The sequence below is a fragment of the Pedobacter humicola genome, from assembly GCF_056490705.1.
The window spans coordinates 1-115,343 of sequence record NZ_JBWJIG010000012.1 but is presented as its reverse complement, the minus strand read 5'-3'; the positions used below and the strand labels follow the sequence as shown (position 1 = coordinate 115,343).

The following is a 115,343-nucleotide window of genomic DNA, read 5'->3' as shown; positions in this document are numbered from 1 at the left end:
ATGAACAGGCATGATCTATGACGCAAATGATAAATGCCCTTTTGGGTGCTTTCGGTGGGCTTGTTTATATTTGGCATAGGAATAGCATCATCCATAGAAATTTAGACCTATGTTCAAATTAAACCTGAAGATTGCTTTTAGAAACCTGCTGAGGAACAGATCATACGCACTGATCAATATCCTTGGCCTCTCTATCGGAATGACCAGTTGCATTTTGATCTTTATTTTTATCCAGTTCCAGCTGAGTTACGATACACATTTTAAAAATAGCGATCGGATATTCAGGTTTGTAACGGACTGGAAATACAATAGTTTTGATGATTATTCTGCCGGAGTGCCATTACCCTTTGGGCCTGCAGCTAAAGAAGAGCTTGTAGGTATTGAGAAACTGGCCAGGATTTCGCGCAACAGCGGCGTAGTGTTGGTACGCAATGGCGATGGCACCGAGCATTTTAAAGCTGTTAAAGATGTGTATTTTACAGAAGCCGATTTATTCGATATCCTTCAGGTGAAATGGCTCTTCGGAAAACCTACCCAATCGCTTTCAGAACCCAATACCGTGGTGATTTCGGAGAGAACTGCCAAAACTTTCTTTGGTTCGGCACAAGAATCTATAGGTAAAAATTTTACGTTTTGGAATTCAATCCGTTTAAGGGTTGTAGGTGTATTTGCCGATATGCCTGGCAGTAGCAGTATCCCTATGGAAATCATGATCAGTTATCCTACTTTTTATGGCATCAACAATCAAGATTGGGATTCGGTAAGTACGTATAATGAATGTTTTATGCTCTTAAGATCTGGCGCTTCCATGGCAGCATTGGAGCAATCGTTAGAAAGAATGAGCGATAAATATTTAAAGCAAAAAAAGCTTGCGGGCAATCAGCGTAGCCACTTGCAGGCTTTATCTGATATCCATTTTAGCGAGCGTTATAATAATTTTGCTGAAACAGCCATTACGAAAAAGGAGGTTTACGGACTGGCCATTATCGGACTTTTTTTAATGGTTACAGCCTGCATAAACTTTATCAACCTGGCTACAGCACAATCCGTTAACCGCTCAAAGGAGGTAGGAGTGCGTAAGGTAATGGGTGCCATGCGCAGGCAACTGGTATGGCAGTTTTTGGCCGAAACCACCACCATAGTAATAGTTTCTATGTTGTTGGCCTGTATTTTCTCTGAGTTATTATTGCCGCTGTTATCACATCTTTTTAAAGGGGAGGTTTCATTATCGCTATTTACAAACCCTTCGGTTTTTGTTTTTCTTTTTGTTCTTGTCGTATTGGTCAGCTTTTTGGCTGGATTTTATCCTGCCATGATTATTTCAGGTTTTAGTCCGGCTTTAGCCATCAAAAATAAGGTACGTATCCAGTCAGGGAACTTAAGTTTGCGGATGATTTTGATCGTTATGCAGTTTACGATTACCATCGTGCTTATCATTGCCACGGTTGTTGTAATAAGGCAAATGCAGTATGTAAGGGAAAAACCGCTCGGTTTTAAAAAAGAGGCTGTGGCACTTATCGGTTTTCCGGGTGATAGTGTAAGCATGAGCAGCCAGCAGCTGTTCAGGGAAAAACTGCTTCATATACCAGGCGTCGAAAAGCAGAGTTATTTTGTTAGGCCGCCTCTTTCGGGTACCATGAACACTACAAATTTTTATGTTGATGGCAGGGAAAATAAAGATTTCGAGGTAAGGTTAAGCCCAAGCGATGAACATTATTTCGATCTGTTCGGACTGCAGTTTGTGGCAGGGAAGGTTTATCCAAAAAGTGACACAGCTAATGCATATATTGCAAATGAGACTTTTGTAAAGAAAATCGGGATCTCTAATCCACAGCTGGCAATAGGTAAAGTAATCTCGCAAAATGGAAGGACAGGTCCAATAGTGGGTGTGGTAAAAGATTTTAACGATCAATCACTCAAGGAAAAAATATCACCAATGGTATTTTATCAGGAGAAAAGGCAGTATTACAAAATGGGATTGAGATTGGATTCCAAACAAATTATGCCGGCCATGAAAACAATAGAAAATCTTTGGAAAAGTAGTTTTCCCAACGAGGTGTATGATGCGAAATTTATAGACGATGACATCAACATTTATTATGAATCGGAGCGCATTACAGGACTTTTGTTCAAGATATTTGCAGGAGTAATTATGTTTATTTCATTTATCGGTCTTTTTGGCCTAATCTCTTTTGTTGCAGCCCAGCGTACACGCGAAATGGCCATCAGAAAAGTGCTTGGTGCTACAACGGGTGAGCTGGTTAAAATGCTCAATAGTGCATTTATCCGGATGGTTTTTGTGGCCAATCTGGTCGCATGGCCATTGGCTTATATTTTAGCAAGCAAGTGGCTATCAGGTTTTGCTTATCGGGTGCAGCTTGGGGTATGGCCTTTTGTATTGGCCTTGGCCGCGTCAATGGTACTCACGCTGATTACCGTAAGTTTCAGATCTTACCGTGCAGCCAAAGCAAATGCTGTAGACGCACTAAAGTATGAATAGGTATGGAGTAACCTATGGCCCCATTGGGTGTATATGTGTAAGGTGCTTATTTACAAATGATTGGCCATTAACATCAATGATAACGTAGTACAAGGATCTTTACTTACCTATCCACCTCTGTGTAAATCCCCTAAAATCAGCGGGAGACATTACCTTGTGTCTCTAGGGACACCGCTGCCTGTACCTTTTCTAAGGATTTTCTCTTATCTATCCACCTCTGCATAAATCCCTGAAATTACCGAAGCCAATTCGCTACGATTTCCATTAATCCAAAGAGCAGCAATACGCTGCTCATTTTACATCTTTTATAGCTATTAAAAACGCTCTTCGCCTTACGCTAAGCACTTATTTATCCAGATCTTAATTATTGTCTAAATATTTTATTTGATTTATTTAAATTAAAATTTAGATTTGTCTAAAATTATATTTAGATAAATCATTTGTGTTCATGAAATCTCTCTTACTATATTGCTTCTTTTTCTCTATCTCGTTAAATGCAATTGCACAAAAAGTGATGCTTAAAGGTTTGGTTACCTCCCAAAACGAACCTGTTGAAAATATCACCATTAAAATTGTCGGGTCTAATGGGTCCACTAAATCGAACGTTTCCGGTCATTATCAGTTAAAAGATATTCCATCCGGAAATTATGACCTTATTTTTTCGGGCGTTGGTTATCAATCCAAAAGAATTAAAGTAGTTTTAAAAGGCGATAGTGCTTGGGTTAACGCTGATCTGTTAAGTTTAACCTCCGATTTAAGCGATGTGGTAATTACCGGCGTTAACCGGGCCACCCAGCTGCGTAAAAGCCCTGTACCCATTGCAGTGCTATCTAAAAAATCAATGGATCAAAATGTAAATACCAACCTCATCGAAGCCATTGTAAAAGGTGTTCCAGGCATTACCGCAGTAACTACAGGACCAAACGTTTCTAAACCATTTATCCGTGGTTTAGGCTACAACCGCGTCCTAACCTTGTACGATGGCTTAAGACAAGAAGGCCAGCAGTGGGGCGATGAACATGGTATTGAGGTTGACGAATATGGCATTACAAGAGCTGAGGTTGTAAAAGGCCCCGCCAGTTTGACCTACGGATCTGATGCATTGGCTGGAGTGATCAACATGATTCCTTATAGCCCGAATTTTGAAAATGGAAAGTTAAAAGGCGATTTTACTGCCAATTACCAAAGCAATAATGGAATGATCGCTTCGTCGATCGGGCTGGCCTACATTAAAAACGATTGGAAATATACATTTAGGGCAACTGGCAAAACCGCACACAGTTACGAAAATAAAATTGATGGTCTGGTGTACGGAACTGCTTTTAGAGAATACAATTTATCGGCCAGTGCAAGGGTAGATAAAGACTGGGGTTTTTCTAAAACAGCCATTACCTATTATGATAACCTGATGGAAATTCCCGATGGGAGTAGAGATTCTTTGTCCAGGAAATTTACCAGGCAGGTATTGGATGATGGAGATGATATTAAACACAGGCCTATTGTAGCCGATGGCGATCTGAACAGCTATTCTATTAATCCCTTGCATCAGCACATTCAGCATTATCGCTTTTACAATACCAGTCAGTATAAATTTGGCACCAGCGATTTAAACCTCATGATCGGTGGACAGCAAAGTGTGCGGAGAGAATATAACCACCCGACGCTATCAGGTCAGGCCGGACTTTACGTAGTGCTCAATACCTTTAATTACGACCTTAAATACAATCTGCCCGATTTCGCCGGTATAGAAAGTACCATTGGTGTAAACGGCATGTATCAGGGCAACAGGAGCAAGGCAGCTACAGATTTCCCGATCCCGGATTATGATCTTTTTGATGTGGGCGCTTTTTATTTTGCGAAAAAATCGATGGGTAAAGTTGATGTTTCAGGAGGGATCAGGATTGATAGAAGAAATATCAACTGGAGCGATTTTTATGTAGGTACCAATGCCCAAACTGGTTTTGGTAAACAGGTAAACTCGACGGATGCTGGCGGGAAACTACAGTTTCCTGCTTTTAATAAAAACTATTATGGTTTATCGGGAAGTTTGGGTTTAACCTATAACATCTCCGAAAAACTATTGATTAAAGCCAATATTGCCAGGGGATACCGTGCGCCGAACATTACCGAAATTGGCTCGAATGGCTTAGACCCAGGTGCACATATTGTGTATTTGGGAAACAGGGCTTTTAAACCGGAATTTAACCTTCAGGAAGATGTTGGTGTTATTGCTTATTTAAAAGATGCAGATATCAGTTTGGAGCTGTTTAACAATAACATTCAAAACTATATTTACCAATCGCGATTAACCGATGCCAATGGAAATCCGGTTGTTATTGTTCCCGGTAACTTAACGTATCAGTATCAACAATCGAAAGCCAGGTTATATGGAGCAGAAATTTCGGTAAATCTACATCCTTCAATGATGAAATGGTTAAATTTTAACAATAGTCTGGCTTATGTTGTTGGATTAAACCAGAACCAGGAGTTATTAAGTAAACGTGGTCACGAAGCGAAGTATTTGCCCTTTATTCCTCCTTTGCAGGTAAGAACAGAGATTAAGGCAACCGCACAAAAAGCGATTGGCATTTTTGATAAGCCCTATATAAAAATGGATGCTGCTTTTTTTGCCGATCAAAACAAATTTTATGCTTTAGATGATACCGAAACCTTTACTGCAGGTTATACTTTAATCAACGGAGGGGTAGGATCAACATTGAAATCTAAAAAAGGAAAAATCCTGTGTGATATTTTCCTTCAGGCTGATAATATTTTCAATATCGCTTACCAATCCAATTTAAACCGGTTGAAATATTTCGAATATTATAACCGTTCGCCCAGTGGCCGCTCAGGAATTTACAATATGGGGAGGAATTTGAGTTTTAAAGTGATTATTCCTATCTGAGAATTCAAGAACTATAACAAGATGTGGTGATCATGTTTTAGGTTTTAATGTTTCGTTTTAGAAAATGGGAGATAGCTAATATCTTCCATTTTTTATCAGTCGATTAAACCTTTTTCCTGAATCCCCTTCCACTCTATGGACTATGGACTATGGACTATGGACTATGGACTATGGACTGTTTTCTTTATTTTTACCTCATTCATCTGACATCATTACATTTTACATCCCATGGAAGTATCATTAAGCGAGCAACGTCTGAATTTCTTAAGACAATCAATAGGCAAAGTGATTACCGATTCGCCATCAAACTTTATGAATTGGCTGGCACCTGTTTTAATAAAAGCCGAAAATGGCATTTTGGTTTGCAAGTATACCATTCGTAAAGAAATGACCAATCCATACCAGATTTTACACGGTGGCGTAACTGCAGGGATTATTGATGATTTAATTGGGGCTACGGTTTTTACCATGGGATTAAACGAACGTTACACCACGGTAAATAATTATATCGATTATTTTGCGCCCGCAAGCGAAGGAGATGAAGTAATCGCCGAAACATCGATCGTAAAAAGGGGACGTACGATATTAAATCTGCAGTGCGAGATATTTTTACCCTCAAAAAAGCGTTTGATAGCTAAAGGTTATTCCAACATGTTAAACATAGGTTAAGCCTTTTTGGATAGTTTAAGGATTAATTATTAATTCCTTTAAATTAACGAAACATTCTCGCTTAGAATTTGTTGTAATTTAACCAAAAATATAATGAGCCATGTTAGAAAATTATTCCACCCTGCAATTCATTGTTAGAGGCAAAATTTTTAAAGGATTTTGCATGCGTATCCAAGATGATTTTCATGAAACTTATGCCGTTGTTTTAGATGGTTACCATTCTTTTTGTATCTGGTTGGATAATAAAAATGAAAAATGGTGTGCGTCTAAAAATGTGGCTATTGATCCCGATGCCATTGATGAAATTATTTACAGAATTTCTTTTCCGCAGGTTTCGTAGTGTAAATCACATTTAACCTAATGCTCATAAAAAAATCCTTATTTGGCTTATACAGTCGAATAGGGATTTTTTGTTGTCGGTCTATTTTAGTCCCGGCCAGAATAAGTAAGCCATCGTTATTGCCGTAATTACACCTATCAAATCGGCCAGTAACATGGAACCAATGGCATAACGGGTATTTTTTATGCTTACCGATCCGAAATAAACTGCTACTACATAAAATGTAGTGTCCGAAGCCCCCTGAAAAACCCCGGATAATCTACTGGCAAAAGAATCCGGACCATTAGAAATCATGGTACTCACCATCATGCCTCTTGCCGCACCACCACTTAAGGGTCTGATCAAAGCCGTTGGAAGGGCATCAACAAAACGGGTATCGGCACCAAAAAAAACAAAAGCCTGTTTAATGCCGTTCATTACTACATCAAAGGTTCCACTGGTTCTGAGCATACAAACCGCTACCAATATGCCAACCAGGTAAGGGATGATTTTAATAGCCGTCTCAAATCCACCTTTGGCACCTTCAATAAACGAATCGAAAACGTCAATTTTCTTATAGAGTGCACCAAGTACGATCAGTAAAAATATCAATAAGATCAGGCCGCCGCTAAGTAAACCGGAGAAAGATGTTATACCTGCAGTATTTAAACGGCTAACATACCACACTATAGCGCCAATTACAGCAGAAATACCCAATACCCAGGTTAGGATGATGGGTTGAAAAAGGTTGATTTTCTGTTTAAAAGAAACGATGATCATGGCTGCCATGGTACCTGCAAAGGTTACGATCATGCAGGGGATAAATACATCCGTTGGATCTTGTGCGTTTTGGGTAGAGCGTATGGCAATAACACTTACAGGGATTAAACACAAACCTGCCGCATGTAAACACAAAAACATGATTTGCGCGTTACTGGCAGTATCTTTATTTGGGTTTAGCTCTTGTAAGCTTTCCATGGCTTTAATTCCAAATGGAGTTGCTGCATTATCCAATCCCAGTAAGTTAGCAGAAAAATTCATGATCATGTGCCCCATTGACGGGTGACCTTTTGGAACTTCAGGAAAAAGCTTTGAAAAAAACGGACTAATGATTTTCGATAATAAACGGATGCCACCCGCTTTTTCGGCAATACTCATAAAACCCATAAATAAAGCCAAAGTACCAACCAGCTCGATGCAAAGTTTAACAGCAATTGAACAGGTTTCGATAATGCCATCTAATTTTAACGGATTTGCCGGATCAGACGATTTACCAATCACCATCCAGTTGAAAATATCGCTTTGCCCGAAGAAAAAGCACTTAATACAGGCCACAACGATAGCTACAATAATAAATGCCGACCAAATTCTGCTTAATGCCATTAGAAATATTTAGTTTTTGCTTTGAAGCGGTTAAAATACCTTTTTTAAGGGAAAGATCATAGAAAAGAGTTCGGAGTTGGGCGCTTGGGGTTTGGAGTCAATAGCAATGGCCGTATTTAGTCTGGAAGATAATAACGGCTTTATAATATGATCATTAAAAAATCCATAATAGATAGCTACTGCTATTTACTATGGATTTAAATTTTTTAGCTAGCTGCTATAAACTATTTCTTCTGCGCCCATGGCCTTCAATTCAATAATGGACCACCGGAATAACTAAGGTTTATCATCCGTTAATTCGAAACCCCAGGTTTTTCCTTTTTCAGTTGCAGGAATTCCGCTGGTCATCCAGGCAGGAGCTTTTGCACCTTTTAAGTAATAATCGAAAAACTGTTGCTCACGGATCTGAATATCCTTACGGTTTTGGCGTTGAACCAGATTGTGTGCTTCACCATTGTAGTTCAGCATCCAAACGGGTTTACCCAAACGGCGCAGGCCGGTAAACATTTCAATCCCCTGGTACCAGGGCACAGCACCATCTGCATCATTGGCCATCACCACTACTGGTGTATTTACTTTCGGGAACATGAATAAAGGAGAGTTCTCGATATATAATTCTGGTTTTTCCCAAAGGGTAGCACCGATACGGCTTTGTGTTTTTTCGTACTGAAACTGACGGTTCATGCCGGTTTCCCAACGGATACCACCATAAGCCGAAGTCATGTTGGCTACGGGCGCACCAGCCCATGCTGCTGCATACATGTTATTTTGGGTAATTAAGTAAGCTACCTGATAACCGCCCCAGCTTTGACCCTGGATGCCGATTTTATTGCCATCTACCCAGCTGTTTTTCTTTAGACTTTCGACACCAGAATTGATAAATTCTACAGCAGATTTACCCGGATGACCAGTTTCATAACTAATATCCGGTGCAAAAACCAGATAGCCATTACTCACAAAATAGGAGATATTTAAACGGGATGGAGTAGGAGCAGGCGCCTGATAAGCATATAAACCATCCGTGAGTTTCTCATAGAAATAAGCAATCATCGGATATTTCTTATTGGGATCGAAATTTTCTGGTTTATATAAAATGCCTTCTGCCTTATAACCTTTTGGTGTTGTCCATTTAACCAGTTCGGCAGTGCCCCAATTGTAGTTTTGTTGTTGAGGATTGGTATTGCTTAATTTTGTTTCGGTTTTAAAATCGGTCGTTACGTAAACATTTGGTGATTCTACGTAATTGGCTTTGTCGTAAATGTAAACATCAGCGTCTTTGGCCTTTACCAGGTTTGAATACTTAAATTTAGCCATAACCACCAATTCTGGTGCTTTAGCCGAACCTACATTGGTGCGGTAAAAACCGTTTTCCTTGGTTAGGTTATTGAAGCCATCTAACCATACCAGTTCGTTAGCTTTTACAAATTTGCTATCTGCGTTTCTTTCAGATCGGTTTTCTTGTTGTACATTTTCGTAACGGAAAGTAAGGTTGTTTGCCCTTCCAAAACCTGCAGTGATGTTTTTCGGTGCCGATTTTCCATCTGGTGAGAAGGACCAGATATCATATTTATCATAAATTAAAACCGCTTTATCGCCTTCTGTCCAGGTAGCTAAACCGTAAGCTGATGGTAAATCTGGCACATCATTTTCTTCATCAACAAATTTTTCACTCAAACCTGCGGTTAAAACAGTAAGCTTTGCTGTTGCCACATTGTAAGTATTCCAGCTTCCTGCCTTTCTGTCAAAGTATAAAACATAGTTGCCAGCAGGAGAAGCGAGTGCATAACCGTTCAAACCCTCAATAATTTTCTTTTTCTGACCGGTTTTAGTGTCAACCAGATAATAATCCTTGGATGTTGAGCCACTCCATTGCGATTCGATCCGGTGACCATAATCAGTAGAAGCGAGAACCACTGCGGCGTCACCTTCTGCAATCAGGTTAGCATCTGGTAATTTTTGATCTGTTAATGGGATTACTTTTGGATCACTGCTATATACATCAACTACCGATAAATAACTTTTTTTGCTGTCTCTGTCTGCATTTTTAAGCTGCATAGGCTGTAAATAATCGTCTTTGTAATTCCAAACATCAACTTTTGCCACTTCGAAATCTACAATAGTCGTATCTTTTGGTTTTTTGATCGGGGAGATCCCAAAAAACAATTTCTTTCCATCTTTACTGAAGGTTATTTTTCCATCACCATTTACCGACCACTTTGCAGGCAAGCCCGGCATGTCAAAATCAACCAAGATCTGAGCAGTATCGAGCGTTAAAGAATTGTAATAAACATTGTAATCTTTTATCTCTTGCTTTTCCGGACTTTGTTCGCCAACAAAAGCAACGTGCTCACTTTCTTCGTCAAAAGTGAAGTTTTTGAAACTGCCTTTGCCTTTAATTAACGTTTTAAGTGTGCCTTTTTCCGTATTTAATAAAAATACACCTTGTGGAGCTATTTTATCCTTTTTAGATCCACTGCAGGCGAAAACCAATTGTTTGCCATCTTTACTGAAATAATAGTCGGTAACAAATTTATAGGTTTTATCAGTACCGGTTAAAAGACTTTTCACCACTAAATCAGTTCCTTCCTCTGTTTTTGCTTTAGCAGCTGGCTCATCATCGGCAAAATCTATTTCGTCATCTTTTTTATCGGCAGGTTTTACAGTTTTCTTTGCAGTATCCGGCTTTTCAGTTAAATATGCCAGTACACCCGAACCTTCTTCCGGAAATTTAAAAGATTTTACTCTTGCCACCTTGGTAATGGCACTGGTAGTGAGGTTTACAATACCCAATGAATCTTTTGGTAGTTCATCAGGTTTTTTCTTTTTGATTTTAGCCTGACGCAGATCTTTATTTAAAGGACGGATGTTAAAAACTGCAAATTTAGAGTCGTTACTAAACTGTGAATTTATTCCTCTTGCAATATTCAGTTTCGCATTGGTTTTGATGTTAGTGATGTATAATTGTGCATCACCTTCTTGTTGTAAGATGCTATACATGGCCCATTGACCATTATTTGATAATTGCTTTGTACCTACTGACTCCCAGGTATCATAAACGCTATGATTTAATGGTTTTTTTTGTGCGTAGGCAAAGCTGACAACGAAAAACAGAATAATTGTTAGTCTCTTTTGCATTTTTAAAAGTTAATTAATTTGTTGGTTGAGATTTAATCTTCTAAAATTGGAATTTTTTAGCTTATTAAGAAACTTGTATGTCAAATATTACAATTAAAAGCCATATAGTGGAGGAGTGCAAAGGCTGAGGCCGAAGGTCCGAAGTTAATGCTCCATAAGCTTATTGCCACGCTCTGCCAAACACCAAACGCTTGTCGCCACCCGCGCAGCTCCAACCAAAAACCCCCGATCACTTTAAGTAACCGGGGGTTTCCGTATGGTTAAACGGCTAAATTATTTTTTAGCTTGTTGTTGCTGACGCATATAGTCATCTAAACGTTGTTGGAATTTAGATTTTTTCTTTTTTTCATCAGCTGGTCTCGCTTTGTTTTGTTGGATTAAAGCATGTATTTTATCATCATCAACCATTTTACGAATTAAGAACTGCTGTCCGAAAGTCATTAAGTTGGCTAAGAAATAGTAATAGTTTAATCCGGCAGGGTAACTGTTTAACACACCTAAGAAAATAACCGGCATAATGTAACCAATGTATTTCATCTGACCTGTAGCACCCGAAACCTGATTGTTAAAGTAAGTCATAATCAATGTAGAGATGGTCATCAGTACACACATTAAGCTCAAGTGATCGCCAATGAAAGGGATTTTTACACCAAATTTGATAAACTCATCATAGGTTGATAAATCTTTCATCCACAAGAAACTTTCTCCACGCAACTCAAACAAGTTAGGGAAGAAGAAGAAAAAGGCCATCACCAAAGGCAATTGCAGTACCATTGGCAAACATCCGCCCAGCGGGTTTACGCCAGCTTTCTTATATAATTTTAAATACTCCTGTTGAACCAATGTCGCATTGTCTTCACCTACTTTAGCTTTAATTTCGTCCATTTCTGGTTTCAAAACCCGCATCTTAGCCATTGATAAGTATGACTTATAAGTTAGTGGCGATAAAGCAAGTTTTAACAAAATGGTTAATACCAAAATAATTAATCCATAATTCCAGCCAAAGCTGTTTAAGAAATTAAATACCGGCAATACAATAAAACGGTTAATGTATTTTAATGGCCAGTAACCCATATCCACCTGTTGTTCCAAATCATATCCCTGTGCTTTTAAAGCGGAGAATTTGTTTGTTCCGAAATAGAATTCCATTTCGTAAACCTGGTTTGCAGTATGCGCATATGGCAATTGCATATTGGCATCATAAAACTTCACCTCACCAGGAGTAGTTGGGATCTTAACTTCTAAACTTCCCTTATCGAAAGCTTGTTTTGAGATCAATGAAGCCGAGAAAAAGTGTTGTTTAAAAGAAAACCATTGGATTTTACCTTTCGATAACTCTTCTTTCTCATCTTTAGAAACACTTAAATGGTTTACATCACCATCCAGATACTTGTAGTAAGGCGCAGAGTAACGGTGCTCACTTTCGATCGATTTCTCTTGCTGTTTTAAAGTAGTTTGCCAGTTTAAACCGATGTTGTTGCCCGCAATTACCTGTTGTAAACCAACCACATTAATATTGAAACTAACTTTATTGCTCAATGCTTTTAAATCATAAACATATTCTACATAAGCATTTGCACCATAGTTGGCACGCATGGTAACCGTATTTCCTGTTTTTGTTGGTGTAAAGTATAAATCATTGGTATTGATTACTTTACCAGCAGCATTCAGATTTAAGCCAAACTTATTCTGGTGTCCATCAAATAAAATAAGCGGTTTTCCGGTAAAGGTTTTCTGACCTTTAATTTCAACTGATTTAATTTTACCACCTTTATTGCTTAGAGTGATCAATAAATTCTCGTTTTCTAAAACGGTTGCGGCTTCGGTACCCGTAATAGCGGTGCCAAAAGGGCCTTTTAAGGCTAAAGAATCTACAACAGGATTTGCAATTGCAGCTGTTTTAGTTGTATCTTTTTGTGCTGGATTAACACCAGCTTTTTTTAAAGAATCTTGGCGCTCCGTTTCTTGGGCTTTTTTTAGTTCAGCCGCGTTCGGCTTCAAAAAGTAGAATGATCCTGCCAAAATGATCATAATCAGGAACAGTCCTGTAAAGGTATTTCTATCCATTATTTATGTATGTACTGCTTTTAATTCGTTTTCTTTTTCGCAAACTCCATCGCAGCGGCGACAAATTTAACAAAAAGTGGGTGAGGATTAGCAACTGTTGATTTTAATTCTGGGTGAAACTGTCCGCCAACGAAAAACGGATGGTTTTTAAGCTCCACAATTTCAACTAAATTGGTTTGCGGATTCATACCCGATGCAATCATTCCTGCATCTTCATATTGCTTTAAATAGTCGTTGTTAAATTCGTAACGGTGGCGGTGGCGTTCATTGATGTGCGCTTTACCATAAATAGAAAAAGCTTTTGTCCCTTTTTTAATGTCACAAGGATAAGAGCCCAAACGCATGGTTCCGCCTTTATTTGTAATTTTTTTCTGCTCTTCCATCATGTTAATTACCGGATTTGCAGCGTTTTCTTCAATTTCTGTGGTATGGGCATCTTTCAAGCCTAAAACATTACGGCCAAATTCAATCACCGCACATTGCATACCCAAACAGATTCCGAAAAAAGGAATGTTGTTTTCCCGCACGTATTTAATGGCATCAATTTTACCTTCAATACCACGGCTACCAAAACCAGGAGCAACTAAAACACCTTGTAAATGTCCTAATTTCTCTTTTACATTATCCGGGAAAAGACCTTCTGAATGGATATATTCTACCTTAACCTTACATTCATTTTTCGAACCTGCGTGTACAAAAGATTCGATAATTGATTTATAGGCATCTGGTAATTCTACATATTTACCGATCAGGCCGATTTTAACTTCTGCTGTTGGATTTTTTAAACGACCAAGGAAATCCTTCCAGCTTTCCATATCCGGATCGTTTTTGGTAGGCAGTTTTAATTTCGATAAAACGGTTTTGTCTAATTGTTCTTTTAACATCAACAATGGCACATCATAAATAGTAGATGCGTCCATCGATTCGACTACCGCATTGATGTTAACGTTACAAAATAAAGCGATTTTTTTTCTGATCTCCGGGCTGATGTGGTGCTCGGTTCTACAAACCAATATATCTGGCTGGATTCCGTACTCCAATAATGCTTTTACGGAGTGTTGCGTTGGTTTGGTTTTTAACTCACCGGCAGCAGCCAGATAAGGTACTAAAGTTAAATGGATTACGATGGCATTGGTACTGCCTTCTTCCCATTTAAACTGACGAACAGCCTCAATGAAAGGTAAAGATTCGATATCACCAACGGTTCCGCCAAGTTCAGTAATTACAATATCGTATTCTCCGCTATCGCCTAATATGCGCATATTGCGTTTAATCTCATCGGTAATGTGCGGCACAACCTGAACTGTTTTGCCCAAATATTCGCCTTTACGTTCTTTGTTGATTACGTTCTGGTAAATACGGCCTGTGGTAATGTTATTTGCCTGTGAAGTTGGAACGTTAAGGAAACGCTCGTAATGACCAAGATCAAGATCCGTTTCTGCACCATCTTCGGTAACAAAACATTCACCATGTTCGTATGGGTTTAGCGTTCCTGGATCGATATTAATGTACGGATCGAATTTCTGAATGGTTACACGGTAGCCACGTGCCTGTAAAAGTTTAGCTAAAGATGCGGAAATGATGCCCTTACCTAAAGAGGAAGTAACACCGCCCGTAACAAAAATATACTTTGTCATGATTGATAATTTGTGGAATTAACCAGGCTTTTTATACCCTGTTAATTGTTTTTGTACGGGATACAAAGGTACGAAAAATTATCACTCGATTGGATACTTATCAGAATATTTTTTAATGATATGATCGCTCTGATATTGAATGTTTTAAGTCAGGTGTTTAATTAAAATATCCAGGTGTATAGTTCTTTTTTGATATCTTCTATCTTTCTGGGGTTCTTTTTATCTTCATAGCGGGTGTAGAGATCGATCATTTTTTTAAAGTCTTTCTCGGTGTCGGTTCTTTTACCTTTTGTAGGTGCATCAACATTTAAAATAGGTACGTTTTTAGCTTCAATTTTGGTGGCAAACCAAGTGGTATTGTATCGCGGTATAGCCAAACCCAAGATCATTCCAGGCAAACCTGTAAAGCCTTCGGGGCCACCTTTTAATAAAATTTCATCTGTATAAAAAGCAACAACCGAAACAGTATCATTTATAATCGCTATGGCTTTCCTGCATTCGTAACCTGCAATCTTGCGTACATCGTGCATGATTTTCCAGTTGAGGTGGGGGATGGTATCTTTTAAAATAAAATCTTCTCCTCTAATTGGTTTTCTCAGTATACGGGCTTTTTTAGTGAAATCGGTATAAAGCTCATTCGTATTATCACCAGCAATAAAGAAGAAATTGTTGTCGTTTAAACTTTCTTTTGGCTTGCTCTTATAGATTGAAGTACTATCATTAAAATTATATTCCCAGTTTGAAATACGGTATTTGCTCATCTTATCCCTGGCATCATCAGATATCCAGGTATTCTCTGCCATTTGTTGCTTTTGATTTATCTTTTTTTCAAAGGTGATTTTCGCACTTCTGATGAAAACAGTTTGTGCCTTCACTATTGCAACTGCAAAAAATAAAATTATGCTTAGTCCTAAATGTTTCATCTTGTGTTATTTTTTGTCTTGTTTAACGAAGTTTCCGGTTAAATTATAGGTAACGCCGATCATAACATAGCGGGGAATAAAACTATTGGTGTATTCGCTGATATTATTGCCCCCAACATAACGGTTATAGCCAATTTTTTCCGCCAAAATATCAGAAATGGAAACTTTTAGTTCCAGTTCTTGTGCCTTAAGCATCTTTTTTGACAAATATGCATTCCAAATGGCAATATTAACAGGTGTGCTAAACGAAGAGTTGGCAGGCTGATAGGATAATGATATGGAAGTATTAAATTCGGTATTGTAAGGTAGTTCTATATTGCCGGAAATATCATGGTTGTGGTAAAAGTTTTTACCGTTATTTATAGAACCAATTGATGACTTACTGTTCGAAAAGGTAAAAGATGGATTGTATTGGATCTGAACTTTATCACTGTAATAACTGAAACGGGGGTGTAAACTTATGCTGTTGTTCACGTTTTCATTTAGTTTGTTGTTTAAAATAGAAACGGAGTTTGAATGGTTATAACTGGCATTTAAACCTGTATTAAAATGGATTTTGCTAAAACTTTTATTAAAGCTTGCACCTGCGTAAAAATTGTTATTGCCGTTTAGGTTGGTATAACTGCTGGTCGTTTTATTCACATCATCTACCGTTCTCACGCTCACCACAGCATTTTTGGTAAAGCTATAGCCACCATAAACATAGGCGTACATCTGCGATTTTTGTTGATAGGTATTAAAATTAAAACCCACATTGTTATTAAATGATGGTTTTAGATCTGGATTACCCTTAATTTCGTAGAGCGGGTTGTTTACCTGCCTGATAGGCTGCAGCTGATCTAAACTCGGCTGCCGGGTATTGCCATTGTAACTTAGCGATACGTTGGTATTTTTACCCAGTTTATAATTCAGGTTACTTTGTGGCGCCCAGTTTAAATAGTCGCGGTTAAATTTATTGTTCCGGTCTAAATCATTCAGTTCGAAAGTGGTTTGTGTAGCCTCTGCACCACCGGAAAGTGTAAATTTCTTTGCCCGGTACTGCAGCACCACCTTGCCAATATTCGAAAAGTTGTTGAAATCGAAATTATTGCTCAGCGAATCGATCCGTTTATTGTTTAACGATTTGTCAAAGACCAATTTATGGCTGTTAGAGACTACGGTTTTAAAACTATAAGCAGTTTGTAGGGAGAATTGTTTGCCCAGAGGTTCGGTATAAGCGATCCTTGAACCAAGTGAAGTTTCCTTGCCCGAGTTATCGTTTAAGAAATCCTGGTTAACCGTTCTGTTGATTACCCCATTGTCGTCATAATAATTGGTAACACTTAAACTATTGCCTAAACTGGTGCCGTTTTTTGTTTCTGGTTGTAAATCAATAGAGAGTGTTCTTCCTTTTTTGGCGAACTTTCTCGAGTAATTGATGTTGCCGTTAAATAGATTGTTATTTCCATTGCTATTGTTTTGCTGGTTACTGTTGTTTACAAAAAAGCCTGCGTCGTTTTTGGATTCGTTAGTGCTTGTGTAGTCATCATTGTTTTTGTTTTTGCTCGCAGCAAACGATATTTTTAAGGTAGACAGCGAGTCTATTTTAACATCAACACTTCCTTTTAAACTTTGTCCTGAACTTTTAGTTTCGCTGTTAGCGCTGCCGGAACTAAAGAAATTTGTTCCATTGGGCAATAGCGATTGGTTTTTAGAGGTGGTTTTGTCCAGGATGTCCCGATTGTTGCCCTTATAATTTAGTTTCAGAGCCACTTTATTTTCATTCCATTTGTCAGAGAAGTGTGCACCATAACTGGTGATATCAGGCAAGCCGTTTGTTGGTGAGAAACTATCATCATCCTGGCCGCCATACATGATCATTACGGTGCTACCATCATCGCCAACTTCAATTACATCATAATCGTTTCCCTTTAATTTACTCATTGCAGCACTTGCCTTCGAATCTTGATTGGTGTTTGAATTAAATCCAAAGACTGCTGCCTTTAATTTGTTTTTGTAAATGCCCGCCATACCGCCCACATTTTTATAATGATTTAAATCACTGTTGGCATCCAGGGTGCTGAGGTAACCATTTTTGGCATTTTCCTTGAGCTTGATATTCATCACCTTTTCCTTTGCATCACCTTCCTTTATGCCAGAGAGTTCCTCTTGTTTGCTTTTTTTATCATACACCTGGACTTCGCTAACTGCATTGGCTTTCAGGTATTTCTGTGCGAGGAGCGGATCATCACCAAAAAACTCCTCTCCGTCAACCAAAAGGGTATTTACGTCTTTACCACCAGCTTTTATGGCACCATCTTTATCCACCTCTATTCCGGGCAATCGCCTGAGTAAATCTTGCAGGTTGGCATGTGGTTTAACCGCAAAGCTATCTGCCTGGTAGGTGATGGTGTCGCCTTTCATACTGATGGCCTGTTTTTGTGCCTTGATGGTCACTTCATTCAAAAGTGTGGCCTTACTGTCCATCGCAATATGGCCAAGGTTAAATTTCGAGGAATCAGACAATTGAATATCCCTGATAAAATCGGCCATTTTCGGAAAGGTGATAACTAAGGTATAATTGCCTTTTTTCAGGTTCGACAATTCGAATTCGCCATTGGCTTTGGCCCGGGTATCTTTAACCAAGATAGAATCTTTGCTTCTGATCAGTAAAATGGAACTGTTTTGTAATTTGGTTTTCTCAACGGTATCAACCACAATGCCTTTTATACTCGCGTGTTGGGCGAGGGCAGGAAGAACAAATAAGGAAAAAACGAGCGCTAAAAGGAATGGTTTGAGCATGTATTTAATAAATGGTTTGTTTGGTTAAGCCGCCTGAAAATACAACTATTTTTTTAGTTTTACAAAAAGAAAGAGATATTTTTTAAAATAAAAATAACTGCAAAGCAGTGTATATTAATAATGGTGCAGGGAATAGTGGAGGAGGTTATTTTTCTAAGGCTGAAATCAATTTTTTGATCAGTACAATTTGACCAAAATGATAATAGCTATGCTCAATTACACCCTCTATATTACATAAATAAGTGCCATAATTTTCAGATACGAATATTTCATCCAATTTTTCGTCAGGTATTTGCGCTACCGCGTTTACAAAAACTGCAGCATTCGTCAAAAACGAATCAACCAGTTTTCTTCAATCTGATGCTGATTGTATTGGTGGAAGATCTATATTGATCTTTTATTTCGAGAAGACCACCCTTAAATACATTTAAAATCCCCGATAAATAATAGTTGATATGGTAGGTTAGAGCGGCAATGGTATTTAAATCTGCTGTTTTATGTATTGCCTGTTCCCAGGAAACACTTAACAATTGATCTTTATAATTGGTATTGGCTATCCAATAGCCGTTTAATAAACTTCTCTTAATCTGTTTGCAATAAATTCAGATCTTTTCATTTCTAAATTTTTTAAAGCCTATCAAATGATTAACAACAGTTATAATAAATCTTAACCTTCTGTTCTTTCTCACTCCAGGCAATATAAATGTTGTTTTCTTTGCCCAAACGGTATTTAAAGCCATTCAATCCCGATTTTTTTAATTCTTCGTACAGCGCTTTATCGGGTGTATAGTTATCAGCTTTATCATCTGGCATTACAGCAGGTTCGAGAAAATTATCCTCACTGAAAAAATCATCGGCAATGGTTTTTAAGAATATAATCTGGTCTTTTTCTTTTGAGAGATCAACATTTGGATCAGTACTGCCCAATAATTCAGTTCCTTTGATTTTGGTGTTGTAAATTTCTTTTCCATCGGCATTTTTAATCGTAAAATTCAAAACCATTTCTTCAGGTTTTCTACCGGTAAGTTCAATCTTAAAAGTATCCAAACGTTTTAAATCGGAAAATGACTTGGCGAGTCTTTGGTTAACGTTTTTAAATTCAATGGCATTGCTTTCCTTTTTACTGTTCGGATTACAGGCAACGAGTGCAAAAAGGCAGATAGCAAATAAGAGCGATATATTTCTCATATTCAAAATTACAAATTTATAATCTGGTTTAAAATTAAAAGGAGTATTGCATATTACCTTTTAGTTTTTATATTTGTGTAATTGATTACGTAATTAATTTTATTATGAATTTTTTTGAAGAAGTAGGCAAGGTAGCCATCGGTAGCAGGTTAAGGATGTTAACCGATAAAGTAACAGAAGATGGTGCACAGATTTATAAATTGTACAACATTGATATGCAGCCCAAATGGTTTCCGGTATTTTATGCTTTGGCACATGCTAAAGAAAAAACAATAACCGAGCTCGCTAAAGAAATCGGTCATTCGCACCCATCCGTAAGTAAAATCATCAGCGAAATGCTGAAAAAAGGTTACGTTAAAGAAAATAAAGACAAAACCGATGGCCGCAGGAATGTGGTAAGTCTTTCTAAAAAAGGCATAACGGTTTCTGAAAAAATAAAAGATCAGCTGATTGATATCAATGCCGCTGTTGAAGAAATTTCTGCTCAATCGCAAAATAATCTTTGGGAAGCGATAGGTGAATGGGAGTTTTTACTGGAGCAAAAAACCTTATTGAGAAGGGTAGTGGAAAAGAAAAAAGAGCGGGATAGCTTGAAAGTCGAAATTGTAGATTACCAGCCCAAATACCAGGATATATTCAGGTCGCTCAACGTGGAATGGATTTCTACTTATTTTACCATGGAAGATTCTGATTATAAAGCGCTGGACAATCCGCAGGGTTATATTTTAGATAAGGGAGGTTTTATACTCATTGCACTTTATGAAGGCGAGCCCCTGGGCGTTTGTGCATTAATTAAAATGAACGACGGCGAATACGATTTTGAACTGGCCAAAATGGCTGTATCGCCAAAAGCACAAGGGAAAAATGTAGGCTTTTTACTGGCAAATGCCATTATTGAAAAAGCCAGGTCGTTAGGCGCATCCAAAATTTATTTAGAAAGCAATACCATTTTAAAACCGGCAATAAATCTTTATCATAAACTGGGTTTTCAAAAAGTAGCAGGGAAACCAACACCATATACAAGGTGTAATATTCAGATGGAACTTGTGCTTTAGTCTGAAGTCTAGAGTCGATTAACCGCTTTAAACCGTTAACCGGTTAACCCCTGATATACAAATGAACTTTATTCCAGTTTCAGCTTTTCCAGCAGGTTATTCAATTTCAGCAAATCCTCTGGCGTATCAATCGCTACCGTTTCGAGGTTGGTCACTTTGGTTTGGATGTAAAAACCATTTTCAATCCAGCGGAGCTGTTCCAAACTTTCGGCAATTTCTAAAGAGGATGGAGGTAATTTGGTAATGGCTTTTAATGATTCTGTCCGGTAACCATAAATACCGATGTGCTTGTAAAACTGATGTTTTTCTGCCCAAACGCCCGGTTCTCCGTTTCTGATGAAAGGAATCGGGCTACGGCTGAAATACATCGCACGGCCATTTATATCGATCACCACTTTGGGGCTATTGGGATTGTATACACTTTCCTGACTTTGTATCGATTTGATCAGGGTTGCCAGCTGTACTTTTTCTTCAGTAAAGCAACTTGCCAATAAATCAATCTGTGCAGGTTCTATAAAGGGTTCATCGCCTTGAACATTGATTACAATATCAAATCCAGGTAATTGTTCAATCACCTCGGCACAGCGATCGGTTCCACTTTGATGATGAGATGAGGTAAAAATAAATGCTCCACCAAACTTTTTCACTTCATCAGCTATCCTTACATCATCGGTGGCAATGACTACTTTCGATAAGCTTTCAGCTTTCGATGCCTGTTCGTAAACCCTTTGAATCATGCTTTTTCCAGCAATATCAACCAGAGGCTTTCCTGGAAAACGGGTAGAAGCGTATCGTGCGGGGATAATGCCGATAATTTTCGGATTTCCTAAAGAGGAACCTGAATTTCTATCACTCATATATTATTTCGATAGAATTGATAAAAAACAAATAGAAAGATCAATGCGATAACAATATATGAGATGGGATGCGCAAAATTAAAGGTCCAGCCAAGCAATTTTACGCGCTTCGGAACAATTAATCTCGAATCTTTTTTATTGAAATAAAAAGTGCCCCACTTCCAGTTTTGTGGATTATCATGCTCAAAATCTTTTTCCATATTGATCACATTAAGTATTTAAACTATTTATTGCAATACCAACGCTACTTTAGTGGCTTGGGGCTAAAATAAACCGTTAATCTCAGCTTCAATAGATTGGATTACGGTACCTAAATCTTCTGGATTATTGGTGAAATCCAATTTGTCTTTATCTAAAATCAATAATTTACCCAGGTTATAACCTTTAATCCAGGCTTCGTATTTTTCGTTCAGTTTTGAAAGATAATCGATCCTGATACCTGCTTCGTATTCACGGCCACGACGTTGAATGTTATTTACCAATGTTGGTACTGATGCACGCAGGTAAACCAATAAGTCTGGTGGTTTAATAAAAGAGGTAATATTATCAAAAATAGCACGGTAATTATCATGGTCGCGGGTAGTCATTAAGGCCATATCGTGCAGGTTTTCTGCAAAGATGTGTGCATCTTCATAAATGGTCCTGTCCTGAATAACATTGCGTTTGTTTACTTCAATATCTGTAATCTGCTGAAAACGGCTATTCAGGAAATAAATCTGAAGATTAAAGCTCCAACGTTTCATGTCGCTATAAAAATCCTCCAGATAAGGGTTATTGTCCACAGCCTCGTATAAAGCTTCCCATCCGTAATTTTTGGCCAATAAACCTGTTAATGTGGTTTTACCGGCTCCTATATTTCCTACAATTGCTATGTGCATCTTCTTTAGATATGAGATATGAGATATGAGATATGTGATCGAGCAATTGTCTCAAATCTAATGTCTCACCTCTCAAATCTATTAAAATTATTAAAAACTTTTAAACCCGATTAAACTGCGAACCTCTCTGATAGTTCTTTGTGCACTTTCACGGGCTTTTAATGCACCATGTTTAGCAACTTGTCTCAAGTAAGCATCATCTTTGGCAATATCCTGGATACGCTCGCGCATTGGCGCAGTAGCAATAATCATATCTTCTGCCAATTGCTTTTTGAAATCGCCATAACGGATCTGCATTTTGCTGTACAAATCTTCAAAATGAGCGTGGGTATCAGCACTCGAAACCACTTTCATTAAATCAAATAGATTTTGGATCGGCTCAGGTTTTGCCTGGTTTTCTTCCGTCGGACCGCCATCGCTCACCGCCCGCATTACTTTTTTGCGGATGGTTTCAGGATCATCTGATAAATATACCGCATTGGCTTCACCTTCCGATTTGCCCATTTTACCCTTACCATCTAAGCCTGGTACTTTAACCAACTTGTCGGTATAGCTAAACGCATAAGGCTCAGGGAAATATTCGGTATTGTATAATCTGTTAAACCGGTTCCCAAAAGTACGGGCCATTTCTAAATGTTGCTCCTGATCTTTTCCCACAGGTACTTTTGTGGCCTTATGGATCAAGATATCAGCAGCCATTAATACCGGATAGGTTAATAAACCTGCATTCACATTATCAGGATTTGCACGTACTTTATCCTTAAAAGAGGTACTGCGTTCCAGCTCGCCCATGTAGGCATTCATATTTAAATATAAGTAAAGCTCTGCAATTTCAGGAACATCACTTTGTATATAAATGGTACTGTTTTCTGGATCTATACCACTCGCCAGATATTCAACCAAAACATGTTTAATATTTCCGTGTAAGTCGGCTGGGGTAGGGTGTGTAGTTAAAGAGTGTAAATCGGCAATAAAAAAGTAGCAGTTATAGTCGTTCTGCATCTGAACGAAGTTTTTAACCGCACCGTAATAATTACCCAAATGTAATTTTCCTGTTGAGCGAATGCCGCTCACCACTGTTTCTTTCATAATGGCACGAAATTAAAAATAAAATACAAGCAAATCATCAATCAATCAATTTTAATGGGAAGAATTTTCTGAGGCTTCCGTTTTCTAATGCTTGGTGTCGCACTTCACCACAAAGCAAGATATTCATTATTTGAAAATAAATGTCTGTATTTTATCGGCAGCTTCAGTGCTTCTTTTCGCTGTATTACACGCTACGCTGTGGGCTCTTCGAAGCAATAGGTTTATTAACACAGGTCATTGCAACAATCAGAGAATTACTGCCTTTCCACAATGCAATCAGTTGTTTGAAATATCAAACTATTTTATATTTTTGAAATATCTATGATCCACTTTCTGAGGCAGGTACACCGGGTTTGGTTTTTATTCTGGATACTGTTTTTTTTCGCTCTGTTTTATCCATTGTATTACATCACTTCACGTGATGAGAAATACTACGGTATCCTCAATTTTTGTAGAAAAGCCAATAGTTTTTTATGTAGTTTATTTTCAGGAGTATTTTTCCGCTACCAGTATGAGGAAAAACTGGATCCTAAACAAACCTATATTTACTGCGCCAACCATACTTCCAATTTAGATATCATGATTTTCTGCATCATGGGCCATGGGAAATTCCATTTTATGGGCAAAGATGAGTTATTGAACAATCCGGTTTTAGGCGTTTTTTTTAGAACAATTGATATTTCGGTAAACCGAGACAGTAAGATTTCTGCGTTTAAAGCATTTAAAAAGGCAGGCGAAAATTTAGAGAAGGGGATGAGCCTGGTTATTTTTCCTGAAGGTAAAATCGATGACCATTATCCGCCAAAGCTTGGCGAATTTAAAAACGGACCGTTCCGTTTGGCCATAGATAAAAATATCCCTTTAGTTCCTGTTAGCATTACCGATGTTTGGAAAATTAACTGGGATGACGGCGCAAAGTATGGAAGTAAGCCGGGAATTTGCGATATTTACGTCCACAAACCGATAAATACCTCAACTTTGGCTGATGTCGATTCTGATGTGTTAAAGGAAAAGGTTTTTAAATTGATTGACAGTAAGTTAGTATAAATATGAATTTAGACGCAAACACCATCCATAAAATAGCCGACCTGGCCCGAATTCATATTGATGAAAAAGAAGTAGATACATTAATCCCTGAAATGAACAAAATTTTGTCATTCATGGAAAAATTAAATGAATTAGATACTTCGAATGTTAAACCATTGGTTTATATGAACGAATCGGTAAATGTTTGGCGCGAGGATGTAGAAAAACATGAAATTTCTACGGCCGATGGTTTAAAAAACGCTGCAAAACACACTGATCAATTTTTCATGGTACCTAAAATTATCGAAAAATAATTGATCGGCAACATTTGAGTTTAATTTTCAACCCGCTTGTAACATCTTGCCCTTTACGCTTGTCTAAAAGAGAAAAAACATGGAGAAACCACTCATTACTATAAAAGAAATTGGCCGTAAATATGTTATTGGATCTGAAGTGATTCACGCTTTAAAATCAGTTTCGTTAGATATCAATAAAGGCGAATTTGTAGCACTGATGGGGCCATCGGGGTCTGGTAAATCTACCCTAATGAATATTTTAGGCTGTTTGGATACACCTTCCAGCGGAACTTATATCTTAAACGGTACAAATGTAAGTCACATGAGTGATGATGCACTGGCTGAAGTGCGTAACCAGGAAATTGGTTTCGTTTTTCAAACTTTTAACCTCTTGCCCCGTTCAACTTCCTTAGATAATGTAGCTTTGCCATTAATTTATGCCGGAACCAGCAAAAAAGACAGAGATGCCAGAGCAGCACAGGCATTAGAAAACGTGGGTCTGGGCAATCGTATGGATCACAAGCCAAACGAGCTATCGGGTGGTCAGCGCCAGCGCGTTGCAGTGGCCAGGGCATTGATCAATAACCCTTCTATTATCCTTGCAGATGAACCAACAGGTAACTTGGATACCAAAACATCCGTAGAGATTATGGGTTTGCTGGAAGAAATTCACAGTAAAGGAAATACGATCATTTTAGTCACACACGAGGAGGATATTGCACAGCATGCACACCGTATTGTAAGGATGCGTGACGGTTTAATTGAGAACGACTATTTAAATACCGATATCAAAAATGTATCTCCACGCCTGCAGGCATTGAAAGATAACGGTAGCGATTGGGAGAAAATTAATTAACATATTATTCCCCCTTCAGGGGGTTAGGGGGCATGAAAATCTATACCAAAACAGGCGATAAGGGCCAAACCTCACTCATTGGCGGTACCCGTGTGCCTAAATATCATTTGCGCATCGAAACGTATGGAACTGTTGACGAATTAAATTCGTACATCGGTCTGATCATGTGCCAGGATATTGTAGCGCATGATCAGCAATTATTAAAGGAAATTCAAGACAGGCTTTTTACGATAGGGGCATCGCTTGCTGCCGACCCCGAAAAATCCAAAATGAAGATTCCTGATCTGCATGATGCGGATATTACTTTATTGGAAGATGAGATGGATCTGATTAACGAAACATTGCCTCCTTTAAAACATTTTGTTTTGCCTGGCGGAAATACTGTCGTTTCCTACTGCCATATTGCAAGATGCGTTTGTAGAAGGGCGGAACGGCTGACAGTGGAGCTTGCAGAAAATAGCTTTGTAGATGAGCGCGTAACGGTTTATTTGAACCGTTTAAGTGATTATTTATTTGTTTTGGCACGAAAACTGACCATCTATTTTAAAGCAGAAGAAAACATTTGGATCCCTCGTGTTTAATAGTGGAAAAATAAGTTTGTTTTGCTCGAAAATTTTAATATACTTTGCGCAATAATACGAACAAGAATTTAATTGAATTGAAGATATGTATTGGACATTAGAATTAGCATCGCACTTGGAAGACGCACCATGGCCTGCAACTAAAGACGAATTAATTGATTATGGTATCCGCTCTGGTGCCCCAGTAGAAGTAATTGAAAACTTACAGGCACTAGAAGATGACGGCGAACCTTATGAAACGATTGAGGAAATTTGGCCGGATTATCCTACCAAAGAAGATTTCTTCTTTAATGAAGACGAATACTAGGAATCAGAAACGAAAAGAACCTTCCAGAAAAACCGGGAGGTTTTTTTTTGCCCAATATTTTGGCTGGCTTATTTTGATGGGACAGATTGATTAAGAAATAAAATCTTTACATTTTTTAAACAAAATAGAAAAGCCGTGTGTTAATAGAGCAATAATATAACATTACTAAAAAAATTAACACTATGGGAAATTTATTGTATTTAGTCGCAGTAGTATTGGTAATACTATGGGTAATAGGATTTGTGTTTCACGGCTTCGGCGATGTGGGCGGAATCATCCACGTTTTATTGGTAATCGCAGTTATTGCAATTCTGCTTAAGGTAATTGGTAGGGCTGCATAAGATATATCGCGCCGCCATCCATTTTTAACAAGATAGCTTAAAAATGAATGCATTGAAAAAGGAGTTTCATTTTTGAAACTCCTTTTCTGCATCCTTTAATTCTTTAGTAACAATTCTGCAAGTTCTAAATCGATTGGATAGGTAATTTTAATATTACCCCTTTCGCCCTCTATAATATTGATCTCCTGGCCGATTGATTCGACTACACTTGCATCATCGGTAAACCGACTGTCGAAATCCTGCTTATAGGCCTCCTTTAGGATGTTAAGACTAAAGGTTTGTGGGGTTTGTACCAGATAGATCTCATCGCGCTTTAAAGCTGATGTTTTTTTGTCTCTGAGCATACGGACACTGTCGCTTGATTGTACCGCAGCAATAACATTTCCCTGCACTTCAGCTTCCTTAAAACAGTTGTCGATAAGTGTTTTGGACACCAGTGGACGAACAGCATCATGTATCGCTACATAACATTCTTCGTCGATAGTGTGAATGGCATTTTTTACCGAATGGAAACGTTCTGTTCCGCCATCTATAAGTTGATGTGGGACATGGAAATTAAATTCCTCGCATAAGCGTGCCCAGTAACCTTGTTGATCTTTATTTAAAACCAATAAAATTTTGGGCTGGGTATCGCTCTGCGCGAAAGCTTTTATGGTATGCATTAAAACCGGAAGGTTTTTGAGCAGTAGAAATTGTTTTGGGGTTTCTGTTTGCATCCGATTTCCAGAACCGCCTGCTACAATTATAGCGTAGTATTTCATGTTTTGAGATGTGAGATTATAGATTTGAGATATGAGACTTGATTTAACTCAAGTCCCATATCTCAATACTCAAATCTATATGATCAGCATGGCATCGCCGTAGCTATAAAACTTATATTTTTCTTTTACCGCAACCTCATAAGCATTCATTACATTTTCGTAACCTCCAAATGCACTTACCATCATCAATAAAGTAGATTCTGGTGTGTGGAAATTGGTAATCATTGAGTTTGCAATACTGAAATCGTATGGAGGGAAGATGAACTTACTGGTCCAGTCGTTAGCTGCTTTTAATGTTCTGTTTGCTGAAACGGCAGATTCGATTGCACGCATTGAAGTGGTACCTACTGCACAGATTTTTCTTTTATCTTCTAAAGCCTTGTTTACAATACCAGCATCTTTCGGCTCGATAATAAACTGCTCAGAATCCATTTTGTGTTTGGTTAAATCTTCAACCTCAACCGTTCTGAATGTGCCTAAACCCACGTGTAAAGTTACTTCAGCAAACTCTATACCTTTAAGTTCCAAACGTTTCATCAACTCGCGACTGAAATGCAAGCCTGCAGTTGGAGCAGCAACAGCACCTTCGTGTTTAGCAAAGATGGTTTGATAACGTTCTTTATCTTCGGCAGTAGCCTTACGTTTAATGTATTTAGGAAGTGGGGTTTCGCCTAAAATTTCAACGTTTTTTCTAAACTCTTCGTCGGTACCTTCGAATAAGAAACGGATGGTACGGCCACGTGATGTGGTGTTGTCAACAACTTCAGCAACCAATAAGTCGTCATCACCAAAGTATAATTTGTTACCTACACGGATTTTACGGGCCGGGTCTACTAAAACATCCCACAAACGTAATTCCTTGTTTAATTCACGTAATAAGAAAACTTCGATAGTAGCACCTGTTTTTTCTTTGTTGCCATATAAACGGGCAGGAAAAACTTTAGTGTTATTTAATATCATTACGTCTTTGTCGTCAAAATAACCTAAAACGTCTTTGAAGATTTTATGCTCAATTTTACCGCTGTCTTTGTGTAAAACCATTAGGCGAGCTTCGTCGCGTTGTTCGGCCGGATTGTTGGCCACTAATGATTCTGGTAAGTTGAATTTGAATTGTGATAATTTCATTCTTGATGAATTTTTTGAGGTGCAAAAATACGAATTTAATTTTTCTTTTCCGTATTTTATCAAACGCATTTTAGGTATATTATGTTTTACCTCATTTTAAATCAAATAATACAGTGTTTAAATGCATTTGTAGGGATAAAATTAATTAGTTTTGAAGATCGTGTAACCTTTTTAATGGCTTTGCATCTAACCCTTAATTATGATAATCTTTAGGCTAATAGGCGAGAGTTTCCGTTTTGCGTTTGATGCATTGCGTCAGAATAAATTGCGTACCATGTTATCACTTTTAGCGATAACGATCGGTATTTTCACCATTATCGCAGTATTCTCGGCGGTAGATACCTTTCGTGGTAAATTGCAGTCGAGTGTAGATAAATTAGGTTCAAACACCATTTATGTGCAAAAATGGCCCTGGAGTTTTGGTGATAATTATCCCTGGTGGAAATACATGAACCGCCCTCAGCCTTCTTTACGCGATTTTGAGGCACTTAGAGAAAGAATCGAGAATGCGCAGGGCGTTACCTTCGAAATATCAACCAATGACAGAACCATCAAATATAGAAGTAGTTCTGTGGAAGGAATTTCAGTTTGGGCAGCCTCACATGATTTTAATAAAACCTGGAACTTCGAACTTCAGGATGGCAGATATTTTACAGAAAATGAAAGTAAAAACGGCTCGCCGGTTTGTATTTTAGGTTCTGATATAGCCGATGGACTTTTTGATGGAGATAAGGCTGTAGGAAAGCAGGTGCAGATTTTAGGAAGAAGGTTAACCGTAGTCGGTGTTTTCAAAAAAGAGGGTGAAGATATGTTGGGTACCTCGCTCGATAAAAACGTGAACATTCCAATCGCCTTTGCGAAAGGGGTTTTAGATATTCAGAATGAACGTTACGGGCCGCAAATTACCGTTCGTGGTAAAGATAATGTGAGTTTAGAAGAAGTGGAGAGCGAATTAAAAGGTTTGATGCGCTCTATCCACAGGATCAGACCGGGACAGGAGGAAGACTTCGCTTTGAATAAAACCACTATCATTTCCAATCAGTTAGATTCGATGTTTAAAATGGTCAATATTGCCGGTTGGGTAATTGGCGGTTTCTCTATTTTGGTGGGCGGATTTAGTATCGCCAACATTATGTTTGTATCGGTTAAGGAGCGAACCAATATTATCGGTATCCAAAAATCTCTGGGGGCAAAAAACTATTTTATTTTACTTCAGTTTATATTCGAATCCATTTCACTTTGTATTTTAGGCGGATTGCTGGGGCTTTTACTCGTCTTTCTGCTCGCGCTGGCTATTGGTGCTGCCACAGATTTTCACATTATTTTGGGCTTAAATAATATTGCCTTAGGAATTGGAATATCGATTATAATCGGTACCATCTCTGGTTTCTGGCCTGCATATTCGGCATCAAGATTGGATCCGGTTGAGGCAATAAGAAGCTAGTAGCAGTTAACAGTTTTCAGTTAACAGTTTTAAGTTCGTAATTTGCAGTTCGCTGCAGTTAATACGGTTTATAAACCTTATTGTAGCGGAAAGCCCACAGCGCAGCGAGGACTTGCAGCGGAAAGAAGGACTGACGCCCCGATGAATACTGGCTTTCATTTTCAAATAGCAGTTCGTCATTTCGCTTTCGATGTAAAATCGATAAGCTTTAGTCGGGATGACTGATGATAAAAGTAAAAACCCCTCATTAAATTAATGAGGGGTTTTTTTATGTTGCTGTTAATTGAAAACGGATTAGGCTAATTTAGCCAATGCTTCTTTTATTCTTCTTAATGCTTCAACCAAACTTTCGTCTGATGCTGCATAAGATAAACGGATATAGTTATTGTTCCCAAATGAATCGCCACCAACGGTAGCTACGTGACCTACATTCAATAAATATAAAGCCAGGTCTGAGGAATCTTTGATTACATTTCCATCGGCATCTTTTTTACCGAAGAAAGCGCTGATTTCTGGGAAGAAGTAAAAAGCACCATCTGGAAGATTTGTTTTTACACCTGGGATTTCGTTTAATAAATTGTACACCAATTCTCTACGGCGTAAAAATGCTTCTTTCATTTCTAAAACACTGGCTAAACCTTGCTCGTAGGCTACAATTCCGGCCCTTTGCGCAATAGAACAGGTTCCAGAAGTGGTTTGTCCCTGTAATTTATCGTTAGCTGCTGCGATTTCTTTGTTTGCCGCAATATAACCCAATCTCCAACCCGTCATGGCGAAAGCCTTAGAGAAACCATTAACAATGATTACACGGTCTTTAATGCTATCAAATTGTGCGATAGATTCGTGCTGATCAACAAAGTTGATGTGCTCATAAATCTCGTCAGATAAGATATAGATATTAGGGTGTTTTTCGAAAACAGCAACCAATGCAGCCAACTCTTCTTTGCTATATACCGACCCCGTTGGATTACATGGGGAAGAAAACATGAACAGTTTCGATTTTGGCGTAATGGCTGCTTCCAGCTGCGCTGGCGTAATTTTGAAATTGCTTTCAATATCGGTATCGATAAAAACAGATTTTCCTTCAGCAAGCAATACCATTTCTGAGTAAGAAACCCAATAAGGTGTAGGAATGATTACTTCATCGTCAGGATCGATTAAGGTTAAAATAACATTCGATAACGACTGTTTAGCACCTGTTGAAACAACGATCTGAGAGATATCATAATCCAGGTTGTTTTCAGTTTTCAGCTTATTTACGATCGCCTGGCGCAGGTCAGGATAGCCCGGTACCGGCGAGTAGCGCGTATAATTTTCATCTAATGCTTTTTTTGCCGCGTTTTTTACGTGATCGGGTGTATTGAAATCGGGTTCGCCAACACTTAAACTAATGATGTTAATGCCCTTAGACGCCAATTCGCGGCCAAGTTTGGTCATTTTAAGGGTTGCAGATTCTGACAGACTGTTGATTCTTTTGGATAAGGTGCTCATGGTTAATTACTTTGAGCGCAAATATATAAACCAAATATTATTCTGCACTAAAAAAGACATAGTTTTTCTCATTTAATTTATCCGATAAGCGTATTTTTGAAAAAAATACCTTGTGTCGGTTAAAAAGAAGGCTATAATTATTTCTCTGTTGGTGAGTGTTGTATTGATGCTGGCCAAGTTTGTAGCTTACTTTATTACAGGTTCAAATGCGATATTAACAGATGCTGCAGAAAGCATTGTAAACGTAATCGCCGGGAGTTTTGCTTTTTATAGCATTTATTTAAGCACGCAACCGCGGGATGAAAACCATCCTTACGGACATGGAAAAGTGGAGTTTTTTTCTGTATTTGTAGAAGGAATATTGATTTTAATTGCAGGAATCGTCATTATTTTTAAATCTTCGTACAATCTGGTGTATCCGCATGCTGTTGGCGAACTACTAACCGGAACACTCATTATCGGTATTACAGGGCTTGTTAACCTCATCGTTGGACTTTATCTGATCAATGTTGGCAAAGACGAACATTCTGTTACTTTGCAGGCCGATGGTAAACATTTATTAACCGATACCTATACCAGCGGAGCTATAGTTTTGGGCTTAATCCTGATCCAGCTCACAAATATTATTTGGTTAGATAGCTTACTCTCTGGTTTAGTGGGCTTTTACATCGTGTATTCTGGTTATAAACTTACCCGTGGCTCAGTTGGTGGGTTAATGGATGAAAGTGATTTTACACTTGTTGAGGAAGTGGTAGCCGTGTTGCAAAATAATAGACATAAGCCCTGGATTGATGTACACAATTTACGGACACAGCAATATGGCCCCGAATTTCATATCGATTGCCATGTAACTTTGCCCTATTATTTTGATTTAAATAAGGTGCATAAAGAGATTTCTCAAATTGATGAGCTGATCAATAAAAAAGGCTTTCGTAAGGCTGAACTTTTTATTCATGCCGACCCTTGTTTACCCGAATGCTGCCACTATTGCTGCATGAGCGAATGCCCGGTAAGATCTGAAGCTTTTAAGAAAGAAATTGTGTGGACACCAGAAATAGTAATTAAAAACAAAAAACATTTCGAAAATGAGCTACTTTAACATAAGGGTTTATGGTTTGTTGATCAATCAAAATAATGAGGTATTGATCAGCGACGAAGAAGAATACGGATTTCGCTTTAGTAAGTTTCCAGGTGGTGGCCTCGAACTTGGCGAAGGATTAATAGATGGTTTAAAAAGGGAATTTATAGAAGAATGTGATGCCGAAATTGAGGTGTTATCGCATTTTTATACGACCGATTTTTTTGAGAAATCGTCGTTTAATGATAGTCAGGTCATTAGTGTATACTATCTGGTTAAAGAAAAAGCACCATTGCAGCTGGCATTTAAAGATATTATTTACGATTTCGATGGTGAAGGTGAAATCCTCCAGGCTTTTAGGTGGGTAAAAATACAAGAGCTGAACATTGAAGAGATCACATTCAAAACCGATAAAACCGTTGCACAACTTTTAAAAGAACAATATTCAGTTAAAGTATAATTATTTATGTCAGGTACCTCCGAATTCCAAACTCCCAATGCTCAACCCAATCTAACTGAACGCGATCAAAAAGTAATTTGGCATCCTTATACCCAAATGAAAAATGCACTGCCACATATCCCCATTGTCAGGGGCGAAGGAGTATACGTTTTTGATGAAAGTGGCAAGCGGTATATTGATGCCGTATCATCCTGGTGGGTCAATATTCATGGTCACTCGCATCCTTATATCGCGCAAAAAGTGGCAGAACAGCTTAATGTACTGGAGCATGTGATTTTTGCCGGTTTTACCCACGAGCCTGCGGTGTTATTGGCTGAAAGACTCTTACCTATTTTGCCAGGTAAGCAGGATAAGGTTTTTTATACCGATAATGGCTCAACAGCTGTTGAAGTGGCCTTAAAAATGTGTTTGCAATATTGGGACAATAAAGGGAAACCTAAAACAAAAATACTGGCCTTTAAAAATGCCTATCATGGCGATACTTTTGGGGCAATGTCAGTTAGTGGGCGTAGTATTTTTACGGATGCGTTTAACAGTTTATTATTCGATGTAGAGTTTATCGATCTGCCGGATGAAGATAACATTTCCTATCTCGTATCTCATATCTCAAATCTTTCGGATACCGCTTGTTTTATTTTCGAACCGCTTATTTTAGGTTCAGGAGGAATGTTGATGTATGAAGCAAAATACCTGGATCAACTTTTGTCGGCTTGTAAAGCTGCAGGAATTTTAACAATCGCTGATGAGGTAATGACAGGTTTCGGGAGAACGGGAACTTATTTTGCCTGTGAAAAATTAAGTAATAAGCCTGATATCATTTGTTTAAGCAAAGGTTTAACTGGCGGGACGATGCCATTAGGGGTAACCACCTGTACCAATGAAATTTTTGAAGCCTTTTTGAGCGACAATAAGCTAAAAACGCTTTATCATGGTCATTCCTTTACCGCCAACCCGATTGCCTGTGTGGCTTCTTTAGCAAGTTTGGATATTTTATTAAAGAGCGAAACACTCCAGAATATCAAGCGTGTAGAAGCAAAACATGCGGTTTTTCTGGAAGAAATCAAGTCGCACGCCAGGGTGAAAGCCATCAGGCAAACGGGGACCATCATTGCGATTGAGTGGGAAACAGGTAATGAAACCTCCTATTTAAGTAACCTGCGTAATCTACTGTATGCTTATTTCCTAGATAAAGGAATTATATTAAGGCCTCTTGGTAACATCATCTATATTCTTCCGCCGTATGTGATTAGTGATGAAGATTTGGATTACGTTTACGCTGCGATAAAATCGGCTCTGGAAGAAATTTAGATAGCGGTTAATAGAAGATATGTGGGGACACAGAATACGGATTGTATATAAGGTCGTAGCGAGACGCTACGACCAGTATTTGACCTGAAATAAATCCGACAGCTATCGGATCAGAACGGCGGAACGGATGAAATTAAATTCCGGGCTCTAAATAATTTTTCAGTGCATCATTTACAAAATAATTCCAGCCACCATTAAAGCTTGTTTTGGCAAAGTCAGGCCCGGCAGAAGCGAAACTTTCCGTACCTGTGTGTGTCAGTTTTAACAGTGTTTGATCACCCCGCTCGAATAATTCCCAGCTCACCACAGAATTACCCGGATAGCCATCATAGCGCCAGCTATAAGCTAGTTTTCGGCCTTCGATAATTTCTGTGATTTCGCAGAGGTGCAAATATTGCGGCCCATCATCTGCACCACCATAAAACTCAAATTTAAAACCTACTTCTGGTTTAAAATCCTCTAATTGAAAATACCACTGTTTAATTTCTTTGTTATCGGTTAAAGCTTTCCAAACTTTTTCGATAGGGGCGTTGTACACGCGTTCTACTACAATTGGTTCGTTTTCCATCTTTATTTTGATTTAGTTTCTTTGGATAGGTGTACTCCTAAAGCATCTAATTTGCTGGTCCAGAAAATGCGGTATTGTTCAACCCATTTAGCAACTTCGGCAAGTTTCTGAAATTGTATATTACAATATCGATCTCTGCCTTGCTGTGTAATTTCTACCAAACCACATTCGGTTAATACTTTAATGTGCTGTGAAATAGCGGGCCGGCTCATGTCGAAATTTTCGGCGATGGCATTCAGGTTTAAACTATTGTGAGCAATCAGATTGATGATTTCTCTTCTGGTAGGATCGGCAATGGCCTGAAATACATCTCTTCTCATAAAATAATTGCGTAAGTAATTGCTTACAAATATAAATGTAAGTAATTGCTTACGCAAATTTAGTTTTAAATAGTTTGAGATTATCTGTTGAGTACTAACCCAAAGGCATTTTACTCATATCCATATAAAGAATGCTCCATCTCTGTCCATCTAAATCAATAAAACCACAGCCATACATCCAGCCATCTTTGTAGCCAGGTTCGCCATAGAGCGTACCGCCAGCATCAAGCACTTTTTGGGCAAGCTCATCTACTTCTTCCGGGCTTTCGGCATCAAAAGAGAATAGCACCTCGCCGCCGTGGCGTTGGTCGGCAATACAGGTTCCTGCAAATCCTTCATACAGGGATTCTTCAAAAAGCATAATGGCCAAGTTACTTTCTCCCACTAAAAAGCAGGCTGAATCTTCACGTGCACCATATTGCAGGTTAAGTGAGAAGCCTAATTTTGTGAAGAATGCTTTTGATTTACTAATGTCTTTTACCGGAAGATTTATCCAAAGTGATTTTGTCATAAGGTTTTATATTTTTGCTGTAGGTAAAGATAGCTTACTTACTGTAGAGTTACCCTTGTTAAAAACGAAAATTTATAGGGCTGTTTGAGACAATTTAGGTTTCGTAATCAGTTTATATTTTCTTCTATTCCTTATATGGTTAAAGCGTTAGGGCAATGTTTATCCAAACAAAATATCGTGTTATTAGCCTATTTTTTTATCAATTTGCCAAATGAAGCTATTGCGATAATGCTTACCCTGTAAAGCATTTAAGTGGATTTCAACTTATGAAGTTAGGAATTGTACTTAATCTTTGTACTTCTCCGAAAGCTTTTTTGGTGCCACATTGCAATATGAAAGTGTAAGTGCATCTATAATCATTTCATCTTTAAGCCCTGTTAGATTAAAAATTGTCCAGCCTTGTTTGCCCCATGCGCCGGTAGCAGGTAGGATATTGTTCGGATCAAAACCGCAGAAAACAGACTGATCAATTGCTGATAATTTAAAAGTGGCGCTATGTTTTATGTTATCCAGCGTGGCAAAGATCTTTTTATGTACACGAAAAGAGGTTTTTTCGAAATGCGGTTGTTCAATAACTTCATCGAAAGATAGACAATGGGCTATGAAAATTAAACTATCCATTAGTTTTGTATAAATGAAATTGGCGAACTATTGAGTATTTGCTTCGGCAACCGGCTATTCATTTTAATCGTTAACACTTTAACCGGTTTTTCATCCGTATCGTAAAAATAAAGGGTATTTGTACTTAGTTTAAATGGTAATTCAACGGGCATATCGAAATGATACCTGGCTTTGAGTTTTTTATCCGGACTGTAAAATATAAGCCAGCTATTGCCATGGTACACTCTAGCAGCCTTTATCCGCTGAATTCTTTAATTACATAAAATAGATTTTTTCCGTTTTTATCTGTTATTTTCCCCAAATATGTAGATCTAATATCACCATACTTGGTTTTTTGAAATATTTCCTTCCCAATATTCTGCTCAATGAACATCATGTTTGTGCAAAACATAAAGTAGATGAAAGCAAAAATAGCAGAGCCATTACAGGATATCTAAATAACATCGGATTAAATTTCCTACAATTTATACAATTTTTGAGGATGTTGTTCTGCGTGATTTAAAATTAAATTCACAATGTAGCTGTTGGATTGGTAAATAGAAAGATCGCTCTTGATCGGTGCCAAGCCATCAGAAAGGTAGTTTTTGTCTGTAAAATAACCCATACCGTAAAATTTTCCGTTTTCTACCACTAAACAGCTAAACTCTTCATCCTTTCTGCCTTCATCAACCAGTGCAAAACTTGGTTGCTGTTTTTGGATATCGTTCAATGCTGCATTTAATTTTTTATTATAAACAGAAACCGTTTCTATTCCACTACAGGCACCAAAACATTGGCCGTTTTCATGTGCGTAACATTTGGTTGCCGTTTTCTGCAAATAACAAAGCCTGGAACAAAGTTGGTATTGATCAACCAATTGACTTAAAAAGTTATATCCTTCCAGTAAGCTGTTGAAACTCTGTATGGGGTTATTGTTCTTTTTGTGTTTATCTATAGCCAGGCGTAAATAACCATTCTGATCTTCGAAAACGTATAAGTCATATTTTTGTTCGTAACGTTTCATGGCCCGGTTGTTTTCCGGCCAAAGACGTTTAATTTCGTTGGCCTCCAAGATCAAGGCCATCAGCTCGGTACCACAGATCACATGGTCTACATGATGAATGGTGCGCAAAAACTCTTGACGTTGCCTGTTTGGTGTGTTGCCGGTAAAATGACTGGTTACCCGCTTTTTAAGGTTTTTTGCTTTTCCAACATATACAATTTTACCTTTGCTGTCTTTAAAATAATAAACTCCGGGTTGGTTTGGTAATCTTAAAATAGAAGTTTTATCTAAATGAGGTGGTAAAACCTGCTCTTTTGATGTTTTCTTTAACATTTCCGCAATCACACCTTCCTGATCATGATCTAACAACAGATTAAAAAGAATACTGGTCGCATCGGCATCACCAGCTGCACGGTGTCGGTTTTGTATCGGGATCTGAAGCGCAGTACATAATTTACCCAAACTATAGGATGATTTACCTGGGATTAATTTCCTGCTTAACCTTACCGTACAAAGTTTTTTGCATTGTAAATCGTATCCTGCAACGCCTAAATGATGTTTTAAAAAGGAATAATCAAAATTTACATTGTGTGCCACAAAAATCTTATCATTTAATAGCTGATAAATCTGTAGCGCAACATCTTCAAAACCTGGAGCATCTTGCAACATCTCATCATCAATGCCGGTAAGTGCCGTAATATAGGCTGGGATAGGCAGCTTTGGATTGATTAGGGTAGTATACGATTCGACAATTTGCTTGCCATCGTGAATGTTAATGGCAACTTCGGTAATGCCATTTGCTGAGGCGTGACCACCAGTGGTTTCGATATCTACAACTGCGTATAACATTCAATAAATTTGAAATACAAAGCTATGCTAAAATAATTAGTATAAAAATAATTTTGATTATTTCTTTAGCATAAAAAAAGCGATTACATATTTAACGCAATCGCTCCGGTATTTTGTATGTGAATGTTACTAAAGTTTGCTCAGCAGTTTGCTTAAATTAGGTTTAATACCTACAGAGATCGGTACAGTATTAAAAACCCTGTTCTGGATTTTACTAAAGCCGTACATGTAACTGGCTTCTACGAATAAATTGGCACCGCCTATATTGTATTCGATGCCACCACCGCCTTCAGCAATGCCCAAGCCATTCGATTTATTATCCTGGGTAACCTGAAGTGTTGCCGTATTCACTCCGGCCTGGGGAGTGAGGATAATTCCACCTCCTGCACCGGCAAAACCATAAAAAGCCCATTTGTTTACAATTTTACGGTAACCTAGCGCAACATTTAATAAATAGGTAGTCGCCCTTCCCTTTTGCAGGGTATAGGTATAACCTTCGTCTGGCGTAATCTGGTTAAAAGTAAAAGCGTGCAGGCTTACTTTGGGATACAAAAACAGGCCACCTTCACCCAAAGCTAGGTTTAAACCCAAAGCGGTAGAAAATTTTGGTTTAAAATAGTCTGAAGTTTCACCCATTGGAAAAGCAAAACCTATGCTGCTCATCGAATAAAGTTTATCGGGTCTGCCTTGTGCTTTTGCGTTAATGGATATTGCAGCACATAACAATATTACTGGTATTAGTAGTTTTAATTTCATATCTGATTTTTTTAATTTTCGGTTAAAGCGTTTACTTTATGTAGTAAATCAGCCATGTTAAAAGGTTTTTCTAAATAATCATTGGGATGATATTTTTGGGATGCGATGTAATTCTCGTCGTATCTGGCCGAAGCCAGGATTACGGGGATACTTTCTGTATCAGGATTCAATCTCAGTTCTTTAAATACGGCACGCCCATCCATTCCATTCAACATAATGTCTAGAATAATCAGATCAGGATTAAAATCCCTAATGGTTTTAAATATATATCGCGGTGATAATAGAGGGTAAACTTTATAATTTTCGGTTTCTAATACCTCTTGGAAAACCTCTAATACATCAGGATCATCATCTACAACCAATACTCTTTTCAAAACGGATAATCAATTAATAATAAAATAGACTATCCTAATACAAAGTTTGCGCCTTAATGTTTTAACGGAAGCTAAAAAAAGAAAACAGATGGGTTGTGGTATATTTGAACCGATGTTATTGTATTGGCCCAGATTGAGGCCCTTCTGTAGGTTGATTCTCTTTTATAAAGTTGGTGAAGCCCTCTTTGTTTGCTTCCGATACGGTATAATAGGTTTCTCCCGATAGCAATATTTTATCGCCCAATACACTTTTTATATGCTGTTTGGAAATGATAACTGAAGCACTTATCTGTATGAATGCCGGATGGTTCTTCAACATTTTAAGCATTTTAATAAAGTTTGATTTGGAGCTTAGAAATGTGTTCTTGGTTGTTTTGAACTGAATATCTTCACCAAAATCCTCCATGGCAATTAGTTCATTCAAATCTATTCTTGCCAAATCACCGTTTTCTTCCAATAATGGGATATAAAAGAAATGTTCATCAAAAACAGAAAACAGATGAGGTGATTTTTTACCTGTGGGATATAAATTATTTATGGTTTTTGCGAAATGTAATATCGAGTAGGGTTTTAGCAAATAGGCATCTGCATCAACTTTAAAAGCATCAATGGCATACTGTGCATGTGCTGTGGTAAAAACCAGATGTTTTGTTTTTTGTCTTAGTAGTCCGGCAAGCTCAATCCCCGAAATCGAAGGCATTTCTACATCCATGAAAATAATATCAACAGGGCTGGAAACAGATATCTCGGCTAATGCCTGAAGCGGTTCTGTAAAGGTTTGAACAAGTTTTAAATCCGGCAATTTACCCATGTACGCGATTAAGCTTTCCAGGGCATGCGGATCATCATCAATAGCGATGCAACTTATTGACATTTTTGTAGGTTTAGTTAGTGCAAATTACAATTTCACCCTATAAAAAGAAAAAAAAACAAGTTGGAAACGGATTTTTATGTATTCGGCAAGAAAAATTGTCTTTTTATTTGAAATTTAAGTAGAATTTGAAGATTTGGAATAAACATGTTAAAACCGATGGTCTTCCGCGAGCTTAATGTTAATTGTTACTTTAAAATAATGCCTGGTATCACTGAAATATTTGAATTCCGCATGATGTCCATAAGTATAACCTAAACGTTTTTTAATATTTTCCATTCCAGCACTTAAACCTGTGTTGTTTTTAATGGATTTTATTAGGTTAGAGGTTTCTATAATCAGATTGCCCTGGTCTACTTTTAAGGATATTTCTGCAGGGTCGGATGCTTTTAACAGTTCGCCATGTTTAAACATATTCTCAACTAATGTGACGAGTACCATCGGAATGATTTTTACTCCACGGATCTCGTTCTCGTACCAAAAACGGAGTTGCACACCATGATTTTTACGGAGCTGATGCAAGTTGATCAGGTTTTCTACCTGGTTAATCTCTTCATCTAATAAGATAAACTCTCTATCCTTGTTGCTATCAACTGAATAACGCATCATTTCTGAAAGTGAGAGAATGGTTTCAGCAGCAATTGGAGATGATTCTCTTGCATTCTGATAGATAAAGTCTAATGTATTGAATAATAGATGAGGCTGTATTTGTGCTTTTAAAAATGCATTTTCCGACCTTGCTATCTGTATCTGGTTGTTTAAGCGCTGTTTCTCTAATTCTTCGGTCTTTTTTCTTTCATTTATGTACCGCATTAAAAAATAATAACCTGTAGAGAAGCACATGAAATAAATACACCGGTACAATGATGGTGAGAAATATTTTACGTCTAAAGTAATCCTCCTCAATCCATTATACTCCGTATGATAAATAATGATATAATCAAGGATTACGGTAAAAATGAAGTAGGCGATAATTTCTAAAACGAGTAATAATGGAAGTTTCCAGGCAGTTTGTTTAGGGTTTTTTAAACCGATTGCAAGTATAAGGTGAGCATGTACATAGAATGCAGTGATGTTAAGCGAATAGTATAAGATATAAGGGGCCAGCTGACCAAATTTTCCACTAATTAAGCCAACAATAATAGATTCATAAAATATAAAAATGATCCAAACGATGATGTGAAGTTTTTTGCTGACAATCCATTCAAGTATTGCCCGCTTTTTGTGGTTATCTTTTTCGTTTATTGAGGTCATTTGGCTAGTAAATTGGGGAACGGCACTATATGAAAAAAAAACAATAGTTTTAATACACTGATAACGAAAATACTAAAAATTTAGTTTTAAGAGCGGTTAGTTTTTATTGTTTTTTCCTTAATGTAATCTTGTATGCTTTCGCGATAAGTATTGCCTATGTTGATGGTGAGGTCGTTGATCATTTTTAATGTATGGCCTTCTACCTTTTCAATATAGTTTTTGGCGATGATAAAGGAACGGTGCGCCTGTGCAAAATTGGGATAATCCTTTAAAATGATCTTAATTTCTGATAAGGCAATGTATGAAACAATGGTTTCGCTCAACGTGAAAATCCGTACATAATTTTGCAGGCTCTCTACCGCGACAATATCGGTGTATCTTACCTTGATCAGGGTATTGTTTTCGTTTTTGTTCCGCACAAAAAAATAATCATCTTCTTGCTTAACCGTAACGTTTGGTACGCTAGGGCTGTGGGGAAAGATCCGGTTTATGGTTTCCGCAAAGCGGGCAAAAGTGTAAGGTTTTAGTAAATAGGCGCTCGCGTACATTTCGAAAGCTTCGTATGCATATTTAGAATGAGAAGTGGTAAATATCAATTTGTCAGTTTTATGCCGTATTGCTTTTGATAGTTCTATGCCCGAAATCATGGGCATATCAACATCTATAAAAACAATATCGACAGAATCTCCAGCCATTATCTCATTTAGGGCCTTTATCGGATCGGTATAGGATTTAATTAACTGGATATTGGTGAGCTTATTAATATAAGATTTTATACCGTCAACGGCACTGATGTCGTCGTCAATTACGATACATTTTAATTTCATTAAGTGTGATGTTAAGGTTTACGAAATTATGCCATGCATTTTAAATAATGAAATTATTTTCCGGCTTGTAATGTCTTTTAGCTGTATTGTAGATAATATGATACAAATATGATTCTGCTTAAAATCCCTGACGAAATGAAAACTACAGATATCCAAGTCAGGTTCATTGAAATTGTGATTTTAATTGCTTGTATAACAATATATTATATTTTGAATCGTAATAATTAATAGATATATTTAATTAACATAATGATTTCCCAAAACAATGTCCCATGAAAAATAGAATTCGCACTACCAATAGATTAAATGTATCCATTACAAAAAAAGTAATCGAACTGCAGGAACAGGGTTACGACTGTGACTTTCTTTTATTGGCAAATGGCAGCTTACTGTGTATGCAAACCAATTTTAATTATCCATTAAGTACGGTTTCCATCAGACAAATGGAACATGGTTACGATTTTTTCAGCCATTCTTATAAACACGTACATACTATCGAAACGGGTAATGGCGAAAGGGGAGTACTCCTTACCGAAAAGGCCTTTTAGTCCCATTTCGTTTTCTTACAATTTTATTCGTGCCCAAGGGTTGAAATTTGCGATGTAATTAAATATTAATCACATGACAGATTTAAATCACCCAACCATACTGATTACAGGAGTAACCGGAAGTATAGGTTTAGTATTAGCAAAACAATTGGCGGATAAACAAATTCCTTTTAGAGCATTGGTAAGGTCTTTGGATAAAGCGAAAGATTTAAAACAGTTCGAGGGAGCCGAAATTGTTATAGGCGATTTTAAAAATAAGCCAAGCATATTGGAAGCTTTAAAAGGAATAGAACAGGTTTTTCTGTTAACCAATTCATCACCGGATGCAGAAAGTTTACAGTGCGATTTTGTAGACATGGCGGTTAAAAGCGGTGTAAAACATATTGTGAAGCTATCGCAATTTGCGGCAGATGTAAATTCTACGGTACGCTTTCTCCGTTACCATGCCGTTGTTGAAGAAAAAATTAAGAATACAGGCTTACGGTACACCTTTTTACGGCCCAACTTATTCATGCAGGGTTTGCTTGGTTTTGCTGATGCCATTAAATATCAGCAGCAATTTTTCGCTACTGCAGGCGGTGCAAAAATCAGTTTGGTGGATATCAGGGATATTGCAGCTGTTGCTATAGAAAGGCTTATTACAAGCGATCAGGATAGTAAAGTTTATGACATTACTGGTGCAGAAGCAATTAGTCACTACGAAATAGCTGAAATTCTTTCTGAAGTATTACATCAAGAAATTAAATACATTAATGTTTCTGATGATGAGATGTTAGCTGCTTTACTTCAGTTTGGCTTCCCTCAATGGCAGGCTGCAGGCTTAATAGAAGATTATGCCCATTACGCACGTGGCGAAGCTGCAATAATCAGCCATGCTGTACGGGATGTTACCGGTAAATCGCCAAGAAAATTTATCGATTTTGTTGAAGATTATAGATTGCTTTTTGAGTAGGGCAATGTTGCACCCAGCGTTCGACAACCAAAACAGCATTTCATTTTCAGGTTGCAGGATGCACATTTCTTTTTGCGGTGTCAGATGTTACCATCTGGCACTACCAGTCGTCGGCTGGTAACATCTGATCGTATAATCAGATGGAAACATTTAACGACATTTCGTGAAAAACTTTTTATAATTCTTTTTGTTTAGATTTTATTGAATATATTTAAACAAAATAATGACTTACTCCATTTCAGATCTTGAACAGCTTTCGGGCATTCAATCTCATACCATCAGGATCTGGGAACAGCGGTATAATGCCTTGAGTCCGATGCGATCGCAGGGGAATACACGTTTATATGATGATAAGCAGCTCAGGAAACTGTTAAATATTGTAAGTTTAAATAAGAGCGGCCTAAAAATTTCCAAAATCTGTAGTCTTTCCGATGAGGCCGTTGATGAACTTTTAGATCAGCAGCTTTCTTATGCATCGGATGACGAACAGGCGGAATATTATATCTCGCAATTGATTAAATATGGTTTGGCTTTTGACGAACTATCTTTTAATCATTTAATTGACGAAGGGATTAATAAATTTGGGCTTTCCGGATGTTACCGGAAAATTATGTACCCATTGTTGGTCCGTTTGGGATTAATGTGGCGAAAAGACGATATTTGTCCTGCCCACGAGCATTTTTTATCAAACATTATCCGTCAAAAAATATTTACACACATTAATAACTTTTCATTAACGAAATCATACAGGGGAAGCTGGCTTCTTTTTTTACCTGAAGACGAAGATCACGATATTGGACTGCTTTTTGCCAATTATATGCTTAGGATGCACCATCATCAGGTAGTTTTTCTAGGGAGCAAGGTGCCATTAGATTCGATTGAAAGGGTATTTTCCACATTAAATGTAGATCATGTTTTGCTTTTTATGGTCAAATCCAGATCAGGCACAGCATCGCAAAAATATATAGATCAATTATCAGAAATATGCTCATCCGCTAAAATTCATCTTGCCGGGAACGGCCAGGTAATCGGTAAATTAAAAAACATCGATCACATCAATTGGTTTAAAACACTCGATGAATTTGAAAAATTAATTCAATATCCCCTGTTACATGAAAGAAATCTTTGATCAACTATCTGCCGACTGTAGTAGGTTAACTACCCAGAAATATAGTACCAGCTTTTCGCTGGGTATCCGTTTTTTAGGTAGAGAACTACGTTTGCCCGTTCATTCCATATATGGTTTTGTGCGTTTGGCAGATGAAATTGTGGATAGTTTTCATCTTTACGACAAGAAATTTTTACTCGATAAGTTTAAACATGATACTTTTGAGGCCATTCATCTGGGGATAAGTTTAAACCCTATTCTTAATTCATTTCAGCAGGCAATAAATCAATATCAAATTGATCTTGAATTGATCAGGTGTTTCTTTAAAAGCATGGAAATGGATCTATCAGAAAGGGAATATACTCCAGAGCTTTATAACGAGTATATTTTAGGCTCAGCAGAGGTAGTTGGACTCATGTGTTTAAAGATTTTTACCAATGGCAACAATTCGCATTATGAAGAGTTAAAACCTTTTGCCATGAAACTGGGTTCGGCTTTTCAGAAAGTAAATTTTCTGCGTGATGTTAAAGCCGACCATCAGGCCTTAAGCCGTAACTATTTTCCAAATGTAAACCTGGCGGTTTTCTGTGATCAACAAAAAAAAGAAATTGAAAACGAAATTGAACAAGAATTTGCTTTTGCGCTAATGGGCATTAAAATGTTGCCTGCAACCTCTAAAAATGGCGTATATTTATCTTACATCTATTATAAAAAACTATTTGCTAAAATAAAGCAGCTCAGCGCTGAGAAAATTATGACGGAAAGAATAAGAATCTCGAATACACGTAAAATTGGTTTAATGTTTGATTCGCTTATCCGTAATAAGCTAAATGCAATTTAAATGGAAGAACAAGTTATTTTGGTAGACCAGGAGGATGTACCAAAGGGGAGGATGAATAAGTTGGAGGCGCACGAAAAAGGTCTATTACATCGCGCCTTTTCAGTTTTTATTTTTAATAGTAAGCGTGAATTGCTATTGCAACAAAGAGCTTTAGACAAATATCATTCCGGGGGCTTATGGACCAATACCTGCTGTAGTCATCCACGGATTGGTGAAAGTAATATTCAGGCTGCCCAAAGAAGATTAAAGGAAGAGATGGGGATGGATTGCGATTTGAGTTATCTTTTTAAATTTACCTATAAAGCCGAATTTAAAGATGGATTAACCGAACATGAGGTAGACCATGTTTTTTTTGGACTAAGTGATGAATTACCTGTTATCAATCCGGATGAGGTGGAGACCTATAAATATATGGATTTAGAAACGTTGGCTGACGATATTTATATTAATCCAAGCGCATATACACCTTGGTTAAGGATCTGTTTGGCAAAGGTAGTTGAGCATGCTTCTACAGCTAAAATAAAAAACGGGCATACAACCTAAGTCGTATACCCGTATCTAAATTAACGCTCTCGAGGACAAATATAGGACTTGTTTGCAAAATTCCTAAAAGTTTAACACTTCTTTTACTTTAAGATTATAGTTCGTTGTTTTGGTTTTTGTTGAGGAATAAATTAAAATATTAATATATAGGTATTTATGTTTTTTTGACGCAAATCAGGAATAAAATATTTTTTTCCCTCCTTAAACGATCATGAGTCTGCCTGGGCGATAATTTATTTCTTAACGCTCAATATAAATGACCTGTCAACTTAAAATATTAAAGCAGCTTTAGTTTTTTAACCATATAGTTTTTGGCATTTTTTACAATAATAGGTTTGCCGGTGAGTTTTACCAATTTCATTTTTCTCGATGACATGATGAAGCGGACATTCTTTTTGACTATATACCTCCCAATGTTTGCTTAAGGTGTTCTCTTTTTTCCATTTTAAAAAATCAAAACTATAATTCCTGGCTTCCTTAACCATGGCTTTTAGTTTGGCAAGAGGTAAATTTTTAATTTCAGTTAATGGATGCACGCGGATACGGTACAGGACTTCATTTTTTATAATGTTGCCTACACCACTAAAAATCTGTTGATCCAGCAGAACATCGCAAACCATGGCCTCAGGTTTTTCTTTTAATTTTTTAAGGGCTGCGCTGCTGCTCCATTCATCAGCCATTACATCATTTTCCCAATTGTAATGTTTTTTAACGTTTCCCTCTAAAAGATCTACTTTGCAGGTATAAAAGTTTAATTCATCCTTTTTGAAAATAAGGCCCATTTTTAGTGGTGTTTTTTTTCGCTCGTTAATTAAATAACTGCCGAATAGCATAAAATGGATCCGTATGGTGAAATCGTCAAAACAGATGAGGAAATGTTTGCCCCAGCTTTTGAAAGCGATAATTTTTTCGTGCAATAACTTATCTTTATCAATGTTTTTGGCATTGCCCGTTACTTCCAGTACCTCTGGGCGACCCAAGTGGAGATCATTGATTAAATCCTTTAGTATTACGATCGACGGGCCTTCTGGCATATTATTCTTCCCCCAGTTGCTGGAATTTAAATTTGTCTTTAATGTTGCTGTTAAAATACCGTCCTTTAGATCCGAAAGCCTTTAACATCTTGTAAATTTTTTCAGGTACATTTTTGTACAGATATACCATATCTGTAACGAAGATAATTTTTAGTGTTTTCGAAGCAGTGTCATAGTTAAAGTATTTGATTACTGATGATGGCATAAGCTCAATTTACACTTTAAAAACAGTGGCCATTCAAAATGGTTTTAGTCGTTTTTGAGTTCAGATTCTTCCTTGGCAACTTTTATCTTTTCCTTTTTCAGATCTATCCTGATAATGTTGTACAAACTCATGTACACATTGGCAATCCATACGATAGAAAAGAAAGAAATGATATATCCCCGCCAATCGGGATAAATTAAGGTGAATTTGGTAATGAAAAGCAGGAGCGCGGTTACATAATGACTGAAACAATATTCACAGGTAAAAACATAGAAAAACTTCCGTTTAACCAATTTATTGCAATTCTTTGAACGGTCTACACAGAATTCGCGTGCCTCTTTAAATATTTCTTCCTTCGTAACGGTCCATGCGATACAAGCTACGGGCAGTGCCATTATGAAGAGATAATAGAGGTGTGCTTCCATGTTGATCAAATTGCGGTATATGTACAACCTTAAAGCCTTGAAAATGTTTAGATAAGCGATAAACATTTTGACTATATTTATGTTAATTAAAAATATCTAATCACTTATTGTTATGGAAAGATCAGAAATTATATCTCTTTTAGAGGTTATCAATCAACAGGTAAGTTCTTCGGTTTTAGGTGGGATGGAAGAAGAATATGAGGAATTGGAAAGCATGGGGCTGATTAAAATCAACCGCGATTCGGTTCAATGGTCGTCGGCAATGACGCCTGCCGGGAATGCTTATTTAGGGCACGACTAATCTGGTTAGCGGGGTGCAGAAAATAGCTAAATAAATTACGCTACTTATGGTTTTTGGAAAGCAGTTGTAGTAGTTTTTCGCTTAAAGCAATCCCGCCCCCGTTTCTCCCGATTAAGGTCGGGATCTTACTATGATCGGGGTAATACTACTGTTTTACAAATGGGTTCCTTTTCCTTGCTACAGCCGACCTGCTCTCAACCTTCGCCAAACAGAACCGGAGGCCGGAATAAAGTCTGTTTTTCCGTGGAAAAAAAATGAATATTGATTATACCACCTCTTACGACCAAACTTTGACCAATTTATTGTTGGAATTCTGCTAAATTTGCTGCAAGTTTAGAATTGTGCCCAGATGAAATAAACGGCCATTCTTCTTGCAGATATGATTGATTTACAACTCAGAACAGTAAATGTAACCCGGTACGTTACGCCCTTGCGCGAGGGCGGCTCCATGCCTGCCATTGCAGAGGCTGACGACAATTTTTTGTATGTACTTAAATTTAGAGGCGCAGGACAGGGTACAAGGGCTTTGATTGCCGAATTAATCGGTGGTGAAATCGCACGTATTTTAGGTTTACGCGTCCCAGAATTGGTTTTCGCCAATTTAGATGAAGCTTTTGGCAGGACCGAGCCTGATGAAGAAATCCAGGATTTACTAAAAGCTAGTGTTGGCCTGAATTTAGCCTTGCATTATTTGTCTGGTGCAATTACTTTCGATCCAACGGTAACTACCATTGATGCCAAGCTGGCCTCACAGATTGTGTGGTTAGATTGTTTTTTAACCAATATGGACCGCACCTGTAGAAACACCAATATGTTGGTTTGGCATAAAGAACTTTGGCTAATTGACCACGGTGCTGCATTATATTTTCATCATTCGTGGCAAAACTGGGAGGAACAGGCCATTAAACCATTCTATTTGGTTAAAGATCATGTATTGTTGCCCTGGGCTACAGAACTGGAAAGTGTGCATGAAGAATTTATCAAAAACCTTAACCCTGAAAAAATTAAAGCGGTTATTAAATTGATCCCCGATGATTGGTTGGAAGGTGAAACAAATTTCAAAACTAAAGAAGAGCACCGGAAAGCTTACATTCATTTTCTTACTGAACGATTATCACATTCAGCCATATTTTTAAAAGAAGCACAGCATGCAAGGGAAATTCTTATTTGAGTATGCTGTTATCCGCGTAATGCCGAGGGTAGAACGTGAGGAATTTATCAATGTAGGCATCATCTTATTCTGTGCGAAGCAAAAGTTTTTAAAAAGTGTTTTTGTATTGGATGAAGCGAAAATCAAAGCATTTTCTGCTGCTGTAGATGTAGAAGAATTAAAAGAAAACCTGTCTGCATTCGAAAGGATCAGTGTAGCGGCAAAAGGTTCGGGGCCTATAGGTCAATACGATCAGGCTTCCCGGTTCAGGTGGCTTACCGCCACCAGAAGCACCGTGGTACAGTGTTCGAAAGTGCACCCCGGTTTTTGTGATGATGCCGAAGAAACGTTATTAAGATTGCACCAGGAGCTGGTTTTGTAAATACCAATGATCAAATCGCATAGTTCAGATCCTAAGCGCTCAGCGCAATACCCTAAGCCCAAGTTTAAGCAATTAACCAGTTAACCAAGCCTTACGTTGCCAAAAGAATATTTTAAAAAACTGCAGGATTTGCTCGATACGGAGCGTGAAGAAGATTTGCAATCCTATTTAAAACTTACCGAAAATACTTCAGCCGCAGATAGGAGGGCTCTGGGCTTAACCTGGTATCCGATAGCAATCAGGAATACCGAAATTGGCCGAGGCGATTATTTAACGGTAGAATTAGAACGCACAACCCATCAGGATTTTTCTCATCAGTTCCGTTTTGGATCATCTGTAGTATTGTTTTCCAATCATGATGCCAAAGAAGACCGGGTTGAAGGGATTATTACGCATCAAAGCGCCAGCCGGATGAAAATCAGTTTCCGTGTAGATGAACTGCCTGATTGGACGAGAGATGGAAAACTTGGTGTTGACTTACTTTTTGATAATAACAGCTACGACGAGATGCAGAACGCCCTTAAACAGGCTACACATTTATCAGGGAATGAATCGGAAAATAAACTGATCCGCATTCTTACCAAGGGAGAAAAACCATCATTTCAGGGCGAGGAAAAGTTTATTATTCCAAATACGCTAAACGATTCTCAGCAGCTGGCTGTAAATAAAATTATCTCGGCAGATCATTTAGCTGTGGTTCATGGTCCGCCCGGAACCGGTAAAACAACAACACTTGTACATGCCATCAAATCGCTGATAAAACACAGCGATCAAAAAATCCTCGTTGTTGCACCTAGTAATACTGCCGTAGATTTATTGACCGAAAAATTAGCCTCAGCGGGTTTGAAAGTAATCCGTGTGGGTAATCCGGCCAGGGTTTCGGAACGATTGCTTGCTGCTACTCTCGATCACCAAATGGCCGGTCATCCGGAAATTAAAACCATTAAAGCATTAAAGAAACAGGCCAATGAATATAAAAACATGGCCCATAAGTATAAGCGAAGTTTTGGCAGGGCAGAGCGGGAGCAACGGAAGGCCCTTTTTGAAGAGGCACATAAAATTGGCAAGGAAGTAGAAAAAACAGAACAGTATATTATGGATAATCTGTTTGCTAAAGCGCAGATTGTTACCGCCACTTTAGTTGGGGCGAACCATTATACCGTTCGGAATCTCAAATACAATACTATCGTAATTGATGAAGCTGGTCAGGCCTTAGAGCCGGCTTGCTGGATCCCCATTTTAAAGGCACAAAAAGTGGTTTTGGCAGGCGATCATTTCCAGCTTTCGCCAACCATAAAATCAAATGAGGCCGCAAGAAATGGCTTAAGCAATACTTTGCTTGAAAAAATGGTAAACCTTCATCCAGAGTCGGTTGTGTTGCTTAACGAACAGTACCGGATGAATAAGGATATTATGGGCTATTCATCCAAAGTATTTTATAAAGATGAGTTGAAAGCACATCCTTCTGTGGCCGATCGTACATTGTTTGCAGGTGATAAATCCATTCAATTTATCGATACGGCTGGTTGCAGTTATGATGAAAAATTAGAAGGTACCAGTACAACCAATCCAGATGAAGCCGCATTTTTGGTTACACATTTAACGCATTTGGCAGAAAGCTTAATTGCTAATTCTCTAACTGCTGATTTCCCTTCCATTGCCATAGTTTCTCCTTACAAACAGCAGGTACAAATTTTGAATACATTGGTTCAGGAGAATGAAATCCTGAATCCATATCGCGAAAAAATTGCCGTAAATACCATTGATAGTTTTCAGGGCCAGGAACGCGACGTGGTTTATATTAGTTTAACCAGAAGTAATGCGGATGGAAGCATTGGTTTTTTATCAGATACGAGAAGAATGAATGTGGCAATGACAAGGGCCAGAAAAAAGCTTGTGGTGATCGGAGATAGTTCAACACTTTCTAAATTCAAGTTCTATGCTGACTTTATTCAATATGCCGAACAATTAGATGCTTACCACAGCGCATGGGAATTTAGGGATCTATAAACCATAAAACTGTTACTTTACAGATAGAAAGGAACTAAAAAAAATTATTATTTTTACCTAATCATCTCAGATTAGTGGTAAAATTTTTGGTATTTAAAGAAAAGAAAATTTTAATTTTCACACTGATAACATATTAGATGGCCGGACCAATTATCCCATTTAAATGATAGAAAATATCAAAATTCTTATTGCTGATGATAGTGATTTGATGAGGCTCCTGATGAAGCGCTTTTTTACCAAATATATTAGCGCTCCGGATGTTTCGGAAACCAAAGATTTACCGGAAACAATTACCTATCTGAAAGAAAAAACAATTGACTTTTTGCTTTTAGATATCAATATGCCACAGGGTGATAGCAATCCGGATACAGTACGCGAAATTTTAACTATCCAGCCAGATATTAAAGTGTGTATGTTCAGTGGAAATGATAAAACTACGCTAGAGCAAGGCTTTTTAGATGCTGGAGCTGTAGGCTTTATTCAAAAAGATGAAAATATGGGCGATACGCTTCAACAGGTAATTAGCCGGGCTTTTAATTAAACCTTTTCCAGTTTCTTTTCTTCTTCAAGTTTGCCTGATATGCTTGCTCCTGCGATTAAAAGTTCGTGGGTAATCGTTTTGGTATATTCCGTAATTTCGGATTTGAAGTCTTTAACCGATGAGCCCGACCGGATTTCTTCCAATCTTTTTTCCCATTGCCCGGTTAGTTCTGCCTGTGCAATCTGTTTATCTTTAACTACTTCATAAACCGCCAAACCTTTATTGGTAGGAACTAAATTCCGTTTTTCACGGGTAATATATTCTCTGGTAATCAACGTTTCGATGATGGATGCACGTGTTGCAGGAGTACCTAAACCACTATCTTTCATGGCATAGCGCAATTCTTCATCTTCGATCTCTTTACCACAGGTTTCGAGTGCTTTTAACAACGACGCTTCATTGTACATCGGTTTGGGCTTGGTTTGTTTCTCTAAAAGCGATTTTTCTGTAATCGGTAATAATTCGCCTACAGCTACCTTTGGTAAAGCCGCATTGTCTTCATCCTTTTTGTCATCTTCAGGATCATTAAAAACAGCCCGCCAGCCCGCAGACCGGATAACCGTTCCATTGGCCACAAAGCTAACGCCCGACTGAATGGTGATCTTCGTTAATTCCTTAAGACATTCCTGATGGAAAGCCTCAATCATCCGTCCAACAACCATGTCGTATACCGCTTGCTTATCCGGACTTAAACCATAGGCCTGTTCGCCTGTTGGTAAAACCGCGTGGTGATCGGTTACTTTTTTAGCATTAACACTGCGTTTATTTAAGGCAACTGTTTGTAGAAACTGTGCCTGTTTTCCAAAATCAGGGTGATCGGTAAATTTTGAAATCAGGTCCGGAACGCCTGCATACACATCATCACCAATATAACGCGATCCGGTACGTGGATAAGAAACTAACTTACTCTCGTATAAATTCTGCAAAATATTCAATGTTTGATCGGCTGTATAACCTTTTTTCTTATTGGCTTCCTGTTGTAAGCTACTTAAATCGTGTAATAGCGGAGGCGGTTCTTTTCTTGGTTTGGCTTCTACAGCCGTAATATTTCCACCTGTGGCGAAACCTGAGGCCACATCTTCAACAAGGGCAAATAATTTTTCTACCTCTTCCTTATCCTTATAATTTGAAGTGGATATGGCCTTAAAAACCTGTTCATCTTTAATCAGCAGAATACTAATCTGATAATAGGTTTGGGGCACAAAATTTTTAATCTCTAAAAAACGTGCGCAGATCATGGCCAGGGTAGGTGTTTGCACCCTTCCTAGGGATAATACGGTCCTGTTGCCTGCTGAAATACTCAAAGCCTGTGTGGCGTTCATACCCACCAGCCAATCAGATTCCGACCTGCAATGCGCCGAATTGAATAAAGTATCGTAATCTGTGCCAGGTTTTAAATTTCTGAAACCATCTTTTATGGCTTCATCCGTTTGAGAAGAGATCCAAAGGCGCTTGAAAGGTTTTTTACACTTTAAATAATAATAGATGTATCTAAAGATTAATTCCCCTTCACGCCCCGCATCCGTTGCTACAATAATCTCGCTAGCCTCGTCGAACAGCTTTTTAATGGTATCCAATTGCTTCCGAACTGCAGGATCTTCTACAAAACCATCTTTTGTTTTGATTTTTCTGATGGCAAGCTTGAATTTTTGTGGAAGCATGGGTAAATGCTGCTTTCTCCAGCCGATAAAGCCATAATCCTGTGGTGGGGCCAATTGTAATAAATGCCCGAATGCCCAGGTAAAAGAATATCCTTTACCTTCAATGTATCCATCTTTTCTGGTGGTTGCTCCGAAAACTTTAGCAAGTTCACGACCAACAGAGGGCTTTTCTGCAATTACAATCTTCATGAATGGGCTTATCTTTTCAACCCCAAAGATGATTAAAATATTGTCAACAGCTTAAAAAAATTACTCACAATGCCATTTAATACTCTTTTTTGCAAACAATTATCGGATAACTTTGTCCAGGAGCTGTGCTAAGAATTTTTATATCAAATTGATTAACAATTTGGTAATACTTCGATCTAACAACTGCATTGGATTTTTAATGAATGGATAAAGTTTACGAATTAGAAGAACATAAAATTAAAGTAGGCCTCGAACCGCAACTCATTCGGGTGTATAGCAATGCCGAACTTTGGAAATATCTTGATGGAAAAGCAAATGAACGCTTTGATCTTTTGGTCAATACCGTTAAAGCGGATTATGCGCAAAAATTTGGGAAAGCTCTGGTTATTTCTAATGATTCGCTCATTGTGGAAATTCTGGTGCATGTATACTGTGATTACCTGGGATTATCTTTCAATCGCATTGTAAAAATTAAATGGATCCAAACCTTAGTCAAAAAGCTTTTAAAACGAGCTGAAGTTGTAGATTGTGGTGAGAAAAGTGTCGATAGCAACCGCTGGGTCTGGGATCTGTTGGCAAGCAGTAAATCATTGTTTATCGCAATTTTACCGAAAAATCTAAATGCCAGGAATATTAAACAGCATTAATCCGTTTGTGCGGCTAACAGCTGCTCCTGATTTAAAATAACACTTGCAGCCAATGTTTCATTCAAAAAGGAAGAATAATATTGCTGATCGGAATTATTGATGAACAGCACCGATCGGCCTGAAATGGTATTGATGACCTGATCAGCCAGTTTAGCGGGAACCGCAGGGCAGCCCTGGCTTCTGCCTAATCTCCCCAATTCATCTATGCTTTTCTGGCTAACATAATTTGCACCATGAACCACAATTGCTCTTTCGCGGGCATTGCTGTTAAAACCCTGGTCCATGCCATCTAGTTTTAGCGAACGGCCATGTTTGCCAAAATAGATTTCGCCAGTTAAATAAAAACCTATGCTGCTTTGGTTCGAATTGATATCATTCGAAAAGGAAGAAGGTTTATCTCCACCGCTGTTTTGTCCGTGGGCTACCCAGGTATTTAACAGTAGTTTTTTGCTGGCCAGATCGATAATATATAGTCGTTTTTTACAGCTTTCCTGATCAAAATCGGCAATGGTTAGAATCGATTTGGCGTTTAATAATCCCGAATATTTCATATTGTAGAATCCGGTAATGGCCTTTTCAAAAACCTGTTCACTTAATCCAGTAGAATCTAAATTAACCTGATGGTAAATATTTAAGATGTATTGATTGTACAAGCTATCTGCAGCGATATTTTTTACTGCTTCTTGTTGCGTGTGTGGAACCTCCACCGCTTTCCAACTTGTTCCGACAATGCTCATACCCACTAAAAAAATCGTAGCAATGTCCAGGATGTATTTCTTCATTCAGTTTGGTTTAGTTTGATATTGAGCTATTTATACGGTTGTTTGGATAGAATGTTGCCCAAACCAAATTTGTAGCGCTAAAAATACAAGTTGTTTTACATTCACATGACATACAAAATCTGTATATAGCTTTTGGGAATGTGAATTTTGCTTTATCCAGATAATAACACCAACAAAGCATTTTATTCTGTGTTTTCTCTTTAAATCCCTGCATAATGAAAATTCTATTAACCGGCGCAAATGGCTATATCGGTACACGGTTGCTTCCGCTTTTGCTTGAAGAAAAACACGAAATCGTTTGCATGGTGCGCGATAAGCGTAGATTTATAGCTGAATCTGAATTAAGTGAACAGGTAAAGATCATTACCGGTGATTTACTAAATGCGGAAAGCTTAAATGAAATTCCCGGAGATATTGATGCTGCGTATTACCTGGTACATTCGATGTCGTCCAGTGAGAGTGGATTTTCGGATATGGAGAAGTCTTCTTCCGAAAATTTCTCAGCGGCCATTCAAAAAACGGATTGTAAGCAAATCATTTATTTAACCGGAATTGCCAATGATGAGCACTTATCGAAACATTTGGGTTCCAGGTTGGCAGTTGAAGAAGAACTTAAATCATCGGGGAAAGCCTGTACCATTTTAAGGGCAGCCATTATTATTGGTTCGGGAAGTGCATCTTTCGAAATCATCAGGGATTTAACGGAGAAAATTCCTTTCATGATTACGCCTAAATGGGTAGAAACCCGTTGCCAACCTATTGGAATCCGTGATGTTTTGGCTTATTTAATCGGTGTGCTGCATAATGAGAAAGCTTATAATGAAACATTTGATATTGGAGGGCCTGATGTGCTCACTTATCGGGAAATGCTTTTAGGTTATGCCAAAGAACGCGGATTAAAAAGATGGATCATCACTGTTCCGGTTCTAACACCAAGGCTATCGTCGCTATGGTTAAATATGATCACACCGGTACCTTATTCGTTGGCTAGGAGTTTGGTTGATAGTATGAAGAATGAAGTGGTATGCAAAGATAACCGTATTCAGAGGGCCGTACCCAGGCACTGCTTAACTTATGCAGAGGCGCTACATCTGGCTTTCGAAAAAATCGATCAGAATTCCATTGTTTCGAGCTGGAAAGACGCTTTAAACAGGGGTTACCTGAATTCGAATTTTATGGACCAAATTAAGGTACCACAGAATGGAACTTTACAGTATAAGGTTAAAATGCCGTTTGAGCGCAAAGCTGAAGAAGTTTTTGAGAATATCTGGAGTATTGGTGGCAACAGAGGCTGGTATTTTATGGATTGGCTATGGCACTTGCGCGGCTTTTTGGATAAAATGTTTGGCGGGGTAGGTACGAGGAGAGGAAGAACAAGCAATACCGATCTTCAGGCCGGTGATGTGCTGGATTTCTGGCGTGTGCTGTTGGCCGATAAACAGAGTAAAAGATTATTGTTATATGCCGAAATGAAAGTGCCAGGGGAGGCCTGGCTTGAATTGAAACTTGTTGAATTTCACGGAAAAGCATTTTTATCGCAAATAGCCACTTTTAGGCCAAAGGGATTGTGGGGCAGGGTGTATTGGTACGCCATGTGGCCCTTTCATATTGTGCTCTTTAAAGGCATGGCCAAAGAGATTACCACTTACGAGCCTGGTAATTCAATCTAATTGCCTATTTTTGCGCGATACAATACAAAATGCCAAACGAAGAAAACGATTACTCTTTCTGGACCAAATACAAAAGATTTGCTTCCACAGAAATCTTGATGTACCTCATTATGATTATCGGTATTGGATTGGGGATTATTTTTTTAAGCTAGATCTTTTTTCGCAGAATTCACAGAAAAAAGCGAAGATCAACCCGTATCCTGTATTGATAAAAGAAAATAGTTTTATTTCTTTAAGCTAAGCGCTAATTTTAAATAATCTGCAGCATTTACATCATTAATAAATTTCGAAAATTCAGCATATTGATCAGCGGGAAATGTTCCATCGTTTAAAATGAGTTTTCGGTAGTAAGTCAATTTATTTCCCGCTAAATCCGCTTTACACACATATTCGCCAAAAGCACTTTTAAAAGTTTTATTTTGTCCAACAATTAATTCTGGGTTTACATTATCGGGTAAGGTATACACAATGGTGTCTTCATCAGTATAGCCACGATTAATGTAAACTGGCAGTGTTCTGTTCCTCATTTCGGGGATTGATCTTTTAACGTTAAAGGCATTGAGCTGCAAAAACATTTTATTTCCATTTACAGGAGCATAATTCCTGATATTGATGCTGATGTCTTCTATTAATTTAGGATCTATATCTTTTTTCTGGGCGAAAGCAACCGTTTCAAAATCAATATTGTCGATGTTATAGGTTTCTTTTAGTAGCTTATGCTGCTCGGTTATTGATTTTCCGATCAGGGATTCCTGGTTTTCATATTGTGACCCAGCGTAAACCGTATTCATTTTTCCCGCTACGCTTCCGTCAGGTTGAATAATTAAACTTGCTTTACGCGTTTGTAAATTTTCAGCGGTTGTGAGTTTAGGGGTATGCAACAGTTTCCCACCTTCGGCAGTACAGGCTAAAACCAATCTGTCATCGGTAAAGTCGCTTAAAAAGCCAAATGGTATTTTCTGACTGGTGCATTCCAGCCAGGTGGTATCGCCTTTTAAGGGCATGCACAAAATAATGTGATTGCCCTGCACCATACTCGCATATTTGGGATCCATACTTTTCTTTTCTGAACCGGCTTCTACCACACAATAGTAAGAATCAATGTCAGCTGCACTGAGCAAACTTTGCATGTAGTTTACCAGTGCTTTACAGTCGCCATATCCCAATCGGTCTACTTCGCTTGCTCCAATGGGCTGAAAACCACCGATACCGATCTGTACGCTGATGTATCTGGTTTTATCCTGTAAATATTGATAGATTTTTCTGGCTTTCTCTTTATCTGTTTTTTCATTTTTAACCAAATCTTTTATCATTTGGATGGTCGCAGCCGGCAATGTTTTGCGTTCTTTTAACAGATCGTCGTAAATCCATTTGCCCAGTTCCTGCCAGTTGGTATAATTTCCTTTGTGGTTGTAGTAATAAAAATCTTGCGGGGCAATTTGAATATTGGTGGCATAGGTTTCGCGTGATGGACTATATGGTTCTGTTCTAACCGCCAAAATATTGCTTAATTTCCAGACAGTTTTTTTTTGTTTTTCATCAGTCGTAACTTCAGGAGTTCCGTTATAATTCAGGCTTTTTATCCTAATCTGATCTGTAGGTTTACAGATAAAGGTATAAGTGCTTTTTTCTACTGAAACATCATCAGCTGGTTTTGGCGTCCAATCGGGGATAATGAGGTTTTGTTTATTTCTGATTTCGTAGTTATAAACAATGGTATAAGGGTATTGATTTACCGATGGCAGGTAATGTTTAACGCGGCTATCCACAAAAAGCGAAAACCCATCTGCGGCACTCATATCGGCAAAATCATTTTGGGAAAACTTATTGACCGGTTTGCCTACACTATTGTAAACTTCTCCCTTTATCGCTTTAATTGAAATATTTTTATCGTAATAGATTACCAAACGGGCTTCATCCTCTCCATTTTGGTTAAAAACGGTAATGGCTTTCTTCACATTGAGCATCACATTATCAGGAGAACGCATATCAATGGTGGTTTCCTCATTCCGGATACAGGCATTGGCTCGGTTACGGAGATTAGCCGGGATTAAATCAACATCATAATTGTCCTGGGCAAAACCAGTAACCGATATCAAAAGCAGAAAAACCGCAGTGCATAAAAATCTCATCTAATTTCCCTTTTTTAATAAAAACTCTGTTTTCTGGTTTTGAATAATTTTACTGTAGAACTCTTTCAGGAAAAGATATTCTTCCGGCTGATAAATCGCATTATTGAACTGTAAAATCTGACTCATCGAAATGGTATCGTCCTGTAAACCGGTCTGTAACAAATATTTTCCGCCAGCATTGGGTAGTGCGATGGCCATATCCTTAGGTTTTTCCATTAATTGATACTTCTCTGGTAAAGTTACGTTGATGATGATTCGTTCATCTGATGCTGCACCTAAATCAACAGGGTAGGTGCGCTCATTTAAATTGAATGGGTTCTTAGAAATGGTATTGATAAAAAATGGACTAAAGTAAAACTGGTTGTTGCTGGCACCGTCGTTTACAGTAAATTCTATTTCATATTTTTCTACCAAAGTATTTTCTACGCTATCCAGGTTTGAAATGTTATGCTCCAGAATTTTGATCCTGGTTAAGCGCTCATCCAGTTTTTCTACATATTCATCAGGAGAACTGTACTTCAGGATATCCCTTCTTTTATTGTAAGCCGCATAACCCGAAGTATGGGTACTTAATGTGCCCACAATTTTTCCATCAGTCGTCATTTTGCCCATGAGGATATAACTGGTAACTGTTTTCTGACTGGCTTTTAAATCGATCCAATAGGAAGGTTTTTTTAGATTAATCACCCTGCCCTGGTCGTTAATACACCTTAAAGGCAATAAGCCAAATGGTAAAAGTGGCTCGGTAGCATCTAATAAATAACTTTTATCACCGATATTTACTTTAGCCACAAGATAATTAAAATCGCTCATTACAGGATAAAGCTTATTTACAGTTCCGTTTTCCCGGGTAGAAAGAATCACAGCCTCTGCATCCAGATTAGCGGCAGAAAGTGCAGCAATTAAATTTAGGTTTATATCCGCAACATTTCCCGATCTGTTCTCCAACGCTCTCTTGATATTGTCTTCTGAGTATTTTCCGTAATAATTATCCCATTTGATCTGCTTTTTGATATAATTATAAATGGATCTGGCTTTTTCCAGATCATCGGTACTGCCTTTAGTAATCGTGGGAACAAGGTCTTTATAAATATCCTTTCTTTTCATCTGAGCCCCCAAGGATTTATCAGATGATAGTTCATAATCCACATCTTTCCATGTTTTGGTGTAGGAAGTTTTGCCTCCATTTAGATTTTGTACATCGGAAAGCTCAAAATAAATGGCTGATTTGAAATTACTTGGCGCAGTCATGTTATCCTCCTCAATAAATGCAGGGATATCTTTCATGAGGTATGTAATTTTCGAACAATCTATTGCTGCACCAGATAAACGCAAACATTCTTTGCTCAGTTCAACTTTTTGATCGGTTAATTTTTGAAATCCGCGTAAGGAGACATTATAATTATAAATTCCAGGGATGTAAACCAGGTATTCGCTGATTACTTTTGGAATGTCGCTCTGAAATTCCCAGGTTTTAAAGTTAAATAGATTTGGAGACCTTAATTTATAACTATACTCGATAATGGATCCCTCCTTTAAGTTCGGAAGTGTAAATTTTGTAAGTCTGGTATATTTAGATCGGTTTTCAGTAAAAATAGCCTTTTTATCCATGGCCGTTTCAACGAAATTATTTTGAATATAGTTAAATGTTGAGGCTTTTAATTCACTAATTGTTTCTTCACGTGTATCATCTTTATAAGTGGGAATAATAATGTTGGCTTCTTTAAAACCCTCTTTATTATAGATCTTGATTTTGACATGGTGTTCGAAAATCAGTTCTAAACTCCCGGTGTTATCATCCCTTTGGATTGAGGCCGTTCCAAACTCTTTTAAAACGATGGCATTGGCGTTGCTATCTAGTTTTTTCTTGTCGAATTCGTAATCATCGTAAGTAATGGCTCCGAAATTAAAATTCTGGGCATGAATAGTTAGCGATAAAGATAAAAAAAATAGTATGGTGAGCGTTTTCTTCATTTATAATTTGGTGTATCAATAATGTTTGTGAAATGCTTTTTATATAACATAAAATTAGCCTATTTTCCCGTTTTTTTTACCAGAAAATCTATCTTTTGATTTTGTATGATTTTGCTGTAAAATGTTTTTAAAGCAAGGTATTCTTCGGGTTGGTAAGTAGCGTTATTAAGTTGTATTGTTTGGTTTACTGTGATGGCATTGTTGGCTGTTTCAGTTTCCAATAGATATTTTCCGCCATTTTTGCCGAGCGCTATGGCAAGGTTCTTTGGCTGATCTACCATTTCAAAACCCGTTGGCAGTTCGATGGTAATGGTAGCCCTATTGTCAGATTTGGAACCCAAATCAACAGGATATTTTCTTTCGTTTAAATTAAAGGGGTTTTTAGAAATTGAATTGATGATGAAAGGATTAAAATAAAACTCATTCTGCCTGAGTTCATTGTTGGTTTTGATTTCTATAGTGTATTCTTCTGTTAATGCATTTTCTACACTATCTAAATTAAATATGTTGTGCGAAAGGATTTTTGTTATTGGCATGCTCTCTTCAAGTTTTTCTACAAACTCGTTCACCGACCCAAAGTTTTTGATCTCCTTGCGCTTATCCAAAGCGGCATAGCCCTGACTGTGAACGGTCAGTTTGCCTGTCATTTTTCCATCTAAATCTAACTTGGCATTAAAGAGATAATTTTTTGTGGTTTTTTGAGATGCTTTTAAGTCTATCCAATAAGAGGGTTTCTTTAGGTTAACAACCCTGCCTTGATCGTTTATACACCTGAAAGGTAATAATCCAAATGGTAAAAGCGGCTCGGTGGCATCTAAAAGATAAGAAATCCCGTCTATGTCCACCTTTGCCACAACATAATCAAAATCGGTAACAATAGGATAAAGTTTATTCACCACTCCATTATCTCTTGTTGATAAGATTACGGCTTCAGCATCAAAAGAAGCAGCTTGCAGGGCTGCAATCAGACTAAGGTTAATATCTGCAACGTTGCCTGATTTTGTTTCAAGTGCTTTTTTAATGTTTTCAGTTGCGTATTTCCCATAAACATTGTTCCACTTAATCTGCTTTTTGATATACGCATAAATTGCTTTTGCCTTTTCCAGATTGGAAAGCGAATCGGCAGCGATTTTAGTGGTTAAATTTTTAAAAAGGTCTTTCCTTTTCATCTGGCCCCCAAACCCCTGCTCGGATATTAGATCTTCATCTATATCTTTCCATGTTTTGGTGTAATCAACCTTCTTCATATTTACATGCTGAAACTGGGAAAGCTCGAAATGGATGGCCGACATATAATTGCTGGGCGCACTCATATAATCTTCCTTTACAAAAGCGGGAATGTTCTTCATTAAATAGGTTGATTTAGAACAGTTAATGGGAAGACCCGCAAACGTATAGCACTTTTTTACTATTTCACTTTTCGAATCACTTAGTTTTAATTCTCCCCTGAGTGAAGTATGGTAATTGTAAATAACAGGAATAACCGTGATAAACTCACTGTAAACTTTAGGTATTTCAGACTGAAATAGCCATGTCTTAAAGTTAAATACATTTGGTGACAACAATTTATAGCTATATTCTATAATTGAGCCTTCTTTAATGTTCGGGAGGGTGAATTTTGCCAAATTGAGGCTTTTTGACCTGTTTTCGATGATCAGGTTTTCTTTATTAAATTTGGTTTCAACAAGTTTTCCATCAACGAAGTTGAAAGTAGAGGCGCTCAGATCATTTATGCTTTCATCCCTGAATTCGCCCTTGTACAATGGAACGGTTATATTTGCCTGATCGAAAGCCGCTCTGTTATAGATTTTTATTTTTACATGATAAATAAAGGCTACGTCTGTGTGGCCTTCAAAGTTCATTTCGAAAAAACCTTTGCCAAATTCTCTTAATACCACGGCATTTGAAGTACTGTCCAGCTTTTTCTTGTCGAATTCGTAATCTTCAGGGGTAACTGCACCAAAACCAAAATCTTGGGCATTGGCCATTAAGGATGAGAAAATGATTAGTAAAATTGTAACTAACGGTTTCATGAGAGCGTAAATAAATTGGTGCAATTTAATTCTACAAACTAACATTCAGAAATAATTTGACAATTAAATTTATAAATTAATGAAGTTGTTTTAGGGAACTAATGAAACCTTTTTAGCACTTTTGAAAAAAAAGAATTTGACATTCCGATTCAAATCTAATGTCGCCAATCTCACATCATAAGAAATGAAATTAAATTTAAAGCGCCCTTTAGCATTTTTTGATTTAGAAGCTACTGGAATAAATGTTGGAGCCGATAGAATTGTAGAAATTGCAATTTTAAAAGCCATGCCAGATGGTTCTGAAATTGTTAAAACCTGGCGTGTAAATCCTGAAATGCCGATTCCTTTGCAAACTTCGTTGATTCACGGTATTTATGATCAAGACATTGCAAACGAACCAACCTTTAAAACTTTGGCTGTAGAAATTGCCGAATTTATAGGGGAAAGTGATCTGGCTGGATATAACTCAAATAAATTTGATATCCCGATGCTTTTGGAAGAATTTTTAAGGGCTGAAGTGGATTTTGATATGAGCAACCGCAAGTTTGTTGATGTACAGAATATCTTCCACCAAATGGAACAGCGTACATTAAAGGCAGCCTATAAATTTTACTGCCAGGAAGATCTGATCAATGCACATGCAGCAGAGGCGGATGTGATTGCTACATATAAGGTTTTACTTGGCCAGCTGGAAATGTACAAGGAAACAGAGTTTGAAAGCAAGCAGGGCGTAAAAAGTATTCCGGTTGTAAATGATGTTGATGCCTTGCATATTTTTACCAATATCAACAAACCGGTTGATTTTGCAGGTCGTTTGGTTTATGATGATAACGATCAGGTCTGTTTTAATTTTGGTAAGCATAAAGGAAAAACTACTGCACAGGTATTTGCCGTAGAACCTAGTTACTATGCCTGGATGAAAAATGGTGACTTCCCATTGTACACCAAAAAGAAATTAGATGAGGAGTGGGCAAAATTTAATGCCAGGAAAAATGAAAACAGGGCAGCACGACCTCAGAATAGTGCTCCCGCAAATAAACCTCAATACCAGCAAAAACCTCAGCCTAAACCGGAAAAACCCGCTGAGCCGATCAATACGGATATGTTGGAACAGTTGAAAATGAAGTTTGGTAAGTAGATTGGTTAACTGGTTAATTGTTGAAATCAGTTAATCGTTAAAATGTTTTACTATAAATAAATCAACCGCCCGGCGCCATGCGCTAAGTGTTATGCTCATAAAATGAAATCTTTATCAATAGTTAGTTTGCTCATCTTTAGTGCTTTTTATGCGAGTGCACAAACCGCTTTGCCGATCGCACCTGAATTTCAGAAAACCTATCAAAAGGAAACTCGAAGTGCAAACGGGAAGCCTGGTAAAAACTACTGGCAAAATACTTCAAAGTATGACCTGAATGTAGATTTTAATCCTACAAGCAGGTTGCTTAAGGGTAAAGTACAGGTAACCTATACCAATAACAGCCCTGATACGCTGAAGGAAATCTGGTTTAAACTTTATCCAAACCTGTACAAAAAGGGAACACCGCGGAAATCAAAATTTGCAGAGTCTGACCTTGGTGAGGGTGTTGCAGTAGAAAAAATGGTTGCAAACGGTAAAGCGATAAGTGACTTTAAAATCGATGGAACCAATATGACCGTTAACGTTCCTGCGGTTTTACCTGGTAAAACCATCAGCTTTTCTATAGATTATAGTTATACTTTAAATAAAGGCTCACACATGCGTACAGGTCAGGTAGATGAGGGCTCTCATTTTGTAGCTTATTTCTTCCCGCGCATTGCCGTTTACGATGATGTAGATGGCTGGAACAAATTCCCTTATACAGGTGCAGAAGAGTTCTATAATGATTTTGATCAATTTAATGCATCGGTTACAGTACCAGGCGGTTATGGGGTTTGGGCTACCGGTGATTTGAAAAACCCTTCAGAAGTTTTCCAGAAAGATATTGTTTCCAGAATGCTTTCTGCCGAAAAAAATGATGCGGTAATTGATGTGATCACCGCTCAAGACCTGGCCGATAAAAAAGTAACACAACCGAATGCCTTTAATACCTTTAAATTTGAAGCTAAAAATGTTACCGATTTTGTATTTGCCCTGAGTGATCATTATTTATGGAAATCAAGCAGTTTGGTGGTAGATCCTAAAACGAAAAGAAGGACCAGGGTAGATGCTGTTTTCAATCCGAAACATAAGGATTATTACGAAGTGATCGATTTTGCCCGTAAAACGGTAGAATCAATGAGTTATACTTTTCCGAAATGGCCTTTTCCTTATAACCACGAAACGATATTTGATGGTTTAGACCAAATGGAATACCCAATGATGGTAAACGATAATCCGGTTGACAATAGGACTGACGCCATTACACTAACCGATCATGAAATTTTTCATACCATGTTCCCTTTTTACATGGGGATAAATGAAACCAAATACGGTTGGATGGATGAAGGCTGGGCTACCATAGGTGAGTGGCTGATTTCGCCCATGATTGATTCTACTATTGTAGATGAGTATGGTGTGCAGCCTACGGCATCATCTTCTGGCGGAAAGGACGATACGCCAATCATGACCTTAACGCCTGACTTAAAAGGATCTGGATCTTTTACAAACTCTTACCCTAAACCGGGTTTAGCTTATTTATTTGTTAAGGATTATTTGGGCGACGAACTGTTTACCAGAGCTTTACATACTTATATTAGAAATTGGAATGGTAAACACCCCATGCCTTACGATTTCTTTAATAGCATAAACGAAGGCAGTGGTAAAAACTTAAACTGGTTCTGGAAAGCCTGGTTTTTTGAAGGTGGTGTTACGGATATGGCCATAAAAGCTGTCGATAAAACTGCTAATGGATACACCATTACTATTGAGAATAAAAGCATTAAACCCCTGCCAATCGATTTAATCCTGACTTATCAAGACGGTTTTATCGAAAAGAACCATAGTACTATTGGTGTTTGGGAAAAAGGAAATCAGCAGGTAAAGATTGATCTAAAAACGACTAAGAAATTATCGAAAGTGGTGATGGGAAATCCACATACACCTGATAAAGTAAAAAGTGACAATAGCTTTTCGGTAAATTAAGGTAGTCATTTCAATAAGTCAAGTTTGCTGAGCGGTTTGCCTGGTCAAACTTGACTTACTTAATAAAGATATTTTTATGAATCGCCATCCTGAACTTAATTCTACAAATAATGCTGAAATAAATTCAGCACGAAGTATGTGTTAATTGGTCAGCCTGTAAAACACTTATTCAGCTTTCAAAAAATCGATATTCCTTTTCAATCCTGCAAATTTGGTACGCTTCACCGCTGATCCTTTAAAAACCTTTTTAAAAACATCATCCGTAATTTCTGTTAAATCTTTGGCGTTTAGGTCCAGCAATCCATTTTCAGGTTTAAAGGCTGTCTCATTATGTGCTTTTGAAAAACGGTTCCATGGACAAACATCCTGGCAGATGTCGCAACCAAACATCCAGTTGCTCATTTTATCTTTAAATTCGGTAGGGATCTCGTTTTTGAGCTCAATGGTGAGGTAGGAGATGCATTTTGTTCCATCAACAACTTGTGGTGCAATAATCGCATCAGTAGGGCATGCATCAAGGCAGCGTGTGCAGCTTCCGCAATAATCGGCCTGGTAAGGATGGTCGTAATCCAGTTCCAGATCAATTATAAGTTCTGCAAGAAAGAAAAAAGAACCATCAGTTTTACTGATGAGATTGGAATTTTTACCTATCCATCCAATGCCCGATTTTTTTGCCCAGGCACGGTCTAAAACCGGAGCAGAATCTACAAAAGCCCGTCCGGAAACTTCACCAATATTTTCCTCAATAAAATGAGTAAGTTCTTTGAGTTTATCTTTAATTACGGTATGGTAATCCTGTCCGTATGCATACTTAGAAATTTTTGGTGCATTAGGATCTGATTGCTTCTCTTCGGTATAATAATTTAACGATAAGGAAATGACAGATTTTGCGCCTTCGACCAATAATCGGGGATCAAGACGTTTATCGAAATAATTTTCCATGTATTTCATTTCGCCGTGACGGTTCTGGTTCAGCCAGTTTTCAAGTCTGGGTGCTTCTTCTTCAAGAAACTCAGCTTTAGAAATGCCACAGGCCATGAAACCCAAACGCAGGGCTTCATCTTTGATCAATTGGCTATATTTTGCAGAATTGTTATACACTGGCCTGCAAAGATAAGGCTTAGGATTTAAAACATTTTCATTAATCACTTGTTCTAAATACAGAAACTAAATTAATTGATTATCGTTCTTCCTGATTTGGAAATCATCCTGAAAGGAAGGGCTTTTAGAGTATAAGATATGGAAAACATAGATCCACAACATACGGAATCAGGAGAAGCTCCGAAACCGATTGAAAAAGATTACGAAAGTCATAAACAAGATCCGGGGCCTGCAAAACCAGCGGTTACCGAAAAGGATGAAAACGGTGGAGGACAGGCTTTGAAATGGGTGCTTCCCATCCTGATCATCATCGGACTGATTGTGTGGTTCGCAATGAGAAAATAATTAGCTTTAGATTAATAATAAAATGCCGGTTCTGATGTGACCGGCATTTTTTATGGCTATTATTTTAAGAGTTTAACCTGGTAAAGATCTCTTCTCCTGTCTTTTAATACCTTTACTGTTCCGTAATGGTGCAGCTCGTCCAATAAGTGTAGATCAACATCCACTACCAATACCATTTCGGTATTTGGGGTAGCTTCAGCTTTTATGGCATTGGTTGGAAAAGCAAAATCGGATGGGGTAAATACAGCCGATTGCGCAAATTGAATATCCATGTTGTTGACCTTTGGTAAATTACCCACGCAGCCAGCGATGGCTACATAACATTCGTTTTCTATGGCCCGTGCCTGAGCACAATGGCGAACGCGTGTGTAACCGTTCTGAGTATCTGTTAAGAAAGGCACAAACAGAATCTGCATACCCTGATCAGCATAAATACGGCTTAATTCGGGGAATTCTACATCGTAACAGATCAAAATCCCTACTTTACCACAATCAGTATCAAACACCTGGACTTTATCGCCGCCGATCATACCATAATATTTCTGTTCATTCGGGGTGATGTGGATTTTTCGATATTCATCTATTTTGCCCGTTCGGTGACAAAGGTAAGTAGCATTATAAAGCTTACCATCCTCAATAAGTGGCATACTGCCCGTAATGATGTTGGTGTTGTAGCTCAAAGAATACTCATGCATTTTTTGTACAATCTCTTCTGTTTTTTCGGCGAGTTTGCGCATGGCCTCAATTTCAGGTAAGTGATTATAAGGTTGCAACAAAGGCGTATTAAACAGCTCAGGAAACATCACGAAATCTGATTTGTAACCACTTAAAGCGTCCACGAAAAATTCTACCTGCTCGTAAAATGCATCCATATTGGGAAATAAACGCATTTCCCATTGTACCAGTCCCAAGCGAATGGTCATTGCCGAGCGGGCAGAAGCATCTATACCCTGGTAATAAATGTTGTTCCACTCAATTAAAGTGGCATATTCCTTTGATTCTTTATCGCCAGGTAAATAGTTCTTTAATACTTTTCTGACGTGAAAATCATTGGAGATCTGAAAAGTCAGGGTTGGGTCGTAAATTTCCTTAGATTTAACCTTATCGATGTACTGCCTTGGACTAAGCTTCTCTGCATATTGATGATAACCCGGGATCCTGCCACCGGCAATAATGCTTTTCAGGTTTAGGCTTTCGCAGAGTTCCTTCCTTGCTTCATATAATCTTCTCCCCAAACGCAAACCGCGGAAGTCAGGGTGGACGAAGATTTCAATGCCATAAAGTGTATCTCCGTTTGGATCGTGCGTGGTAAAAGAATAATCGCCAGTAATTAATTTATAGGTGTGCCGATCGCCATATTCATCGTATTCTACGATAATGGCAAGCGAACAAGCTACCACTTTGTCATCAACAGCAATGCAAAGTTGTCCCTCTGGAAAAATAGTTAAAAGTTTTGCGATACTTGATTTTGGCCAGATAGAGCCACCCATGCTGTCGTATGCCTGAAGCATAGATTCTTTAAGATCTGCGTAATCTTCGAGCGTTAGTTTACGTAATTCAATATTCATAATGTTTGATTTCTATATGATGAACACAGAAAGGGCTTAAATGTTCAGATGGATTTTGTTTTTTTAACAGATCGTCATTGCGAACTGAAGGGCGGGATTAAGTGGGTTGCGTGAAGCAATCTTTTGTGCAGATTAGTAGAATTCTCTCCCGAATTGGTAGCATGGACAACTTTCAATAAAAAAGGCTCGTCATTGCGAGGAGGTACGACGAAGCAATCTTACAACGATCGCTAGGTACGAAGTTTAATTTTTTTTCACCCACCCATAGTAGTAGGATTGCTTCGTGCCTCGCAATGATGACTTTTCGTAGCTTAATCGCCGCACAAGAGTCGAAATGACGAGAGTATGGGCAGTGGCCTCATCTCGACTGAAATGGAGAGATCTATCTCGAGATAGATCTCTCGGCTGCGTTGCACTCCGCTCGAAATGACGACCTATAATGAAGTAACATTATCCTAAAACAGCTTCCCTGTCTGCCCCGGATAATTTTTCTTCAAATGTTTGTACGCCGCTTCGGTAACTTCTCTGCCCCGTGAGGTACGCATAATGTAACCTTCCTGAATTAGAAAGGGCTCATAAACCTCTTCAATGGTACCTTCGTCTTCTCCAACAGCAGTGGCTATGGTTTTTAAACCAACCGGACCGCCTTTAAATTTATCGATGATGGTGACCAGAATCCTGTTGTCCATTTCATCCAGGCCATGTTCATCTACATTGAGCGCATTGAGCGCGTAACGCGCAATTTCGGTATCGATATTTCCGTTCCCTTTAATCTGGGCAAAATCTCTTGTTCTCCGTAAAAGTGCATTGGCAATACGGGGTGTACCACGACTACGGCGGGCAATTTCGTAAGCACCTTCATCACTGATTGGTGTTTTTAATATTTCCGATGAGCGTAGAACGATTGTTGTTAAGAGCTTAGCGTCGTAATAAGCCAAACGTGCATTAATACCAAAGCGGGCCCTTAGGGGAGCAGTTAACAAACCTGAACGCGTAGTAGCGCCTACCAATGTAAAAGGATTAAGCGATATTTGTACGGAACGGGCATTTGGGCCAGTTTCCAGCATAATATCAATCTTGAAATCTTCCATGGCAGAATAAAGATATTCTTCAACCAGGGGGGATAAGCGATGGATTTCATCAATAAATAGAATATCACCTTCATCAAGCCCGGTTAACAAACCGGCCAGATCGCCCGGTTTATCCAAAACAGGCCCAGAAGTTACCTTGATACCTGTAGCCATTTCGTTGGCTATGATATGAGAGAGGGTAGTTTTCCCCAATCCCGGAGGGCCATGCAATAGAACATGATCTAAAGCCTCACCACGGAGTTTTGCAGCCTGAACAAAAATCTTCAGGTTCTCCATCACTTTTTCCTGACCGGTAAAATCCTCGAAAGCCTGTGGCCTTAAAACCCTTTCAATATCACGATCGGTGGGGCTGAGGTTGCTTGCTTCGGGATCCAGATTCTCATTCATACAGCAAATATAAAATTAAATGCTAAAAAAATTAGGATTTTTTAAATTTATCAGCAACTACCAAACCTTTCGAGCCGGCAGTATATTTATAAAAGCCCTCACCAGTTTTAACGCCTTTTTTACCTGCAGCAACCATATTTACCAGTAAAGGACATGGAGCGTATTTTGGATTGCCAAAACCATCATTCAATACTTTTAAGATCGCCAGACAAACATCTAAACCAATAAAATCTGCCAACTGTAACGGTCCCATAGGGTGGGCCATGCCTAATTTCATTACGGTATCGATTTCATACACACCGGCAACGCCTTCGTATAAAGTGTAAATGGCTTCATTGATCATTGGCATTAAAATGCGGTTGGCCACAAAACCAGGGTAGTCGTTTACTTCTACAGGTACTTTTTCCAACGTCTGCGACAGCGACATGATGGTACTGGTGGTTTCATCACTTGTGGCATAACCACGGATTACTTCGACCAGTTTCATTACCGGAACCGGATTCATGAAATGCATCCCAATTACTTTATCGCCTCTACCTGTTACGGCTGCAATCTGTGTAATGGAAATAGACGAGGTATTGGAAGCCAGAATGGCGTGTGCAGGAGCATGTTCATCTAAATCTTTAAAAATTTTTAATTTCAGATCTACATTTTCAGTAGCAGCTTCTAAAATTAAATCGGCATTTTGAACACCATTTTTCGTGGAGGTATACGTGGTAATGTTGTGCAGTGTTGCCAATTTCTGATCTTCAGTCAATGTGCCTTTGGCAACCTGCCGATCTAAATTCTTGGTAATGGTTTGTATAGCTTTATCTAAAGCAGGTTGATTGATATCAATCAGGTTCACTTGATAATTGAATTGTGCAAAGGTATGGGCAATGCCATTTCCCATTGTTCCAGATCCTATAACTGCGATTTGCTTCATCTTTTGAGGGATTTAAAAAAGCGAATTTACTTATTTGTAGCTGAGTTATGCTAATCTTAATCGATTATAGAATATCCTTGTATTTATTCTTTACAAGTTGATTTTTTTTGTTGTTTTTTGCTTTTGAGCCGGATATTTTTTTATGTTTTATTGATGTTTGTCGGGATTTGATGGTATTGTTTAAAATTCCTTTCTGTTTTGGGTTTTTTACCGCTTTTATTGTTGTTTTTTGTCTTGTTATTTCGAGCTATTAATAAAATATGGTAAATTTTATGTTAAAAAATGTCATTTAACATTGTTAAAATGGTTTATCGATACAAAATCTTCGTTTATCGTTTCTTAAAATTTTAGTTGTTCTCATTATTCTTTATTAGTGGCTGAATTATTAATCACCGCATTTGTTCGTAACGGACCGGATCTCCTCTCAAATTTCCACGTACGGTGAAAAATTAAACTAATCATTTTACAGGTTTCAATTGAAATAGAGCTTTGGTTCTGTTGCGGTACTTGTTGTGATTAATTTTTCAAACCATTATTAACTTATTAAACTAAAAATGTAAATGAAAAGAAAACTACTAAAGTGTTTGTTGTTCTTTATTGTTTTGCTGGTAACCAGGGTTTCGGCGCAAGAAAGAACTGTTACAGGAGTGGTATTTGCCAAAGAAGACGGTTTACCAATTCCTGGGGTAAGTGTAAAAGTGAAAGGAACAAACAATGGCGTAACCACTGGCGCCAATGGAGCTTATTCGATCAAAGTATCATCGGGTGTTCAAACCCTCATCTTTACTTTTATCGGCTACAAAACAAAAGAACAGAATGTTAATGCCAAAAACATCGATATTACATTGGAATCTGATGTAAACAGCCTTGATGAAGTAGTGATTGCAGCAGGTGGTATTAAACGGACAGCTCGCGAACAGGGTTATGCTTCTACGCGGATTGATGGCGAATCGTTAACGGCCGGAAAATCGCCGACGATTGCAGGTGGTTTGGTAGGTAAAGTGCCAGGCTTGCAGATTAATGCAGTAGGCAGTGGTGTAAATCCAAGTTACCGGTTGGTTTTAAGAGGAAACCGTTCCATTACCGGTAATAACCAGGCGCTGATCGTATTGGATGGGGCGGTGGTACCAAACGCTATTCTGGGAAATTTAAATCCCGATGATATTGACGATATCACGGTGTTAAATGGTGCGAGTGGAGCAGCATTATATGGTTCTGATGCCTCTAACGGTGCGTTAATTATTACCACTAAAAAGGGCAAAGTTGGAACGCCAGTGATAAAAATAGCCAATACTACCGTGTTGGAACAGGTGAGTTATTACCCTTTATTACAAAACAGTTTTGGATCTGGTTCAACTTCGGGCGCTCAGGTTTACGATCCGATTGAAAACCAACAATATGGTCCTGCCTTTGATGGAACATTAAGGCCAATTGGCCGGGTGACCGAAAGTGGCGCACAACAATACGCTACCTATTCTGCAACCGATGATAAATATGATTTCTGGAAAACTGGTGTATCCAACCAAACTGATTTTTCAATCTCTTCAGCTGATGAGAAATCATCCACTTATTTATCCGCACAATATTTAGATGGATCTGGAACCACACCAAAAGATAAATACACCAGGGCAGCATTGCGGTTTAACGGTACGCGGAATTTTAGCAAAAGGTTTACTGCAAATTATAATGCCAGTTTCACGCAGAACAAGTACGATATTACAAGTGCAACTTCAACAATTTATGATAACCTGTTAAATACGCCTGCTCAGATTCCGCTGTTGTCATATTCAAACTGGCAGGATCCAACGGGTTGGGGCGATCCAAATAGCTATTATAACGATTATTATAAAAACCCGTATTGGGCCATTGATAATTACAGGCAAAACACCACAAATGATTATTTAACGGGATTATTGGAACTGAAATATAAAGCAGCCGATTGGTTGGATTTTACCTATAGGGCTGCCATTACCAACCGTTATTACAAAAATAAGAACAGTACCACAGGATATGACTACACACAGTACAGTTTGGACCATTCGGCTAAAACAAACCAAAGCAGTGGCGTAAGTGATGAAATGCTGAATACCAGTAATTTCAGTACAGACTTTTTTGCCAATATTAAAAAAGATGTGAAGGAGTTTTCGTTCAATGCTTTGCTTGGCACATCTTTAAAAAGTTATACCTACAAAGATCTTAACGCCTCAGGTAGTGGTTTACAGGTTGATGAGCTTTATAATTTAGGTAACATTACCGGAACGCCATCTGCTGGTGAAACCAATTACAACACCCGTCAATATGGCTTATGGGCTGATATAACCCTTGGTTATAAAAAATACCTGTACTTGCACTTAACCGGAAGGAACGATTGGGTTTCGGTGCTTGCTCCGGCGAACAGATCATTTTTTTATCCTGCAGCTGATGTATCGTTTATTCCAACTGATGCTTTTAGCTTCCTGAAAAACAGTAAGGTGCTGGATTACCTGAAAATCAGGGCAGGTGTTTCTAAAGTAGGTAATGTAAACGTAGGTAATACCACTAACGGCGGTGCTTATTCATTGCAGTCTACTTTCGATTCGCAAACGGGTTATGGTTATGGTACAGGGTATACCCCGAATAACACTTTGGTTTCGAATAATCTAAAACCAGAAATTACTACAGGTTACGAAGGTGGTGTAGATTTTAGGTTGTTTAAAGGTTTAGTTGATGGAACGGTAACTTATTACAACACCAGTTCTACCGGACAGGCCATTACGGCAGGTGTTCCGGTTACCACCGGATATAACTATTACCTTTTAAATACGGGTGAGTTAACCAACGAAGGATGGGAAACTGCTTTACACTTTACACCAATTAGAAAGGGAGATTGGAAATTGACTGTTGGTGGTAATTATACTTACAACAACAATAAATTGCTATCCTTATCTAACGATTTAACCCGTATCGGTGTAAGCAACAGTTCAACCATTTTTGGTCAGGTAGGTGCGGTATATCCAGTTATTATAGGATCTGATTATATACGTGATTCAGAGGGCAGGGTAGTAGTAGATCAAAATACGGGTTATCCGGTAGGAAAAACGGAAGGAAACATCTTGGGAAATACCATTCCTAAAAATAGGTTAGGGCTTGATTTTCAATTAAGCTACAAAGGATTAACATTTTCGGGTTTATTTGAATACCGGTCAAATTATGTTCAGTATAGTACAGCTGGCTCAACTTACGATTTCTCAGGCTCATCAGCCAGAAGTGCGTATTACAATAGAGAGAAATTCGTTTTTCCTAATTCTTCCTACTATGATGCCACAAGTGGAACTTATGTGGCCAATAATAGTGTTACGGTATCAGATGGCGGTGCAGGTTTCTGGACCAGCAGCAGTTTGTATTCTAGCGTAACCAGTAATTATGTTTATTCCGGTAATTATTGGAAACTGAGAGAACTTGCTTTAGCCTACAAACTTCCATCATCCGTTTTACGCAATGTGAAATTTATTAAATCGGCCACTATTAGTGCACAAGGCAGGAACCTGTTTATCTGGTTGCCTAAATCTAACGAATATGCCGACCCTGATTACAGTAATAATGGATCGGATAGTAATGCGGTGGGAATTACCTCGCTATCGCAAACCCCTCCAACAAGATACTATGGTGGAACTATATCATTAACTTTCTAATGACAAGTATTATGAAAAGATTTTTAAAATTATCAGTCCTGTTAATCATTGTTTTTGCCGCACCGAGCTGTAAAAAAGGTTATCTGGATATAAACGAAAATACAAACTCGGCAACTTCTTCTGCTCCTGAACTGGTTTTGCCGGCCGCGTTAAACAATACAGCATCCAATTTTATTACCTATTTTAACTATGGTGCATGGATGGCAGGTTATCAGGCCAATGCAGGAGGTTATTCCTTCTCTGGATCAACCTTCTTTACCTACAACTGGAACTCGGGAACAAATAACGGTTTATTCAATAGTGCATTTTCTGATTTAAGAAGTTATCAATATATCATTACCTCTACTTCAGGTGTAAATAAGTATGTGCTATTCAATTCGGTAGCAAGGATCATGAAATCCTATTATTATCAGATCCTGGTAGATGAATATGGTAATGTGCCCTATACTGAAGGATTGGCCGGCATTGACAACCTTACCCCACATTATGATGATGCGGCCACCATTTATAAAATGTTGATAACCGAAATAGATGCCGCCATAGTACAGCTTAAAGCAAACGGTTCGAGTACTGTGGTAACGGCTTTAGGTTCGGCCGATGTCATGTTTGGTGGTAATGTTACCAAATGGATTCAGTTTGCAAATAATATTAAACTGCGCATTTTAACCAGGGCTCAAGACGGTCCTTTGGCTTCGTTTGCTACTTCTGCTTTTGGTACTTTTTCTTCAGAGGGCTTTTTAACTGATGATGTGTTAATTGATCCCGGTTTTGTAAGTACAAGCGCCCGTCAAAACCCATTGTGGAATACTTACCATTCTTCGTATACAGGTAGTAATGGTGCTTATGCGGCCCAGCAGATTCCTACGAAATGGATCTTTTCATTTTACAATGGAACAAAGCTAAGCGACGGCACACGTGGTGCCCTGATTTATAAAAACTATTCGGCTAATACTACACCCACAAATCAATTAGGGAATGAAACAGGTGTTCCCTCCTGGATTTCGGGTTACCCGGCATGGTATATTGGCGTTGGGACGGCTTTAAGTGCCCCATCCGCACAGGGAATAATAAAAAGCAGGGTAATGGGCCAATTGATCATGCCTGCAGCCGAAACCTATTTCTTACTTGCTGAGGCGGCATTAAAAGGTCACGCTTTATCGGGCGATGCCGCAACCAACTTCGATAATGGAATCAGGGCATCATACAATTACCTTCAAAAATCAGGGGCAGCAACTACTTCGGCAAGTGCGGCTGTTTTAGATGCATACCTTACTGCCTACAAGGCAGCGAATGCGACGAGTTATCTGGTGAATTACAGTCTTGCCACTACGGCCGCACAGCGCCTGGAAGCGATTATTACACAGAAATATATAGCCCTTAATTTTGTAAACGGTTTTGAGGCCTGGCAGGAATACAAAAGAACAGGTTATCCGGCAATTTCCGGAACTGCAGCAACCACAACGTTTGTATCCCTACAATCGTCGGCTACTTCAACAGACCACTTGCCTGTACGAAACCTGTACCCAACTACAGAATATAATTTAAACCCAAATGTTCCAACAGGTTTGAATGTGTATACTTCAAAGGTTTTCTGGGACGTAAATACTAACTAGGTTTTTTAGATAAAGAAAATAGATATGAAAAATTATAAAAAGATATACCTTGCCCTTCTAGTATTAATGGTTTGGGTTTCATCGTGTACAAAAGAAGATGGAATTTATGAAGAAAACGGCTCTAGCGGTATTGTAGAACTGGCCGATCTGCCATCAAGAACGAGTTCTACAGCCTATGCCTCTGTTACCAAATCATTTGATGCTGTAACAGAAGTGGATTGTCCGATCCTGATCAACTATACCGGTGTAGACGGTGCTTCAGAGGATGTAACTGTTACTTTGGGCCTTGACGCTGCGATTGTTGATGCCATGTCGACGTCTACGGCTGTTTTAACAAGTTTGGATGCCAGTTTATATACGGTACCATCTTATACTGTTACCATACCAAAAGGACAGAAACAAGGGATATTCCACGTCAAACTTAAAACCAGTGCTTTCGATTTTAGTAAAAATTATGCTTTGGGTGTTGTGGTTAAATCAACATCGAGTGGTACTGTTAGTGGCAACTATGGCAAAGGTTTGTTTAAAATTAATGCCAAAAATGCTTATGATGGCATATATACCGTTGGTGCAGGAAGTAGTGTAACCCGCTATACCGCCCCCGGCGTGCCCGCTAATGATGCTTTAAGTGGTAGTTTAGCCGGAAACCCTAACTTAACATTGAGTACAGTAAGTGCAACAACTGTAGAAATTACAAATTTAAGATGGGCAGGTGGAACATCAAGTGTTTCAGGTATCGATAATCTCAGGGCAACGGTAGATCCGGCAACCAATTTGGTAACAATGACTTCTTTAGGAAATACTACGCTCGCCAATTTAGCAGGTGCGGATAATAAATACGATCCGGCGACGAAGACATTTACATTAAATTTTAGGTGGAATCCAGCCAGCACCACGAGGGATATGACACTCGTGATCAAATACGCAAATGCAAGATAGAACTATATTTATTCCATAAGAAACATAATAAATTGAAGGGGTTTCATCGATAAGATGAAACCCTTTTTATTTTTTGTATAGGCAAAATATGAGGCGCAAAAATCAGATAGGTAGCCGGCAGATGGATAAAGTGAAAAATCACTTGAAAATACCTCATGAATTAATCTTTTTGTTATGATTTAAAATGCTGATTAACAAAAATATATAGTTAATTTTTGTTAAATGAAATGTTAAATTTTTAATGCATTTTTTTGATCGACACAAAGCATATATTCATCGATACCTGCTTCATTTCAATGTCTTTTTTGATGACTTTTGATCTGTCAGGAAAACAAAACAGCAAATTAAATTGCTTATAAAATATAGAAATTACCGCCTGTATTTGAGGAAATGACGGCGGTTTAATAAAGGTACTTCCTAGTAAATTTAGGTTAGTTAATGATTAGTTAAAATAGAGATCTTGCTGGATAGCCGATCTCTATTTATTTTATACCTGGCTTACGGAGCCAATCTTGTTTTCGTCCAAAGGCCTTTAACTTTTTCGAAATTTATCCTGTCATGCAGCCTGCTGCTTCTTCCCTGCCAAAATTCTATCCGGGTTGGCTTTACGATATACCCCCCCCAGTGTGCAGGCTTGGCCACAGCTTTATCGGCGCTTTTAGCTTTTAACTCTTCAAATTTTTCTTCCAAAAATGCCCTGTTTGGAATAATCTGACTTTGTGGAGAAGCTACTGCGCCTATCTGACTGCCAATAGGTCTGGTATTGAAATATTCTTCTGAAGTTTCCTTGTCTAATTTCTCCACTATTCCTTCTATTCTCACTTGTCTTTCCAGTTCTGGCCAGTAGAACACCAAAGCCGCATATGGATTACGTTTAAGCTCTTTTCCTTTTGCACTTAAGTAATTGGTAAAAAATCTAAAACCATCGGTATCAGCACCTTTTAACAGTACAATACGTGCATCTGGCCGACCAGACTTATCTGCCGTAGCCAAAGTCATCACATTGGGTTCGTATATCTGGGCATCAACTGCGTGTTGAAACCACTTTTTAAATTGAATAATAGGATCTTGATCAACGTCAGATTCATCCAGCGAGGCGCTTTTATAATCTTGGCGCAGGTTTTGTAGAAATTCATTTGTAACTTGCATTTAACAAAAATAGACATCTTTTATGGTGTAACAAATGATTATCATCATGCTGAACAATATAAAACCAAAAACAGGCCGTTTACTTATCTCAGAACCTTTTATGGCCGATCCAAATTTTAAAAGATCTGTAGTATTGTTAACGGAGCATGGCGAAGATGGCACGGTGGGCTATATCCTGAACCAGGTGGGCAATCTGATTCTGAATGATGTAATCCAGGATTTGTGGGATGCAAAAAACTACATCTATTTTGGCGGGCCTGTTGCTGCGGATACCTTACATTTCATCCATCGCAGTTATGATAAATTACAAAGCGGTGAGCCTATTGGCAATGGTTTATACTGGGGCGGAAATTTTGAAACACTTAAAATTCTCTTGAATACCAATGCTATAAGTGCCGATGAGGTAAAATTTTTTATGGGTTATTCAGGGTGGGACCAAGGACAATTGGATCGTGAACTGGAGCAGAACGCATGGATGGTAAGCGACACCTTTGATCCTGATCTCATTTTCAGTAGCGATGACGAAAAACTTTGGCGGGATGTGATTGTAAATTTAGGCCCTAAATATGCACATATCAGTAATTTTCCGGCTGATCCGAGTTTGAATTAATTAGTAGGCAACCGACAATTTAGAGGTAAATTAAAATATTATCACAATAAAGATGGCGATTCAAGTAATTGAATCGCCATCTTTATATTTAGAGTTGAACAAGTTCCGATTTAATCACAATGATCATTTTTATCAATTTGTGTTGATAAACCGTCATGCTGAATTTATTTCAGCATCTTTTGGCAATATAGACCCTGAAATGAATTTGGGGTGGCGGCTCAAGGCAATAATTGAATCCTATTAAATAGCCTAAATACACCTTACTACAGACTATCAGCGCTTTCTTCAACCTTCCTTCTCAACTCATCTTTATAAGCCTGCATTTTAACCGTTAACGATTCGTCAGCGGTAGCTAAAATCTGCGCGGCCAGTAAACCCGCATTTTTAGCGGCGTTTAAAGCTACTGTTGCAACCGGGATACCATTTGGCATCTGTAAGATTGATAAAATACTATCCCAGCCATCAATGGAGTTTGATGATTTAACCGGAACACCAATCACGGGTAATGTAGTGATAGAAGCCACCATGCCCGGCAGGTGGGCAGCACCACCGGCACCAGCAATAATTACCTTTAAGCCACGGCCTTGTGCTTCTTTGGCATAATTGAACATACGTTCTGGTGTTCTGTGGGCAGAAACCACCGTAATTTCATAGTTTATTCCAAATTCTTTTAATACATCAGCAGCATCCTGCATCACAGGTAAATCTGATTTGCTACCCATAATTATTCCTACCAAAAACCCCTCAGCCCCTAAAGGGGAACTTGAATTTCCATCGTTCATATCAATCGTTTATTTTTTTTGCTCGTATTATTTATTTATGCTATTTCCACCCTGCTATTAGTTCCCTCTTTAGGAGGACAGTGGACATTAAGCAATTACCTTTAATGTTTTTTGTACAAATCTGGCTTTTTCGATGGCTTTTTCCCGGTCAATATCGACTATCGTTATATGCCCCATCTTGCGGAAAGGTTTAGTGTACTTTTTACCATATAGGTGAACGTACACACCATCTATGGCCAATATTTTTTCCAGATTTTCATATTTAGCCACGCCTTCAAAACCTTTTTCGCCGAGGAGATTGATCATAATGGCATTGGTAATGCTGCTGGTATCGCCAAGAGGCAGATTATAAATGGAACGTAAATGTTGTTCGAACTGAGATACATAATTGCCCTCAATTGTTTGGTGACCGCTGTTATGTGGACGGGGAGCCACCTCATTAACCAACAATTCGCCATCTTTGCAGACGAACATTTCTACGGCTAAAATTCCGGTAATGTTCATTGCCGAAGCAATATTTTTGGCAATATTCTCTGCTTTTTGTTGTAAGCTTTCAGCAAAAGTTGATGGGGAAATCAAGAATTCAACCAGATTGGCTTCAGGATTGAATTCCATTTCTACCATTGGGAAAGTTTTCATATCGCCATTGGCGTTACGGGCAACAATTACCGCAACTTCTTTGTCAAAATCCACCAATTTCTCAATAATGCAAGGTGCATCAAATGCTTTATCCAAATCGGCAGCACTATTGATTTTCATTACCCCTTTACCATCGTAACCGTCTTTTCTCAGTTTTAAAATGTACGGAAAATGGAAAGGACTGTTCTCCATGTCTTCCCTGGTATTTACAATCTGAAAAGGCGAGGTGGGAATATCGTTTTCTTTAAAAAACTGTTTTTGTACACCTTTATCCTGGATTAAACGGATTACCCTCGATTGCGGGAATACCTTTTTACCTTCTTTTTCGAGTTGCTCGAGTGCATCGATATTTACTTTTTCAATTTCGATGGTAACGATATCGGCTTTCTTTCCGAAGTTATAAACGGTATCAAAATCAGTGATCGAGCCATTTTCAAAGTAATTAGAGATGTGTTTGCAGGGTGCATCAGGATCAGGATCTAAAACTAACGTGCTTACATTGTAATTGATCGCTTGTTGAATGAGCATTCTGCCCAATTGTCCGCCACCTAAAATACCTAATTTTAATTCGCTAATCTGTTTTGCCATGCGCTTGAAAATAATGCTACTTTTGTGCAAAAGTAACCATAATAAATTTTATTGATGAATGCTGATGCAATAATTATTGGTGCAGGTGCTTGCGGATTGATGTGTGCAGTGCAGGCAGGCTATCTGGGTAAAAAAGTAATTGTGCTCGAAAAAAATGAAAAACCAGGCGCAAAGATTTTGATTTCAGGGGGAGGGCGCTGTAATTATACCAATCAATTCGCATCAGCTGAGCAGTTTATCTCCGCAAACCCACATTTCATTAAATCTGCCTTTACCCAATGGACGGTTGAAGATACCATTGGTTTTTTCGAAACTTATGGCATTAATGGGAAAGAAAAAACTTTGGGCCAATTATTTCCTGATGAGAAAAACGCAAAGGACGTGGTACAGGTTTTTACTTCGGTTTGTGAAGATTTAGGTCAGGAAATCAGATGTAATGCCGATGTAAAGGATATTGAAATGCTGGAGGATGGCTTTAAAGTAAGTTATGAGAAAAATGGAAAAACAGTTGTTTTAACCGCAGAAAAGCTGGTGATTACAACCGGGGGATTACCTATCCCTAAAATGGGCGCTACCGATTTCGCTTTACGTTTTGCCAGAAAACATGATCTGAAAATCATAGAAACGGCCCCAGCTTTAGTGCCATTAACCATTACCGGTAAGGATGAAGAGTGGTTTGCGCAGCTTTCGGGAAATTCAGTATTTTGTGAAGTAAGTAATGATGAAATTTCGTTCGAAGAAAATATTCTTTTTACCCATTGGGGATTAAGCGGTCCGGCTATATTACAGATTTCTTCGTTTTGGAGAAGGGGAGAAATGATTAACCTGAATCTGTTGCCAAACCAAGATATCGTTTCGCTATTGGATGAGGAAAGAAAAAATAATGGTAAAACTTTATTATCGACATTGCTGAACCGAATTTATACTAAGAAATTTACTGATGCTCTGGGCAAGTTTTTGCCTTTAAGTAAACCTGTTGCTGCATTAACCAAGGCAGAAATCGATTCAATTGCGCAGACAATACATCATTTTAAAGTTAAACCTGCTGGAGATAAAGGTTATGATAAAGCAGAAGTAATGCGCGGGGGGATTGATACCAATGAGATATCTTCTAAAACTTTGGAGTGTAAAAAGATTCCAAACCTGTTTTTTGGTGGCGAATGTTTAGATGTTACGGGTTGGTTAGGCGGCTATAATTTTCAATGGGCCTGGGCAAGCGGTTTTGTGATCGCGCAGAATATTTAGTTAATAAACCTCCCAGGTTGTCAAAATGTACAACATCTTTAAAATTTATAGTTAAAATTGTTTAAATTTGATTACTATGGAATCATTAAAAGATATTATCTCAACAAATGCAGACATTTTAGGTGGTTTACCTGTTTTTGCAGGTACCAGAGTTCCTGTTGAAACCTTATTTTTTCATGTTGAAAAGGGAATTACCATTGATGAATTTTTAGAAGACTTCCCAAGTGTATCTAAGGAACAAGTAATTAGTGTGTTAGAAGTCGCGAACAAATTAGTAACCTCAGATCATATAGATAAAATATATGAAATTGCTTCTTGATGAAAATCTTCCTAAAAGATTAAAAGAGCATTTTGCCGAACATGAGATTTATACCGTTAGAGACATGGGCTGGAATGGCGTTAAGAATGGTGAGTTACTGAAATTAATGATTGCTGATGGTTTTCATGTACTGATCACATTTGATAAGAATCTTCAGTTTCAGCAAAATTTTGCAAAATATACTTTACCCATTGTCGTGTTAAATGCATTTGATAATACATATTTAACGCTAAAAGAACTGGTACCTCAAACTATATTATTGTTAAAGTCTAATCTCAAAGCAGGAGCCAATATCATAACTTACAAATAAACATTAGGCATTACCTCCCATGCCCAGGGTTTTTTAAAGGTTTTGAAGGTTCTCAGCTGAGAAAAGTATAAAACTTCACTCGTTCTCCGGTTCGAAATATCTCTTCTGTGCAGATTACCAACCGTCGTAAATAATTCACGGGTTTTAAAATCATAAACCCTTTCGGTCATGTCGCCACTGTTTTGGTTAAAGTAAAGGTTTATGGCACTGGTTAAAAACCAATCTCTGTTTTCGAATTTAAAAGTATAACCCAATTCCCAGCGCCATTCGGCACCACCCTGGAAACGCAGATAAAGCTGTTGGTCTTTAATGGCAATCTGTTGTAAAGGATCGCCCAATTTACCACCTTCTTCTGAGCGGAGAATGAAATCATTGTTCTGGGTAGATAAACGATAACTACCAGTTGATTTATCCTTAAAAAATATGCCCAAAATCCTCGGTTTTTGTGTTTCCTTTATAATGTCTGTGTTATTGTCGCCATAAACCCGGGTTTCATCAATCGATTTGTTGTACTCGAAAACTACTGCTAAATCATCTGCCGCGTCGTTATTTAAGTCACCGTAAACCTGATCAATAACTATCCAGTTAGATGGAGTAAATTGCTCAGCAGAAGTGCCTTGTGTTATAATTCTAGGAAAAACAAATGTTTTTTGCGCAAAGGTAATTTGCGCACAGAGCATCAGGATGTAAAAACAAAAAACTTTCATTCAGGTAGAAAACGTGTTGATATAAGACTAAAACGCTTGGATTGGAGATTTAGTTTAATATAATCTTAATCGGCTCGTCATGCTGTCCAGAAGCTTCGGGATCAGCATCTTTTCCGTAGAATAGACCCTGAAATAAATTCAGGGTGACGACTCTATTAAAAATTCCCGTACTTTTGCAGAAAAAACATTTCCTTTTGAAAACCGAAATATTCGCCATTACACCGCCATTTACCCAACTGAATACTCCATATCCGGCAACGGCGTATATAAAAGGTTTTCTGAATACTAAAAATATCAGTTCAGCACAGGCCGATTTGGGTATCGAGGTTATTTTAGAATTGTTTTCTAAAAAAGGATTACAGGATCTGTTTAAGGTTGACAATCAAAAACCTAAAAGCGATAACGCCAGACGTATTTTTGCTTTACAGGATGAATATTTAAAAACCATCGACGCGGTAATTGCATTTCTGCAAGGGAAAAACCCAACCTTGGCTTTGCAGATCTGCAGTGATGATTTTTTACCACAGGCTTCTCGTTTTGTGCAATTAGAAGAGTTAGACTGGGCTTTTGGGGCCATGGGTACACAAGATAAAGCAAAACATCTGGCTACATTGTATCTGGAAGACATATCCGATTATATTGTTGAGTGTATTGATGAGAATTTTGGTTTTAGCCGTTATGCTGAGCGTTTAGGCAGAAGTGCTAATTCTTTTGATGAGTTGTATGATGCTTTGCTTAAACCGCCAACTTACATCGATCATATCTTGATTTCGGTTTTAAAAGAAAAGATTGAAACCATCCAGCCAAAGTTATTTCTGATTTCGGTTCCTTTTCCCGGCAATTTATATAGCGCTTTCCGCTGTGCACAATGGATCAAAGCCAATCACCTGGAAATTAAAATTTCTATGGGTGGTGGTTTCCCCAATACAGAGTTAAGATCATTATCGGACGTTAGGGTTTTCGAGTTTTTTGATTACATCACTTTAGATGATGGTGAATTGCCAATCGAATTGTTATATCACAACATTACGCATCCCGTTCCGGTAGAAGCTCATTTTTATAAAAGAACGTTTTTGCTCGAAAATGGTAAGGTTGTTTACCGCAATGACGCCTTCAGAAACGATTATAAGCAGGCTTATGTGGGTACGCCAGATTATACAGGTTTGTTATTGGATAAATATATTTCGGTAATTGAAATCGTAAACCCCATGCACCGCATGTGGAGCGATGGACGTTGGAATAAACTTACCATGGCACATGGCTGTTATTGGGGGAAATGTACTTTCTGCGATATTTCGCTCGATTATATTAAAGTTTATGAACCTGTTGCAGCCAAATTGATTGTAGATCGGATTGAAGATCTCTATGAAAAAACCGGACAAAACGGTTTTCACTTTGTAGATGAAGCTGCACCACCGGCTTTAATGCGTGAAGTAGCTTTAGAAATTATCAGAAGGAAATTGGCTGTTACCTGGTGGACAAACATCCGTTTTGAAAAGAGTTTCACCCAGGATTTATGTCTTTTATTAAAAGCATCGGGCTGTATTGCTGTTTCTGGTGGATTGGAAGTGGCATCAGACCGTTTGTTAAAGCTGATTGATAAAGGTGTAACCGTAGAGCAGGTGGCTAAGGTTACCCGCAATTTTACCGAGGCAGGGATTATGGTGCATGCCTATTTAATGTATGGGTACCCCACGCAAACGGTACAGGAAACAATAGACAGTTTGGAGATGGTGCGTCAATTATTTGAAGTAGGTGTATTACAGTCGGGCTTTTGGCATCAGTTTGCCATGACGGCACATAGTCCGGTAGGAATGTACCCTGAAAAATTTGGTGTCGTAAAAGATACTGAAGCCATTGGTACTTTCGCCAACAACGATATTAACTACACCGATAAAACGGGGATCGATCACAATAAATTCAGTTTTGGATTAAAGAAATCGCTCTTTAATTTTATGCACGGCATCTGTTTTGATTATGAACTGCAGGATTGGTTCGATTTTAAAATCCCGAGAACAAAAATTCCGGCAGATTTTATTGAAAGGGCTTTAAATGATGAGGATCACTTTAACACCAAAGCTACGGCAAAAGTTGTATGGACAGGTGGGAAGCCCTCAGCCGATTATTATATAAAATCGAAAAAAGGCCATACCTGGGAAATGGCCTCACTTACTTTTCACCACAAGAAGGAAACTTTTACCATACAAACCAATAAAAACGAAGGGGAATGGCTGAGTGCTATTTTAGAGAAAATTTCAATTTCTAATGAAAAGGTACTTACTTTCCAGGAGGTTAAAGCCGATTTTGAGCTTGAAATGGAAAACTTTGAACTTTTCTGGTATTCTAAACCGATCAATACACTCAGGGAATACGGTTTGTTGGTGCTTTAATTTGTTTTTTTGCTTAGCTCTTTTCCAGCAAGCGTAAAATACCTTAGCAATCAATCGTCTTTTTATAGCTACTCCGTTAGAACGGACGCAAACATCATCACAACTACATCTTCATTTTAAAATGCGTCAGGAAATAGATAATGCAGATTAATAAGATCGAATTTAAGACCAGCAGCAACCACGATATGACCGACTTCTGGTCTTTCATTACGGCTATAAAAGATGTAATGAAGGCCATTGCAATCAGTGCCAGGAATAAGTTTACGGTCTGGATACCCAAAATATAATATCCGCTGTACGAAAAAACGAGTAAGCTAAGTATTAAAAACACGGCGGAGGCAGCTGGGTAGAGTTTGTTCGGTTTCATATCGATGTAATTTGGGGCTGCATCATAAATATATAATTGTCAATCCTGAGCTTGTCGAAAGGCCTACTTAAATGTATTATAAGGCATTTGGACAAGCCCGGAGTGACAAATTCTAACTGAATTAAAATTTATGACACAGACTCATTAATTTTATAATTTAATCGCAATGCGGAACCGTAAAAGTCCAGGTTTCTGATTCTCCGTTTGGAATCATGTAACCATTTCCCTTACTATTTTCGAACCATAATTTACCTCTCAGTTTTTCACGCGTTCCAACTTCATTTAGCGTGGCGCTATCATAAAGTCGGCCATTGATCATCACATATTTGATTTTCTCCGAATTGCGGATATCATCTAAAGGGTTTGCATCCATAATCACCATATCAGCCAGTTTGCCTACTTCTAACGAACCGATTTCTTTGTTCATACCCAAGTAATCTGCGCCATTTAATGTTGCCGCCCGAATGGCTTGTAGTGGACTGAAACCGCCCTGTACCAACATCCAAAGTTCCCAATGGGCTCCTAAGCCCTGTATTTGCCCGTGTGCACCTAAATTAACTTTGGTGCCGCCATCTGCAATTTGTTTGGTGGCTTTGGCAATATCGATGTGGTTATAGTCGCTATATTCAGAAGTGGTTCTGCGTCTGGCTCTCGCATCAATAATAGAGCGGGGAGTATAAGTCATTAATTTTTCATTTTCCCAAACATTGGTCCTGTCGTACCAGTAATTTTCGCCCCATTGACCGCCATAGGCTACAATTAAGGTAGGGGTGTAGCCAACTTCGGTATTGTTCCAAAGGGTAGTTACATCTTTATAAACAGGTAAAACGGGAATGCTGTGTTCGATTCCGGTGTGGCCATCGGCAACCATATTCATATTGGTGAAAAATGTAGAACCACCTTCAGGTACCACTTCCATTTTTAATTGACGGGCAGCTTCTAAAATCTGTTGACGCTGCTCTCTGCGTGGCTGGTTGTACGATTTAACTGAAAATGCACCAACGGCTTTCAATCTGCGTAAATTGGCTAGAGCATCGTCCAGACTGTTAATTACCACTTTGAAATCGCCATCCGCACCGTATAAGATTGATCCTGTTGAATAAACCCTCGGACCAACCATTCTACCAGCTTTGAGCATTTCGCTCTGGCTAAAAACCATTTCAGTATTGCTTGATGGATCGTGCGAAGTGGTTACACCAAAAGCCAGATTGGCCATATAACTCCAATCACTCTGGGGCGTAATTCCATCCGGACTGGTGCGTAAGTGCGCGTGAACGTCAACAATGCCTGGCATAATGGTTTTGCCATTTACATCTATCACCTTGGCGTTTGCAGGAATGGTTACGGCATCTGATTTTCCAATCGCAGTAATTTTATTTCCATCAGTAACAATGGTGCCGTTTTCAATCACTTCATCACCTTTCATCGAAATAATCCTGGCGCCTTTTAGGGCCACTATCCCGGTAGGAAGATCAGATTTTAAAACCAGATTGATGTCGATAGCTGAAGCCTCGGTTTTAGGTGTAGTACCGTCAAAATTGAAGGCACTGTTTACATCAACGGTAAAATATTTTGGGCCCAATGTCCAATGTAAGTTTTTGCTATCCGCACTCCATTGTATGTATGTTCCGCCATCGGTAGTTACTTTTGTTACTGGAATGGCTTTATTACCCGCTGACGCATCCTGATCCGTGCCAATATTGATCATAGGAGTAATGTAAACATTGAACAACTCATTAAATGCCAGCCATTTATTGTCGGGGCTGATCACAAACTGATTGGCATATTGCGAGGTAAAGTGGGTTCTTTCATTTGCACCGTTTAAATCAATACTTTTTAACGCTTTTTTACCATCTGCATAACTCTGGAAATAAATGCGTGTATCGCTATTGTTGAATTGTGGGCGGATTCCATTGTCTAAAACCAGGGTTTTAGCTCCTCCATTGGCAGGCATGATGAAAATACCCGTCCCACGGCCATAGTTGTAGCCTAAAACATCATTTCCACTACCTTTTCTGAAAACGATCTTATCACCTTTGGTTGAATATTGTGGCGAATAATAAAAACCTTTTTCATCGCTAAGGGTAATGGTTTTTCCCGATTTTAGGTCGGTTCTTTTTATTGCGCCACGCAATTCATCACTCCAGGTGGTGTAAACCACATATTTTCCATCAGGACTAAAAGCAGGTTCAAATTCAAAATCCAGTCCATTGGTTAACCTTTCTGGCTTTCCTGCTGGTAATTCCTGTTTGTATAAATATCCTGCAGCATTAAAAACAACCACTTTACCGTCTGGAGAGGTCGTTAATTGTCTTAACATTTTTGCCGAAAACTCATTACTGAAAACCTGCTGTTCAAAATGCAAGGCCTTTTGCACCGTTTGAATGGTGTTGGCCTGAAAGGGAATGGTACTGTTGATCAATGTACCGATTTCAGTTTTCCTGATTTTTCCTTTTGCATAGAAAACAATGCTTTTACTATCCGGTGTCCAGGCGAAGTTTGGATATACACCAAAAATTGCCCAGGTTTCCTGCTGATCATGTGATAAATCCTCATTTACAGGCCATTCTTCGCCCGTTTTAAGGTTTTGAACGTATAAAGTCGATTTTAGTCTTACCCGTTTTACAAAAGCAATTAAATTTCCATCAGGAGAAACCTGCGGACGGCAAGCACCTCCCTGCTCATCAATCAGGGTAATTAGTTTACCAGTCGTTAAATCCAGTTGGCGGATGGCATAAATGGTGCCGTTAGGATCTTTACTGTACTCGAAATTTGGGCCAGGACTAACATCTTCGCTAAAATAGACATATCTTCCATCAGGCGAAACATTGGGCTCACCGGCATCTTGCTGGTCGTTTTTACGCTTGGTTAACTGTACACCGTCGCCACCGTTTATGTTGTACATCCACATTTCGCCGGCACCTAATGAACGGCCTGCTGTAAAATGTTTTCTGGCAATTAAATATTCGCTATTTGGCATCCAGGTAGCATTGTTCAGCAACCTGAAAGTTTCTTTGGTTACCTGTTTTTTGCCTGAACCATCACGGTTCATGATCCAGATGTTGTCGCCACCGCTTTTATCACTCGTATAAGAAATATATTTTCCGTTGGGACTAAACCGGGGCTGAACATCCCAGGCAGCACCACCGCTAATCAGTTTTGCTCCCCCGCCGGTAATTGGCATCACGTAGATATCGCCTAATAAATCGAAAACAATTTCCTGTCCGTCGGCACTCACATCAAGGTTCATCCAGGTGCCTTCATCTGTATTTAAAGTGAAATTTTTTGTGGTACCCTGGTATTTTTCGATATCCCATTTCTTTTCCTGGGCGTAGGAACTGAAAAATAATAAGGAAAGAGCGGATAGGAAATAGAGGTGTTTCATTATATCTGGGATGGTTATTTAAATAATTCGTGTATTTTTCTTTGGAGTAATTTTTTATGGGGTAGCTTTAAAGCTGTTTTCGAAATTGCCATGTAATTCTCTCAACACTGCTGAGAGTTTTGTTATGCTTTTAAAAAAGTATTAAAAAGGTTCTATTTTCAATTTCCCTCAGTACTGCTGAGCGTCTTGATAATTCAATTAATATTTCAATCTTATAAATGAAGTTTAGTCAGATCGTCATGCTGAATTTATTTCAGCATCTCTCTTGCTTTTCAGACCCTGAAATGAATTCAGGGTGACGGCGCTAAGAAGAAAATTTTATCTGCAAACTGCGTTTCTATCATGTAACCTGTCTTACTTGGCAAAGTTAATAATCTTTTCTGAAGATGATTTTTCAATTTCTAACAATAATAAGTGGCGATTTTGGATTAAATGTATAGTTTTGATACTGCCTATTTATGACAGCAATAGAGATTTTACAAAAATATTGGGGACACCATTCTTTCAGGCCTTTACAGGAAGACATTATTTCTTCGGTTTTAGAAGGAAAAGATAGTTTGGCATTGTTGCCTACCGGTGGTGGTAAATCGATCTGTTTTCAAGTTCCGGCCCTGGTTAAAGAAGGGATTTGTATCGTAGTTTCGCCCTTAATCGCCTTGATGAAAGATCAGGTAGAAAACCTGAAATCCAAAGGCATTGAAGCAATTGCCATTTACGCAGGAATGGGAAAACGGGAAATCGATATTTTACTCGACAACTGCATTTACGGCAAAATTAAATTCCTTTATTTATCCCCGGAGCGTTTATTGGCTGACCTGGTGCGTGTCCGCATTTCGTACATGAATGTAAACCTGATTGCAGTAGATGAAGCGCATTGTATTTCGCAATGGGGCTACGATTTTCGTCCGCCATACCAGCAAATTGCCAAACTCCGCGAAATTTTGCCAAATGTGCCGGTTTTAGCCCTTACGGCAACCGCAACGGATTTTGTGAGAAAGGATATTGTGGAGAAACTGGAAATGAAAGACCCACAGGTTTTTGTTAAAAGTTTCGCCAGGGAAAATTTGAGCTATGTGGTTTTCGGTAATGAAGATAAGTATAAAAAGCTGATTGATATTTGCCAGAATGTAAAAGGTACGGGTCTGGTTTATGTACGTAACCGCAGGGAAACTGCCGAAGTGGCCAATTTCATCAACCGCAATCAGATTAAGGCAGATTTTTACCATGCCGGACTGGAACGCGATGTGCGTTTCCTGAAACAGGAGGAGTGGAAAAATAATAAAACCCGGATTATGGTGGCTACAAATGCCTTCGGTATGGGAATTGATAAGGCTGATGTCCGTTTTGTGGTGCATTTGGATCTGCCGGAAAGTTTAGAAGCCTACTATCAGGAAGCAGGTAGGGCCGGACGGGATGAAAAGCGAAGTTATGCAGTGTTGTTGGCCAATAAATCTGATGTTTTAGGCTTGGAGTCCAGGTATCTGGATAGTTTTCCGTTGCCAGATGACATTAGAAAAACCTATCACTACCTTGGTAATTATTTTCAATTGGCATTTGGCGCTGGTGAGGGTTTAACCTTTACCTTTGATATCGCTGATTTTTGCAAACGCTTTAACATAAGCGTTTTAAAAACCATTTCTGCTTTGAAGTTTTTAGAGCATGATGGTTACCTCACCTTATCTGAAAGTGTTTTTCTACCATCCAGGATGATGTTTATTGCCAGTCACGAAGATATTTACCGTTTCCAGATCGAGAATAAGGTTTATGATGGCATTATCAAAACGATTCTGCGTTCGCATGGCGGCGCTTTTGATGGTTTTGTAAAAATTAATGAAGCCGACCTGGCCAAGAAAACCGGATTATCCTATAAAGAGATTATCGCTTTACTGAATAAATTACAAGCCATCGAATTGCTTACCTACATCCAGCAAACAGATCAACCACAGTTGCAGTATGTTAGGCCAAGGGTAGATATGGACCATTTTGATCTGGATGTGAAATACCTCGAACTGCGGAAAGAGATCCTGCATAAGCAGATCAATGCCGTGGTAGGTTACGCCTCATCCAATTTATGCAGGAGCGTTCAGTTACTCAATTATTTCGACGAGCATCATGTTACAAAATGTGGTGTTTGTGATGTTTGTCTTGCCGAAAAAAGAGCCGAAAACCAAAGTCAAATGGGCGAGGAGATTGAATTTGAGATTATTTCTTTACTGCAACAACAGTCCTTAAGTCTTGATGATCTGGTGACCAATATTAAAAACGGTGCTGAAACGGAAAGAATTGATGCCATTAGAGAATTACTGGATGCAGGTAAGATTAAAACGGATGGGAAGAAATATTATCTTTAGATGTGAGATGTGAGATGTGAGATGTGAGATGTGAGATGTGAGATGTGAGATGTGAGATGTGAGATGTGAGATGTGAGATGTGAGATGTGAGATGTGAGAAAAATACCAGTCAAGTTACCAATAAAATATTAGTTTTGTAATGAACTATTTAATCTGCACAATCAAACAATCAGTATAATCTTCCGCGAAGCGAAAAAACAAATGATAACAAAAAACAATAAGAAAACCATCCGTTCGTGGGCATTCTTCGACTGGGCAAACTCTGCCTACAACTTGGTCATCACCTCTACCATTTTTCCGGCTTATTATACCATTATCACCACCACTAAGGAACATGGCGATAAAGTAGTATTTTTCGGTAGGACCTTTGTAAACACCTCACTTTCAAACTATGCCTTATCCTTCGCATACCTGATTATGGCTTTTGCTTTGCCGATGCTTTCATCCATTGCCGATAGAAGGGGGAATAAGAAATCGTTTATGAAATTCTTTACCTATATAGGTGGAGCAGCCTGTATCGGTTTATATTTCTTTAAGTTGGATACCCTCGAAATGAGTGTGATTTTGTTTGCCTTAGCAGCGATGGGTTATATCGGTGGTGTACTGTTCAGCAACTCTTACCTGCCAGAAATCGCAACCGAAGAACACCAGGATCGAGTGAGTGCACAAGGTTTTTCTTATGGTTACATTGGTTCGGTTATACTGCAGCTAATCTGTTTTCTTTTTGTACTCAAACCAGAATGGTTTGGTATTACTGATGCTTCATTTCCCCCACGACTGTCCTTTTTACTGGTTGGTGTATGGTGGATCGGCTTTTCTCAGATTCCTTTTTCGGTCTTACCAAACGGAACGCCTCAGCTTGATAAGGTCAAAACAAATATCATTAAAGATGGCTTCAGCGAGTTATCTAAAGTATGGGGACAGTTAAAACAGATGAAGAAGTTGAAAGGATTTTTGATTTCGTTCTTTTTCTACTCCATGGGGGTACAAACCATTATGCTTGCCGCTGCTGGTTTTGCCGAAAAAACATTAAAATTAGGTACTGCTAAACTGATCGCAGTCATATTGATTATTCAGTTAGTGGCCATTCCCGGGGCGATGCTGATGTCTTATTTAGCCAAAAAAATAGGTAATATCAACGTATTGATTATGGTGGTGCTGGTATGGATAGGCTGTTGTGTTTACGGTTATTATATTACCAGCGAGTATCAGTTTTATTCACTGGCCGCCATTGTGGGCTTAATTATGGGCGGAATCCAGTCCTTATCGCGCTCCACTTACTCAAAATATCTCCCAGCTGATACAAAAGATAGCACCTCCTTTTTTAGCTTTTACGACGTAACGGAGAAATTAGCTATTGTAATCGGGCTTTTTAGCTTTGCATATATCGAAGATTTAACCGGAAATATTCGCTACTCGATTATCGCTTTGGCATCATTTTTTATTGTTGGATTAATTCTTTTAGTGCTTTTAAGAAAAATCGAACATAAAGAATCGCTAAAATTGTAAGTTTGCAGTCGTTTAGAATATGATGAAAGTAGAATTATTTGTGCCTTGTTTTGTAGATCAGTTATATCCCGAAACCGCTTTTAATACCTTAAGGCTGTTGGAAAAATCGGGATGTGACGTTACCTACAATTCAAAACAAACCTGTTGTGGGCAACCAGCATATAATGCGGGTTATTGGGATGAGGCAAAGGAAGTGGGTACAAAATTTTTGAACGATTTTACCGAAAATACCTATGTAGTAGCCCCATCGGCTTCCTGCGTAGGGATGATTAAAGGTGGATACAATGATTTATTCACCAACACCATTGTACACAATAAATGCCGTAGTTTACAATCGAACATTTGGGAACTTTCTGATTTCCTTGTGAATGTGGCCAAAAAAGATTATTTCGGTGCAGAGTTGGAAGGCAAAGCCGTTTATCACGATTCGTGCAGCGCGCTACGCGAGTGCAAAATTAAAGATGAACCACGTCAGTTGCTTTCTAAAGTACACGGTTTGGAAATGATCGAAATGGAAGATACCGATATGTGCTGCGGTTTCGGTGGAACCTTTACAGTTAAATTCGACGCCATTTCATCTGCTATGGCCGAACAGAAAGTGAACCATGCACTAGCCCAGCAGGCCGATTATATCATTTCGACCGATTTATCCTGCCTTTTACATCTTCAGGGGTATATCGATAAAAATAATCTGCCAATTAAGACCATGCATATTGCAGACGTGTTATGCAATGGCTGGTTGGAGAGTACAGAATATTAAATCCCCAGTCCCTAAGGGAGTAATCATCCGCGCTGGAAGTTTGGTGAGCCACCAAACTTGTGATCGCTTATCAAGGTTGTTAGATGGCTTTTATTCCCGCACAAGGGATCTTAAAACTTATACATCATGATTATTTGAAAGCAGTTGCAGAAGCTTGTATGTTAAAGCAGCCCCGCTCTCGCTTCTGCTCCGATGAAAAAACCGGGGGCATTCCGCTTTGATCGCCTGCCTGCTGCAGCCAGGGGTTTAGGTGCCTGAAATAGTTGTACTAACAAGGGTACAATAAACCCGACCGACAGCGTTATCCCGATTTGGAAATCAATTTTAATTTAAAATACATTTATCGGGATTAAGCAAAGGGCGGGACTGTAGCAACCGAACAAGCACAGGCATTGCTTTCCAAAAAAAATGAACATCAAGATTTAAAATTGCTACCAGGACACTGAAAAAGCACGATCCGATTGTAAAATTTAAATTACTTTTATGCCTAAACCAACGTTTAAAGAATTCTAGCATAATCTTTAACACATTTTAACAGGTTTTGCGTTACAATCTGGAATATCTTTGTTAAACCTTTTTAAGGCTTTCGTATCTAAACAACAAAACAAAATCATAATGAAAAAAATATTCATCGCTTTATTGGGGGTAATGTCAATTGCATCTGTTGCAAATGCACAAAAAAAGACTTCTGGAGCAATACAATTCGAAAACACAATCGATCCTGCGGCTATGGCTTCGGCGAGCGGTATACAATTAACCGATCAGATGAAAGCCAGAATGCCTTCATCGAGTAAAACCAACTTTGAGTTATTATTTACAGCAACCAACGCCAGTTATATGCCGGTTGAAGAAACTGAAGACAGTAACGGAGCAGGTGGCGGTGGTGGCGGCATGGGTCGTATGATGATGCGCTTTGGCGGTGGTGGCGGTAACAGAGAATACTACTACACTTTTGCAGATAAGGGACTTACAGAGGTTTTCGACCTGAATGATACCACTTATTATATGCCCAGTAAATTAACTTTGGCTACATCGGGTCCGATCGGCTCATTTAGAATGGGTGGTGGAAATCCAAACGATACTACGAAGGCAAAACCAGCTCCGGCTCCAACCATTGAAGTGGTTAAAACAGATTCGACAAAACAGATTATCGGTTATACCTGTCACCAGGCGATTGTAAGATCGACAAGAGCGATTAAAATTTTGGATATGGATAAAAACGTAGTGGAAGAAACCAAAATCTGGTATACCAAAGATTTGGGCTTCGATTTTTCTCCAAACCCAAATATGTGGACCGAAGGTGCCGTTCTGGCTATCGAAGGTAGGGGTAACAGCTCGATTGCCAAAAGCATTGAGTATAGAAACGTGAGTTCAAAAGATGTAACTGCACCTAAAAAAGCTAAACTGATCACCGCGGAAGAATACAAAACTAAAATGGATAACATGATGAAACGTTTTAGACAAAACAGACCTGGAGGTGGCGGTGGCCAGATCAGATCATTTGGAATGAATTAATCAGTTGTTTTTACATACTGTCAGCCCTGAACGCTTACGCTTTCAGGGTTTTTTTTGTATCATTTTTGAAAAGGTCGGCTTTAGTTTTTGCATCTAAATCAAGAATAACTATTATTGAGGCTTATTATAATCTGACCAAAGTGATAAGAACGGAAAACAAGACGAACCTATTAACGACAAAACAACATTTCGAAATTTTAGATGGACTGAGGGGCGTAGCTGCCATTGTAGTGGTGATATACCATTTCATGGAAATCGCGATTACTGATTACAACAAGAATTTTCTTTCTCATGGCTTTTTGGCGGTTGATTTCTTTTTCTGTTTGTCTGGCTTTGTAATTGCCTATGCGTACGATAACCGTGCGGCAAATATCGGATTGACCCAATTCTTTAAACTGAGATTGATCCGTTTGCACCCACTGGTTGTAATTGGTTCAATTTTAGGCTTAGTCACATTTCTATTTGATCCGTTTAGTGATTTTTATCCGGTTTACGGCTTCGGGAAAACTGCTTTATTATTTCTAACATCTGCTTTTTTAATCCCGTATCCAATAATGCCGGAGCGTTATACCAACCTATTTTGCTTAAACGCACCAGCCTGGTCGCTGTTTTGGGAATATGTTGCCAACATTTTTTATATTCTGGTGCTTTACAGATTGAATAAAAAAATACTGATTGCCTTGGTTTTGATTGGGGCAGCAGGTATCTGTTACGTAGCCTTGAGGGGTGCCAATGCCAATTTAGGTGGTGGCTGGGGTGGACAAAATTTCTGGGATGGCGGAATAAGGGTGCTTTACTCGTTCTCTGCCGGAATGCTGGTTTACCGTTTCAACTGGATCATCAAAAACAAACTGGGCTTCCTGGGCATGATCGTGCTCTTGCTTATAGCTTTTCTGTTTCCCTATGCCGATGCATACAACTGGATAACCGAACCGATCATTGTGCTGTTTTATTTCCCGCTGTTGGTAGCTTTAGGTGCAGGTACAACATTAAACCCGGGATCAAAAAATATCTGCAAACTATCAGGAGATATTTCGTATCCCTTGTATATGACACATTATCCATTTGTATGGGTGTTCCTCACTTATGTTGCCGTGGTTAAACCAACCATGTCGACCCTATGCCTGGTTATACCGGTGTCGGTAATTCTTTTAATTGTTTTGGCTTATCTGATCATGAAGTTTGTAGATATTCCTTTGCGTAAATACCTGAAACAAAAATTTTTAAACGATAATAGCATATGAAATTCTTAAAGATCATTTTATTTTGCGCTTCACTAGGCTTGCTGTTGAGTTGTACAAACACTGATGATTATGCTTATAACGAAAAGGTAACTTCCATTTTTTTAAGCCAGATGAAGCAGATTGACGAAACCGACAGTGTTTTTAAAGATACATCAAAGGTATATGCAAAAGGCTTTCCTGACTCTATTTTACTTTCACACAAGGCTGATAATCTGATCAACAATTCAAAAAATGACCTTATCGATATCGCTCGTTTAAAACCGACTAAAGCAGCCGCAAAATTTAATGAAGGTGTAGTACAATACCTCACTGCGATAAATGACTATGGTAAAACAGCAAAGGAAATGCTAAATGTAAAAACCGTGGATGAAAAGCGGAAATACCATGATCAGCTCAACACCAAGTACGAAAAACTGAACAGCTATCCTGATCAGTTACTGGCTATACAAAAAGCTTATTTAGAGGAAGTAGGACTGCAACCGAAGTAGAATCTTAAGCGCTAATGTTAAATAGCGGGATAAAATTCGTATCTTTGCACAAAATAAAATCACATTGTAAGTGATCTTTAAAACTTTTTTATTTAAAATTTAAATCATAGTTGTAGATGATTAACATTACTTTACCTGACGGTTCTGTCCGTCAGTATGAAAAGGGCACTTCTGCCCATCAAATTGCATTGTCAATTTCTGAGGGCTTAGCCCGTAACGTATTAGCCGCAGAGGTTAATGGCGAGGTTTGGGATTCAACAAGACCGATCGAATCTGATTCATCAGTAAAATTATTGACCTGGAATGACACTGCCGGAAAATCAACTTTTTGGCATTCATCCGCTCACTTAATGGCTGAAGCTTTGGAAGCACTGTATCCAGGTACCAAATTTGGTATCGGCCCGGCTATCGAAACTGGTTTTTATTACGATGTAGACTTTGGCGACCGCGAATTTTCGTCCGATGATTTCAAAGCCATCGAAACCAAAATGATCGAGCTGGCTAAACAAAAGGAAACTTTTGTACGCGAAAGCGTAAGCAAAGCGGATGCCGTAAAATACTTCACTGAAAAAGGCGATGAGTACAAACTGGATCTGATTGATGGCCTGGAAGATGGTAAAATTACCTTCTATACCCAAGGTTCATTTACCGATTTATGCCGTGGTCCACACATTCCGAATACTGGTTTTGTTAAAGCCGTAAAACTGATGAATGTGGCAGGTGCCTACTGGCGTGGGGATGAAACCAAAAAACAGTTGACCCGTATTTATGGTGTAACTTTTCCTAAGGCGAGCGAGCTTACAGAATATCTGTTGATGATCGAAGAAGCTAAAAAACGCGATCACCGTAAACTGGGAAAAGAGCTGGAGTTATTTGCCTTCTCAGAAAAAGTAGGAATGGGTTTACCTTTATGGTTGCCTAAAGGAACTGCTTTGCGCGAACGTTTGGTTAATTTTTTAACTAAGGCACAGGCAAAAGCTGGCTATGAACAGGTGGTTACTCCGCACATTGGCCATAAAAACTTATATGTAACTTCTGGTCACTGGGAGAAATACGGAAAGGATTCATTCCAGCCGATTAAAACACCACAAGAAGGAGAGGAGTTCTTCTTAAAACCGATGAATTGTCCGCACCACTGTGAAATTTACAAAACAAAACCACGTTCATACAAAGATCTTCCGGTTCGTTTTGCAGAGTTCGGTACCGTATACCGTTACGAACAAAGCGGCGAGTTGCATGGTTTAACCCGTGTACGTGGCTTTACTCAAGATGATGCCCACTTATTCTGTATGCCGGAACAAGTGAAAGAGGAGTTTAAAAAAGTGATCGATTTGGTGCTTTATGTATTTAAATCTTTAGGTTTTGATAGTTATACTGCTCAAATTTCGTTAAGAGATCCGGATAATAAATCGAAATATATTGGGTCGGATGAGAACTGGCGGTTGTCTGAAAATGCGATTATTGAGGCAGCTGCAGAAAAGGGCTTAAATACCGTAATTGAGTATGGCGAAGCCGCTTTCTATGGTCCTAAGCTCGATTTTATGGTGAAAGATGCTTTGGGTAGGAAATGGCAGTTGGGTACTATTCAGGTGGATTATAACTTACCTGAACGTTTCGAACTTGAATATACCGGTAGCGATAACCAGAAACACCGACCAGTAATGATCCACCGTGCACCCTTTGGTTCACTGGAAAGATTTATTGCCGTTTTGATCGAACATTGCGCCGGAAACTTCCCTTTATGGTTAAGTCCGGAGCAGTTTATTATTCTTCCGATTTCAGAAAAATATGAAGAATATGCAAAAAAAGTTTTAGATGAACTAAATAATTCCGATATTCGCGGGCTGATTGACTTTCGTGACGAGAAAATCGGGCGCAAAATACGCGATTCGGAAGTTAAAAAGATCCCATACATGCTCATTATCGGTGATAAGGAAATGGCAGAAGAGAAAGTTTCTGTCCGTAAGCACGGTGAGGGAGATTTGGGCGAAATGACCTTGGAAGAGTTCAACAATTTATTAAGAAAAGAAATAACAGTTTAAATTAAATAGTACAAATTTGGCATTAGGAAGACCAGGATTTAACAGGGGACCACGTCCACCTTTTAAGAAAAAAGAAGCAGAGCATAACATTAATCAGTATATCAAATCGCCCGAAGTGCGTTTAGCTGGCGATAATGTTGAACCGGGGATTTATCCTTTGGCAAAAGCTTTGGCGCTTGCTGATGAACTGGAACTGGATTTGGTAGAGATTTCTCCAAATGCCGTACCACCGGTTTGTAGAATTATCGATTACAGTAAATTTGTTTACGAACAAAAGAAAAAGCAAAAGGAAATTAAATCCAATGCTAAACAAACTGTAATTAAGGAGATCCGTTTCGGTCCGAATACCAACGATCACGATTTCCAGTTTAAATTGAAGCATGCAGTAAGCTTTTTAGAGAACGGTGAGAAGGTTAGGGCTTACGTGCATTTTAAAGGTAGAGCAATTGTTTACAAGGAACAGGGAGAGATTTTATTGTTAAAATTTGCCCAGGCTTTGGAAGATGTAGGAAAAGTAGAGTTATTACCTAAGTTAGAGGGTAAACGGATGTTCCTGACAGTTGCGCCTAAAGTAGCAAAAAAATAAAAATAGGTTTATAAATTAAAAAACAGGTTATGCCAAAAATGAAAACCAATTCCAGTGCTAAAAAGCGTTTTTCGCTTACTGGGACAGGTAAAATCAAAAGAAACAACGCATACAAAAGTCACATCTTAACCAAGATGAGTACTAAACGTAAACGTGCCCTAGGTCAAACAAGTATCGTATCTGATGCTGATATGGGTAACGTAAAACGTATGCTTTGCATCGGAAAGTAATTTATTAATTTCACCAGGTATCAGGCTTTAAGTTTCCGATAAACGGAACGCCGCTTGCCAAAAAACAACAACAACATGCCACGTTCGGTAAACGCAGTAGCTTCGAGAAGAAGAAGAAAGAAAATCCTTAACCTAGCCAAAGGCTATTGGGGAGCAAGAAGTAAGGTTTATACTGTTGCTAAAAACACAGTAGAAAAAGGTTTGCAATATGCATACCGTGACCGTAAAGTTAAGAAAAGAGAATTCCGCGGATTGTGGATCCAACGTATCAACGCTGGTGCACGTCAACACGGTATTTCTTACTCTCAATTGATCGGTAAACTAGCTTCAAAAGAAATCGGTTTAAACCGTAAAGTATTGGCTGATTTAGCAATGAATCATCCTGAAGCTTTCAAAGCTGTAATTGATGCAGTAAAATAGAAATTCTCGCTTAGGCGATAATCATATTTAAAAAAGGTCCCGATGCAAATCGGGACCTTTTTTTTGTTGTTGGATTTTTGAATTTCTAATACAATCCCAATTCCGCCAAGCTGGCAAATTGTAAACCATCCTGAGCCGAGTTTAAAATCACTTTAAAATACTGGAAGGTTTTGGTACTGCCAAAATCAAAGTACTGTGCACCATTTACATTTTGAGCCACATAATTGTTAACCGAAGTAAAGTTTACGCCATCAGTACTGGTGAGCAGCTGGAAGTTTTTTACGGCCCTGCTCAAACCACTACGTTGTGTTAAACTTAAACCTGTAGCGGTTTTTGAAGCACCCAAATTGATCACCATTGTATGCGGGTAACTGGTTGCCGAACTGCTCCAGCGCGAGTGCCAATAGGTGCTTGCATTACCATCGATTAACCTGGCGGCCCTGCCGTTGGTAGCGCCTTCGCCACTGGTTTCTTCTGAGCTAAACGAAGCCACGCTCCAGCCCGTTTTGCTGAGCTCGTTTTTGGTAGAGAAAGTCAATACAGGTAAACCTCCCGAAAAAGTATAGGAATAAATCTGCTCGGTTACCGTTCCATTATCATGCACCAGTTTAACCTTTAGCTCGTAAGGGATACCATCGGCTTTTTCCTGCAGATCTGCAATGGGCATCACCACCCTGAAACTATCGGTGCCAATCTTTTTCGATTCCCATGTAATGGCATTGTAATCGTGATTTACACCTGTCCCTTCATTATTTACATTCGGATCGTTATAGTATAGAATACTGGTTACATTACCGGTTGAGGTGAATTTTCCAGACACCACTATCGATGCCAATGTGCTCGAATAGCTGGCATATATCTTATTGATATTGCTGGTTACGGCACCATAGTAGGTATTCGAATTGTTATTAAAAACCTGATTGGTATTTAAAATAGCGGCATCGGCTGCTGTTAAAAAGGTAGGACTTTTACCTAAAGTTCCATTACCCGCCCACATTAAGGCCATACCAAGCGTTGAGTTTTCAGAAACTTTTTGTCTGTTATGGGGTAAATTTAATCCATGGCCAAGCTCATGTACCATGCCCCCAAACCAAACACTAAACCGGTTGCCCACATCGGTGCTTAAACCCAGGTTGGCGATATCCATTTCTTCGTAATCCAGGGCATAACACCAGCGGCCGGTACCATAAAACGGACCACCACTCGGTGTGCCATTTGAGCCGATGGAGTACCGTGGGATAATAATCAAGGTATGATCGCTGGTTTTATCTGCCGGGTGGGCAGCAAAATAAGCGTTTACTTCGCTGGCAACTGCACCGTTACCTCCCGAGTAGGGATAGCTGGCTTTTGGCAAAGTTCCCCTAATGGTGAGGATTTTTACGCCACCCGCACCGTCGTCTGCCAGGCCAAAGGTTTTATTGCCATAACCATTACGGTTCATTTCCTGTTTGTACCAATCCTGGGTCCACAACAAAAGATCGCTCAATCTTTTTCTGTAACCCGCAAGGGTATCGAGATCGTTAGGCACAAAGTACACAATGTTTACATTCCTGCTTTGGGTGATGATGTTGGTGGTGGCCAGTTTTTGGTTAATTGTAGGCGTTTTCTCTTCTGTTTTTAGCGTTTCGACCTTTTTACAGGATAGAACAAACAAACAGGCAGAGACCAGGCCTGTTAAAAGTAGACTGTTTTTTTTCATAAGACAATTTTAGGGTTAGGGTTGATCATATTGCAATTGGTTAATACTGCCGTGTTATATTTGCTGATCTCAGCCACTTGTCTTTAATCCTGATGAGATATTGAAGTCACCATCATCATTTAGCCGTCCTGTCCGCTCTTCAAAACCTGAATAGAAAAAGATTTTTTCGTGATTCTAATCCTTAAGTTACAAACATGCAATTCATTAAAACCAACTAAAAACCGCGCAAACGTTTGTTTTAAATTGCCTTATAGAAATTCAAAATGTCAGTTTACAAAGCGTTTATGATTGTGTTTTAAACCTTTAAAGCTTTATGTGGATGGAAATTAATAATACTACACGCAAACGTTTGCCTGCTTTGTGTTAGCCTTTTTATTTGGGAGTAGATGGATGTTTACAAACTGGATATTATGCTCTGGGAGAGAAATTGCCTGATAAGGCTATAAATATTATGAATGGTGTATAAACTCATCAGTATAATAGCGGAGAAGAGCAGATTGTTGTAGAAATGATTGACTATTAAAAGACAATATCTACAGATTTGCTACGGATTTTGTTGGGGCGCTATGGTCACAGCTCCGTCTCAACCCTAAATGTTAAACAAAATTTTTGGCCGTGCTTTTTTAATAATTGATCATGCATGGATTAAAAATAGGTTCATTTCGAAACTGAACCGCTAGGGGTGAACTTTTACCAGGAAGTTGTTTTTTTATTGAAGCGTGTCGCGGTTCCGGTATCCAGGGTTTAAGATTATTCCCTGAAAAAAATTGAGCGGTGAAGTGACCATCAATGGCAGGCTTTTTATTGAAACCCGTCATTGATGGTTGGATGAAAGAAAACGTTTTTTAATTCCATTGGGCGGATATCACTAACTTTGATCGTCAGTGTCGGCGATTGCTGCATTCTTTTTAACCGATTCGATGCCATTGTCTCTGGCAGCAGTACTTTCATACATTTCACTTGAACCGATAATTTGACCATTACTCGCCTTTAAGCTGAAATGATGCTTTCCATTGGCTGAGGTTTTCTTTTCGAACCTTGAATCATCAGCTGCATTTTTCTTGACAGATTCGATGCCATTTTCGCAACCAGATTTGGATGAATAACCTTCACTCGTTAAAATAGTCTGGCCATTACCGGCTTTTAGATTAAACTGAAATTCTCCGTTTGATCTTTTCGTAATTACAAATTTTCCCATGGGTCTGATTTTTAATTTAAATATATTGGTTAGCTATATTAATTAATCTGGTCAATAAGAATTACTTAAAGGTATTAAAGTTTGCCACCAATAACAATGTCAAAAGAGAAGAATTAATGATAATTTAACCTAAGCTGTTGGTAAACTTCATGCGGATGCCGCTTTGAAAGTTCTGGATAATTTTAAAGATTTCGATCAGGGTTACCTTTTCAATTTTGGTTAAAGCATCAATTTCGATGAAGTTGTTTGGTGCGGCCTGATCATTGATAATCAGATTGGCCTGGTGTTTTAAACGCAAGCCCATCAGGTAATAATACGATTGTGAGAGTTCGTTAAATTGCTCCTCGCTAAAAACCCCCAGTTCTTTCAGCGCTTTTAAACGTTCGCCTGTATTTTCCTTTTGAAAAATCCGGTTTTGTAATGCGTATACCCTGGCCAGGTCTACAATTGGCGTCATAGCCGTTTTAATGTCGAAGACCTCCTTTTTATGGATTTTTTGGGTTCTGATGTTTCTGAAGTAGGTGAGTGGTGGCTCATAGAGCAAGGCATTTTTGGCCAGGTATACATAGAATTTTTCTATAGGCTTTTGCAGTTCCTCATCAACAAACGACCTTAAACTTTCCATGATGGCCAAATCGCCAAAGATGGCCCTGCAATCGAAAAATGCAGCAAACTTTACAGCTGCTTCGGGTAAAGCTTCTTCTATCCAGTTTTTATAATTGTATTTCCAGTGTGATAGTGAATGGGTCCAGTTTGGATTGGTGGCCATATAATCGCCATCACAGTATACAAAACCCACAAAGTTTAATTTATCAGAAACCTGTGTGGCCAGATCAAGAAAGTAGGCACGTACGCCAGCTCTATTATCTTCGGAAGTATCTTCGTAGATAATGGCATTGTCCTGATCGGTTTTAAGGCTCAGTTCCTTCCGGCCTTCGCTACCCAAAACCATAAAAACAAATTTCGCAGGTGGGGGACCCAGCTTTGCAATTACATCTTCGATGATTTTAAAAGAAATGGTGTCTGCAATAGTCGTTACTACTTCGTTTACAATTTTTGAATGTACGCCTCTGGCCAGTAACTGTGCTACGATATTTGGCACCTTTTGCCATTTCAGTTTCAAATCGCCTGTATTTACCGCCGATTTAACCGATTGGATAAAAACCAAAGGAGATTCTGCCTGCTCGCTTAAAAGCCGGTTCCTGCTCAGAAAGCCAACATAATTGCCATGGTCGTTGACGAGTAAATAACGCGATTTTTTGCTGAACATCATCAATATCGCCTCATATACGTAAGCTTCAGGAGTGATGGTGACGATATGGGTATCCATTATCCCATCAATAGGCAGGCTGGCATCCAATTGTTTGGCGATCACCTGATCTCTTAAGGTAATATCAGTTACAAAACCCAGATAGATGTCGTCTTCATTTTTAATAAAAAGGCAACTGGTTTTTTGTTCTGCCATTTTAATGGCGGCTTCAAAAATGGGTGTGCCTGGTGAACAACTTACTATTTTCTTGAAAGTAATGTCGCCGATGCGGGCAGTATAAATCTGATCTGCTAATTTATCTTCCATTAAAAAATCCCTGTAAAATTCTTTTAAACGAAAATCCTTTTTTCTTCTTCTTTTCTATGTTGAAAGCATGTTCCTGATGGTAAACTGAAGTTAAGCTTATTTTATCTGTTTCTAAAAGGTGAAAGAAAATCTTTGCGGTATTTAAAGCGTCAGACAATGCACTATGTATATTTTCGGGTATTTCATTAAATAAGATGGTGTAAAACTTATCCAGTTTTAAATGACTGATTACCGTATTGGTGATATAGGGTGAGCTTGCTTTCATGGTACAGAAAAAAACAAGATTTTTAAAAATGTTTTCTTTGCTGATCCGGTATAATTCTACATTCACCATGTGATAATCGAGTTCGATAAAATGTCCGATGATTAATGGCTCGTACTTTTCAATATCGTTGGCAAACTTTAACATGACTTCTTTTTTATCCTCCCCATGGGTTTGAAGATATTCGGGTGTAATTTTATGGATTTTTAACGCGGCTTTGTCGATAGTAAAATCTGTATTCTTGATATAGTGGTTTTCTCTTTTGATTTCCTGATGGGATTTATCGTAAATGATCCAGGCAATCTGGACGATATATGGCCAGTTCTTTTCCTCAGAATAGGGAGCAGACCAGCTTTTGGGTAAACCAGATGTTTCGGTATCAACAACCAGGAAATATTCTTGCAATTTTAGAAGATTAGGTAAATGTATCTGTTATAAGAATGACCGTATTCCAAAGATAATTAATTAGGGATGATAAACTGTAATTTATGTTCCTGAAACGAGAACCCATTCTAAAAATGATTTTACAATAAAAGAAAATATTATTTGTTAAAGTGAAAGATTTGAGCGTATTTGCTGTCTAAATTTAATTCATCTATGCGCTCTCGATTATTTTGCTTCATGGCCTGTTTAATGTACTATGGTGCTGCTTTTGCTCAGGAAAAGCTTAGTGACAATATGCATTTCAAAAAACTGGATAACGGTTTGGAAGTATTGGTTGTAGTAGACCGTACGGTACCCTTGGTTACCATCGAAATGGCCTGTAGAAATGGGTCTTTTACCGAAACAGACGAATATAACGGTTTAAGCCATTTATATGAACACCTATTTTTTAAGGCAAATAAGGATTATCCCGATTACGAGCGTTTAAATACAAGAATGAATGATCTGGATATCAACTCAAATGCCACAACAAGGGAAGAAGTGGTGAATTACTTTTTTACGCTTCCTGCGGCCAATTTAAAACCTGGATTGAGTTTGATGAATTCTTCTATCCGCTATCCGAAATTTATCAAAGAGGATATGGCTTTAGAAAATGAAGTGGTTAATGCCGAATTTACAAGACATGAATCAAGTCCGGTTTTTGCCTTGATAGAAGCCAATTCGAGGCATATGTGGGGGGCTAATTACTCCCGGAAAAATGTAATCGGTAGTCATGAGGTTATTCTGTCGGCAACACCATCAAAAATGGATTCTATTAAAAATAAATATTACTGGCCGAACAATGCCGTGTTGGTAATTGCCGGTGATGTAAAAGTAGACGAGGCCTTTGCAAATGTAAATTCTATTTTTGGCAGCTGGAAAAGATCACCGGTTGATCCTTTCACCAAATGGCCTATTCCGGAATTTAAACCGCTTGTAAAAAACGATTATTATTTTGTTGAATCTAATAAAAGCCCGGTGCCTTATATGCTTTTTAGCTGGCATGGTCCCGATACCCGAAACGACGTTCCGGCTACTTATGCTGCAGATGTTTTTTCGTTTATTGTAAACCAGAACGGATCTAAAATGAAACAGGCGCTGATTAATTCCGGCCTGGCTCAACAGGCGGATGTAAACTATTACACGCAAAAATATACCGGCCCCATTAGTTTAATGGTGAGCCCAAATCCTGCTAAAATAAATGAGTGTTATCAGGAAGTACTGAAACAGATTTCGCTTTGGGCCAATGAAGATTATTTGTCTGATCTGCAGATCGAAAGAGCCAAACGTTTACTCTCTATCGAACAGGTGGGAAGGAGAGAGGTGACTTCTGATTATGCGCATTTACTTTCATTCTGGTGGGCTTCGGCATCGATTGATTATTATACCCATTACGAAGAAAACGTAAATAAAGTAACCCGTAAAGATTTACTCGATTATGTACGCAAGTATATTAAAGACAAACCCTATTGTGCCGGCTTGATGATGGATAAAACAAGTATGAAAGAGGTGAAGCCAGAAACATTTTTTAAATCAAACTTATAACCTAGCGCTCCATGAAAAAGTTCATATTTTTAATCAACTTCATTTTATTTTTCCATTATGCCAATGCCCAAACCAAAGCCATTTCTTTTGACGTTAATGGTTTAAAGGTGATTTTGAAATCTACCCAGAAAGAAACCGTAAGTATGAGCATGTTTTTTAGGGGTGGGGTAATGAATTATGATGCCGAAAGGGCCGGAATAGAAAATTTAGCCCTGGCTGCAGCAGCTACCTGTGGCACTAAAAACTATAGTGTTGTTGATTATCAGGAACTGGCAGATGAATATGGTATAGAAATTTCGGGTTCATCTACAACCGATTATGGCACGATCAGTATGGATTGCATTTCAAAATATCTCGATCAGGGCTGGAAACTCTTTTCTGATGCGGTTGTAAATCCTGCATTTGATAAAACAGAATTTCAGACGACTAAAGACCGTATGATCACTGCAATTTACCATAGCCAATCTGATCCTGAAACAAGGGTAGAGCAGATGAGTATGGAAAGTATGTTTAAAGATTCTCCTTATAGCATCAACCCCTTAGGTACAAGTAAAACTGTTGGCGGTTTTACAGCAGAAATAATAAGCAATTATTATCATAACGAGCTATTGAATAAAAATAAAATGTTTCTGGTAGTAGCAGGTAACATTTCCAAAGAAGCGCTGGAAAAGAAAATACAAGCGTCTTTTGCAGCACTTAAAGAAAAACCGTATACACCACCGGTTTACGACCGTAAAATGCTTACCGGCGAACATCTGGTAGTGGAGCAAAGAGATATCGCCACCAATTATATGAGTTGCATTATGAATGCGCCTACCATGAGCAGTGCCGACTACTACGCTTTTGTATTAACCATTAATGCTTTAAGCGGAAGTATGAATTATGAATTGAGAACCAAACAAGGTTTATCTTACGCACCTGGTGCAACCATTAAAACACAGCAAATTCCATATACATCGATGTTTGTAAGTACTACCCAACCTAAAAAAGCATTTAAGGCCATGATTACGGTTTACAATAACATTAGGGAAGGGAAATACAGTGAGCGCTACCTCGAAGCCTTAAAGAAGGATCATCGCGATCGGTATTACAGGCATCAGGAAAGTGCCAGTTCAATTGTAAGTGATTTGGGTGAGGCAGAAGTGTTAAGTAGTTATACCATAATTGACGATATGGTAGCCAATTTCAACAAGGTAACTTTGCAGGATATGAAAGATTCCTTCACTAAATACATGAAAGGTGCCATTTGGGTGTATTTAGGTGATGAACAGGTAGGTAGAGCTGCGTTTCAGTAATCGTGTAGTGGTGTCAGATGTCACCATCTGACACTGAATAAGTACCTTTCAACTCTCATTTTGATAAATTCAGATTTATTTATAGTCAAATGGTAACACCTGACTACACAACTATAATCACGATAAAAGAGTTATCAGCTTTTCAGCTAAACGCCTATAAAGTTGAGAATTCAGATGCTACTTACTGATCAATAAAAAAACAATGGCCGCCAATGTAGATCCGATAATCGGTCCAACAATCGGGATCCATGCATAGCCCCAATCGCTGTTTCCTTTGCCTTTCATCGGGATTAAAAAATGAACAATCCGTGGACCCAGATCCCGTGCCGGGTTAATGGCGTATCCTGTTGTTCCGCCTAAGGCCAAACCAATTACCCATACTAAAAATGCCACCGGGATAGCGCCCATTGAGCCTAAACCAATTGGGGTAACCGTTTCTTTTGTGCCCATGCTGGCATCTGTAAAGTAAAAGATTACAAATATTAAAACAAAGGTGCCTATAATTTCTGAAGCTAAATTCGATACCTTATTCCTGATGGCTGGGGCAGTTGCAAAAGGAGCAGCCTTTAAGCCAGGATCTTCGGTGGCATCGAAGTGATCTTTATACACCACCCAAACCAAAAAAGAACCCGTCATGGCGCCAGCCAGCTGTGCAATGATATAAAAGGGCACCAAACCCCAGCTAAATCCCTTGCCAATGGCTAAACCCAGGGTTACAATCGGGTTTAAGTGTGCGCCGCTATAGGGGCCAGCCACAACAACACCTACAAATACGGCCAGTGCCCAGGCGGTGGTAATCACTATCCAACCACTGCTATTGCCTTTTGTGCCCTTAAGCACTACATTCGCCACCACACCATTCCCTAAAAGAATCATCAGTGCTGTTCCAATAAATTCTGCGAGATATACATTCATCGTAATAAAATTCAGATCTGTTTAAAATTTAGCTAATTAATCTTCTGCATTTACCCTGGCAGCTCTAATGGCCCTGTTCCAGCCTTTTATCCTGTCGGTGTTGTCAATCCCTTCTTCCGCAATAAAAGTTCTGCTCATCTTCCACTGTGAGCGGATCTGATCGATGCTTTCCCAGAAACCAGTGGCCAATCCGGCCAGATATGCAGCCCCAATGGCCGTAACTTCTGTAACTTCCGGTCTGATTACTTTACAGTTTAAAAGGTCGGCCTGAAACTGCATCAACAGGTCGTTAGCCGTGGCACCGCCATCTACACGGAGTTCGGCAATGCTTACACCTGCATCAGCCTCCATGGCTTTTAATACATCCATGGTTTGGTAGGCAATACTTTCTAAGGCAGCCCTCGCAATGTGCGATTTGTTTGTTCCTCTGGTCAGGCCAGTAATGGTACCGCGGGCATGCTGATCCCAATGGGGAGCACCTAAACCGGCAAAAGCAGGCACCACATACACACCATCGGTATCTTTTACCTTTTTAGCCAAAGTTTCAACATCTGCAGATTTGGAAATCAATCCCATCTCATCTCTTAACCATTGTACAACCGCACCGCCTATAAAAATACTGCCTTCCAAGGCATAATTTACTTCACCCTTGATCTGCCAGGCGATGGTGGTTAATAGATTATTGGCTGAAATTTTTGGTTTTGATCCGATATTCATCAGCATAAAACAACCTGTTCCGTAAGTGTTTTTAACCATGCCGATTTCGGTGCACATCTGTCCGAACAGGGCCGATTGCTGATCTCCGGCAATACCTGCAATTGGAATTTTTGCGGCCAATATCCTGCCGGCGGTTTCTCCGTAAACTTCGCTTGATGACTTTACCTCTGGAAGCATACTTTTAGGAATGGAGAACAATTCGAGCAATTCTTCATCCCAACGTAAAGTGTGGATGTTGTATAACATGGTTCTGGAGGCATTGGTTACATCGGTGACATGTTTTTCTCCGGCCGTTAATTTCCAGATCAGCCAAGTATCAATGGTGCCAAAGGCCAGTTTACCAGCTTCAGCTTTTTCTCTTGCACCTGCTACATTTTCTAAAATCCACCTGGCTTTGGTTGCCGAGAAATAAGAATCGATGATCAATCCTGTTTTTTTCTGTATTTTCGGCGCCAATCCCTGTGCTTTGATTTCATCACAATAGGCAGATGTACGTCTGTCTTGCCAAACAATGGCATTGTAGATCGGTTGACCCGTTTCTTTGTCCCACACTACCGTGGTTTCGCGCTGATTGGTAATGCCAATCGCCGTAATATCGCTTACCGTTAGACCTGCCTTAACAATTACTTCGGTTACCACGGCCAACTGTGTTGACCAGATTTCCATTGGATCGTGCTCTACCCAACCGGCTTTGGGATAAATCTGTGTGAATTCGCGCTGTGCGATGGCTACGATTTCGCCATTGTGATTAAAAATAATGGCTCTCGAACTTGTGGTTCCCTGATCGATAGACAAGATGTATTTACTCATAATTAAGAATTTGGTTAGTAGGCTAAAGCTGCTTCGGTTATTTTATTGGTGAATGATAAATATAACCATCGGCTAATTTATTAAAAGTTTCAATTTGATTACTTTCCCAGTTTTTATCTGCCGATAATTCTTTGGCCAGGAGGGAGGCTACTTTTGGCGCCATGTCTTTTGCAGCTTTGGCATCAATAAACAATATCCGCAATCTTCTGCTTAAAATGTCTTCTACGGTTTCGGCCATTTCATTGCGTGCAGACCAAAGCACTTCGGCTTCCGTATAAGGAAAAGAGGGAATTAATTTTTGGCCCAGACCTGGATCTTGTGCAATTAAAGCTTCAATTTTACTGCGGTCTGATCCGTAAATATCCAAATGGTGTTCTCCGCCAGTGGCCAGGCTGCCATGGATGCTTAAATTTTGGGTTACGCATGCTTTCGGTTCCAAACCGGCATGTGTAATGGCTAAATTCACAGTTTCTTCGGCCATGCGGCGATAGGTTGTCCATTTGCCACCAGTTATGGTAATTAAGCCTTGGGCCGAAACCATCAGTTTATGGTCTCTGCTAATTTCTTTTGTACTATTCCCGTCGCCGTTTGTTGGGGCGGCCAGGGGGCGGAGGCCAGAGAAAACACTTAGTATATCTTTTTCCAGCGGTTTGCGCTTAAAATAACTGGCCGCGGTGCCCATAATAAAATCTACTTCTTCCTTTAAAGCCCTGGGTTCGAGACTGTGTTCATCCAAGGGGGTATCGGTTGTGCCTACAAGTAAATGCTCATGCCATGGAACGGCAAATAAGACACGGCCATCAGATGTTTTCGGGATCATTAAGGCCGATTCACTATTCAAAAAGCTTTTATCCAGAACCACATGCACACCCTGGCTTGGGCGTACCATCTTTTTGGAATTTGGGTTATTCATCTGTAAAATATCATCAACAAAAACCCCTGTGGCATTGATGATCACTTTGCCTGTGTATTTAGCGGTTAAACCGGTGATCACATCTTCTGTTTCAATTCCTGTAACGGTTTCTCCGCTTTTTAATAAGCCGGTAACCTTTGTATAGTTTAACAATGATGCGCCTTTTTCGATTGCCGTTTGCGCAATATTGATTGCTAAACGGGCATCATCAAATTTTCCATCATAGTACCTGATACTTCCTTTTAAACCTTTTTCTTTAATGCCGGGCATCATGGCCAATGTCTCCTTTTTTGAGAAATATTTAGATTTGCCAAAACTGTATTTTCCTGCCAGCCAATCATATAGGGTAAGTCCGGTTAAATATTTTACAATAGAGAACCAATTGTAACAGGGAATCAGAAATTCTTCTTTGTTCACCAAATGACTGGCATTTTGCTGTAGCAATCCACGCTCCCTGAGTGCATGCCTAACCAGGCCAATATCGCCTTGGGCCAGATAACGCACGCCGCCATGTACCAGTTTCGTACTGCGGCTCGATGTTCCTTTTGCATAATCAGATTGTTCGACCAATAAAGTTTTAAAGCCTCTGCTTGCTGCATCCAATGCAGTGCCCAAGCCTGTCGCGCCTCCGCCAATGATAATCAAGTCCCAATTGATGTTTTCTGCTATATATGATTGATGTAATCTTTTCATTTGACTATAAAGGTAATAAAACGAAACAATACGCAATTATAAGAAATCATAATCGAAATAATATAATATGCATGTTAAAAATTTATTAATTATTTGTTTAAAATATTTTAAAGAATGTTTTTATTGCTAATTTGCAGCACGCTAATTAAATATACTATGATGAATTTGGCTGAGAGGCACCAGTTTATTTTAAGTCGCCTGCAACGTGATCAGTACATAAATGTGGTTGATTTATGTAAGGAATTGAAAGTGTCGTCTGTAACCATAAGAAAGGACTTAAAACTACTGGAAGAGAAAAGCCTGCTGTTTAGAACACATGGTGGTGCTACAGTAAACAATCCTTATACAGTAGACCGGCCCGTTAATGAAAAAGAAAAGATACAATCTACCGAAAAGAATAAAATAGGTATCGCAGCGGCGGCATTATTAAACGATAACGATTCTATTGTGATCGCATCGGGCACCACAGTACTTTATTTCGCAAAGAATATCGCACCAGCATCTAATTTAACAGTAGTAACTTCTGCATTGAATGTAGCTTTGGAGTTAATGCGTGAGCCTAGCATAGAAGTGATACAATTGGGTGGCTTATTGAGAAAAAGTTCTTCGTCGGTAATGGGCGCTTATGCCGAACAGGTACTGCAGGATTTTTACTTTAACAAGCTGTTTTTGGGAGTTGATGGAATTGATCTTGATTTTGGATTAACTACTACAAACGCAATGGAAGCACATTTAAACCGTAAAATGATCGGTGCATCGCAAAAAACAATTGTACTGGCCGATTCTACAAAATTCGGTAAAAGAGGTTTTGGAAAGATATGCGGATTGGAAGAAATTGATCATATTATTACTGATAAAGGAATTTCTGAACAAATTGTTAAACATTTAGAGAGTTTAGGTGTTACTGTTACTATCGTGTAGCGAATTCCACGCTAACGGTACATCCCAAACATTATAATTTGAACATGGAAAAAAAGCGAATACACATTTTAGAAGATGATCAGGAGATCAGAAACGTTATTGAAATTCTGTTAAAGGAAGAGGGTTTTGAACTTCAGCTTTCTTCATCATTTGCAGAATTAAAGAAGAATATACAGGATGCCATGCCTGATCTTTTCTTACTTGACGTGATGTTGCCAGATGGAAACGGAGCAGAAATCTGCGAAGATTTGAAGACCGATATTTTTACCAAACACATCCCGATTATTGTAATGTCTGCGCAGAACAACAGCGAACAAAAAGCTATTGATGCATTTGCTGATGATTATATCAGTAAACCTTTTGATATTTACGATGTATTGGAACGCATTAATGCACAGTTGAAGCGAAGTTCAGAGAATAGAACTAAGGTTTAATAAAGTAAAGCATAAAAAAGAGAGAAGTCAAAATGGCTTCTCTCT

Annotated in this window: 102 protein-coding genes; 53 read left to right on the top strand and 49 right to left on the bottom strand. The window is 38.6% G+C overall.

Features of this window, described 5'->3' with window-relative positions:
* Positions 1-109 precede the first annotated feature (109 nt).
* The 4 genes from AC04Q1_RS18460 (at position 110) to AC04Q1_RS18445 (ending at position 6,414) form a co-directional block, all read left to right on the top strand.
* Positions 110-2,500: an ABC transporter permease gene (locus AC04Q1_RS18460; protein ID WP_478366042.1), complete on the top strand. Its 2,391-nt coding sequence runs from the start codon at positions 110-112 to the stop codon at positions 2,498-2,500.
* 448 nt (positions 2,501-2,948) lie between these two features.
* On the top strand, positions 2,949-5,405 hold the full coding sequence (locus AC04Q1_RS18455) for a TonB-dependent receptor (protein WP_478366041.1): 2,457 nt from the start codon (positions 2,949-2,951) through the stop codon (positions 5,403-5,405).
* A 228-nt stretch (positions 5,406-5,633) separates the two neighbouring features.
* Positions 5,634-6,074: a PaaI family thioesterase gene (locus tag AC04Q1_RS18450; RefSeq protein ID WP_478366040.1), complete on the top strand. Its 441-nt coding sequence runs from the start codon at positions 5,634-5,636 to the stop codon at positions 6,072-6,074.
* Between the two features lie 163 nt (positions 6,075-6,237).
* Complete coding sequence (locus tag AC04Q1_RS18445; protein ID WP_478366039.1) at positions 6,238-6,414, top strand: hypothetical protein; 177 nt, start codon at positions 6,238-6,240, stop codon at positions 6,412-6,414.
* A gap of 81 nt (positions 6,415-6,495) precedes the next feature.
* On the opposite strand, the gene AC04Q1_RS18440 is transcribed toward AC04Q1_RS18445, so the two are convergent.
* The 7 genes from AC04Q1_RS18440 to AC04Q1_RS18410 form a co-directional block, all read right to left on the bottom strand.
* Positions 6,496-7,776 (bottom strand): nucleoside recognition domain-containing protein, encoded by a 1,281-nt coding sequence (locus AC04Q1_RS18440; RefSeq protein WP_478366038.1) that lies wholly within the window; start codon positions 7,774-7,776, stop codon positions 6,496-6,498.
* A 276-nt stretch (positions 7,777-8,052) separates the two neighbouring features.
* The gene (locus tag AC04Q1_RS18435) at positions 8,053-10,911 is read right to left on the bottom strand and encodes an alpha/beta hydrolase family protein (RefSeq protein ID WP_478366037.1); all 2,859 of its coding nucleotides are present in this window, start codon (positions 10,909-10,911) and stop codon (positions 8,053-8,055) included.
* Positions 10,912-11,184: 273 nt separating this feature from the next.
* On the bottom strand, positions 11,185-12,978 hold the full coding sequence (gene yidC / locus AC04Q1_RS18430; RefSeq protein WP_478366036.1) for a membrane protein insertase YidC: 1,794 nt from the start codon (positions 12,976-12,978) through the stop codon (positions 11,185-11,187).
* A gap of 20 nt (positions 12,979-12,998) precedes the next feature.
* Entirely contained in the window at positions 12,999-14,615 is a 1,617-nt protein-coding gene (locus AC04Q1_RS18425) for a CTP synthase (protein WP_478366035.1), read from the bottom strand.
* Positions 14,616-14,776: 161 nt separating this feature from the next.
* On the bottom strand, positions 14,777-15,538 hold the full coding sequence (locus AC04Q1_RS18420; RefSeq protein WP_478366034.1) for a GLPGLI family protein: 762 nt from the start codon (positions 15,536-15,538) through the stop codon (positions 14,777-14,779).
* Between the two features lie 6 nt (positions 15,539-15,544).
* Positions 15,545-18,319: an outer membrane beta-barrel protein gene (locus tag AC04Q1_RS18415; RefSeq protein WP_478366033.1), complete on the bottom strand. Its 2,775-nt coding sequence runs from the start codon at positions 18,317-18,319 to the stop codon at positions 15,545-15,547.
* 645 nt (positions 18,320-18,964) lie between these two features.
* A complete protein-coding gene (locus AC04Q1_RS18410; RefSeq protein ID WP_478366032.1) occupies positions 18,965-19,507 on the bottom strand; it encodes a hypothetical protein in 543 nt (180 codons plus the stop codon).
* A 104-nt stretch (positions 19,508-19,611) separates the two neighbouring features.
* On the opposite strand from AC04Q1_RS18410, the gene AC04Q1_RS18405 reads away from it, so the two are divergent.
* Positions 19,612-20,562 carry a bifunctional helix-turn-helix transcriptional regulator/GNAT family N-acetyltransferase gene (locus tag AC04Q1_RS18405; RefSeq protein WP_478366031.1) on the top strand — a complete coding sequence of 317 codons (951 nt, stop codon included), beginning with the start codon at positions 19,612-19,614 and terminating at the stop codon, positions 20,560-20,562.
* A 68-nt stretch (positions 20,563-20,630) separates the two neighbouring features.
* Here the strand turns inward: AC04Q1_RS18405 and kdsB are convergent, their stop codons facing one another.
* From kdsB to trpS, 4 genes are all read right to left on the bottom strand, one after another.
* Positions 20,631-21,419, bottom strand: coding sequence for a 3-deoxy-manno-octulosonate cytidylyltransferase (gene kdsB, locus AC04Q1_RS18400; RefSeq protein ID WP_478366030.1), 789 nt, complete (start codon positions 21,417-21,419; stop codon positions 20,631-20,633).
* Complete coding sequence (locus AC04Q1_RS18395; protein WP_478366029.1) at positions 21,416-21,619, bottom strand: DUF5808 domain-containing protein; 204 nt, start codon at positions 21,617-21,619, stop codon at positions 21,416-21,418. Before AC04Q1_RS18395 ends, kdsB begins: the two co-directional genes overlap by 4 nt.
* A gap of 63 nt (positions 21,620-21,682) precedes the next feature.
* Entirely contained in the window at positions 21,683-22,297 is a 615-nt protein-coding gene (locus AC04Q1_RS18390) for a deoxynucleoside kinase (protein WP_025144984.1), read from the bottom strand.
* Between the two features lie 90 nt (positions 22,298-22,387).
* Complete coding sequence (trpS, locus tag AC04Q1_RS18385; RefSeq protein WP_478366028.1) at positions 22,388-23,386, bottom strand: tryptophan--tRNA ligase; 999 nt, start codon at positions 23,384-23,386, stop codon at positions 22,388-22,390.
* A 321-nt stretch (positions 23,387-23,707) separates the two neighbouring features.
* Between trpS and AC04Q1_RS18380 the strand changes: the two genes are divergently transcribed.
* From AC04Q1_RS18380 to AC04Q1_RS18355, 6 genes are all read left to right on the top strand, one after another.
* Positions 23,708-24,433 (top strand): lysophospholipid acyltransferase family protein, encoded by a 726-nt coding sequence (locus AC04Q1_RS18380; protein WP_478366027.1) that lies wholly within the window; start codon positions 23,708-23,710, stop codon positions 24,431-24,433.
* Positions 24,434-24,435: 2 nt separating this feature from the next.
* Positions 24,436-24,726: an Asp-tRNA(Asn)/Glu-tRNA(Gln) amidotransferase subunit GatC gene (gatC, locus tag AC04Q1_RS18375; RefSeq protein ID WP_478366026.1), complete on the top strand. Its 291-nt coding sequence runs from the start codon at positions 24,436-24,438 to the stop codon at positions 24,724-24,726.
* Positions 24,727-24,805: 79 nt separating this feature from the next.
* The gene (locus tag AC04Q1_RS18370) at positions 24,806-25,564 is read left to right on the top strand and encodes an ABC transporter ATP-binding protein (protein WP_478366025.1); all 759 of its coding nucleotides are present in this window, start codon (positions 24,806-24,808) and stop codon (positions 25,562-25,564) included.
* Between the two features lie 32 nt (positions 25,565-25,596).
* Complete coding sequence (locus AC04Q1_RS18365; RefSeq protein ID WP_478366024.1) at positions 25,597-26,145, top strand: cob(I)yrinic acid a,c-diamide adenosyltransferase; 549 nt, start codon at positions 25,597-25,599, stop codon at positions 26,143-26,145.
* A gap of 85 nt (positions 26,146-26,230) precedes the next feature.
* The gene (locus AC04Q1_RS18360) at positions 26,231-26,452 is read left to right on the top strand and encodes a DUF2795 domain-containing protein (RefSeq protein ID WP_010603503.1); all 222 of its coding nucleotides are present in this window, start codon (positions 26,231-26,233) and stop codon (positions 26,450-26,452) included.
* A 182-nt stretch (positions 26,453-26,634) separates the two neighbouring features.
* Positions 26,635-26,793, top strand: a complete 159-nt coding sequence (locus AC04Q1_RS18355; protein ID WP_109924584.1) for a lmo0937 family membrane protein — start codon at positions 26,635-26,637, stop codon at positions 26,791-26,793.
* A gap of 95 nt (positions 26,794-26,888) precedes the next feature.
* Here the strand turns inward: AC04Q1_RS18355 and AC04Q1_RS18350 are convergent, their stop codons facing one another.
* Together AC04Q1_RS18350 and queA are read right to left on the bottom strand one after the other, a co-directional pair.
* The gene (locus AC04Q1_RS18350) at positions 26,889-27,554 is read right to left on the bottom strand and encodes a 2-C-methyl-D-erythritol 4-phosphate cytidylyltransferase (protein WP_478366023.1); all 666 of its coding nucleotides are present in this window, start codon (positions 27,552-27,554) and stop codon (positions 26,889-26,891) included.
* Between the two features lie 75 nt (positions 27,555-27,629).
* On the bottom strand, positions 27,630-28,679 hold the full coding sequence (gene queA, locus AC04Q1_RS18345) for a tRNA preQ1(34) S-adenosylmethionine ribosyltransferase-isomerase QueA (RefSeq protein ID WP_478366022.1): 1,050 nt from the start codon (positions 28,677-28,679) through the stop codon (positions 27,630-27,632).
* Positions 28,680-28,878: 199 nt separating this feature from the next.
* Here queA and AC04Q1_RS18340 point away from each other — a divergent pair, with 199 nt between their 5' ends.
* Positions 28,879-30,123 carry an ABC transporter permease gene (locus AC04Q1_RS18340; RefSeq protein ID WP_478366021.1) on the top strand — a complete coding sequence of 415 codons (1,245 nt, stop codon included), beginning with the start codon at positions 28,879-28,881 and terminating at the stop codon, positions 30,121-30,123.
* Positions 30,124-30,417: 294 nt separating this feature from the next.
* On the opposite strand, the gene AC04Q1_RS18335 is transcribed toward AC04Q1_RS18340, so the two are convergent.
* Positions 30,418-31,614 (bottom strand): pyridoxal phosphate-dependent aminotransferase, encoded by a 1,197-nt coding sequence (locus AC04Q1_RS18335; RefSeq protein WP_478366020.1) that lies wholly within the window; start codon positions 31,612-31,614, stop codon positions 30,418-30,420.
* A 112-nt stretch (positions 31,615-31,726) separates the two neighbouring features.
* On the opposite strand from AC04Q1_RS18335, the gene AC04Q1_RS18330 reads away from it, so the two are divergent.
* The 3 genes from AC04Q1_RS18330 to bioA are packed head-to-tail and all read left to right on the top strand — an operon-like array spanning position 31,727 to position 34,460.
* Positions 31,727-32,713 carry a cation diffusion facilitator family transporter gene (locus tag AC04Q1_RS18330; protein WP_478366019.1) on the top strand — a complete coding sequence of 329 codons (987 nt, stop codon included), beginning with the start codon at positions 31,727-31,729 and terminating at the stop codon, positions 32,711-32,713.
* The gene (locus AC04Q1_RS18325) at positions 32,700-33,152 is read left to right on the top strand and encodes an NUDIX domain-containing protein (protein ID WP_478366018.1); all 453 of its coding nucleotides are present in this window, start codon (positions 32,700-32,702) and stop codon (positions 33,150-33,152) included. The genes AC04Q1_RS18330 and AC04Q1_RS18325 overlap by 14 nt, the downstream gene beginning before the upstream one ends.
* 6 nt (positions 33,153-33,158) lie before the next feature.
* Positions 33,159-34,460, top strand: a complete 1,302-nt coding sequence (gene bioA / locus AC04Q1_RS18320) for an adenosylmethionine--8-amino-7-oxononanoate transaminase (RefSeq protein ID WP_478366017.1) — start codon at positions 33,159-33,161, stop codon at positions 34,458-34,460.
* 133 nt (positions 34,461-34,593) lie between these two features.
* Here bioA and AC04Q1_RS18315 read toward each other — a convergent pair whose 3' ends face one another.
* The 10 genes from AC04Q1_RS18315 to AC04Q1_RS18270 form a co-directional block, all read right to left on the bottom strand.
* Positions 34,594-35,028 carry an SRPBCC family protein gene (locus AC04Q1_RS18315; RefSeq protein ID WP_478366016.1) on the bottom strand — a complete coding sequence of 145 codons (435 nt, stop codon included), beginning with the start codon at positions 35,026-35,028 and terminating at the stop codon, positions 34,594-34,596.
* Positions 35,029-35,030: 2 nt separating this feature from the next.
* Complete coding sequence (locus AC04Q1_RS18310; protein WP_478366015.1) at positions 35,031-35,348, bottom strand: ArsR/SmtB family transcription factor; 318 nt, start codon at positions 35,346-35,348, stop codon at positions 35,031-35,033.
* A gap of 94 nt (positions 35,349-35,442) precedes the next feature.
* Positions 35,443-35,859 carry a VOC family protein gene (locus tag AC04Q1_RS18305; protein ID WP_478366014.1) on the bottom strand — a complete coding sequence of 139 codons (417 nt, stop codon included), beginning with the start codon at positions 35,857-35,859 and terminating at the stop codon, positions 35,443-35,445.
* A gap of 285 nt (positions 35,860-36,144) precedes the next feature.
* Positions 36,145-36,480 carry an MmcQ/YjbR family DNA-binding protein gene (locus AC04Q1_RS18300; RefSeq protein WP_478366013.1) on the bottom strand — a complete coding sequence of 112 codons (336 nt, stop codon included), beginning with the start codon at positions 36,478-36,480 and terminating at the stop codon, positions 36,145-36,147.
* Between the two features lie 457 nt (positions 36,481-36,937).
* The gene (locus AC04Q1_RS18295) at positions 36,938-38,311 is read right to left on the bottom strand and encodes an exonuclease domain-containing protein (protein WP_478366012.1); all 1,374 of its coding nucleotides are present in this window, start codon (positions 38,309-38,311) and stop codon (positions 36,938-36,940) included.
* A gap of 129 nt (positions 38,312-38,440) precedes the next feature.
* Entirely contained in the window at positions 38,441-39,067 is a 627-nt protein-coding gene (locus AC04Q1_RS18290) for a hypothetical protein (RefSeq protein ID WP_478366011.1), read from the bottom strand.
* Positions 39,068-39,078: 11 nt separating this feature from the next.
* Positions 39,079-39,441, bottom strand: coding sequence for a response regulator (locus AC04Q1_RS18285; RefSeq protein WP_478366010.1), 363 nt, complete (start codon positions 39,439-39,441; stop codon positions 39,079-39,081).
* Positions 39,442-39,556: 115 nt separating this feature from the next.
* Complete coding sequence (locus AC04Q1_RS18280; RefSeq protein WP_478366009.1) at positions 39,557-40,315, bottom strand: LytR/AlgR family response regulator transcription factor; 759 nt, start codon at positions 40,313-40,315, stop codon at positions 39,557-39,559.
* 147 nt (positions 40,316-40,462) lie between these two features.
* Positions 40,463-41,566 (bottom strand): sensor histidine kinase, encoded by a 1,104-nt coding sequence (locus AC04Q1_RS18275; protein ID WP_478366008.1) that lies wholly within the window; start codon positions 41,564-41,566, stop codon positions 40,463-40,465.
* A gap of 86 nt (positions 41,567-41,652) precedes the next feature.
* The gene (locus AC04Q1_RS18270; RefSeq protein WP_478366007.1) at positions 41,653-42,393 is read right to left on the bottom strand and encodes a LytR/AlgR family response regulator transcription factor; all 741 of its coding nucleotides are present in this window, start codon (positions 42,391-42,393) and stop codon (positions 41,653-41,655) included.
* Positions 42,394-42,665: 272 nt separating this feature from the next.
* On the opposite strand from AC04Q1_RS18270, the gene AC04Q1_RS18265 reads away from it, so the two are divergent.
* From AC04Q1_RS18265 to idi, 5 genes are all read left to right on the top strand, one after another.
* Positions 42,666-42,941, top strand: coding sequence for a hypothetical protein (locus AC04Q1_RS18265; RefSeq protein ID WP_478366006.1), 276 nt, complete (start codon positions 42,666-42,668; stop codon positions 42,939-42,941).
* 73 nt (positions 42,942-43,014) lie between these two features.
* On the top strand, positions 43,015-43,893 hold the full coding sequence (locus AC04Q1_RS18260; protein WP_478366005.1) for an SDR family oxidoreductase: 879 nt from the start codon (positions 43,015-43,017) through the stop codon (positions 43,891-43,893).
* Between the two features lie 223 nt (positions 43,894-44,116).
* A complete protein-coding gene (locus AC04Q1_RS18255; RefSeq protein WP_478366004.1) occupies positions 44,117-45,022 on the top strand; it encodes a MerR family transcriptional regulator in 906 nt (301 codons plus the stop codon).
* The gene (locus AC04Q1_RS18250) at positions 45,006-45,842 is read left to right on the top strand and encodes a phytoene/squalene synthase family protein (RefSeq protein WP_478366003.1); all 837 of its coding nucleotides are present in this window, start codon (positions 45,006-45,008) and stop codon (positions 45,840-45,842) included. The genes AC04Q1_RS18255 and AC04Q1_RS18250 overlap by 17 nt, the downstream gene beginning before the upstream one ends.
* Entirely contained in the window at positions 45,843-46,385 is a 543-nt protein-coding gene (gene idi / locus AC04Q1_RS18245) for an isopentenyl-diphosphate Delta-isomerase (RefSeq protein WP_478366002.1), read from the top strand.
* A 296-nt stretch (positions 46,386-46,681) separates the two neighbouring features.
* On the opposite strand, the gene AC04Q1_RS18240 is transcribed toward idi, so the two are convergent.
* From AC04Q1_RS18240 to AC04Q1_RS18230, 3 genes are read right to left on the bottom strand one after another with little or no spacing between them, the layout of a single operon-like run.
* The gene (locus tag AC04Q1_RS18240) at positions 46,682-47,419 is read right to left on the bottom strand and encodes an endonuclease (protein WP_478366001.1); all 738 of its coding nucleotides are present in this window, start codon (positions 47,417-47,419) and stop codon (positions 46,682-46,684) included.
* Position 47,420: 1 nt separating this feature from the next.
* Positions 47,421-47,624: a KTSC domain-containing protein gene (locus AC04Q1_RS18235; RefSeq protein ID WP_478366000.1), complete on the bottom strand. Its 204-nt coding sequence runs from the start codon at positions 47,622-47,624 to the stop codon at positions 47,421-47,423.
* Positions 47,625-47,668: 44 nt separating this feature from the next.
* Positions 47,669-48,049 (bottom strand): hypothetical protein, encoded by a 381-nt coding sequence (locus AC04Q1_RS18230; protein WP_478365999.1) that lies wholly within the window; start codon positions 48,047-48,049, stop codon positions 47,669-47,671.
* Positions 48,050-48,161: 112 nt separating this feature from the next.
* Here AC04Q1_RS18230 and AC04Q1_RS18225 point away from each other — a divergent pair, with 112 nt between their 5' ends.
* The 5 genes from AC04Q1_RS18225 to AC04Q1_RS18205 all read left to right on the top strand — a co-directional run bounded on the left by AC04Q1_RS18225 (position 48,162) and on the right by AC04Q1_RS18205 (position 52,433).
* Entirely contained in the window at positions 48,162-48,350 is a 189-nt protein-coding gene (locus AC04Q1_RS18225) for a hypothetical protein (protein ID WP_029277933.1), read from the top strand.
* 379 nt (positions 48,351-48,729) lie between these two features.
* Positions 48,730-49,521 carry a HipA family kinase gene (locus AC04Q1_RS18220; RefSeq protein WP_478365998.1) on the top strand — a complete coding sequence of 264 codons (792 nt, stop codon included), beginning with the start codon at positions 48,730-48,732 and terminating at the stop codon, positions 49,519-49,521.
* On the top strand, positions 49,499-49,882 hold the full coding sequence (locus AC04Q1_RS18215) for a DUF3037 domain-containing protein (protein WP_478365997.1): 384 nt from the start codon (positions 49,499-49,501) through the stop codon (positions 49,880-49,882). Before AC04Q1_RS18220 ends, AC04Q1_RS18215 begins: the two co-directional genes overlap by 23 nt.
* 96 nt (positions 49,883-49,978) lie before the next feature.
* Positions 49,979-51,892, top strand: a complete 1,914-nt coding sequence (locus tag AC04Q1_RS18210) for an AAA domain-containing protein (protein ID WP_478365996.1) — start codon at positions 49,979-49,981, stop codon at positions 51,890-51,892.
* A 163-nt stretch (positions 51,893-52,055) separates the two neighbouring features.
* Entirely contained in the window at positions 52,056-52,433 is a 378-nt protein-coding gene (locus AC04Q1_RS18205; protein ID WP_478365995.1) for a response regulator, read from the top strand.
* Here AC04Q1_RS18205 and topB read toward each other — a convergent pair.
* Positions 52,430-54,283 carry a DNA topoisomerase III gene (gene topB / locus AC04Q1_RS18200; RefSeq protein WP_478365994.1) on the bottom strand — a complete coding sequence of 618 codons (1,854 nt, stop codon included), beginning with the start codon at positions 54,281-54,283 and terminating at the stop codon, positions 52,430-52,432. The genes AC04Q1_RS18205 and topB overlap by 4 nt on opposite strands.
* A 203-nt stretch (positions 54,284-54,486) precedes the next feature.
* Between topB and AC04Q1_RS18195 the strand changes: the two genes are divergently transcribed.
* Complete coding sequence (locus tag AC04Q1_RS18195; protein ID WP_478365993.1) at positions 54,487-54,930, top strand: hypothetical protein; 444 nt, start codon at positions 54,487-54,489, stop codon at positions 54,928-54,930.
* Here the strand turns inward: AC04Q1_RS18195 and AC04Q1_RS18190 are convergent.
* Positions 54,927-55,712 carry a murein L,D-transpeptidase catalytic domain family protein gene (locus tag AC04Q1_RS18190; RefSeq protein ID WP_478365992.1) on the bottom strand — a complete coding sequence of 262 codons (786 nt, stop codon included), beginning with the start codon at positions 55,710-55,712 and terminating at the stop codon, positions 54,927-54,929. The two genes, AC04Q1_RS18195 and AC04Q1_RS18190, sit on opposite strands and share 4 nt — an antisense overlap.
* 215 nt (positions 55,713-55,927) lie before the next feature.
* On the opposite strand from AC04Q1_RS18190, the gene AC04Q1_RS18185 reads away from it, so the two are divergent.
* Both AC04Q1_RS18185 and AC04Q1_RS18180 read left to right on the top strand, forming a co-directional pair.
* A complete protein-coding gene (locus tag AC04Q1_RS18185; RefSeq protein ID WP_478365991.1) occupies positions 55,928-57,382 on the top strand; it encodes an SDR family oxidoreductase in 1,455 nt (484 codons plus the stop codon).
* Between the two features lie 29 nt (positions 57,383-57,411).
* Entirely contained in the window at positions 57,412-57,534 is a 123-nt protein-coding gene (locus AC04Q1_RS18180; protein WP_255512125.1) for a hypothetical protein, read from the top strand.
* 72 nt (positions 57,535-57,606) lie between these two features.
* Here the strand turns inward: AC04Q1_RS18180 and AC04Q1_RS18175 are convergent, their stop codons facing one another.
* Genes AC04Q1_RS18175 through AC04Q1_RS18165 form a run of 3 tightly spaced genes read right to left on the bottom strand, consistent with a single transcriptional unit; the run spans position 57,607 to position 63,521 of the window.
* Positions 57,607-59,514 (bottom strand): DUF3857 domain-containing protein, encoded by a 1,908-nt coding sequence (locus AC04Q1_RS18175; protein ID WP_478365990.1) that lies wholly within the window; start codon positions 59,512-59,514, stop codon positions 57,607-57,609.
* Complete coding sequence (locus tag AC04Q1_RS18170) at positions 59,515-61,488, bottom strand: transglutaminase family protein (RefSeq protein ID WP_478365989.1); 1,974 nt, start codon at positions 61,486-61,488, stop codon at positions 59,515-59,517. It lies immediately after the preceding gene.
* Positions 61,489-61,547: 59 nt separating this feature from the next.
* Positions 61,548-63,521, bottom strand: a complete 1,974-nt coding sequence (locus AC04Q1_RS18165; protein WP_478365988.1) for a transglutaminase family protein — start codon at positions 63,519-63,521, stop codon at positions 61,548-61,550.
* A gap of 184 nt (positions 63,522-63,705) precedes the next feature.
* Here AC04Q1_RS18165 and AC04Q1_RS18160 point away from each other — a divergent pair, with 184 nt between their 5' ends.
* Together AC04Q1_RS18160 and AC04Q1_RS18155 are read left to right on the top strand one after the other, a co-directional pair.
* Positions 63,706-64,659 (top strand): exonuclease domain-containing protein, encoded by a 954-nt coding sequence (locus AC04Q1_RS18160; RefSeq protein WP_478365987.1) that lies wholly within the window; start codon positions 63,706-63,708, stop codon positions 64,657-64,659.
* Positions 64,660-64,761: 102 nt separating this feature from the next.
* Entirely contained in the window at positions 64,762-66,621 is a 1,860-nt protein-coding gene (locus AC04Q1_RS18155; RefSeq protein WP_478365986.1) for a M1 family metallopeptidase, read from the top strand.
* Positions 66,622-66,786: 165 nt separating this feature from the next.
* Here AC04Q1_RS18155 and queG read toward each other — a convergent pair whose 3' ends face one another.
* On the bottom strand, positions 66,787-67,722 hold the full coding sequence (queG, locus tag AC04Q1_RS18150) for a tRNA epoxyqueuosine(34) reductase QueG (RefSeq protein ID WP_478365985.1): 936 nt from the start codon (positions 67,720-67,722) through the stop codon (positions 66,787-66,789).
* 138 nt (positions 67,723-67,860) lie between these two features.
* Here queG and AC04Q1_RS18145 point away from each other — a divergent pair, with 138 nt between their 5' ends.
* Positions 67,861-68,067 (top strand): hypothetical protein, encoded by a 207-nt coding sequence (locus tag AC04Q1_RS18145; protein WP_478365984.1) that lies wholly within the window; start codon positions 67,861-67,863, stop codon positions 68,065-68,067.
* A 59-nt stretch (positions 68,068-68,126) separates the two neighbouring features.
* On the opposite strand, the gene AC04Q1_RS18140 is transcribed toward AC04Q1_RS18145, so the two are convergent.
* From AC04Q1_RS18140 to AC04Q1_RS18130, 3 genes are all read right to left on the bottom strand, one after another.
* Positions 68,127-69,635, bottom strand: coding sequence for a GNAT family N-acetyltransferase (locus AC04Q1_RS18140; protein WP_478365983.1), 1,509 nt, complete (start codon positions 69,633-69,635; stop codon positions 68,127-68,129).
* Between the two features lie 455 nt (positions 69,636-70,090).
* Complete coding sequence (ruvB, locus tag AC04Q1_RS18135; RefSeq protein WP_131528128.1) at positions 70,091-71,113, bottom strand: Holliday junction branch migration DNA helicase RuvB; 1,023 nt, start codon at positions 71,111-71,113, stop codon at positions 70,091-70,093.
* 31 nt (positions 71,114-71,144) lie between these two features.
* Complete coding sequence (locus tag AC04Q1_RS18130) at positions 71,145-72,038, bottom strand: 3-hydroxyacyl-CoA dehydrogenase family protein (RefSeq protein WP_478365982.1); 894 nt, start codon at positions 72,036-72,038, stop codon at positions 71,145-71,147.
* A 560-nt stretch (positions 72,039-72,598) separates the two neighbouring features.
* On the opposite strand from AC04Q1_RS18130, the gene AC04Q1_RS18125 reads away from it, so the two are divergent.
* Genes AC04Q1_RS18125 through AC04Q1_RS18115 form a run of 3 tightly spaced genes read left to right on the top strand, consistent with a single transcriptional unit; the run spans position 72,599 to position 78,261 of the window.
* Positions 72,599-75,709 carry a SusC/RagA family TonB-linked outer membrane protein gene (locus AC04Q1_RS18125; RefSeq protein WP_478365981.1) on the top strand — a complete coding sequence of 1,037 codons (3,111 nt, stop codon included), beginning with the start codon at positions 72,599-72,601 and terminating at the stop codon, positions 75,707-75,709.
* A gap of 11 nt (positions 75,710-75,720) precedes the next feature.
* Positions 75,721-77,322 carry a SusD/RagB family nutrient-binding outer membrane lipoprotein gene (locus AC04Q1_RS18120; protein ID WP_478365980.1) on the top strand — a complete coding sequence of 534 codons (1,602 nt, stop codon included), beginning with the start codon at positions 75,721-75,723 and terminating at the stop codon, positions 77,320-77,322.
* 24 nt (positions 77,323-77,346) lie between these two features.
* A complete protein-coding gene (locus AC04Q1_RS18115; RefSeq protein ID WP_478365979.1) occupies positions 77,347-78,261 on the top strand; it encodes a DUF1735 domain-containing protein in 915 nt (304 codons plus the stop codon).
* A gap of 498 nt (positions 78,262-78,759) precedes the next feature.
* Here the strand turns inward: AC04Q1_RS18115 and pdxH are convergent, their stop codons facing one another.
* Positions 78,760-79,410 carry a pyridoxamine 5'-phosphate oxidase gene (gene pdxH, locus AC04Q1_RS18110; protein WP_478365978.1) on the bottom strand — a complete coding sequence of 217 codons (651 nt, stop codon included), beginning with the start codon at positions 79,408-79,410 and terminating at the stop codon, positions 78,760-78,762.
* A gap of 46 nt (positions 79,411-79,456) precedes the next feature.
* Here pdxH and AC04Q1_RS18105 point away from each other — a divergent pair, with 46 nt between their 5' ends.
* The gene (locus tag AC04Q1_RS18105) at positions 79,457-80,020 is read left to right on the top strand and encodes a YqgE/AlgH family protein (RefSeq protein ID WP_478365977.1); all 564 of its coding nucleotides are present in this window, start codon (positions 79,457-79,459) and stop codon (positions 80,018-80,020) included.
* Positions 80,021-80,283: 263 nt separating this feature from the next.
* Here AC04Q1_RS18105 and purE read toward each other — a convergent pair whose 3' ends face one another.
* Entirely contained in the window at positions 80,284-80,802 is a 519-nt protein-coding gene (gene purE / locus AC04Q1_RS18100) for a 5-(carboxyamino)imidazole ribonucleotide mutase (RefSeq protein WP_478365976.1), read from the bottom strand.
* A gap of 87 nt (positions 80,803-80,889) precedes the next feature.
* Positions 80,890-82,029, bottom strand: a complete 1,140-nt coding sequence (locus tag AC04Q1_RS18095) for a 5-(carboxyamino)imidazole ribonucleotide synthase (RefSeq protein WP_478365975.1) — start codon at positions 82,027-82,029, stop codon at positions 80,890-80,892.
* A gap of 54 nt (positions 82,030-82,083) precedes the next feature.
* Here AC04Q1_RS18095 and AC04Q1_RS18090 point away from each other — a divergent pair, with 54 nt between their 5' ends.
* The 3 genes from AC04Q1_RS18090 (at position 82,084) to AC04Q1_RS18080 (ending at position 83,903) form a co-directional block, all read left to right on the top strand.
* Positions 82,084-83,274 (top strand): BaiN/RdsA family NAD(P)/FAD-dependent oxidoreductase, encoded by a 1,191-nt coding sequence (locus AC04Q1_RS18090; RefSeq protein ID WP_478365974.1) that lies wholly within the window; start codon positions 82,084-82,086, stop codon positions 83,272-83,274.
* A 76-nt stretch (positions 83,275-83,350) separates the two neighbouring features.
* Positions 83,351-83,593: a DUF433 domain-containing protein gene (locus tag AC04Q1_RS18085; RefSeq protein ID WP_478365973.1), complete on the top strand. Its 243-nt coding sequence runs from the start codon at positions 83,351-83,353 to the stop codon at positions 83,591-83,593.
* Complete coding sequence (locus tag AC04Q1_RS18080; RefSeq protein WP_478365972.1) at positions 83,577-83,903, top strand: DUF5615 family PIN-like protein; 327 nt, start codon at positions 83,577-83,579, stop codon at positions 83,901-83,903. The genes AC04Q1_RS18085 and AC04Q1_RS18080 overlap by 17 nt, the downstream gene beginning before the upstream one ends.
* Here the strand turns inward: AC04Q1_RS18080 and AC04Q1_RS18075 are convergent.
* Entirely contained in the window at positions 83,894-84,610 is a 717-nt protein-coding gene (locus tag AC04Q1_RS18075) for a hypothetical protein (RefSeq protein WP_478365971.1), read from the bottom strand. The genes AC04Q1_RS18080 and AC04Q1_RS18075 overlap by 10 nt on opposite strands.
* Positions 84,611-84,804: 194 nt before the next feature.
* Here AC04Q1_RS18075 and AC04Q1_RS18070 point away from each other — a divergent pair, with 194 nt between their 5' ends.
* Positions 84,805-87,000, top strand: coding sequence for a B12-binding domain-containing radical SAM protein (locus AC04Q1_RS18070; RefSeq protein ID WP_478365970.1), 2,196 nt, complete (start codon positions 84,805-84,807; stop codon positions 86,998-87,000).
* Positions 87,001-87,103: 103 nt separating this feature from the next.
* Here AC04Q1_RS18070 and AC04Q1_RS18065 read toward each other — a convergent pair whose 3' ends face one another.
* Together AC04Q1_RS18065 and AC04Q1_RS18060 are read right to left on the bottom strand one after the other, a co-directional pair.
* The gene (locus AC04Q1_RS18065) at positions 87,104-87,367 is read right to left on the bottom strand and encodes a hypothetical protein (protein ID WP_478365969.1); all 264 of its coding nucleotides are present in this window, start codon (positions 87,365-87,367) and stop codon (positions 87,104-87,106) included.
* A gap of 157 nt (positions 87,368-87,524) precedes the next feature.
* Positions 87,525-90,752 (bottom strand): amidohydrolase family protein, encoded by a 3,228-nt coding sequence (locus tag AC04Q1_RS18060; protein WP_478365968.1) that lies wholly within the window; start codon positions 90,750-90,752, stop codon positions 87,525-87,527.
* Positions 90,753-91,210: 458 nt separating this feature from the next.
* On the opposite strand from AC04Q1_RS18060, the gene AC04Q1_RS18055 reads away from it, so the two are divergent.
* The 10 genes from AC04Q1_RS18055 (at position 91,211) to rplT (ending at position 101,897) form a co-directional block, all read left to right on the top strand.
* Complete coding sequence (locus AC04Q1_RS18055; RefSeq protein WP_478365967.1) at positions 91,211-93,103, top strand: RecQ family ATP-dependent DNA helicase; 1,893 nt, start codon at positions 91,211-91,213, stop codon at positions 93,101-93,103.
* Between the two features lie 201 nt (positions 93,104-93,304).
* On the top strand, positions 93,305-94,612 hold the full coding sequence (locus tag AC04Q1_RS18050) for an MFS transporter (protein ID WP_478365966.1): 1,308 nt from the start codon (positions 93,305-93,307) through the stop codon (positions 94,610-94,612).
* Between the two features lie 22 nt (positions 94,613-94,634).
* Entirely contained in the window at positions 94,635-95,372 is a 738-nt protein-coding gene (locus AC04Q1_RS18045) for a (Fe-S)-binding protein (RefSeq protein ID WP_478366128.1), read from the top strand.
* 615 nt (positions 95,373-95,987) lie between these two features.
* On the top strand, positions 95,988-96,887 hold the full coding sequence (locus AC04Q1_RS18040) for a hypothetical protein (protein ID WP_478365965.1): 900 nt from the start codon (positions 95,988-95,990) through the stop codon (positions 96,885-96,887).
* A 140-nt stretch (positions 96,888-97,027) separates the two neighbouring features.
* Complete coding sequence (locus tag AC04Q1_RS18035) at positions 97,028-98,131, top strand: acyltransferase family protein (RefSeq protein ID WP_478365964.1); 1,104 nt, start codon at positions 97,028-97,030, stop codon at positions 98,129-98,131.
* Positions 98,128-98,619, top strand: coding sequence for a hypothetical protein (locus AC04Q1_RS18030; protein WP_478365963.1), 492 nt, complete (start codon positions 98,128-98,130; stop codon positions 98,617-98,619). Before AC04Q1_RS18035 ends, AC04Q1_RS18030 begins: the two co-directional genes overlap by 4 nt.
* 116 nt (positions 98,620-98,735) lie before the next feature.
* On the top strand, positions 98,736-100,661 hold the full coding sequence (gene thrS / locus AC04Q1_RS18025; protein ID WP_478365962.1) for a threonine--tRNA ligase: 1,926 nt from the start codon (positions 98,736-98,738) through the stop codon (positions 100,659-100,661).
* Between the two features lie 16 nt (positions 100,662-100,677).
* Positions 100,678-101,247 carry a translation initiation factor IF-3 gene (gene infC, locus AC04Q1_RS18020; RefSeq protein WP_056872808.1) on the top strand — a complete coding sequence of 190 codons (570 nt, stop codon included), beginning with the start codon at positions 100,678-100,680 and terminating at the stop codon, positions 101,245-101,247.
* Positions 101,248-101,276: 29 nt separating this feature from the next.
* Positions 101,277-101,477, top strand: coding sequence for a 50S ribosomal protein L35 (gene rpmI / locus AC04Q1_RS18015; protein ID WP_108198956.1), 201 nt, complete (start codon positions 101,277-101,279; stop codon positions 101,475-101,477).
* 75 nt (positions 101,478-101,552) lie between these two features.
* Positions 101,553-101,897, top strand: a complete 345-nt coding sequence (rplT, locus tag AC04Q1_RS18010; RefSeq protein ID WP_025144714.1) for a 50S ribosomal protein L20 — start codon at positions 101,553-101,555, stop codon at positions 101,895-101,897.
* A gap of 85 nt (positions 101,898-101,982) precedes the next feature.
* Here rplT and AC04Q1_RS18005 read toward each other — a convergent pair whose 3' ends face one another.
* The 4 genes from AC04Q1_RS18005 to AC04Q1_RS17990 all read right to left on the bottom strand — a co-directional run bounded on the left by AC04Q1_RS18005 (position 101,983) and on the right by AC04Q1_RS17990 (position 107,037).
* Positions 101,983-103,596, bottom strand: coding sequence for a discoidin domain-containing protein (locus tag AC04Q1_RS18005; protein WP_478365961.1), 1,614 nt, complete (start codon positions 103,594-103,596; stop codon positions 101,983-101,985).
* An 868-nt stretch (positions 103,597-104,464) separates the two neighbouring features.
* Positions 104,465-104,794, bottom strand: a complete 330-nt coding sequence (locus AC04Q1_RS18000; protein WP_478365960.1) for a YegP family protein — start codon at positions 104,792-104,794, stop codon at positions 104,465-104,467.
* A 124-nt stretch (positions 104,795-104,918) separates the two neighbouring features.
* Positions 104,919-106,370 (bottom strand): DUF294 nucleotidyltransferase-like domain-containing protein, encoded by a 1,452-nt coding sequence (locus AC04Q1_RS17995; protein ID WP_478365959.1) that lies wholly within the window; start codon positions 106,368-106,370, stop codon positions 104,919-104,921.
* Positions 106,360-107,037, bottom strand: coding sequence for a 3'-5' exonuclease (locus tag AC04Q1_RS17990; protein WP_478365958.1), 678 nt, complete (start codon positions 107,035-107,037; stop codon positions 106,360-106,362). The genes AC04Q1_RS17995 and AC04Q1_RS17990 overlap by 11 nt, the downstream gene beginning before the upstream one ends.
* Before the next feature lie 216 nt (positions 107,038-107,253).
* On the opposite strand from AC04Q1_RS17990, the gene AC04Q1_RS17985 reads away from it, so the two are divergent.
* Positions 107,254-108,600, top strand: coding sequence for a M16 family metallopeptidase (locus AC04Q1_RS17985; protein ID WP_478365957.1), 1,347 nt, complete (start codon positions 107,254-107,256; stop codon positions 108,598-108,600).
* Between the two features lie 11 nt (positions 108,601-108,611).
* Positions 108,612-109,895, top strand: a complete 1,284-nt coding sequence (locus AC04Q1_RS17980) for a M16 family metallopeptidase (protein ID WP_478365956.1) — start codon at positions 108,612-108,614, stop codon at positions 109,893-109,895.
* Between the two features lie 177 nt (positions 109,896-110,072).
* Here the strand turns inward: AC04Q1_RS17980 and AC04Q1_RS17975 are convergent, their stop codons facing one another.
* The 3 genes from AC04Q1_RS17975 to AC04Q1_RS17965 are packed head-to-tail and all read right to left on the bottom strand — an operon-like array spanning position 110,073 to position 113,943.
* Positions 110,073-110,810, bottom strand: a complete 738-nt coding sequence (locus AC04Q1_RS17975; RefSeq protein WP_478365955.1) for an MIP/aquaporin family protein — start codon at positions 110,808-110,810, stop codon at positions 110,073-110,075.
* 36 nt (positions 110,811-110,846) lie between these two features.
* Positions 110,847-112,337 (bottom strand): glycerol kinase GlpK, encoded by a 1,491-nt coding sequence (gene glpK, locus AC04Q1_RS17970; protein ID WP_478365954.1) that lies wholly within the window; start codon positions 112,335-112,337, stop codon positions 110,847-110,849.
* 37 nt (positions 112,338-112,374) lie between these two features.
* Positions 112,375-113,943, bottom strand: coding sequence for a glycerol-3-phosphate dehydrogenase/oxidase (locus AC04Q1_RS17965; RefSeq protein ID WP_478365953.1), 1,569 nt, complete (start codon positions 113,941-113,943; stop codon positions 112,375-112,377).
* Between the two features lie 156 nt (positions 113,944-114,099).
* Between AC04Q1_RS17965 and AC04Q1_RS17960 the strand changes: the two genes are divergently transcribed.
* Both AC04Q1_RS17960 and AC04Q1_RS17955 read left to right on the top strand, forming a co-directional pair.
* Positions 114,100-114,864 (top strand): DeoR/GlpR family DNA-binding transcription regulator, encoded by a 765-nt coding sequence (locus AC04Q1_RS17960; protein WP_478365952.1) that lies wholly within the window; start codon positions 114,100-114,102, stop codon positions 114,862-114,864.
* 44 nt (positions 114,865-114,908) lie between these two features.
* Positions 114,909-115,298, top strand: a complete 390-nt coding sequence (locus AC04Q1_RS17955; RefSeq protein ID WP_025144721.1) for a response regulator transcription factor — start codon at positions 114,909-114,911, stop codon at positions 115,296-115,298.
* The last annotated feature ends 45 nt before the right edge of the window (positions 115,299-115,343 follow it).

Excerpts from the sequence above, each read along its gene's own strand:
- AC04Q1_RS18325 (WP_478366018.1), top strand. The coding sequence starts at position 32,700 with ATGAGCTACTTTAACATAAGGGTTTATGGTTTGTTGATCAATCAAAAT.
- purE (WP_478365976.1), bottom strand. The coding sequence starts at position 80,802 with ATGAACGATGGAAATTCAAGTTCCCCTTTAGGGGCTGAGGGGTTTTTG.
- AC04Q1_RS18125 (WP_478365981.1), top strand. The coding sequence starts at position 72,599 with ATGAAAAGAAAACTACTAAAGTGTTTGTTGTTCTTTATTGTTTTGCTG.
- queA (WP_478366022.1), bottom strand. The coding sequence starts at position 28,679 with ATGAAATTATCACAATTCAAATTCAACTTACCAGAATCATTAGTGGCC.
- AC04Q1_RS17995 (WP_478365959.1), bottom strand. The coding sequence starts at position 106,370 with ATGGAAGATAAATTAGCAGATCAGATTTATACTGCCCGCATCGGCGAC.
- AC04Q1_RS18195 (WP_478365993.1), top strand. The coding sequence starts at position 54,487 with ATGGATAAAGTTTACGAATTAGAAGAACATAAAATTAAAGTAGGCCTC.
- AC04Q1_RS18365 (WP_478366024.1), top strand. The coding sequence starts at position 25,597 with ATGAAAATCTATACCAAAACAGGCGATAAGGGCCAAACCTCACTCATT.
- AC04Q1_RS18105 (WP_478365977.1), top strand. The coding sequence starts at position 79,457 with ATGCTGAACAATATAAAACCAAAAACAGGCCGTTTACTTATCTCAGAA.
- AC04Q1_RS18095 (WP_478365975.1), bottom strand. The coding sequence starts at position 82,029 with ATGGCAAAACAGATTAGCGAATTAAAATTAGGTATTTTAGGTGGCGGA.
- AC04Q1_RS18410 (WP_478366032.1), bottom strand. The coding sequence starts at position 19,507 with ATGAGAAATATATCGCTCTTATTTGCTATCTGCCTTTTTGCACTCGTT.
- AC04Q1_RS18170 (WP_478365989.1), bottom strand. The coding sequence starts at position 61,488 with ATGAAGAAAACGCTCACCATACTATTTTTTTTATCTTTATCGCTAACT.
- AC04Q1_RS18455 (WP_478366041.1), top strand. The coding sequence starts at position 2,949 with ATGAAATCTCTCTTACTATATTGCTTCTTTTTCTCTATCTCGTTAAAT.
- AC04Q1_RS18415 (WP_478366033.1), bottom strand. The coding sequence starts at position 18,319 with ATGCTCAAACCATTCCTTTTAGCGCTCGTTTTTTCCTTATTTGTTCTT.
- AC04Q1_RS18140 (WP_478365983.1), bottom strand. The coding sequence starts at position 69,635 with ATGAATATTGAATTACGTAAACTAACGCTCGAAGATTACGCAGATCTT.
- AC04Q1_RS18120 (WP_478365980.1), top strand. The coding sequence starts at position 75,721 with ATGAAAAGATTTTTAAAATTATCAGTCCTGTTAATCATTGTTTTTGCC.
- kdsB (WP_478366030.1), bottom strand. The coding sequence starts at position 21,419 with ATGAGTGATAGAAATTCAGGTTCCTCTTTAGGAAATCCGAAAATTATC.
- AC04Q1_RS18425 (WP_478366035.1), bottom strand. The coding sequence starts at position 14,615 with ATGACAAAGTATATTTTTGTTACGGGCGGTGTTACTTCCTCTTTAGGT.
- rplT (WP_025144714.1), top strand. The coding sequence starts at position 101,553 with ATGCCACGTTCGGTAAACGCAGTAGCTTCGAGAAGAAGAAGAAAGAAA.
- trpS (WP_478366028.1), bottom strand. The coding sequence starts at position 23,386 with ATGAAAGAAACAGTGGTGAGCGGCATTCGCTCAACAGGAAAATTACAT.
- AC04Q1_RS17975 (WP_478365955.1), bottom strand. The coding sequence starts at position 110,810 with ATGAATGTATATCTCGCAGAATTTATTGGAACAGCACTGATGATTCTT.
- AC04Q1_RS18250 (WP_478366003.1), top strand. The coding sequence starts at position 45,006 with ATGAAAGAAATCTTTGATCAACTATCTGCCGACTGTAGTAGGTTAACT.
- AC04Q1_RS18205 (WP_478365995.1), top strand. The coding sequence starts at position 52,056 with ATGATAGAAAATATCAAAATTCTTATTGCTGATGATAGTGATTTGATG.
- AC04Q1_RS18000 (WP_478365960.1), bottom strand. The coding sequence starts at position 104,794 with ATGGGAAAATTTGTAATTACGAAAAGATCAAACGGAGAATTTCAGTTT.
- AC04Q1_RS18305 (WP_478366014.1), bottom strand. The coding sequence starts at position 35,859 with ATGACAAAATCACTTTGGATAAATCTTCCGGTAAAAGACATTAGTAAA.
- AC04Q1_RS18295 (WP_478366012.1), bottom strand. The coding sequence starts at position 38,311 with ATGTTATACGCAGTTGTAGATATCGAAACCACTGGTGGTCACGCCTCA.
- AC04Q1_RS18405 (WP_478366031.1), top strand. The coding sequence starts at position 19,612 with ATGAATTTTTTTGAAGAAGTAGGCAAGGTAGCCATCGGTAGCAGGTTA.
- AC04Q1_RS18310 (WP_478366015.1), bottom strand. The coding sequence starts at position 35,348 with ATGAGAAGAGATGTATTTCAGGCCATTGCCGATCCTACCAGAAGAGAA.
- pdxH (WP_478365978.1), bottom strand. The coding sequence starts at position 79,410 with ATGCAAGTTACAAATGAATTTCTACAAAACCTGCGCCAAGATTATAAA.
- AC04Q1_RS18290 (WP_478366011.1), bottom strand. The coding sequence starts at position 39,067 with ATGAAATTAAAACTACTAATACCAGTAATATTGTTATGTGCTGCAATA.
- AC04Q1_RS18275 (WP_478366008.1), bottom strand. The coding sequence starts at position 41,566 with ATGACCTCAATAAACGAAAAAGATAACCACAAAAAGCGGGCAATACTT.
- AC04Q1_RS18270 (WP_478366007.1), bottom strand. The coding sequence starts at position 42,393 with ATGAAATTAAAATGTATCGTAATTGACGACGACATCAGTGCCGTTGAC.
- AC04Q1_RS18395 (WP_478366029.1), bottom strand. The coding sequence starts at position 21,619 with ATGGAAAAAGATTTTGAGCATGATAATCCACAAAACTGGAAGTGGGGC.
- AC04Q1_RS18065 (WP_478365969.1), bottom strand. The coding sequence starts at position 87,367 with ATGAAACCGAACAAACTCTACCCAGCTGCCTCCGCCGTGTTTTTAATA.
- topB (WP_478365994.1), bottom strand. The coding sequence starts at position 54,283 with ATGAAGATTGTAATTGCAGAAAAGCCCTCTGTTGGTCGTGAACTTGCT.
- AC04Q1_RS18030 (WP_478365963.1), top strand. The coding sequence starts at position 98,128 with ATGAAATTCTTAAAGATCATTTTATTTTGCGCTTCACTAGGCTTGCTG.
- AC04Q1_RS18450 (WP_478366040.1), top strand. The coding sequence starts at position 5,634 with ATGGAAGTATCATTAAGCGAGCAACGTCTGAATTTCTTAAGACAATCA.
- AC04Q1_RS18085 (WP_478365973.1), top strand. The coding sequence starts at position 83,351 with ATGGAATCATTAAAAGATATTATCTCAACAAATGCAGACATTTTAGGT.
- AC04Q1_RS18315 (WP_478366016.1), bottom strand. The coding sequence starts at position 35,028 with ATGGAAAACGAACCAATTGTAGTAGAACGCGTGTACAACGCCCCTATC.
- AC04Q1_RS18185 (WP_478365991.1), top strand. The coding sequence starts at position 55,928 with ATGAAAATTCTATTAACCGGCGCAAATGGCTATATCGGTACACGGTTG.
- AC04Q1_RS18435 (WP_478366037.1), bottom strand. The coding sequence starts at position 10,911 with ATGCAAAAGAGACTAACAATTATTCTGTTTTTCGTTGTCAGCTTTGCC.
- AC04Q1_RS18190 (WP_478365992.1), bottom strand. The coding sequence starts at position 55,712 with ATGAAGAAATACATCCTGGACATTGCTACGATTTTTTTAGTGGGTATG.
- AC04Q1_RS18390 (WP_025144984.1), bottom strand. The coding sequence starts at position 22,297 with ATGCACATAGCAATTGTAGGAAATATAGGAGCCGGTAAAACCACATTA.
- AC04Q1_RS18155 (WP_478365986.1), top strand. The coding sequence starts at position 64,762 with ATGAAATCTTTATCAATAGTTAGTTTGCTCATCTTTAGTGCTTTTTAT.
- AC04Q1_RS18160 (WP_478365987.1), top strand. The coding sequence starts at position 63,706 with ATGAAATTAAATTTAAAGCGCCCTTTAGCATTTTTTGATTTAGAAGCT.
- AC04Q1_RS18260 (WP_478366005.1), top strand. The coding sequence starts at position 43,015 with ATGACAGATTTAAATCACCCAACCATACTGATTACAGGAGTAACCGGA.
- bioA (WP_478366017.1), top strand. The coding sequence starts at position 33,159 with ATGTCAGGTACCTCCGAATTCCAAACTCCCAATGCTCAACCCAATCTA.
- AC04Q1_RS18165 (WP_478365988.1), bottom strand. The coding sequence starts at position 63,521 with ATGAAACCGTTAGTTACAATTTTACTAATCATTTTCTCATCCTTAATG.
- AC04Q1_RS18370 (WP_478366025.1), top strand. The coding sequence starts at position 24,806 with ATGGAGAAACCACTCATTACTATAAAAGAAATTGGCCGTAAATATGTT.
- AC04Q1_RS18440 (WP_478366038.1), bottom strand. The coding sequence starts at position 7,776 with ATGGCATTAAGCAGAATTTGGTCGGCATTTATTATTGTAGCTATCGTT.
- AC04Q1_RS18360 (WP_010603503.1), top strand. The coding sequence starts at position 26,231 with ATGTATTGGACATTAGAATTAGCATCGCACTTGGAAGACGCACCATGG.
- AC04Q1_RS18355 (WP_109924584.1), top strand. The coding sequence starts at position 26,635 with ATGGGAAATTTATTGTATTTAGTCGCAGTAGTATTGGTAATACTATGG.
- AC04Q1_RS18080 (WP_478365972.1), top strand. The coding sequence starts at position 83,577 with ATGAAATTGCTTCTTGATGAAAATCTTCCTAAAAGATTAAAAGAGCAT.
- AC04Q1_RS18230 (WP_478365999.1), bottom strand. The coding sequence starts at position 48,049 with ATGGAAGCACACCTCTATTATCTCTTCATAATGGCACTGCCCGTAGCT.
- AC04Q1_RS18335 (WP_478366020.1), bottom strand. The coding sequence starts at position 31,614 with ATGAGCACCTTATCCAAAAGAATCAACAGTCTGTCAGAATCTGCAACC.
- AC04Q1_RS18145 (WP_478365984.1), top strand. The coding sequence starts at position 67,861 with ATGGAAAACATAGATCCACAACATACGGAATCAGGAGAAGCTCCGAAA.
- AC04Q1_RS18005 (WP_478365961.1), bottom strand. The coding sequence starts at position 103,596 with ATGAAAAAAAACAGTCTACTTTTAACAGGCCTGGTCTCTGCCTGTTTG.
- ruvB (WP_131528128.1), bottom strand. The coding sequence starts at position 71,113 with ATGAATGAGAATCTGGATCCCGAAGCAAGCAACCTCAGCCCCACCGAT.
- AC04Q1_RS18340 (WP_478366021.1), top strand. The coding sequence starts at position 28,879 with ATGATAATCTTTAGGCTAATAGGCGAGAGTTTCCGTTTTGCGTTTGAT.
- AC04Q1_RS18090 (WP_478365974.1), top strand. The coding sequence starts at position 82,084 with ATGAATGCTGATGCAATAATTATTGGTGCAGGTGCTTGCGGATTGATG.
- AC04Q1_RS18050 (WP_478365966.1), top strand. The coding sequence starts at position 93,305 with ATGATAACAAAAAACAATAAGAAAACCATCCGTTCGTGGGCATTCTTC.
- glpK (WP_478365954.1), bottom strand. The coding sequence starts at position 112,337 with ATGAGTAAATACATCTTGTCTATCGATCAGGGAACCACAAGTTCGAGA.
- AC04Q1_RS18235 (WP_478366000.1), bottom strand. The coding sequence starts at position 47,624 with ATGCCATCATCAGTAATCAAATACTTTAACTATGACACTGCTTCGAAA.
- AC04Q1_RS17985 (WP_478365957.1), top strand. The coding sequence starts at position 107,254 with ATGGCCTGTTTAATGTACTATGGTGCTGCTTTTGCTCAGGAAAAGCTT.
- AC04Q1_RS18265 (WP_478366006.1), top strand. The coding sequence starts at position 42,666 with ATGAAAAATAGAATTCGCACTACCAATAGATTAAATGTATCCATTACA.
- AC04Q1_RS18180 (WP_255512125.1), top strand. The coding sequence starts at position 57,412 with ATGCCAAACGAAGAAAACGATTACTCTTTCTGGACCAAATACAAAAGA.
- AC04Q1_RS18075 (WP_478365971.1), bottom strand. The coding sequence starts at position 84,610 with ATGAAAGTTTTTTGTTTTTACATCCTGATGCTCTGTGCGCAAATTACC.
- rpmI (WP_108198956.1), top strand. The coding sequence starts at position 101,277 with ATGCCAAAAATGAAAACCAATTCCAGTGCTAAAAAGCGTTTTTCGCTT.
- AC04Q1_RS17960 (WP_478365952.1), top strand. The coding sequence starts at position 114,100 with ATGATGAATTTGGCTGAGAGGCACCAGTTTATTTTAAGTCGCCTGCAA.
- AC04Q1_RS18300 (WP_478366013.1), bottom strand. The coding sequence starts at position 36,480 with ATGGATAGTTTAATTTTCATAGCCCATTGTCTATCTTTCGATGAAGTT.
- AC04Q1_RS18225 (WP_029277933.1), top strand. The coding sequence starts at position 48,162 with ATGGAAAGATCAGAAATTATATCTCTTTTAGAGGTTATCAATCAACAG.
- AC04Q1_RS18445 (WP_478366039.1), top strand. The coding sequence starts at position 6,238 with ATGCGTATCCAAGATGATTTTCATGAAACTTATGCCGTTGTTTTAGAT.
- gatC (WP_478366026.1), top strand. The coding sequence starts at position 24,436 with ATGAATTTAGACGCAAACACCATCCATAAAATAGCCGACCTGGCCCGA.
- AC04Q1_RS18175 (WP_478365990.1), bottom strand. The coding sequence starts at position 59,514 with ATGAGATTTTTATGCACTGCGGTTTTTCTGCTTTTGATATCGGTTACT.
- AC04Q1_RS17980 (WP_478365956.1), top strand. The coding sequence starts at position 108,612 with ATGAAAAAGTTCATATTTTTAATCAACTTCATTTTATTTTTCCATTAT.
- AC04Q1_RS18255 (WP_478366004.1), top strand. The coding sequence starts at position 44,117 with ATGACTTACTCCATTTCAGATCTTGAACAGCTTTCGGGCATTCAATCT.
- AC04Q1_RS17965 (WP_478365953.1), bottom strand. The coding sequence starts at position 113,943 with ATGAAAAGATTACATCAATCATATATAGCAGAAAACATCAATTGGGAC.
- yidC (WP_478366036.1), bottom strand. The coding sequence starts at position 12,978 with ATGGATAGAAATACCTTTACAGGACTGTTCCTGATTATGATCATTTTG.
- AC04Q1_RS17955 (WP_025144721.1), top strand. The coding sequence starts at position 114,909 with ATGGAAAAAAAGCGAATACACATTTTAGAAGATGATCAGGAGATCAGA.
- AC04Q1_RS18240 (WP_478366001.1), bottom strand. The coding sequence starts at position 47,419 with ATGCCAGAAGGCCCGTCGATCGTAATACTAAAGGATTTAATCAATGAT.
- AC04Q1_RS18280 (WP_478366009.1), bottom strand. The coding sequence starts at position 40,315 with ATGTCAATAAGTTGCATCGCTATTGATGATGATCCGCATGCCCTGGAA.
- AC04Q1_RS18045 (WP_478366128.1), top strand. The coding sequence starts at position 94,635 with ATGAAAGTAGAATTATTTGTGCCTTGTTTTGTAGATCAGTTATATCCC.
- thrS (WP_478365962.1), top strand. The coding sequence starts at position 98,736 with ATGATTAACATTACTTTACCTGACGGTTCTGTCCGTCAGTATGAAAAG.
- AC04Q1_RS18130 (WP_478365982.1), bottom strand. The coding sequence starts at position 72,038 with ATGAAGCAAATCGCAGTTATAGGATCTGGAACAATGGGAAATGGCATT.
- AC04Q1_RS18420 (WP_478366034.1), bottom strand. The coding sequence starts at position 15,538 with ATGAAACATTTAGGACTAAGCATAATTTTATTTTTTGCAGTTGCAATA.
- AC04Q1_RS18055 (WP_478365967.1), top strand. The coding sequence starts at position 91,211 with ATGACAGCAATAGAGATTTTACAAAAATATTGGGGACACCATTCTTTC.
- AC04Q1_RS18215 (WP_478365997.1), top strand. The coding sequence starts at position 49,499 with ATGCAAGGGAAATTCTTATTTGAGTATGCTGTTATCCGCGTAATGCCG.
- AC04Q1_RS18115 (WP_478365979.1), top strand. The coding sequence starts at position 77,347 with ATGAAAAATTATAAAAAGATATACCTTGCCCTTCTAGTATTAATGGTT.
- idi (WP_478366002.1), top strand. The coding sequence starts at position 45,843 with ATGGAAGAACAAGTTATTTTGGTAGACCAGGAGGATGTACCAAAGGGG.
- AC04Q1_RS18460 (WP_478366042.1), top strand. The coding sequence starts at position 110 with ATGTTCAAATTAAACCTGAAGATTGCTTTTAGAAACCTGCTGAGGAAC.
- AC04Q1_RS18380 (WP_478366027.1), top strand. The coding sequence starts at position 23,708 with ATGATCCACTTTCTGAGGCAGGTACACCGGGTTTGGTTTTTATTCTGG.
- AC04Q1_RS18060 (WP_478365968.1), bottom strand. The coding sequence starts at position 90,752 with ATGAAACACCTCTATTTCCTATCCGCTCTTTCCTTATTATTTTTCAGT.
- AC04Q1_RS18350 (WP_478366023.1), bottom strand. The coding sequence starts at position 27,554 with ATGAAATACTACGCTATAATTGTAGCAGGCGGTTCTGGAAATCGGATG.
- AC04Q1_RS18220 (WP_478365998.1), top strand. The coding sequence starts at position 48,730 with ATGATTGATTTACAACTCAGAACAGTAAATGTAACCCGGTACGTTACG.
- AC04Q1_RS18040 (WP_478365965.1), top strand. The coding sequence starts at position 95,988 with ATGAAAAAAATATTCATCGCTTTATTGGGGGTAATGTCAATTGCATCT.